General features: G+C 70.5%; 107 protein-coding genes, 2 tRNA genes and 1 pseudogene (1 of these 110 running past the window's edge). 65 read left to right on the top strand and 45 right to left on the bottom strand.

What is annotated here, in order from left to right; all coding sequences use genetic code 11:
• From AB0M93_RS36335 to AB0M93_RS36300, 8 genes are all read left to right on the top strand, one after another.
• Nucleotides 1-787 carry the 3' portion of an ROK family transcriptional regulator gene (locus AB0M93_RS36335; RefSeq protein WP_364282488.1) on the top strand. Its footprint begins 401 nt before the window's first position, so the window shows 787 of its 1188 coding nt (coding positions 402-1188); the start codon falls outside the window, past its left edge; its stop codon occupies nt 785-787.
• A gap of 205 nt (nt 788-992) precedes the next feature.
• On the top strand, nt 993-2663 hold the full coding sequence (locus AB0M93_RS36330) for an ABC transporter substrate-binding protein (protein ID WP_364282485.1): 1671 nt from the start codon (nt 993-995) through the stop codon (nt 2661-2663).
• Nucleotides 2664-2680: 17 nt separating this feature from the next.
• On the top strand, nt 2681-3748 hold the full coding sequence (locus AB0M93_RS36325; protein ID WP_364282482.1) for an ABC transporter ATP-binding protein: 1068 nt from the start codon (nt 2681-2683) through the stop codon (nt 3746-3748).
• Nucleotides 3745-4725, top strand: a complete 981-nt coding sequence (locus tag AB0M93_RS36320) for an ABC transporter permease (RefSeq protein ID WP_364282479.1) — start codon at nt 3745-3747, stop codon at nt 4723-4725. The genes AB0M93_RS36325 and AB0M93_RS36320 overlap by 4 nt, the downstream gene beginning before the upstream one ends.
• Before the next feature lies 1 nt (nt 4726).
• Entirely contained in the window at nt 4727-5713 is a 987-nt protein-coding gene (locus AB0M93_RS36315; RefSeq protein ID WP_364282476.1) for an ABC transporter permease, read from the top strand.
• Complete coding sequence (locus AB0M93_RS36310; protein ID WP_364282473.1) at nt 5710-6699, top strand: ABC transporter ATP-binding protein; 990 nt, start codon at nt 5710-5712, stop codon at nt 6697-6699. The genes AB0M93_RS36315 and AB0M93_RS36310 overlap by 4 nt, the downstream gene beginning before the upstream one ends.
• Before the next feature lie 41 nt (nt 6700-6740).
• Entirely contained in the window at nt 6741-8144 is a 1404-nt protein-coding gene (locus AB0M93_RS36305) for a GH1 family beta-glucosidase (RefSeq protein ID WP_364282471.1), read from the top strand.
• 184 nt (nt 8145-8328) lie between these two features.
• Nucleotides 8329-8952, top strand: a complete 624-nt coding sequence (locus AB0M93_RS36300; RefSeq protein WP_364282539.1) for a DUF2306 domain-containing protein — start codon at nt 8329-8331, stop codon at nt 8950-8952.
• Here the strand turns inward: AB0M93_RS36300 and AB0M93_RS36295 are convergent.
• Both AB0M93_RS36295 and AB0M93_RS36290 read right to left on the bottom strand, forming a co-directional pair.
• A complete protein-coding gene (locus AB0M93_RS36295; RefSeq protein ID WP_364282468.1) occupies nt 8900-10063 on the bottom strand; it encodes an acyl-CoA dehydrogenase family protein in 1164 nt (387 codons plus the stop codon). The genes AB0M93_RS36300 and AB0M93_RS36295 overlap by 53 nt on opposite strands.
• A complete protein-coding gene (locus AB0M93_RS36290) occupies nt 10060-12402 on the bottom strand; it encodes a bifunctional salicylyl-CoA 5-hydroxylase/oxidoreductase (protein ID WP_364282466.1) in 2343 nt (780 codons plus the stop codon). Before AB0M93_RS36290 ends, AB0M93_RS36295 begins: the two co-directional genes overlap by 4 nt.
• A 65-nt stretch (nt 12403-12467) precedes the next feature.
• On the opposite strand from AB0M93_RS36290, the gene AB0M93_RS36285 reads away from it, so the two are divergent.
• Nucleotides 12468-12863, top strand: a complete 396-nt coding sequence (locus AB0M93_RS36285) for a RidA family protein (RefSeq protein WP_364282463.1) — start codon at nt 12468-12470, stop codon at nt 12861-12863.
• 37 nt (nt 12864-12900) lie between these two features.
• Here AB0M93_RS36285 and AB0M93_RS36280 read toward each other — a convergent pair whose 3' ends face one another.
• Both AB0M93_RS36280 and AB0M93_RS36275 read right to left on the bottom strand, forming a co-directional pair.
• Nucleotides 12901-13317, bottom strand: coding sequence for a hypothetical protein (locus AB0M93_RS36280; protein WP_364282461.1), 417 nt, complete (start codon nt 13315-13317; stop codon nt 12901-12903).
• Nucleotides 13318-13392: 75 nt separating this feature from the next.
• Entirely contained in the window at nt 13393-14247 is an 855-nt protein-coding gene (locus AB0M93_RS36275; RefSeq protein ID WP_364282459.1) for a PaaX family transcriptional regulator C-terminal domain-containing protein, read from the bottom strand.
• 52 nt (nt 14248-14299) lie between these two features.
• Here AB0M93_RS36275 and AB0M93_RS36270 point away from each other — a divergent pair, with 52 nt between their 5' ends.
• The 4 genes from AB0M93_RS36270 to AB0M93_RS36255 all read left to right on the top strand — a co-directional run bounded on the left by AB0M93_RS36270 (nt 14300) and on the right by AB0M93_RS36255 (nt 16798).
• Nucleotides 14300-14977, top strand: coding sequence for a GNAT family protein (locus AB0M93_RS36270; protein ID WP_364282457.1), 678 nt, complete (start codon nt 14300-14302; stop codon nt 14975-14977).
• Nucleotides 14978-15020: 43 nt separating this feature from the next.
• Nucleotides 15021-15758 (top strand): hypothetical protein, encoded by a 738-nt coding sequence (locus AB0M93_RS36265; RefSeq protein WP_364282454.1) that lies wholly within the window; start codon nt 15021-15023, stop codon nt 15756-15758.
• A gap of 58 nt (nt 15759-15816) precedes the next feature.
• Nucleotides 15817-16176, top strand: coding sequence for a PLDc N-terminal domain-containing protein (locus AB0M93_RS36260; RefSeq protein WP_364282451.1), 360 nt, complete (start codon nt 15817-15819; stop codon nt 16174-16176).
• Nucleotides 16177-16291: 115 nt separating this feature from the next.
• The gene (locus AB0M93_RS36255; protein WP_364282449.1) at nt 16292-16798 is read left to right on the top strand and encodes an aminoglycoside nucleotidyltransferase; all 507 of its coding nucleotides are present in this window, start codon (nt 16292-16294) and stop codon (nt 16796-16798) included.
• Here the strand turns inward: AB0M93_RS36255 and AB0M93_RS36250 are convergent.
• A complete protein-coding gene (locus tag AB0M93_RS36250) occupies nt 16795-17259 on the bottom strand; it encodes a MarR family winged helix-turn-helix transcriptional regulator (RefSeq protein WP_364282446.1) in 465 nt (154 codons plus the stop codon). The two genes, AB0M93_RS36255 and AB0M93_RS36250, sit on opposite strands and share 4 nt — an antisense overlap.
• Nucleotides 17260-17358: 99 nt before the next feature.
• Here AB0M93_RS36250 and AB0M93_RS36245 point away from each other — a divergent pair, with 99 nt between their 5' ends.
• Nucleotides 17359-17781 carry a nitroreductase family deazaflavin-dependent oxidoreductase gene (locus AB0M93_RS36245; protein WP_364282443.1) on the top strand — a complete coding sequence of 141 codons (423 nt, stop codon included), beginning with the start codon at nt 17359-17361 and terminating at the stop codon, nt 17779-17781.
• Here the strand turns inward: AB0M93_RS36245 and AB0M93_RS36240 are convergent.
• Both AB0M93_RS36240 and AB0M93_RS36235 read right to left on the bottom strand, forming a co-directional pair.
• Complete coding sequence (locus tag AB0M93_RS36240) at nt 17778-18938, bottom strand: acyltransferase (RefSeq protein WP_364282441.1); 1161 nt, start codon at nt 18936-18938, stop codon at nt 17778-17780. The genes AB0M93_RS36245 and AB0M93_RS36240 overlap by 4 nt on opposite strands.
• Before the next feature lie 87 nt (nt 18939-19025).
• Nucleotides 19026-20318 carry an FAD-binding oxidoreductase gene (locus AB0M93_RS36235; protein ID WP_364282438.1) on the bottom strand — a complete coding sequence of 431 codons (1293 nt, stop codon included), beginning with the start codon at nt 20316-20318 and terminating at the stop codon, nt 19026-19028.
• 90 nt (nt 20319-20408) lie between these two features.
• Here AB0M93_RS36235 and AB0M93_RS36230 point away from each other — a divergent pair, with 90 nt between their 5' ends.
• From AB0M93_RS36230 to ligD, 3 genes are all read left to right on the top strand, one after another.
• Nucleotides 20409-21293 (top strand): LysR family transcriptional regulator, encoded by an 885-nt coding sequence (locus AB0M93_RS36230; RefSeq protein ID WP_364282436.1) that lies wholly within the window; start codon nt 20409-20411, stop codon nt 21291-21293.
• Between the two features lie 32 nt (nt 21294-21325).
• Nucleotides 21326-22123 carry an oxygenase MpaB family protein gene (locus AB0M93_RS36225; RefSeq protein WP_364282433.1) on the top strand — a complete coding sequence of 266 codons (798 nt, stop codon included), beginning with the start codon at nt 21326-21328 and terminating at the stop codon, nt 22121-22123.
• A 104-nt stretch (nt 22124-22227) separates the two neighbouring features.
• Nucleotides 22228-23172: a non-homologous end-joining DNA ligase gene (gene ligD, locus AB0M93_RS36220; RefSeq protein ID WP_364282430.1), complete on the top strand. Its 945-nt coding sequence runs from the start codon at nt 22228-22230 to the stop codon at nt 23170-23172.
• Nucleotides 23173-23175: 3 nt separating this feature from the next.
• Here the strand turns inward: ligD and AB0M93_RS36215 are convergent, their stop codons facing one another.
• Nucleotides 23176-23925: a CDP-alcohol phosphatidyltransferase family protein gene (locus AB0M93_RS36215; protein ID WP_364282427.1), complete on the bottom strand. Its 750-nt coding sequence runs from the start codon at nt 23923-23925 to the stop codon at nt 23176-23178.
• Nucleotides 23926-23992: 67 nt separating this feature from the next.
• On the opposite strand from AB0M93_RS36215, the gene AB0M93_RS36210 reads away from it, so the two are divergent.
• Genes AB0M93_RS36210 through ribA form a run of 6 tightly spaced genes read left to right on the top strand, consistent with a single transcriptional unit; the run spans nt 23993 to nt 28948 of the window.
• On the top strand, nt 23993-24955 hold the full coding sequence (locus AB0M93_RS36210) for a zinc-binding alcohol dehydrogenase (RefSeq protein ID WP_364282425.1): 963 nt from the start codon (nt 23993-23995) through the stop codon (nt 24953-24955).
• Nucleotides 24956-24986: 31 nt separating this feature from the next.
• Nucleotides 24987-25385 (top strand): 6-carboxytetrahydropterin synthase, encoded by a 399-nt coding sequence (locus AB0M93_RS36205; RefSeq protein WP_364282423.1) that lies wholly within the window; start codon nt 24987-24989, stop codon nt 25383-25385.
• Nucleotides 25382-26449, top strand: a complete 1068-nt coding sequence (locus AB0M93_RS36200) for a glycosyltransferase family 4 protein (protein ID WP_364282420.1) — start codon at nt 25382-25384, stop codon at nt 26447-26449. The genes AB0M93_RS36205 and AB0M93_RS36200 overlap by 4 nt, the downstream gene beginning before the upstream one ends.
• A complete protein-coding gene (locus AB0M93_RS36195; RefSeq protein WP_364282418.1) occupies nt 26446-27273 on the top strand; it encodes a class I SAM-dependent methyltransferase in 828 nt (275 codons plus the stop codon). The genes AB0M93_RS36200 and AB0M93_RS36195 overlap by 4 nt, the downstream gene beginning before the upstream one ends.
• Nucleotides 27270-28289 carry a lysylphosphatidylglycerol synthase transmembrane domain-containing protein gene (locus tag AB0M93_RS36190; protein ID WP_364282415.1) on the top strand — a complete coding sequence of 340 codons (1020 nt, stop codon included), beginning with the start codon at nt 27270-27272 and terminating at the stop codon, nt 28287-28289. Before AB0M93_RS36195 ends, AB0M93_RS36190 begins: the two co-directional genes overlap by 4 nt.
• Nucleotides 28286-28948: a GTP cyclohydrolase II gene (ribA, locus tag AB0M93_RS36185; RefSeq protein WP_364282412.1), complete on the top strand. Its 663-nt coding sequence runs from the start codon at nt 28286-28288 to the stop codon at nt 28946-28948. The genes AB0M93_RS36190 and ribA overlap by 4 nt, the downstream gene beginning before the upstream one ends.
• A 15-nt stretch (nt 28949-28963) precedes the next feature.
• Here ribA and AB0M93_RS36180 read toward each other — a convergent pair whose 3' ends face one another.
• The gene (locus AB0M93_RS36180) at nt 28964-29674 is read right to left on the bottom strand and encodes a creatininase family protein (protein ID WP_364282409.1); all 711 of its coding nucleotides are present in this window, start codon (nt 29672-29674) and stop codon (nt 28964-28966) included.
• A 29-nt stretch (nt 29675-29703) separates the two neighbouring features.
• Between AB0M93_RS36180 and AB0M93_RS36175 the strand changes: the two genes are divergently transcribed.
• The 3 genes from AB0M93_RS36175 (at nt 29704) to AB0M93_RS36165 (ending at nt 33289) form a co-directional block, all read left to right on the top strand.
• Nucleotides 29704-30504, top strand: coding sequence for an inositol monophosphatase family protein (locus AB0M93_RS36175; protein WP_364282406.1), 801 nt, complete (start codon nt 29704-29706; stop codon nt 30502-30504).
• Nucleotides 30505-30642: 138 nt separating this feature from the next.
• Nucleotides 30643-32109 carry a protein kinase gene (locus tag AB0M93_RS36170; RefSeq protein ID WP_364282403.1) on the top strand — a complete coding sequence of 489 codons (1467 nt, stop codon included), beginning with the start codon at nt 30643-30645 and terminating at the stop codon, nt 32107-32109.
• Between the two features lie 121 nt (nt 32110-32230).
• A complete protein-coding gene (locus AB0M93_RS36165; protein WP_364282536.1) occupies nt 32231-33289 on the top strand; it encodes a glycosyltransferase family 4 protein in 1059 nt (352 codons plus the stop codon).
• A 124-nt stretch (nt 33290-33413) separates the two neighbouring features.
• On the opposite strand, the gene AB0M93_RS36160 is transcribed toward AB0M93_RS36165, so the two are convergent.
• Together AB0M93_RS36160 and AB0M93_RS36155 are read right to left on the bottom strand one after the other, a co-directional pair.
• Entirely contained in the window at nt 33414-36650 is a 3237-nt protein-coding gene (locus AB0M93_RS36160; RefSeq protein WP_364282400.1) for a GH92 family glycosyl hydrolase, read from the bottom strand.
• Nucleotides 36651-36742: 92 nt separating this feature from the next.
• Nucleotides 36743-38065, bottom strand: coding sequence for a PLP-dependent aminotransferase family protein (locus tag AB0M93_RS36155; protein WP_364282398.1), 1323 nt, complete (start codon nt 38063-38065; stop codon nt 36743-36745).
• A 47-nt stretch (nt 38066-38112) separates the two neighbouring features.
• Between AB0M93_RS36155 and AB0M93_RS36150 the strand changes: the two genes are divergently transcribed.
• Nucleotides 38113-39105, top strand: coding sequence for an aldo/keto reductase (locus AB0M93_RS36150; protein ID WP_364282395.1), 993 nt, complete (start codon nt 38113-38115; stop codon nt 39103-39105).
• Here the strand turns inward: AB0M93_RS36150 and AB0M93_RS36145 are convergent.
• A complete protein-coding gene (locus AB0M93_RS36145) occupies nt 39033-39935 on the bottom strand; it encodes a LysR family transcriptional regulator (RefSeq protein ID WP_364282393.1) in 903 nt (300 codons plus the stop codon). The two genes, AB0M93_RS36150 and AB0M93_RS36145, sit on opposite strands and share 73 nt — an antisense overlap.
• 83 nt (nt 39936-40018) lie before the next feature.
• On the opposite strand from AB0M93_RS36145, the gene AB0M93_RS36140 reads away from it, so the two are divergent.
• Nucleotides 40019-41152, top strand: coding sequence for an MFS transporter (locus AB0M93_RS36140; RefSeq protein WP_364282390.1), 1134 nt, complete (start codon nt 40019-40021; stop codon nt 41150-41152).
• A 233-nt stretch (nt 41153-41385) separates the two neighbouring features.
• Nucleotides 41386-41562, top strand: coding sequence for a hypothetical protein (locus tag AB0M93_RS36135; RefSeq protein ID WP_364282387.1), 177 nt, complete (start codon nt 41386-41388; stop codon nt 41560-41562).
• Nucleotides 41563-41605: 43 nt separating this feature from the next.
• Here AB0M93_RS36135 and AB0M93_RS36130 read toward each other — a convergent pair whose 3' ends face one another.
• Nucleotides 41606-44512, bottom strand: coding sequence for a tetratricopeptide repeat protein (locus AB0M93_RS36130; RefSeq protein ID WP_364282384.1), 2907 nt, complete (start codon nt 44510-44512; stop codon nt 41606-41608).
• A gap of 160 nt (nt 44513-44672) precedes the next feature.
• Between AB0M93_RS36130 and AB0M93_RS36125 the strand changes: the two genes are divergently transcribed.
• Nucleotides 44673-45335 carry a hypothetical protein gene (locus AB0M93_RS36125; RefSeq protein WP_364282381.1) on the top strand — a complete coding sequence of 221 codons (663 nt, stop codon included), beginning with the start codon at nt 44673-44675 and terminating at the stop codon, nt 45333-45335.
• Nucleotides 45322-46173, top strand: coding sequence for a hypothetical protein (locus AB0M93_RS36120; protein ID WP_364282379.1), 852 nt, complete (start codon nt 45322-45324; stop codon nt 46171-46173). The genes AB0M93_RS36125 and AB0M93_RS36120 overlap by 14 nt, the downstream gene beginning before the upstream one ends.
• A gap of 330 nt (nt 46174-46503) precedes the next feature.
• Here AB0M93_RS36120 and AB0M93_RS36115 read toward each other — a convergent pair whose 3' ends face one another.
• From AB0M93_RS36115 to AB0M93_RS36090, 6 genes are all read right to left on the bottom strand, one after another.
• Complete coding sequence (locus AB0M93_RS36115; protein WP_364282376.1) at nt 46504-47697, bottom strand: restriction endonuclease; 1194 nt, start codon at nt 47695-47697, stop codon at nt 46504-46506.
• The gene (locus tag AB0M93_RS36110; RefSeq protein ID WP_364282373.1) at nt 47684-49576 is read right to left on the bottom strand and encodes an AAA family ATPase; all 1893 of its coding nucleotides are present in this window, start codon (nt 49574-49576) and stop codon (nt 47684-47686) included. The genes AB0M93_RS36115 and AB0M93_RS36110 overlap by 14 nt, the downstream gene beginning before the upstream one ends.
• Nucleotides 49577-49825: 249 nt before the next feature.
• Entirely contained in the window at nt 49826-51466 is a 1641-nt protein-coding gene (locus AB0M93_RS36105) for a hypothetical protein (protein ID WP_364282370.1), read from the bottom strand.
• Nucleotides 51463-54552 (bottom strand): helicase-related protein, encoded by a 3090-nt coding sequence (locus AB0M93_RS36100; RefSeq protein ID WP_364282367.1) that lies wholly within the window; start codon nt 54550-54552, stop codon nt 51463-51465. The genes AB0M93_RS36105 and AB0M93_RS36100 overlap by 4 nt, the downstream gene beginning before the upstream one ends.
• A 5-nt stretch (nt 54553-54557) precedes the next feature.
• A complete protein-coding gene (locus AB0M93_RS36095) occupies nt 54558-55718 on the bottom strand; it encodes an RNA polymerase sigma factor RpoD/SigA (RefSeq protein WP_364282364.1) in 1161 nt (386 codons plus the stop codon).
• 425 nt (nt 55719-56143) lie between these two features.
• Nucleotides 56144-56216, bottom strand: a tRNA-Arg gene (locus AB0M93_RS36090).
• A gap of 273 nt (nt 56217-56489) precedes the next feature.
• Between AB0M93_RS36090 and AB0M93_RS36085 the strand changes: the two genes are divergently transcribed.
• The 7 genes from AB0M93_RS36085 (at nt 56490) to AB0M93_RS36055 (ending at nt 63578) form a co-directional block, all read left to right on the top strand.
• Nucleotides 56490-57143 carry a response regulator transcription factor gene (locus tag AB0M93_RS36085; protein WP_003087851.1) on the top strand — a complete coding sequence of 218 codons (654 nt, stop codon included), beginning with the start codon at nt 56490-56492 and terminating at the stop codon, nt 57141-57143.
• The gene (locus AB0M93_RS36080) at nt 57144-57752 is read left to right on the top strand and encodes a TRIC cation channel family protein (protein ID WP_364282361.1); all 609 of its coding nucleotides are present in this window, start codon (nt 57144-57146) and stop codon (nt 57750-57752) included.
• A gap of 66 nt (nt 57753-57818) precedes the next feature.
• Nucleotides 57819-58511, top strand: coding sequence for a response regulator transcription factor (locus AB0M93_RS36075; protein ID WP_043789320.1), 693 nt, complete (start codon nt 57819-57821; stop codon nt 58509-58511).
• On the top strand, nt 58508-59917 hold the full coding sequence (locus AB0M93_RS36070; RefSeq protein ID WP_364282358.1) for a HAMP domain-containing sensor histidine kinase: 1410 nt from the start codon (nt 58508-58510) through the stop codon (nt 59915-59917). Before AB0M93_RS36075 ends, AB0M93_RS36070 begins: the two co-directional genes overlap by 4 nt.
• Before the next feature lie 286 nt (nt 59918-60203).
• Complete coding sequence (locus AB0M93_RS36065; RefSeq protein WP_364282355.1) at nt 60204-61004, top strand: DeoR/GlpR family DNA-binding transcription regulator; 801 nt, start codon at nt 60204-60206, stop codon at nt 61002-61004.
• Entirely contained in the window at nt 61001-62083 is a 1083-nt protein-coding gene (gene galT / locus AB0M93_RS36060) for a galactose-1-phosphate uridylyltransferase (protein ID WP_364282353.1), read from the top strand. The genes AB0M93_RS36065 and galT overlap by 4 nt, the downstream gene beginning before the upstream one ends.
• Nucleotides 62084-62156: 73 nt before the next feature.
• Entirely contained in the window at nt 62157-63578 is a 1422-nt protein-coding gene (locus tag AB0M93_RS36055; RefSeq protein ID WP_364282350.1) for a trypsin-like peptidase domain-containing protein, read from the top strand.
• A gap of 137 nt (nt 63579-63715) precedes the next feature.
• On the opposite strand, the gene AB0M93_RS36050 is transcribed toward AB0M93_RS36055, so the two are convergent.
• Genes AB0M93_RS36050 through AB0M93_RS36030 form a run of 5 tightly spaced genes read right to left on the bottom strand, consistent with a single transcriptional unit; the run spans nt 63716 to nt 67365 of the window.
• The gene (locus AB0M93_RS36050) at nt 63716-64303 is read right to left on the bottom strand and encodes a hypothetical protein (RefSeq protein WP_364282348.1); all 588 of its coding nucleotides are present in this window, start codon (nt 64301-64303) and stop codon (nt 63716-63718) included.
• Nucleotides 64300-65415, bottom strand: coding sequence for a molybdopterin-dependent oxidoreductase (locus tag AB0M93_RS36045; protein WP_364282345.1), 1116 nt, complete (start codon nt 65413-65415; stop codon nt 64300-64302). Before AB0M93_RS36045 ends, AB0M93_RS36050 begins: the two co-directional genes overlap by 4 nt.
• Entirely contained in the window at nt 65412-66044 is a 633-nt protein-coding gene (locus tag AB0M93_RS36040; RefSeq protein ID WP_364282342.1) for a class I SAM-dependent methyltransferase, read from the bottom strand. The genes AB0M93_RS36045 and AB0M93_RS36040 overlap by 4 nt, the downstream gene beginning before the upstream one ends.
• Nucleotides 66044-66724 (bottom strand): DUF2064 domain-containing protein, encoded by a 681-nt coding sequence (locus tag AB0M93_RS36035; RefSeq protein ID WP_364282339.1) that lies wholly within the window; start codon nt 66722-66724, stop codon nt 66044-66046. The genes AB0M93_RS36040 and AB0M93_RS36035 overlap by 1 nt, the downstream gene beginning before the upstream one ends.
• Nucleotides 66721-67365, bottom strand: coding sequence for a glycosyltransferase family 2 protein (locus AB0M93_RS36030; RefSeq protein ID WP_364282534.1), 645 nt, complete (start codon nt 67363-67365; stop codon nt 66721-66723). The genes AB0M93_RS36035 and AB0M93_RS36030 overlap by 4 nt, the downstream gene beginning before the upstream one ends.
• Nucleotides 67366-67524: 159 nt before the next feature.
• Between AB0M93_RS36030 and AB0M93_RS36025 the strand changes: the two genes are divergently transcribed.
• The 3 genes from AB0M93_RS36025 to AB0M93_RS36015 are packed head-to-tail and all read left to right on the top strand — an operon-like array spanning nt 67525 to nt 70677.
• Nucleotides 67525-68919 (top strand): hypothetical protein, encoded by a 1395-nt coding sequence (locus AB0M93_RS36025; protein WP_364282336.1) that lies wholly within the window; start codon nt 67525-67527, stop codon nt 68917-68919.
• A 10-nt stretch (nt 68920-68929) separates the two neighbouring features.
• The gene (locus tag AB0M93_RS36020; protein ID WP_364282333.1) at nt 68930-69631 is read left to right on the top strand and encodes a response regulator transcription factor; all 702 of its coding nucleotides are present in this window, start codon (nt 68930-68932) and stop codon (nt 69629-69631) included.
• A complete protein-coding gene (locus AB0M93_RS36015; RefSeq protein ID WP_364282330.1) occupies nt 69628-70677 on the top strand; it encodes a HAMP domain-containing sensor histidine kinase in 1050 nt (349 codons plus the stop codon). The genes AB0M93_RS36020 and AB0M93_RS36015 overlap by 4 nt, the downstream gene beginning before the upstream one ends.
• A gap of 245 nt (nt 70678-70922) precedes the next feature.
• Here the strand turns inward: AB0M93_RS36015 and AB0M93_RS36010 are convergent, their stop codons facing one another.
• On the bottom strand, nt 70923-71984 hold the full coding sequence (locus AB0M93_RS36010) for an NAD-dependent epimerase/dehydratase family protein (protein WP_364282327.1): 1062 nt from the start codon (nt 71982-71984) through the stop codon (nt 70923-70925).
• Between the two features lie 123 nt (nt 71985-72107).
• Here AB0M93_RS36010 and AB0M93_RS36005 point away from each other — a divergent pair, with 123 nt between their 5' ends.
• Nucleotides 72108-72608, top strand: coding sequence for a molybdenum cofactor biosynthesis protein B (locus AB0M93_RS36005; RefSeq protein ID WP_013230045.1), 501 nt, complete (start codon nt 72108-72110; stop codon nt 72606-72608).
• A gap of 176 nt (nt 72609-72784) precedes the next feature.
• Nucleotides 72785-72955 (top strand): hypothetical protein, encoded by a 171-nt coding sequence (locus AB0M93_RS36000; protein WP_364282325.1) that lies wholly within the window; start codon nt 72785-72787, stop codon nt 72953-72955.
• Nucleotides 72956-72961: 6 nt separating this feature from the next.
• Here AB0M93_RS36000 and mscL read toward each other — a convergent pair whose 3' ends face one another.
• The 4 genes from mscL to AB0M93_RS35980 all read right to left on the bottom strand — a co-directional run bounded on the left by mscL (nt 72962) and on the right by AB0M93_RS35980 (nt 75160).
• Nucleotides 72962-73375 (bottom strand): large-conductance mechanosensitive channel protein MscL, encoded by a 414-nt coding sequence (gene mscL, locus AB0M93_RS35995; protein WP_364282322.1) that lies wholly within the window; start codon nt 73373-73375, stop codon nt 72962-72964.
• A gap of 57 nt (nt 73376-73432) precedes the next feature.
• Entirely contained in the window at nt 73433-74050 is a 618-nt protein-coding gene (locus tag AB0M93_RS35990) for an SAF domain-containing protein (RefSeq protein WP_364282320.1), read from the bottom strand.
• A gap of 130 nt (nt 74051-74180) precedes the next feature.
• Nucleotides 74181-74483 carry an FmdB family zinc ribbon protein gene (locus AB0M93_RS35985; protein WP_364282317.1) on the bottom strand — a complete coding sequence of 101 codons (303 nt, stop codon included), beginning with the start codon at nt 74481-74483 and terminating at the stop codon, nt 74181-74183.
• Between the two features lie 86 nt (nt 74484-74569).
• Nucleotides 74570-75160, bottom strand: coding sequence for a 5-formyltetrahydrofolate cyclo-ligase (locus AB0M93_RS35980; RefSeq protein ID WP_364282314.1), 591 nt, complete (start codon nt 75158-75160; stop codon nt 74570-74572).
• A 24-nt stretch (nt 75161-75184) separates the two neighbouring features.
• On the opposite strand from AB0M93_RS35980, the gene AB0M93_RS35975 reads away from it, so the two are divergent.
• The 8 genes from AB0M93_RS35975 (at nt 75185) to vanX (ending at nt 82032) form a co-directional block, all read left to right on the top strand.
• Nucleotides 75185-76090, top strand: coding sequence for a UTP--glucose-1-phosphate uridylyltransferase (locus AB0M93_RS35975; RefSeq protein ID WP_364282311.1), 906 nt, complete (start codon nt 75185-75187; stop codon nt 76088-76090).
• A complete protein-coding gene (gene glp, locus AB0M93_RS35970; protein WP_364282308.1) occupies nt 76087-77364 on the top strand; it encodes a gephyrin-like molybdotransferase Glp in 1278 nt (425 codons plus the stop codon). The genes AB0M93_RS35975 and glp overlap by 4 nt, the downstream gene beginning before the upstream one ends.
• Nucleotides 77364-78032 carry a GNAT family protein gene (locus AB0M93_RS35965; RefSeq protein ID WP_364282305.1) on the top strand — a complete coding sequence of 223 codons (669 nt, stop codon included), beginning with the start codon at nt 77364-77366 and terminating at the stop codon, nt 78030-78032. Before glp ends, AB0M93_RS35965 begins: the two co-directional genes overlap by 1 nt.
• Nucleotides 78033-78195: 163 nt before the next feature.
• Nucleotides 78196-79017 (top strand): gephyrin-like molybdotransferase receptor GlpR, encoded by an 822-nt coding sequence (glpR, locus tag AB0M93_RS35960; protein WP_364282302.1) that lies wholly within the window; start codon nt 78196-78198, stop codon nt 79015-79017.
• Between the two features lie 54 nt (nt 79018-79071).
• Nucleotides 79072-79144 (top strand) — tRNA-Ala (locus AB0M93_RS35955).
• 212 nt (nt 79145-79356) lie between these two features.
• Complete coding sequence (locus tag AB0M93_RS35950; RefSeq protein ID WP_364282299.1) at nt 79357-80415, top strand: NAD(P)-dependent oxidoreductase; 1059 nt, start codon at nt 79357-79359, stop codon at nt 80413-80415.
• Nucleotides 80408-81427 (top strand): D-alanine--(R)-lactate ligase, encoded by a 1020-nt coding sequence (gene vanA, locus AB0M93_RS35945; protein WP_364282532.1) that lies wholly within the window; start codon nt 80408-80410, stop codon nt 81425-81427. Before AB0M93_RS35950 ends, vanA begins: the two co-directional genes overlap by 8 nt.
• The gene (vanX, locus tag AB0M93_RS35940) at nt 81424-82032 is read left to right on the top strand and encodes a D-Ala-D-Ala dipeptidase VanX (RefSeq protein ID WP_364282296.1); all 609 of its coding nucleotides are present in this window, start codon (nt 81424-81426) and stop codon (nt 82030-82032) included. The genes vanA and vanX overlap by 4 nt, the downstream gene beginning before the upstream one ends.
• Here vanX and AB0M93_RS35935 read toward each other — a convergent pair.
• The gene (locus tag AB0M93_RS35935; RefSeq protein WP_364282294.1) at nt 82008-83117 is read right to left on the bottom strand and encodes a HAMP domain-containing sensor histidine kinase; all 1110 of its coding nucleotides are present in this window, start codon (nt 83115-83117) and stop codon (nt 82008-82010) included. The two genes, vanX and AB0M93_RS35935, sit on opposite strands and share 25 nt — an antisense overlap.
• A complete protein-coding gene (gene vanR-Sc, locus AB0M93_RS35930; RefSeq protein ID WP_364282291.1) occupies nt 83110-83787 on the bottom strand; it encodes a VanSc-type vancomycin resistance response regulator transcription factor VanR in 678 nt (225 codons plus the stop codon). Before vanR-Sc ends, AB0M93_RS35935 begins: the two co-directional genes overlap by 8 nt.
• Nucleotides 83788-83874: 87 nt before the next feature.
• On the opposite strand from vanR-Sc, the gene AB0M93_RS35925 reads away from it, so the two are divergent.
• Nucleotides 83875-84348 carry a M15 family metallopeptidase gene (locus AB0M93_RS35925; RefSeq protein WP_364282288.1) on the top strand — a complete coding sequence of 158 codons (474 nt, stop codon included), beginning with the start codon at nt 83875-83877 and terminating at the stop codon, nt 84346-84348.
• A 3-nt stretch (nt 84349-84351) separates the two neighbouring features.
• Here the strand turns inward: AB0M93_RS35925 and AB0M93_RS35920 are convergent, their stop codons facing one another.
• The 3 genes from AB0M93_RS35920 to AB0M93_RS35910 form a co-directional block, all read right to left on the bottom strand.
• Entirely contained in the window at nt 84352-85344 is a 993-nt protein-coding gene (locus AB0M93_RS35920; RefSeq protein WP_364282285.1) for a LuxR C-terminal-related transcriptional regulator, read from the bottom strand.
• A gap of 134 nt (nt 85345-85478) precedes the next feature.
• Nucleotides 85479-86414 (bottom strand): alpha/beta hydrolase, encoded by a 936-nt coding sequence (locus tag AB0M93_RS35915; protein ID WP_364282283.1) that lies wholly within the window; start codon nt 86412-86414, stop codon nt 85479-85481.
• 67 nt (nt 86415-86481) lie between these two features.
• Nucleotides 86482-87780 (bottom strand): cytochrome P450, encoded by a 1299-nt coding sequence (locus AB0M93_RS35910; protein ID WP_364282280.1) that lies wholly within the window; start codon nt 87778-87780, stop codon nt 86482-86484.
• 178 nt (nt 87781-87958) lie between these two features.
• Here AB0M93_RS35910 and AB0M93_RS35905 point away from each other — a divergent pair, with 178 nt between their 5' ends.
• Both AB0M93_RS35905 and AB0M93_RS35900 read left to right on the top strand, forming a co-directional pair.
• Nucleotides 87959-88777, top strand: coding sequence for an SAM-dependent methyltransferase (locus AB0M93_RS35905; RefSeq protein WP_364282278.1), 819 nt, complete (start codon nt 87959-87961; stop codon nt 88775-88777).
• Nucleotides 88778-88853: 76 nt separating this feature from the next.
• On the top strand, nt 88854-90914 hold the full coding sequence (locus tag AB0M93_RS35900) for an EAL domain-containing protein (RefSeq protein WP_364282275.1): 2061 nt from the start codon (nt 88854-88856) through the stop codon (nt 90912-90914).
• On the opposite strand, the gene AB0M93_RS35895 is transcribed toward AB0M93_RS35900, so the two are convergent.
• The 3 genes from AB0M93_RS35895 to AB0M93_RS35885 all read right to left on the bottom strand — a co-directional run bounded on the left by AB0M93_RS35895 (nt 90857) and on the right by AB0M93_RS35885 (nt 93347).
• Nucleotides 90857-91768 carry a DMT family transporter gene (locus AB0M93_RS35895; RefSeq protein WP_364282272.1) on the bottom strand — a complete coding sequence of 304 codons (912 nt, stop codon included), beginning with the start codon at nt 91766-91768 and terminating at the stop codon, nt 90857-90859. The two genes, AB0M93_RS35900 and AB0M93_RS35895, sit on opposite strands and share 58 nt — an antisense overlap.
• A gap of 68 nt (nt 91769-91836) precedes the next feature.
• Nucleotides 91837-92574 (bottom strand): Long-chain-fatty-acid--CoA ligase, encoded by a 738-nt coding sequence (locus AB0M93_RS35890; RefSeq protein WP_364282270.1) that lies wholly within the window; start codon nt 92572-92574, stop codon nt 91837-91839.
• A gap of 53 nt (nt 92575-92627) precedes the next feature.
• Nucleotides 92628-93347, bottom strand: a complete 720-nt coding sequence (locus AB0M93_RS35885) for a DUF2786 domain-containing protein (RefSeq protein ID WP_364282267.1) — start codon at nt 93345-93347, stop codon at nt 92628-92630.
• 71 nt (nt 93348-93418) lie between these two features.
• Between AB0M93_RS35885 and AB0M93_RS35880 the strand changes: the two genes are divergently transcribed.
• Complete coding sequence (locus AB0M93_RS35880; RefSeq protein ID WP_364282264.1) at nt 93419-94435, top strand: GNAT family N-acetyltransferase; 1017 nt, start codon at nt 93419-93421, stop codon at nt 94433-94435.
• Here the strand turns inward: AB0M93_RS35880 and AB0M93_RS35875 are convergent.
• Nucleotides 94410-94967 (bottom strand): TetR/AcrR family transcriptional regulator, encoded by a 558-nt coding sequence (locus AB0M93_RS35875; RefSeq protein WP_364282261.1) that lies wholly within the window; start codon nt 94965-94967, stop codon nt 94410-94412. The two genes, AB0M93_RS35880 and AB0M93_RS35875, sit on opposite strands and share 26 nt — an antisense overlap.
• Nucleotides 94946-95743 carry an SGNH/GDSL hydrolase family protein gene (locus AB0M93_RS35870; RefSeq protein WP_364282259.1) on the bottom strand — a complete coding sequence of 266 codons (798 nt, stop codon included), beginning with the start codon at nt 95741-95743 and terminating at the stop codon, nt 94946-94948. The genes AB0M93_RS35875 and AB0M93_RS35870 overlap by 22 nt, the downstream gene beginning before the upstream one ends.
• A gap of 139 nt (nt 95744-95882) precedes the next feature.
• Between AB0M93_RS35870 and AB0M93_RS35865 the strand changes: the two genes are divergently transcribed.
• Nucleotides 95883-96857 carry an NAD(P)H-dependent oxidoreductase gene (locus tag AB0M93_RS35865; RefSeq protein WP_364282257.1) on the top strand — a complete coding sequence of 325 codons (975 nt, stop codon included), beginning with the start codon at nt 95883-95885 and terminating at the stop codon, nt 96855-96857.
• A 4-nt stretch (nt 96858-96861) separates the two neighbouring features.
• On the opposite strand, the gene AB0M93_RS35860 is transcribed toward AB0M93_RS35865, so the two are convergent.
• A complete protein-coding gene (locus tag AB0M93_RS35860; protein ID WP_364282530.1) occupies nt 96862-98340 on the bottom strand; it encodes a GAF domain-containing protein in 1479 nt (492 codons plus the stop codon).
• A 99-nt stretch (nt 98341-98439) separates the two neighbouring features.
• On the opposite strand from AB0M93_RS35860, the gene adh reads away from it, so the two are divergent.
• From adh to AB0M93_RS35840, 4 genes and pseudogenes are all read left to right on the top strand, one after another.
• Nucleotides 98440-99963 (top strand): aldehyde dehydrogenase, encoded by a 1524-nt coding sequence (gene adh, locus AB0M93_RS35855; protein ID WP_364282254.1) that lies wholly within the window; start codon nt 98440-98442, stop codon nt 99961-99963.
• Nucleotides 99963-100260: pseudogene (locus tag AB0M93_RS35850) on the top strand (DUF779 domain-containing protein). The gene adh and the pseudogene AB0M93_RS35850 overlap by 1 nt, the downstream one beginning before the upstream one ends.
• 67 nt (nt 100261-100327) lie before the next feature.
• Nucleotides 100328-101011, top strand: a complete 684-nt coding sequence (locus AB0M93_RS35845) for an MOSC domain-containing protein (RefSeq protein WP_364282251.1) — start codon at nt 100328-100330, stop codon at nt 101009-101011.
• Entirely contained in the window at nt 101001-101591 is a 591-nt protein-coding gene (locus AB0M93_RS35840; protein ID WP_364282248.1) for a TetR/AcrR family transcriptional regulator, read from the top strand. Before AB0M93_RS35845 ends, AB0M93_RS35840 begins: the two co-directional genes overlap by 11 nt.
• Nucleotides 101592-101635: 44 nt before the next feature.
• Here the strand turns inward: AB0M93_RS35840 and AB0M93_RS35835 are convergent, their stop codons facing one another.
• Complete coding sequence (locus tag AB0M93_RS35835; RefSeq protein WP_364282246.1) at nt 101636-103201, bottom strand: beta-N-acetylhexosaminidase; 1566 nt, start codon at nt 103199-103201, stop codon at nt 101636-101638.
• 65 nt (nt 103202-103266) lie between these two features.
• Entirely contained in the window at nt 103267-105138 is a 1872-nt protein-coding gene (locus AB0M93_RS35830; RefSeq protein WP_364282243.1) for a propionyl-CoA synthetase, read from the bottom strand.
• Nucleotides 105139-105321: 183 nt separating this feature from the next.
• Here AB0M93_RS35830 and AB0M93_RS35825 point away from each other — a divergent pair, with 183 nt between their 5' ends.
• Complete coding sequence (locus AB0M93_RS35825) at nt 105322-107079, top strand: serine/threonine-protein kinase (protein WP_364282239.1); 1758 nt, start codon at nt 105322-105324, stop codon at nt 107077-107079.
• On the opposite strand, the gene AB0M93_RS35820 is transcribed toward AB0M93_RS35825, so the two are convergent.
• Nucleotides 107076-107645 (bottom strand): class I SAM-dependent methyltransferase, encoded by a 570-nt coding sequence (locus AB0M93_RS35820; protein WP_364282236.1) that lies wholly within the window; start codon nt 107643-107645, stop codon nt 107076-107078. The two genes, AB0M93_RS35825 and AB0M93_RS35820, sit on opposite strands and share 4 nt — an antisense overlap.
• Nucleotides 107646-107727: 82 nt before the next feature.
• Between AB0M93_RS35820 and AB0M93_RS35815 the strand changes: the two genes are divergently transcribed.
• The gene (locus AB0M93_RS35815) at nt 107728-108441 is read left to right on the top strand and encodes a helix-turn-helix transcriptional regulator (RefSeq protein WP_364282528.1); all 714 of its coding nucleotides are present in this window, start codon (nt 107728-107730) and stop codon (nt 108439-108441) included.
• Here AB0M93_RS35815 and AB0M93_RS35810 read toward each other — a convergent pair whose 3' ends face one another.
• Nucleotides 108442-110010: a phospholipid carrier-dependent glycosyltransferase gene (locus AB0M93_RS35810; RefSeq protein WP_364282233.1), complete on the bottom strand. Its 1569-nt coding sequence runs from the start codon at nt 110008-110010 to the stop codon at nt 108442-108444.
• Nucleotides 110011-110077: 67 nt separating this feature from the next.
• On the opposite strand from AB0M93_RS35810, the gene rsmI reads away from it, so the two are divergent.
• Nucleotides 110078-110914 carry a 16S rRNA (cytidine(1402)-2'-O)-methyltransferase gene (gene rsmI, locus AB0M93_RS35805; RefSeq protein ID WP_364282231.1) on the top strand — a complete coding sequence of 279 codons (837 nt, stop codon included), beginning with the start codon at nt 110078-110080 and terminating at the stop codon, nt 110912-110914.
• Nucleotides 110911-111429, top strand: coding sequence for an SUKH-3 domain-containing protein (locus AB0M93_RS35800; RefSeq protein ID WP_364282228.1), 519 nt, complete (start codon nt 110911-110913; stop codon nt 111427-111429). The genes rsmI and AB0M93_RS35800 overlap by 4 nt, the downstream gene beginning before the upstream one ends.
• Here AB0M93_RS35800 and AB0M93_RS35795 read toward each other — a convergent pair.
• Nucleotides 111422-111955, bottom strand: coding sequence for a QsdR family transcriptional regulator (locus AB0M93_RS35795; RefSeq protein WP_364282225.1), 534 nt, complete (start codon nt 111953-111955; stop codon nt 111422-111424). The two genes, AB0M93_RS35800 and AB0M93_RS35795, sit on opposite strands and share 8 nt — an antisense overlap.
• A gap of 42 nt (nt 111956-111997) precedes the next feature.
• Between AB0M93_RS35795 and AB0M93_RS35790 the strand changes: the two genes are divergently transcribed.
• The gene (locus AB0M93_RS35790; protein WP_364282222.1) at nt 111998-112957 is read left to right on the top strand and encodes a zinc-binding dehydrogenase; all 960 of its coding nucleotides are present in this window, start codon (nt 111998-112000) and stop codon (nt 112955-112957) included.
• Nucleotides 112958-113009: the final 52 nt, after the last annotated feature.

The raw sequence follows: 113009 nt of genomic DNA, 5'->3' as shown, positions 1-113009 counted from the left end.
AGTGCTCGAAGACGGCGAGCCGGACGCGGTGTTCGGCGTCGGCATCGGCGTCCCGGGCGCGGTCCGCGACGGCGGGATCGTGCACGCGCCGACGCTCGGCTGGCAGGGCGTGAACTTCGCCGAACTGATCCACCCGCACATCCGGGCGCCCCTGCACCTGGACAACCGCGCCCGCACCCTGGGCCAGGCCGAGACCTGGCGGGGTGCCGGCCGTGGCGCCGAACGCGCCATCGTCGCCCTGCTCGGCGTGGGGGTCGGGGCCGCCGTCGCGACGGCCGGGCGCTCGCACCCGGGCATCACGACCAGCGAGTGGGGGCACACCGTCGTCAAGGCGGCCGGGGCGGCCTGCCGGTGCGGGTCCCACGGCTGCCTGGAGGCCTACGTCGGCACCGAGGCCGTCGTCCGCGAGTACGCCGTCCGGGCCGGCAAGGAACCGGTCATCGGGGACGAAAGCGACGTCGAACTCGTCCGGATCGTCGCCGAAGCCCAAGGTGGCGGCCCGGCCGCCGACGTGCTGGCCGAGACCGGCGAGTACCTCGGGATCGGCATCGCCAACCTGATCAACCTGCTCAGCCCCGACCGGGTGGTGCTTTCCGGCTCGGCGGGGGCGATCATGGGACAGGCGATCCTCCCCGCGGTCCGGGACGCCGTCGGCCGGCACGCCCTCGGCTACCTGGCCGAGCGCACCGAGGTGGTCCTCGGGCGGCTCGGGCCCGAGGCGGTCGCGCTCGGTGCCGCGACGCTGCCGATCGCCCAGCTGCTGGCGAACGGTGGCCGCGTCGGCTGAAACCCTTGCGTCGCAAGGAGTAGTTCGATCAACAGGTCCAGACCGCCAGTTCTTTCAGCACTTAAACTTAGGTCCAAAAAGTTACCGCCGTGTTATTGACGTGACCCGAGTCACCCGGGTTGACTTCGGGGCGTCGTTCGGTCGCCGGCGGTCGGGGCTCGCTACCAGTCGACAGCAAGTAGTCGTCGATGACCAGGAGGAACCGATGCGAGTCAAGCGCTCCGTCGTCGCAGCGCTAGCAGCCGTGATGGCCCTAGGCGGCCTGACCGCGTGCGGCGGCAGCAGCAGCACGAACGCCGCCCAGAGCAACCCGGACGCCGTGCTGAACGTCGGCAAGCCGGACGGCCCGCAGGCCGAGAACAACAACCCGTTCCTGGAGACCTCCGCCCTGTCCAACATGGGCTACCGGTGGATGATCTACGAGCCCCTGGTGATGCTGAACCGCGTCAAGCCGCAGGAACCGGGCAAGCCGTGGCTGGCCACCAAGTGGGACTGGTCGGACAACTACAAGAAGCTGGTCCTGACCGTCCGTGACGGCGTCAAGTTCTCCGACGGCCAGCCGATGACCGCCGAGGACGTCGCCTACACCTTCCAGCTGCTGCGCGACAACAAGGCGCTGAACGTCGACGCCGTGCCGTACAAGGACATCGCCGCGGCCGGCAACCAGGTCACCCTGGGCTTCGACGGCTCGCAGTTCGTCAACCAGGTCAAGATCCTGCAGACCCTCGTCGTGCCCAAGCACGTCTGGCAGGGCATCAAGGACCCGGCGCTCGACCTCGTGAAGAACCCGATCGGCACCGGGCCGTACACGCTCAAGTCGGCGACTCCGCAGACCATGATCGTCACCCGGCGCGACGGCTACTGGCAGGAAGCGCCGAAGGTCAAGGAGATCCGCTACACCTCTTACACCGACAACAACGCGCAGGTCAGCGCGCTGGTCAACGGGGCTGCCGAGTGGAGCTTCGTGTTCATCCCGAACTACAAGGCCGTCTACACCAACAAGGACCCGCAGCACTACAAGCTGTGGTTCCCCGCGCAGCTGGCCGTGCACGGCCTGTGGTTCAACACCGAAAAGGCGCCGTGGAACGACCCGAAGCTGCGCCAGGCCATCAACAAGGTGATCAACCGCGACGACGTCTTCAACCAGGGCGAAGCCGGCTACTTCTACCCGAAGAACGACCAGGTCACCGGCATCCCGACGCCGGCGGGGGACCCGTTCATCGCGCCGCAGTACAAGGGCCAGTCGGTCAAGGTCGACGTCCCGGGCGCGAAGGCGCTGCTGACCGGCGCCGGCTACAAGTACAACGGCGACAAGCTGGCCGACCCGAGTGGCAAGCCGGTCACCATCAAGCTCACCGTCCCGTCGGGCTGGTCGGACTACATCACCGACCTGGAGATCATCAAGGACAACCTGGCGCAGATCGGCATCACCGCCACGGTCGACAAGATGAACCAGGACGCGTGGATGAAGTCGGTCGACACCGGTGACTTCGAGGGCCTGATGCACTGGACCAACGACGGGTCGACGCCGTACGACATGTACCGCGACGTCATGGACGGCAACCGCTACAAGCCGACCGGCCAGGGTGGCATCAACGGCAACTACGGCCGCTACAAGAACGACGAGGCGACCAAGGCGCTCGAGACCTACGCGAACGCCGAGGACGACGCCGCCCGCACCGCGGCCATGGCGACGCTGCAGAAGATCATGATCGAGCAGCAGCCGATGATCCCGACGTCGGCGGCCAACTCCGGCGGCGAGTACAGCACGAAGAACTGGGTCGGCTGGCCCGACGACGCCAACCCGTACGCGCCGGCCCAGCCGACGCTGCGCAACGCGCTCGACATCGTCCTGCACCTCAAGCCCGCGGCCTGACGATGGCGGATTCAGCTGTGACGACCGAGCAGTCCCCCTCCGACCCCGTCGCCGTCGGGTCGGAGGGGGACCTCCCCGTGGTCCTCGAAGCCGCGGGCCTGACGAAACACTTCCCGGTCCGCCGCAAGGGCCGGGCCGCGCTGACCGGTCCGCGCCGCGCCATCCAGGCCGTCGACGACGTGAGCCTGACGCTCCGGCGGGGCCGCGTCACCGCACTGGTCGGCGAGTCCGGCTCCGGCAAGTCGACGGTCGCGCGCATGCTCGCGGGCCTCTACCCTCGCACCGGCGGTGACATCCGGCTGCACGGCGAGACGGTGAACGTCAAGCACGGCCGGGCGTTCCGCGCGTACGCCCGCCGGGTGCAGATGATCTTCCAGGACCCGTTCGCGTCGCTGAACCCGGTGCACACCGTGCGCTACCACCTCACGCGGGCGCTGAAGATCCACGGCCGGGCGGGTGACGACCTCGAAAAGGCACTGCACGAGCTGCTCGCCCGCGTCCAGATGACCCCGCCCGAGCGGTACATCGACAAGTTCCCGCACGAGCTGTCCGGCGGACAGCGCCAGCGCGTCGCGATCGCGCGGGCCCTCGGTGCCGACCCGGAGGCCCTGCTGGCCGACGAGCCGGTGTCCATGTTGGACGTCTCCATCCGGCTCGGGGTGCTGAACCTGCTGCGCGACCTCAAGGAACGGCTGCACCTGGCCATCCTGTACATCACGCACGACATCGCGTCCGCGCGCTACTTCGCCGACGAGACCATGGTGATGTACGCGGGCCGGATGGTCGAAGGCGGCGACAGCGAAACCATTACGCAGCGGCCGGCGCACCCGTACACCCGGCTCCTGATCGAATCCGCGCCGGACCCGGACCGGATCGCGGGCGGCGGTGGCCCGGGCGAGACGCCGGCCGAACGCGGGTCCGGCGAACCGCCGAGCCTGATCGACCCGCCGCCGGGCTGCCGGTTCCACCCGCGCTGCCCCGTGGCGATGGAACGGTGCAAGACCGACCTGCCGCCGCGCTTCGACGTCGGCGACGCGCCCGGTCACTGGGCCGCGTGCTGGCTCTACGACGGAGCCGCCCGATGAGGTTCCTGCTGCAACGGTTCGCCTTCTACGTCTTCACCGCGTGGGCCGCCGTCACCATCAACTTCTTCATCCCGCGGCTGATCCCGGGCGACCCGGTGCAGTCGCTGATCGCCAAGAACCAGGGCATGATCAGCGCGGACGCCATCCAGTCGCTGTACGTCCTGTTCGGACTGGACAAGAACGAAAGCCTGATCTCCCAGTACTTCGACTACTGGGGCCAGCTCTTCCGCGGCGACCTCGGGATCTCGTTCACGTTCTTCCCGACGCCGGTGTCCGACCTGCTCACCGACAGTCTGCCGTGGACGATCATCCTGGTCGGCATCACCACGGTCGTCGGCTTCGCGATCGGCACCGGGCTCGGCGTGGTCGCCGGCTGGAAGCGCGGCTCGTGGGTCGACGGCCTGCTGCCGGTGACGACGTTCCTGTCGTCCATCCCGTACTTCTGGCTCGGCCTGATCGCGCTGACGCTGCTGGCCGGCCCGGGCAGCTTCTTCCCGTCGTCCGGCGGGTACGACCCGGGCACCATCCCGGGCTGGGACGGCTCCTTCATCGGCAGCGCGATCCAGCACAGCCTGCTGCCCGCGCTGACCATCCTGATCAGCTCGATGGGCAGCTGGATCCTGGGCATGCGGAACATGATGGTCACCGTCGCGTCGGAGGACTACGTGACCGTCGCGCACGCCAAGGGCCTGCCGGAACGCCGGGTGATGATCGGGTACGCGGCGCGCAACGCGCTGCTGCCCAGCGTGTCCGGCTTCGCGCTGGCCCTGGGCTTCATCGTCGGCGGCACGCTGCTGGTGGAGATCGTCTTCTCCTACCCCGGCGTCGGCTACCAGCTGTTCCAGGCCGTCGGCTCGCAGGACTACCCGCTGATGCAGGGCATCTTCCTGATCATCACGCTGTCGGTGCTGGTGGCGAACCTGTTCGCCGACGTCGCCTACCTGGCGCTCGACCCGCGCACCCGGAAGGAGGGCTGACATGGCCGTACCCGCGGCGGACGTCAAGGCCGCCCAGGCCCTCCCGCTCGAAGCGGTGGCCGCGCGCCGGCGCCGCTTCCGGTTCCTCACCGGCGGCAAGACCGTCAGCGGTGTCGTCGTCATCGGGTTCTTCCTGGTGATCGCGATCATCGGCGACTGGATCGCGCCGTACGACCCGTCGGCGCGCAGCAGCGACCTGCTGGAATCGCCGTCGGCACGGCACTGGTTCGGCACCACCCACCTCGGCCAGGACATCTTCAGCCAGGTGGTGGTCGGCACGCGCAGCGTCATGCTGGTCGGGCTGGCCGCCGGGATCGTGGCGACGATCCTCGCGGTGATCGTCGGCGTGACGTCCGGGTACCTCGGCGGCACGCCGGGCGAAGGGCTGTCGGCACTGTCCAATGTGTTCCTGGTGATCCCGGCCCTGCCGCTGATCATCATCATCGGCAGCGCGGTGCCCACCGGCGGCGACATCCTGGTGGCGGTGATCATCGGCTTCACGTCGTGGGCGTGGGGCGCGCGAGTCCTCAGAGCGCAGACGCTTTCGTTGCGGGGGCGCGAGTACGTCGAAGCGGCCCGGGCCACCGGCGAGTCGACGTGGCGGATCATCTTCTTCGAGATCCTGCCGAACCTGACCGCGGTGATCGCGTCCAGCTTCGTTGGCACGGTGATCTTCGCCGTGATGTCGGAAATCACGCTGGCCTTCGTCGGCGTCTCCGGGCTGTCCAACTGGAACTGGGGCACGATCCTGTTCTGGGCGCAGAGCCAGCAGGCCCTCGCGCAGGGCGCGTGGTGGTGGTTCGTGCCGGCCGGGCTGGCGATCGCCATCCTCGGCACGGCGTTGTCCCTGCTCAACTTCGGCATCGACGAGTTCGTCAGCCCGCGGCTGCGCGGCTCCGGCAAGGCCCGCGTGAAGGGTGCCGACGGGAAGACGCATCGGATGCGCGTGGGCTTCACCCCCGTGCTGGGGCGGGAGGAACAGCCATGATGGACCCGGTGCTGGAGATCAAGGGCCTGGACGTCGACTACGGCGTCGGCGCCGAGGCCGTGCGCGCGGTCCGGGACGTGCACCTGACGCTGCACCGCGGCGAGGTCCTCGGCCTGGCCGGGGAAAGCGGCAGCGGCAAGTCCACTTTGGCCTACGGGTTGACGCGGCTGCTCGCGCCGCCGGGCGTCATCCGCGGTGGCGAGGTGATCTACCACCCCGCGGACGGCGATCCCTACGACGTGCTGAAGCTGACGGACAAGCAGCTGCGGGACTTCCGGTGGGCTGAGACGTCCATCGTGTTCCAGGGCGCGATGAACTCGCTGAACCCGGTGCACAAGGTCGTCACGCAGCTCGTCGACGTCATCAAGGCGCACGAACCGCGGTCGACGAAGACGGGCCGGGTCGCCCGCGCGAAGGACCTGCTGAAGCTGGTCGGCATCTCGGCCGACCGGCTGGAGGCGTACCCGCACCAGCTCTCCGGCGGCATGCGGCAGCGCGTGATGATCGCGATGGCGCTCGCGCTGGAGCCGCGGATCGTCATCATGGACGAGCCGACCACCGCGCTGGACGTCGTGATGCAGCGGCAGATCCTCGGCCAGCTCGTCGAACTGCGGGAGCGGCTGGGCTTCTCGGTCCTGTTCATCACGCACGACCTTTCGCTGCTGGTGGAGTTCTCGGACCGGATCGCGATCATGTACGGCGGCCGGATCGTCGAACAGGCGCCGGCGGCGGACCTCTACCGGGACGCGCTGCACCCGTACAGCCACGGCCTGCTGAACTCGTTCCCCGCGCTGCGGGGGCCGCGGCGCGAGCTGGCCGGGATCCCCGGATCGCCGCCGGACACGCGCGGGATGCCGTCCGGTTGCGCGTTCCACCCGCGGTGTCCCAAGGCTTTCGAGCCGTGTCCCGACCGCGTGCCGCTGCTGGGCACGCCCGGCGACCCGGCGCGCGAGGTGGCGTGCTGGCTGCACCCCGTCGCCCCCTGAACGCCGTCCGCCCTGTCCGGTACCACTGGAGGAGTGCTGCCTTGACCGAGACCACCGCCGCGACCGCCGAACAGCAGGCGCTGATCGACACCCTGCCGCCGGACTTCCGCTGGGGCGTGGCCACCGCCGCGTACCAGATCGAAGGGGCGGTCGCCGAAGACGGGCGCACGCCGTCCATTTGGGACACCTTCTGCCAGGTGCCGTGGGCGATCGACAACAACGACAACGGTGACGTGGCGTGCGACCACTACCACCGGATGCCGTCCGACATCGAGCTGGTGAGCTCGCTCGGAGCGGACACCTACCGGTTTTCCGTGGCGTGGCCCCGGGTCCAGCCGCGGGGCCGCGGCGGCGTCAACGAGGCGGGCATCGGCTTCTACGACCGGCTCGTCGACGAGACGCTGAGCCGCAGCATCACGCCGTGGCTGACGCTGTACCACTGGGACCTCCCGCAGGAACTGGAGGACGCGGGCGGCTGGCCGGCCCGCGACACGGCGTACCGGTTCGCGGACTACGCGATGCTGGTGTTCGACCGGCTTTCCGACCGGGTCCGGCACTGGACGACACTGAACGAGCCGTGGTGCTCGGCGATGCACGGGTACGTGCACGGCGTGATGGCCCCGGGCCGCCGCGACTACGCGGCGGGGTTGCACGCGGTGCACCACCTGCTGCTGGGCCACGGGCTGGCGGTGCAGCGCATGCGTGAGGCCGCCCCGGCGGACACGCAGTTCGGCATCACGCTCAACATGTGCACGGCCGACCCGGCAACGGACTCCCCGGAGGACGTCCGCGCGGCTCGTCAGGCGGACGGCCTCGGCGTCCGCATCTACCTGGACCCCCTGGTCCACGGCCGCTACCCGGCGGACGTGGTGGACGACCTGGCCGACCGCGGCGTCAAGCTCCCGGTCCAGGACGGCGACCTCGACGTGATCTCGACGCCGCTGGACTTCCTGGGCGTCAACTACTACTTCGGCCAGCAGTTTTCCGGAGTGGACGAATCGGGGTCCGCGGTGGACGCGGACGGCGCCCCGGCGTCCCGGGTGGTCCCGTTCGGCGAGCCGACGACGGCGATGGGCTGGGAGATCCTCCCAGGCAAGTTCACCGAGCTGCTGACGCGCCTGGGCCGCGACTACCCGGGCCTGCCGATGTACATCACGGAGAACGGCTCGGCGTTCGACGACGACCCGGACTCATCGGGCTTCGTCCGCGACGACGCCCGCACGGCCTACCTGGCCTCGCACATCGCCGCGGTGGCGGCGGCCCGCCAGGCGGGTGCGGACGTGCGGGGGTACTTCGCCTGGTCCCTTTTGGACAACTTCGAGTGGGCGTACGGGTACGCGAAGCGGTTCGGGCTGATCCGGGTCGACTACGAGACGCAGCAGCGGACGATCAAGCAGAGCGGGTACTTCTACCGCGACACGGTCCGCCGGGTCCGGGGTAGCTGAACGGCGGTGGGGTGGGCCCTACCAGGGTTGTGGTGGCCCACCCCATGGCCGGCCCTTCGGGAGGTCCCTAGCGTCGACCGGGAGAAGTCCCTGCCCGGCGACTCGGGGGAGAGCCATGACCGTCCGCACGGAACTCAGACCCGCATCCGTTCAGCCGGAACCGAAGTGGTGGCGGCGGCCGTGGGTGGTGCCGCTCGCCCTGGTCGTCGCCGTGTTCCTCGCCTATTCGGTGCCGCCTTACCTCACTTTCGACCCGGCGCGGTCGCGCGTTCCCGCGCCTGCCGGTTTTCCCGCGCACTACTGGTTCCTCGTCGGGCACATCCTCTTCGGCAGCGTGGCCATCGTCGGCGTCATCCTGCAGATCTGGCCCTGGCTGCGCCGGACGCATCCGATAGTCCACCGCAGGATAGGCCGTGTCTACGTCTTCGCCGGGGCGATTCCGTCGGCACTGATGGCGCTGACCATCGGTTTGTTCAGCCCGTTCGGTCCCGCCGCCGGCGCGCTGAACGTCGCCGCCGCGTTGTTGTGGCTCGGCTTCACCATCTCGGGCTGGCGGGCGATCCGGCGGCGCCGGTACGCCGACCACCGGAAGTGGATGGTCCGGAGCTTCGCGATGACCATGAACACCCTGCTGAGCCGGGTGTATGCCCCGTTGGCGTTCCTGGGCCTCGGCCCGTGGTACCCGGAGAAGGGCGCGCTCATCCAAGCGGCCTCGACGCTGTCGGGCACGATGAGCGTGCTGACGTTGCTGCTGCTCAGCCAGTGGTGGCTCGACCGGAAGCCGAAGAAGCCAGCCACCGCGCGATGATCGTCCGCTGGATCTCCGACGCGCCTTCGTAGATCCGCGGCGCCCGGACCTCCCGGTACAGGTGCTCCAGCAGGTGCCCGCGCCGCAGTGCGCGGGCGCCGTGCAGCTGGACCGCCGAGTCGACGACGAACTGCGCCGCCTCCGTCGCGAACAGCTTCGCCATCGCCGCGCGGCCGCCGAGGTTCTGTTCCCCGGCGTCGTACGCGCCCGCGGCCGCGTACACCAGCAGCCGGGCGGCTTCTGTCCGGGTGGCCATCTCGGCGAGCGTGTGCGCCACCGCCTGCTGCTTGATCAACGGCCCGCCGAACGCCTCACGTGAACTCGTGTGGGCCACCGCCGCGTCCAGCGCCGCCTGGGCCATGCCGACCGCGAACGCTCCGACGCTCGGGCGGAACAGGTCCAGCGTCCGCATCGCCACGGCGAAACCGCGGTTCTCCTCGCCGAGCAGCTCCTCGCGCCGGACCTCGACGCCGTCGAACGTCACCGTGCCGATCGGGTGCGGGCTCACCAGGTCCAGGTGCTCGCCGGACAGGCCCGCGCGGTCACCCGGGACGACGAACGCGCTCACGCCGCGGGAGCCCGCGCCCGGCGTCGTGCGGGCGAACACCGTGTAGAAGTCGGCTTCCGGGGCGTTGGAGATCCACATCTTCGTGCCGGTGAGCCGCCAGCCGTCGCCGTCGGGCTCCGCCGCCAGGGACAGCGCTGCCGCGTCCGAGCCCGCGTCCGGTTCCGTCAGCGCGAACGCCGCCACCGCGTCGCCTGCCGCCACCGCCGGCAGCCAGCGCGCCACCTGTTCGTCTTGTCCGGACTGCAGCACCGGGTAACTTCCCAGTCCCTGCAACGCCAGCGCCGTCTCGGCCTCCGTGCTCACGGTGGCCAGGTTCTCGCGCAGGATGCACAGGTCCGTCGCGGCTGCCTGCCTCGACGGGCTCCCCGAGGCGACGCCGGGGAAGAGCCGCGCGAGCAAGCCGAGTGCGCCCATCGCCTTGAGCAGCGGGCGGTTCACCGCACCCTCCACACCGGACTCGGCTAGGGGGAGCAGCTGCTCGGCTGCCAGCCGGCGCACCTCGGCGGCGAAGGACTGCTGATCGGCATCGAGGGTGAAGGTCATGACGAAGCTCCCGGTCGCCAGCGGGCGTGGGCGGTCCCCGCCGGACCGGACCGGACGAGGTCGAGACGCGGCTCCGGCCCGTCGGAGCGGCCCGTCTGCGGCTTGCGGCTGCCCGGGGCGAACGGCTTCGGCCACGCCATCGGGTACCCCTGTTCGGCCGCCGCGTGCAACGTCCACTGTGGATCATAGAGATGTGTGCGGCCGAGAGCGCACAGGTCCGCACGACCCGCCAGGATGAGCGAATTGACGTCGTCGTACGACGAAATCGCGCCGACCGCGATCACCGCGATCCCGTACTCCTCGCCGATTTCGTTGCGGATCCGGTCGGCGTACGGCGTCTGGTAGCTGCGGCCGTACTGCGGCCGCTCCTCGCTGACGACCTGGCCGGTCGAGACGTCGATGCCCGCGGCGCCGTGGGACGCGAAGGCCCGGGCGATCTCGACGGCGTCGTCGGCGTCGATGCCGCCCTCGCACCAGTCGGTCGCCGAGATCCGGACGGTCATCGGCCGCTCGGCCGGCCAGGCCGCCCGCACCGCGTCGAAGACTTCGAGGGGGAACCGCAACCGGTTCTCCAGCGAGCCGCCGTAGGAATCCGTGCGGTGGTTCGTCAGCGGCGAGAGGAACGACGAGAGCAGGTAGCCGTGCGCGCAGTGCAGCTCGAGGACGTCGAACCCGGCGCGGGCCGCAGCCTGGGCGCACGCGACGAACTGCTCACGAATCTCCGAAAGCTCCGATGTGGACAGCTCGCGCGGGACCTGGTTCCGGTCCGAATACGGCAGCGACGAAGGAGCGCAGACTTCCCAGTTCCCGGACGGGAGCGGCTCGTCGATGCCGTCCCACATGAGTTTCGTCGACCCCTTGCGCCCGGAGTGTCCCAACTGGACACCGATGCGCGCGGGCGTCTGCGTGTGCACGAAGTCGACGACCCGCTTCCAGGCGGCTTCCTGTTCCGATGTGTACAGTCCGCCGCAGCCCGGCGTGATCCGGCCTTCGGGCGAGACGCAGACCATCTCGGTCATCACCAGCCCGGCCCCGCCGAGGGCTTTGCTGCCCAGGTGCACCAGGTGGAAGTCGCCCGGCACGCCGTCGACCGCCGAGTACATGTCCATCGGGGACACGATGATCCGGTTGGGCAGCTCCAGCCCGCCCAGCGAGAACGGCTGGAACATCGGCGGCCGCGACGTCGTCCCGAGCTGCCGCGCGAACCAGTGGTCGAGCTCGGCGGCGAACTCCGGGTCGCGCAGGCGGAGGTTGTCGTAGGTGACGCGGCGGCTGCGCGTCAGAATGTTGAACGCGAACTGCGGCGGCTCCTGGTGCGCGTACTGCGCGATGTTCTCGAACCACTCCAGGCTGGCCTGCGCGGCGCGCTGCGTCGACGTGACGACCGGCCGCCGTTCCAGCTCGTAGGCTTTCAGAGCGGCCGCGACGCCGTCGTTCTCGTGCAGGCACGCGGCCAGCGCGAGCGCGTCCTCCATCGCCAGCTTCGTGCCGGAGCCGATGGAGAAGTGCGCGGTGTGCGCGGCGTCGCCGAGCAGGACGACGTTCTCGTGCACCCACGTCTCGCAGCGGACCGTCCCGAACGAGACCCACTTCGAGTTGTTGGCCATGACCTGGTGGCCGTCGAGCACGTCGGCGCACAGTTCGCGGATCAGCGCGATCGACTTCTCGTCGCTCTCGCCGGGCTTCAGCGACGTGGCCGCGATCGGGCCGAACGTCCGCTGCCAGACGTCCTCCTGGACTTCGAGGATGAACGTGCTGCCGTCGCGGCCGTACGGGTAGCCGTGGATCTGCATGATCCCGGCGGGCGTCTCGAGGACGTAGAACTTGAAGGCGTCGAACACCAGGTCCGTGCCCAGCCAGATGTACCGGCACCGACGCGTCTCGACGCTCGGCCGGAACGTCTCGGCGTACCGCGCGCGCATCGCCGAGTTGACGCCGTCGGCGGCGATGACCAGGTCGTAGCCGTCGAGGTCGGCCGGGGCCTCCTCGCGGAAGTGCAGGCCGACGCCGAGCTCGGCGCAGCGGCTCTGCAGGATGCCGAGCAGGCGCTTGCGGCTCATCGCGGCGAAGCCGTGGCCGCCCGAGGTGGTGACCGTGCCGCGGTAGTGGACGTCGATGTCGTCCCACCGGGCGAATTCGGCCTTCATCGCCTCGTGCACCGCCGCGTCGGCGTGCTCGATGCCGCCGAGGGTCTCGTCGGAGAACACCACGCCGAAGCCGAAGGTGTCGTCCGGCGCGTTGCGCTCCCAGATGGTGATTTCGTGGCCGGGACCGAGCTGCTTCGCGAGCGCGGCGAAGTACAGACCCGCCGGGCCGCCACCGATGACCGCGATTCGCACGCGTCCAGGGTATGTCGTCACCAGTACGACCGTCAATAACGCGAAAGATGGCGTACGGTGGGCCCATGGAACGCATCAACCCGCCGGAGCTGGGCAAGCCGTCCGGGTTCTCGCACGCGGTGGTGGCGGAGGGCCGGGTCGTCTTCCTCGCCGGGCAGACCGCGCTGGACGCGGCGAACCGCATCGTCGGCGACGGCGTCGTCGAGCAGTTCGAACGCGCGCTCGGCAACCTCCTGGCCTCACTGCGCGCGGCGGGCGGCACCCCGGCGGACCTCTGCAGCGTGACGATCTACATCGTCGACATGGCGGACTACCGCGCCCACGCGCGCGAGATCGGCCAGGTCTGGAAGCGCCTCGCGGGCACGGAGTACCCGGCGATGGCAGGCATCGGCGTGGCCCGCCTGTGGGACGAGGAAGCGCTGGTCGAGGTGCAGGGCTTCGCGGTGCTCAGCCGAGGTTGACGGCCCTCGCTGCGGACCGGAAGACGGGGAACGCACGTCAGCCGCCCTTCAGGTGCCCCATGATCGAGAACAGTTTTCCGGCGGCGTCGAAGCGGCTTTCGATCGGCGACCCGGGGTGTCGGACGGTCGCGCACAGCCGGTCGATCAGATACTGCACCACGCACACGGCTGCTTGCTGCGCCGAATCCCGCTGGTCGGCCCGCAGGAACGCCTCGGCTTGACGCAGCACGGATGGCTGCTCGCCCGAGCTGTCAGCGGCGATCTCTCGGTGGTACCAGCGGTGGCCGTCGGTCGCGACCTCGGCGATTGATTCGGGGCCTGACATGAGCCGGACCGAGTACGAGCCGTCGGAGTAGGGAAAGATCACAGGTTGGCTGAAATTTGCGACCCTTTCGACAATATGGCGGACCGTCTGCAGATCTTGGGGCACCGGCTGTTCGGGAATAGGTGGCATCGAGGCTCCACGAGTCCGGAAGCAGCCATTCTAGTCCGCATCCCGAGGTGGCCGGGGACCGCCGATCGGGGCTGGTCAGCCGAGATTGATCGCCTTCGCGACGTACGTCCGCGCCGGCGTCTCCAGCTTGGCGTGCAGCTCGAAGAACAGCTCCGCCGCGCGGATCCCGGACCAGTCGCGGGGCAGGAACTCCGCCGGCAGGCCCGGGTCGAGGTAGGGCATCCGGCGCCAGCCGGTCAGTACGCGGACGTAGTCGCCGAACGCCTCTTCGCTCGCGGTCGGGGTCCGGCGCTGCCAGCGGCGCAGTGCCGGGCCGTGCTCGTCGAGGAACGTCGTGTACAGCTCGTCCAGTCGGTCCAGGTCCCACCACTCGCGGACCTTCGCCGCGACGTCGCCGAACGCCAGGTGGTCCGCGCGGAACAGGTCGGCGTAGCCCGCCAGGCCGAGCCGGGACAGGGCCTCCTCGGTTGCGCCGTGGAGGTGGGCCGGGGCGATCCAGACGCCGGAGGCCGCCGTGCCGAAGCCCATCCTGGCCAGCTGGGCGCGCAGCAGGTGGCGCTTGTGGCGCTCGGTCTCGGGCACCGAGAACACCGCCAGCAGCCAGCCGTCGGCCGGGGTGGCGCGGCCGCGGCGGAAGATCCGCTCGTCGCCTTCGCGCAGGATCTCGCGGGCTTCGTCGGACAGCTCGTAGCCCGCCGTCGCGTCGCGGCGCACGGCTTCGAGGATCCCGCGGCGCTTCAGCCGGGAGATGGACGAGCGCACGGCGGGCTCGTCGACGCCGACGGCGGCGAGCAGGTCGATCAGCGACGCGACCGAGAGCCAGCCGCCTTCGGTGCGCGAATAGAGGCCGTACACCGTCACGATCAGCTGACGCGGCTGGGCTGCCCGGCCGGAGCCGTCCAGTTCGGTTGCGTCGGGTACGGCCGTCATCGGGCCACGATAGCAACTCCCGCCCGGATCGCTCCGCTACGATTTCGCCGCGATGCTGCCAGCCACCAAGGGGATCTTCGACCGGCTCACCCGCCGCGGCCGCCTGATGACCAAGCGGGCCTGCGACCGGCAGGGCCATGTGGTGCGCGCCGGGCGCTTCCTCTTCCGCACCCCGACCGCGTGGGAGTACGCCGCCGCGGTCGCCTGCGGCAGCGACCCGGCCGCGCAGCGCTGGCTCGGCTGGCAGCGCGACTCGATCGTCGCCGAGCCGGCCCGGGCGGACGCGCTGCGCGTCGTGCCCGGCACCGGCCCGGACTGGGCGGCGCCGGACCCGCAGTCCGTCGACCTGGTGATGATCGACGTCGAAGCCAACCGCTGCGTCGGGCTGGTCAGCGTGCACACCGGCGAGGACGGCGGCCCGGAGACCGGCGGCTACCTCGCCCCGGACTACCGCGGCCGCGGCCACGGCCGGGTGCTCTTCGCGGCCGGCCTGACGCTGGCGCACGACCACCTGGGCCTGCCGCGGGTCCGGGCGGGCGCGGAGGTGGGGAACGTGGCGAGCGCGCGGTCGCTGCAGGCCGCCGGGCTCGCCCGCGTCGCCGGCCCGCCGACGTACCGGCTGCCGGACGGCCGGGTCACCGAGGCGTGGTGGTTCCAGCACGACGTCCCGCGCGTGCGGCGGTGCAGCGGTCCGCAAGCGACGTGGTTCCCCGCGTCGCCGCTGCTGTAAAGCTTCGGCCGGCGCCGACGTTTCCCGCGGCTAACTTCGCCGTATGACTGCGCTTTCCGCTCCCGTTCCGCCCGTGCCCGCCGAAGTGCCGTCGGGAAGCGTCGCCTGGCTGCGCGCGACCGTCGCCCGGTTCAGCAACGGTCCCGACCACACCCGGCGGCGCGCGCTGGCGGTGGACGCGCTGGCGCCGCTCGACGTGGAGGCGTTGCAGGACAAAGCTTTCGAACGCACTCGCCGGATCATGGCCGGCGTCGAAGTCGTCGACGTGATGGCCGAGGTCGCGCGTCCGGTGCCGCTCGGGGTGCTCGCCGAAGCGCTGGGCCTGCCGGACGTCTCGGCCGACGTGGTGCCGGTCGCGGCCGCGTACCACCCGCACGTGACGCCCGATGCGGCGGCCGAAGCGGCGTTGACCCGGCTGGTCGCGGCCTGTGGCGGGCCGACCGAACGCACGGCGGCGCGGATCGGCCTGCTCGTCCAGGCCTGCGACGCGACGGCCGGCCTCATCGGCAACGGGCTTTTCGCGGCGCTGACCGGAAAACCCGCCGAACAGCCGGTGCTCGCCACCCGCCGCCGGATCGGCGGCGAAGACGTCACGGTGCCGCTCGCCGGGACGCCGTTCGGCGCCGGGCCGCGCGCCTGCCCGGGGTCGCGGCACGCCGTGGCCCTCGCGACCGGCGTTCTCGCGGCGTTGCGCGGTTTCCGCCTGACAGAACGGGAAACGACGTGGGTGCCGGCGCCGAATCTCCGGATGCCCGCTGTGCTGCGGGTGACCCGCGGCTGACCGGCCGGCGGGTTCTGCTAAGACTTACCGCGTTCATCTCCTGGGGGAAGGTCGGGAATTGCTGTACTTCGATGGTCTGCTCGGCATCGTCACGTTCGGGTTGTGGATCTTCTGCCTGGTCGACGTGATCACCACGGACGAGTCGTCCTGCCGCAACCTGCCGAAGGGACTGTGGCTGCTGCTGGTGCTGGTGGTGCCCCTGGTCGGCTCGATCGTCTGGCTGGCGGCGGGCCGTCCGCAGCAGGTGGCGCGGGCGCGCGGCCGGTACGAGCGGGGAGCGCCGGCGTTCCCGGAGTACGACCGCCCGGGCCGGTTCGCGGCCACGAGCCCGGACGACGACGAGGAGTTCCTCCGCCGGTGCCGGGAACGCGCGGAGGCGCAGCGCAAGCTGGCCCGCGAAAAGCGCGGCGAAGACTAGGCCCTGTTCAATGGCGTAGCCACTCGCTCGGCACAGCCTCGAACTGCGGTGAATCCGCCCGACGGTTGTTTTGCTGCGTGACTCCGCTGGTTCGGCTCGCGACTAGACTGCCGGCGTGGATGCGGCGGAGGTCCTCGTGGTCGTGCGGGCGTGCCGGGCTGCGGGTGTCGAGGTCTGGATCGATGGCGGGTGGTGCGTCGATGCGCTGCTCGGCCGGCAGACGCGGGAGCACGGCGATCTTGACGTCGCGGTCGGCCGTCAGGAGGTCTGCCGGCTGCGGGAACGCCTTGCGGTGCTCGGTTACGCGGCCGAGAGCCGAGCCGGTGCGACCGAGTGGAACTTCGTGCTGGCCAGGTCCGGTGGCGGGGCGGTGGATGTCCACGTCTTCGAGTTCGACGGGGACGGCAACCACATCCACGGGATCGAGTACCCGAACGACTCGTTCTCCGGCGTCGGCGTGATCGGCGGGGAGCAGGTGCGGTGCATCAGCCCGGAACGGATGTTCCAGTTCAAGACCGCCTATCCGCCCGCGGCGAAGGATCTGCTCGATGTCCAGGCGATGAGTGAACGGTTCGGGTTCGCGCTCCCGGCCTCCCACCGCACCGGGCCAAGCAGGAGCTAGCAGCCCGGCCCTTCGCAGGTGCCGCGTTCGTAGGCTTCGAGCGTCGTGATCACCAGCCGGCGCTCGGCGGGGGTCAACGGCCTCAGCGCGTCGCTCCACGCCTTCGCGCCGCGGGCCAGCCAGGCGTCGACCGCCGGGCGCTTGTCCGGGGTGATGCTCACGATCGTGCGGCGGCGGTCGGCCGGGTCCTCGTCACGGTTCAGCACGCCCTGACGGCTGAGGTCGCCGACCATCAGGCTCGCCGTGGTCGGCGCCACCTGGAGCCGGGCCGCCAGCTCGGTCACCGTCATCGGGCCGTCGAAGAGCAGGTACGACAGCAGCGAGAGGTGCCGCGGCGCCAGCGCGCAGCCGTCGAGCTCCGCCGGCACCGGCGTGCGCTTCGCGCGGCCGACCAGCCGTGGCATGAGCAGCAGGAGCTGCCGAACGCCGTCCTCGACACTCGGTCCGGCCTCCGTTGACACCACTCACCTCCCGTCGGTAGCTTTGTTTGCAAAGCAAACACTTAGCTCGAGCGTACCTCGCGCCCGCCCGAGCCTACCGGCCAGAAACAAGGGGATCCCATGACCGCGCCAGCCGACATGACCGAGTTCAACAAGCAGGTCGCCGCCGAATTCCGGGCCAACGAGGGCAAGGTCGGCGGCATGTTCGCGGACAAGAACGTGCTCCTGCTCACCACGATCGGCGCCAAGAGCGGCGAGGAGCGCCTGTCGCCGCTCGTCTACACCCGCGACGGCGACCGCTACGTCATCGCCGCTTCCATGGGCGGCGCGCCGAAGAACCCGGCCTGGTACCACAACCTGGTCGCCAACCCGAAGGTCACGGTCGAGGTCGGCGCGGAGAAGTTCGAAGCCACGGCGACGGTGATCGCCGACCGCGCCGAGCGCGACCGCCTGTACGCGGGCATGGTGGCGCACGCGGAGGGCTTCGCGGACTACGAGAAGAAGACCGACCGGGTCATCCCGATCGTCGTCTTGGAGCGCTAGGAGCCGATGGGCGCCGGCTCGGCGGGCGATGCCGCCGGCCGAGCGGCCTCCAGCCGCTGCTCGCGCCGGGCCTCCTTGCGGGCGATGACCCGCTTGCCCACGTCGATCAGCGGCTTCTCGACCCAGCGGTGGATCAGGTCGGCGATCGCCAGGCCGACCAGGAACACCACCAGCGCCGACACCGTGCGGCTCTGGGCGAGCCCGGGCACCGCCTGCACCACGACGAAGTGCACCGGTCCCTGCAGCAGGTACAGCGAGTACGACCGCTCGCCGATGAACCGCATCGGGGCCGTGCCGAGCAGCCAGCGCAGGGGGCCCGGGCTCACCAGCACGATCAGCAGCAGCATCGTCAGCAGCGCGTACGCCACCAGCCAGAACAGGTTCTGGCCCGACGCCGTCCACACGGTGTCCAGGTTCACCTGCAGCAGGAGGAACGCCGCGACGATCGGGATCGCCGCCAGCGGGTGCGTCAACGGCCTCAGCAGTGCGTAGCCACGCCGGTAGTGCAGCGTGACCGCCAGCAGGCAGCCGCCCGCGAGGATGAAGTAGTGGATGGTCGAGTGGTAGATCGCGACCTTCGAGTGCTCCAGCGTCCAGCCGCTGGTCAGCGGCACCAGCGCGAGCAGCACGGCCATCGCCGCGGCCACCAGCAGGAACTTGCGCTTCGCCGCGCCGATCCCGATCGCGACCAGCAGGAACGGCCAGACGAGGTAGAACTTCTCCTCGATCCCGAGCGTCCACGAACCGCTGAAGAAGTTGTCCGCGGCGTGGTCGGCCGTCGACGGGAAGAACTCGTTCATGAACGTCAGGTAGTACTTCAGCGCGCGCGGGAAACCGCGTTCGAGGAACTCCGCGCGCAGCAGGACGAACGCGATGATCCCGCCGAGGATCACCAGGTACGGCGGCAGGATCCGGAACACGCGCCGGAGGTAGAAGTTCGACAGCGAAATCCGGCCGGTCCGGTCCTGCTCACGCAGCAGCAGCGTCGTGATCAGGAAACCGGACAGCACGAAGAACAGGTAGACGCCGACCCAGCCCGACAGCCACGTCCAGTTCGGACCGCCGAAGTGGAAGAAGATGACCATCGTCGCGGCGAGCGCGCGCAGGCCGTCGAGCCCCGGGAACCGCCGCATGCCGAGGTAGTCCTCGTGGCTCATCGTGCGCAAGGCGGTCCCCCATCGGTGTGATCGACCGGCCGAGTATATGGCCCCGATTTCCGGGCCATTTCCCCGGCCGCACCCGCTTTACCCGGCCCGGAAGACGTTCCGCGGGTCGAAACCGCGGCGGAGCTCGCGAAGGCGCCGCAGATCCGAGGCCGGGTAAACGCTCTCCGCGACCTCCTCCGGCGCGTGCTCGCCGTACACGAACGGCAGCAGCCGCCCGGTCGTCCACGGCGCCAGCGCGTCGAACAGCTTCCCGTGCGCGCGCCGGACCGCCGCGACCCCGTCGTCGCCGACCATCGACAGCGCCCGGACGACGAACTCGGCCGAGCGGTCCCAGCCGACGCCCGGGATCTCCGGGGTCCGGGCGAGCGCGCCGCCCAGCCGGTCGACGATCAGCACGGGCGGGGCCGCCGCGCCGGGCCCGGCGTGTTCGAGGACCGCGTCGAGCATGGCGTCGTTCAGCTGGGAGACGGTCGCGTTGGTGCCGTGGTAGCCGTGCGGCTGCCGCGGCTCGGCGGCGATCGAGCCGGACTCGGTGAACGGCATCACCCGCAGCGTGTCCGCCAGCGCGGGGCCGACGGCCCGCAGCGGCGCCACGAGGTCGTCGCCGTCCTCGCCGAGGTAGGCGATCCGGATCTGGGCGACGTGCCGGCCGCGCAGGTGCTCCGGCAGCATCGGCAGGTCGGGGTACCGGATCAGGGCGATCGACGTCGTCAGCGCATCCGGCGCGGCCGCCGACCACGTCCGCCAGGCGCGCAGCGCCGCCGGCACGTCCGCGCTGCCGAAGGTGAGGCTGCCGCCGTAGAGCTCGGCCACCGGGACCAGGCCGAACTCGACGGCCGTGACGACGCCGAAGCCGTCGCGCCCGCCGCGCAGCGCCCAGAACAGGTCCGAGCCGGGTTCGGCACGCCGGAGTTCGCCGTCGGCGGTCACGACGTCGAGGGCCTTGACGTGGTCGGCCGCCCGGCCGTACCGGCGGGCCATCAGCCCGAAGCCGCCGCTGAGCGTGTAGCCGACGACGCCGACGTCCGGCGACGAGCCACTGAGCGGCGCGAGGCCGTGCCGTCCGGCGGCCTCGACCACGGCTTCCCACCGGACACCCGCTTCGACGCGGGCGGTGCGGGCCACGGGGTCGATCTCGACGCCGGTCATCCGGCGGGTGCTGATCAGGACCCCGTCGGTGCCGGCGGTCAGGCCGTGCCCGGTGGCCTGGACCGCGACGGTCAGCTCGTGCTCGGCGGCGTAGCGCACGGCGGCCACGACGTCCTCGGCGCGTTCGGCGGCGACGACCGCCGCCGGCGAGCTGGGGACCGCCGTCTGGAATCCGGCGACCTCTTCGGCGTACCCGTCCTGACCTGGGCGGAGGATGTTCATCTCGGCTCCTTTCGTTCGCTGCCTCCAGCTTCGGGCGAACTCGATCAGAAGTCCAAGATCTGGTTTTTCTGCTGGCTAGAATCAGTGCTTATGGAACTGCACCAGCTCGCCTACTTCGTCGCCGTGGCCGAGGAAGGCAACTTCACGCGCGCGGCGGAGCGGCTGCACGTCGCCCAGCCGGGGGTGAGTGCGCAGGTCAAACGCCTGGAGCGGGAGCTGGGGCAGGAGCTGCTGGACCGCTCCGGCCGGACGGTCCGGCTCACCGACGTCGGCGCCGCGGCCCTGCCGCACGCCCGGGCCGCGCTCGCGGCGGTGCAGGGCGTGCGCGAAGCCGTCGAGGAGCTGGCCGGGCTGGTGCGCGGGCAGGTCGCCATCGGCGCGGTGACGTCGGCGGGCCCGGTCCGGCTGCCGGATCTCCTGGCCGGTTTCCACGAGCGGTACCCGGCGGTCGAGATCACGCTGTCGGAGGCCAACTCCGACACCATGCTCGCGGCGCTGCGCGACGGGCGGCTCGACCTCGCCGTCGTCGGCCTCTCGACCGCGCCGCCGGCCGGCATCGCGACGCAGGTGCTGCTCGACGAGCCGTTCCTGGCGGTCACCGCGCCGTCCGGCCCGCTGGCCGGCCGGGACGAGGTCGAGATCGCCGACCTCGACGGCCTCCCGCTGATGGCGCTGCCCAAGGGGACCGGCCTGCGCACGGCGTTGGACGCGGCGTTCGCGCGGGCGGGGCTGACGCCGCGGATCGCGTTCGAGGCGGCCGATCCGAACGTCCTGGTGCAGCTGGCGACCCGGGGCCTCGGCGTGGCGATCGTGCCGGAGTCGCTGGCCCGGTACCACCAGGCCGAGCTGCGGGTCATCGGCATCGGCGGCGCGGGGCTGCGCGGGGTGCTGGCGCTGGCGTGGCGGACGGACGGGCCGCTGAGCCCGGCGGCCCGCGCGCTGATCGCGTTCGCCCGGGCGGCTTACCGCTCTTGACACCTCGTCAACAAACGGCGTTCCCTGGGTGGGTGACGGACACCGCTCTTCGCGACGCCGTCGTCGGCGCCGGGCTGCTGGCCGGCAGCGCGAACGTGATCATGCAGCTCTCCCGCGCGCCGGTCGGGTACGGCGTGCTGGAGAGCCGGGTCGACAGCGGCAACCTCTTCCGCCACCCGGTGAAGCGCACCCGCACCACGCTGACCTACCTGGCGGTCGCGACCATGGGCACCGACGCCGAACGCGCGGCCTACCGGCAGAGCGTCAACCGGGCCCACGCGCAGGTGCATTCGACGGCGTCGAGCCCGGTCGCCTACGACGCCTTCGACACCGATCTCCAGCTGTGGGTCGCGGCCTGCCTGTACAAGGGCTTCGAGGACGTCTGCCTCGCTTTCCTCGGCGGCGAGCCGGCGCAGTTGTACGCCGAGGCCGCGCCGCTCGGCACGACGCTGCAGGTGCGGCCCGAGATGTGGCCCGCGGACCGGGCGGCCTTCGAGGAGTACTGGACCGATGGGCTGGCCGCGGCCGGCATCGACGACACCGTCCGCCGCTACCTGACCCGGATCGTCGACCTCGAGTTCCTGCCTCGCGTCCTCGCCGCACCCGGACGGCGGTTCCACCGGTTCGTGACGACCGGGTTCCTCCCGCAGCGCTTCCGCGACGAAATGCGGCTGCCCTGGACGGCCGCCGACCAGCGCCGGTTCGACGCGCTGCTGGCCGCGCTCGGCCGGCTCGTCCGCGTCCTGCCGGGCCCGGTGCGGCGGTTCCCGTTCAACTTCTTCCTCGCGGATCTGCGGTGGCGGCTGCACACCGGACGTCCGCCAGTTTGAGAGTTGACCGCTCCACGCGAGGACGCAATGGTGGGCCGATGAGCGGCAAAGAGCCAGCGGCGCGAAGCGCCTCCGTTGAGGGTGGCGGTGGGGAAGAAGGTCGGGTGGTGCGGCACGGCGTCAAGCTGAGCAGTCTCGACCAGGAGGTCTTCCCCGACGCGGGCGTCACGAAGCGCGAGCTGCTCGACTACCTCGAAGCGGTGTCCGGCCGGATGCTGCCGGAGCTGCGCGACCGGCTGCTGACCGTGCTGCGGGTGCTGCGCGGGCAGGGCCCGTTCATGCAGAAGAACCTGCCGAAGTACACCCCGGACTGGGTCGAGCGGGCCACGATGTGGGCCGAGACGTCCAAACGGGACGTCTCCTACGCCCTGTGCAACGACCTGCGCACGCTGCTGTGGTTCGGCAACCAGCGCGCGATCGAGTACCACACGTCGCTGTTCCGCCGGGAGGCCGCGAACGGGCCGACGCACCTGATCCTCGACCTCGACCCGCCGCCGGACGCCTCGTTCTCGCTGGCCGTGGGCGCCGCGAAGCTGGTGCGGGAGGCGTTGCGCAACGACGGCCTCGACGGCGCGGTCAAGACCAGCGGTTCCAAGGGCGTCCACGTCTTCGTGCCGCTCGCGCCCGGCCAGTCCGGCGAGGACATCGCCGCGGCGACCCGCGCGGTCGCGGTCCGGGCCGAGCGCATCGACCCCGCGCTGGGCACGACGGAGTTCGTGGTCGAGCGCCGCGAGGGCAAGGTCTTCCTGGATTCGACCCGGGCCGGCGGCGCGACCGTCGTCTCGGTCTACAGCCCGCGCCACCGCCCGGGCGCGCCGGTGTCGTTCCCGGTCCGCTGGGCCGAGCTCGACGGCGTCCGGCCGGCCGGCTTCACCGTCCACACGGTCCCCGACCTGCTGGCCGGCGGGGACCCGTGGACCGAAGAGATGCCGGAGCCGTTCGTGCTGCCGGCGGACCTGGTCGCGGAGGGGCACACGATCCCGATCGCCCGGGTGGCCGCGATGCACGAGGGCAAGCGCCGCGCCCGCGCAGCCCGCGAATCGGGGTGACGCTCAGGCGGCCTGGTTGTGGCCGTAGCCGAGGGGACGGCGCAGGGCCGCCCGGGTGAGCGTGACGATCCGGGCCGGCTCGACGCGGTGCCGGGCCAGCCAGACGACGTCCCGGCCGAAGGACCACGCCAGCGAGGCCAGGGCGATCGCGACCGCGGCGAGCGTCACCGGCGACGGCAGCAGGCCCGAGACCGCGACCACCAGCACGACACCCTGCACGGCCGCCACCGTCTTGCGGGCCATGCTCGGGTACAGCGGCGCGGTCAGCCACGGCATCGTCCACGACGCCGCGACGAACGCGTAGCGCATCAGGCCGATCGCCAGCACCCACAGCCCCAGCGTGCGGGACACCTGGATGCACAGCAGCAGGATCAGGAACGCGTCGACCTCCATGTCGAAGCGCGCGCCGAACTCCGACGCCGTGCCGGTGCGGCGGGCCACTTGGCCGTCGAGACCGTCCAGCAGCAGCGCCACGCCGACCAGCCCGACCAGCCACCCGAGGGAAAAATTACCTTCGGCGATCAGGGCCGCGGCGCACCCCACGAGCGTCGCGCGGGCGAAGGTGATCCAGTCCGCCGGCCCGAAGGCGGGCCGCCCGCTGCGGCGCAGGCCCCACTCGGTCAGCAGCACCAGGGCGAGGCCGTAAACCACCCCGGTCGCCCAGGCGAGCGGCCCGAGACCGCCCGCGACGACCTCCGCGGCGAGCACCGGCGCCGGGATCACCGAGCGCAGGAGAAGGTCCTGTTTGATCATCGTCGACTCCGCGAATTGCTCATAGGGTGGCGACACCAGCCTCCGGTCGCCTGCTGAGGAGAAACACGTGGAACAGGCTTTCTGGGTTCAAAGTCCCGGCTCGGGACACCTGCGGGAGGAGCGGCTGCCCGAGCCGGGGCCGGACGACGTGCTCGTCCGCACGCTGTACTCCGGCGTCAGCCGCGGCACCGAAACCCTCGTCTTCCGCGGCGGCGTCCCGGCGAGCCAGCACGACGTCATGCGCGCGCCCTTCCAGGAGGGCGAGTTCCCCGGCCCGGTCAAGTACGGCTACCTCAACGTCGGCGTCGTCGAACAGGGCCCGGCGCACCTGGCGGGCAAGACCGTCTTCTGCCTCTACCCGCACCAGACCGCCTACGTCGTCCCGGCGACCGCGGTGACGCCGGTGCCGGACGCCGTCCCGCCCGGGCGCGCGATCCTCGCCGGCACCGTCGAGACCGCGGTGAACGCCGTCTGGGACGCGCGGCCGCGGCTGGGCGACCGGATCGCGGTCATCGGCGCCGGGATGGTCGGCGCGAGCGTCGCGAAGCTCCTCAGCGGCTTTCCGGCGACCCGGGTGCAGCTGGTCGACGTCGATCCGGCGCGCGCCGAAATCGCCGCGGCGCTCGGCGTCGAGTTCGCGGCGCCGGAAGACGCGCTCGGCGACTGCGACCTCGTCGTGCACGCGAGCGCCAGCGAGGCCGGGCTCGCCCGGGCGCTGGACCTGCTCGCGCCGGGCGGCGAGGTCGTCGAGATGTCCTGGTACGGCGACCGCCGGGTGAGCGTCCCGCTCGGCGAGAACTTCCATTCGCGGCGGCTGGTGATCCGCAGCAGCCAGGTCGGCACGGTCGCGCGCCCCGACCGCAGCTACGCGCAGCGGCTGGGCGTCGCCCTCGAGCTGCTGGCCGATCCGGCGTTCGAAGCGCTGGTCAGCGGCGAGTGCGCGTTTAAAGATCTTCCGTCCGTGTTACCCCGGCTGGCCGCGAATGAACTTTCCGCCCTGTGCCTCCGTGTCATGTATCAGCCGCAGTGACCACGTCCACCCGAACGCATCGGAGGTCTTGGTGTTCAGCATCACCGTCCGTGACCACGTGATGGTCGCCCACAGCTTCCGCGGGGAAGTCTTCGGTCCCGCGCAACGCCTGCACGGCGCGACCTTCCTGGTGGATGCGACGTTCCGCCGGGCCGAGCTGGACGAGGACAACATCGTCGTCGACATCGGCAAGGCCACGGAAGAGCTCAAGGCGGTGCTGAGCGACCTGAACTACCGCAACCTCGACGACGAGCCGGAGTTCAAGGGCGTCAACACCTCGACCGAGTTCCTCGCGAAGGTCATCGCCGACCGCCTGGCCGACGCCGTCCACGCCGGCCGCCTCGGCGAAGGCGCGCGCGGCCTCGAAGGGATCGCCGTCTCCCTGCACGAATCGCACGTCGCGTGGGCGAGTTACGAGCGTGCCCTGTGAACTCGCTGTACGTGATCCTCCCCGGCGACGTCGACGACTCGTCCGTCCCCAGCGGCGGCAACACCTACGACCGCCGGATGTGCGACCGGCTCGCCGCGGCCGGCCTCGACGTCCACGAGATCGCCGTCGCCGGCAGCTGGCCGCGGCCGGACACCGAGGCCCGCGCGGTCCTGGGCCACCTCCTCTCGGCGCTGCCGACGGGCTCGGCCGTGCTGCTCGACGGCCTGGTCGCGTGCGGCGTGCCCGAGGTCGTCGTCCCGCAGGCGCGGCGGCTGTCGCTCTCGGTGCTGGTGCACCTGCCGCTGGCCGACGAGACCGGCCTGCCGCCCGCGCTCGCCGCCGAGCTCGACGCGCTGGAACGCGACACGCTGCGGGCGGTCAGCTCGGTCGTCGCGACCAGCGAGTGGGCCGCCCGCCGGCTGATCGGCCACCACGGCCTGGCCCCGCACCGGGTGCACTCGGTGACGCCGGGCGTCGACCCGGCACCGCTGGCCGTCGGCACCGACGGCGTGTCCCGGCTGGTCTGCGTGGCCAACGTGACCCCGCGCAAGGGCCAAGGCGTGCTCGCCCAGGCCCTGGAAACCGTCGCCGACCTGCGCTGGACGTGTGAATGCGTCGGCGGGATCCGCCGCGAGACCAAGTACGTCGAGCGGCTGCGCGAGCACCGGCTCGGGGCCCGCTTCACGCTCACCGGCCCGCGCACCGGCGCGGCGCTCGAGGCGACCTACCACACCGCCGACCTGCTGGTGCTGCCCTCGCGCGCCGAGACCTTCGGCATGGTCGTCACCGAGGCCCTCGCCCGCGGCGTGCCGGTGCTGACCACCGACGTCGACGCGCTGCCCGACACGGTCGGCGTCGCGCCGGACGGCTCGGTGCCCGGGATGCTCGTCCCCGGCGACGACGTCGCCGCGCTCGGCGCCGCCCTGCGCCGCTGGCTCACCGAGCCCGCGCTGCGGACGCGGCTGCGCGCGTCGGCGAGGCTGCGCCGCGAGACCCTGACCGGCTGGGACGACACCGCCCGCCGGATCGCCGACATCCTCCTGCGGCAGGAGGCGGCGGCATGACCGCGTTCGCCCCGGACTGGCTCTACCTGCGCGAACCCGCGGACGCCGCGGCCCGCGCCACCGAACTCCTCGACCCGCTGCGCGCCCATCTGCCCGCGGACTTCGTGGTCCGGGACCTGGGCTGCGGCACCGGCTCGCTCGGCCGCTGGCTGGCCGCGCGGCTGCCCGGCACCCAGCACTGGATCCTGCACGACCACGACACCGGCCTGCTCGCCCACGCGCAGGCGAGCCTCCCGGGCACCGCGCTCGACGGCAGCCCGGTCGACGTCGTCGCCGAGCAGCGGGACGTCACCGCGCTGCGGGCCGCCGACCTCGCCGGGACGTCGCTGGTCACCGCGTCCGCCCTGCTCGACCTGCTGACCAGGGACGAGGTCACCGCGCTGGCCACGGCGGTCGTCGAAGCGGGCTGCGCGGCGCTGCTGATGCTGTCGGTCACCGGCAAGGTGGAGCTCTCGCCCGCCGACCCGCTCGACCCCGCGATGGCCACAGCATTCAATGCCCACCAGCGCCGGGTCACCGAAGACGGCCGTCGGCTGCTCGGCCCGAACGCCGTGGACGTCGCCGCGGCCGCGTTCGGCAGGCTCGGCGCCACGGTCGTCCGCGCGGACAGCGCCTGGCGGCTCGGCCCGGACCAGGCCGAACTGCAGCGGCAGTGGCTCGAGGGCTGGGTCGGCGCCGCCGTCGAGCAGCTGCCCCAGCTGCGCCCGGTCGCCGACGTCTACCTGCAGCGACGGCTCGAGCTGGCGGCGGCCGGCGAGCTGCACGCCGTGATCCACCACGGTGACCTGCTGGTCCTGCCGCCGAGCCGGGAGGTGGCGGCGTGAAGCGCGCACTGGCCTGGCTGCGGATCCTCGGTGCGTTCGCCATCCTCGGCGTCCTCGTCTGGCAGCTCGGCAGCGCCGCCTTCCTCGACGGGCTCGGCCGGATCAGCGCGCCCGGCGTGCTGGCCGCGCTCGCCATCGGGTTCGCGACGACGCTGTTCAGCGCCGGCCGCTGGCAGATCGTCGCCACCCGGCTCGGCCTGCGGCTTTCGCTGCGCACCGCGGTCGGCGACTACTACCGCGCGCTGTTCCTCAACGGCGTGCTGCCCGCCGGCGTCCTCGGCGACGTCCACCGCGCGGTCCAGCACGGCCGCGACAGCGGTGACGTGCCGCGCGGCGTGCGGGCCGTCGTCCTGGAACGCACCGCGGGCCAGGTCGTGCTGATCGCGTCCGCGGTCACCGTCGTGCTCGCGGCGCCGGGGGTCGTGCCCGGCGCGTTCCGCGAGGTCGTGGTGGTGGCCGGGGTGGTCGTCGTGCTGGCCGCCGTCGCCGGGCTGGTCGTCGGCCGCGTGCTGGGCGGGCGCTGGATCCACAGCCCGTCGAAGTGGCGCCGCGGCTTCGCCGTCACCCTCGCCGACGTCCGGCTCGGCCTGCTGACCCGCGAGACCTGGCCGGCGGTGAGCTTCCTGTCGGTCGTGACGCTGGCCGGGCACCTGGGCCTGTTCGTCGTCGCCGCCCGCGTCGCCGGGGTCGGCGCGCCGGTGTGGCAGCTCGTGCCGCTCATGGTGCTGGCGCTGCTCGCGATGGGCCTCCCGCTCAACGTCGGCGGCTTCGGCCCGCGCGAGGGCGTCTGCGCCCTGCTCTTCGGCGCGGCCGGTCTGGGAGCCGCCCAAGGTGTCACCGTCGCCGTGGTCTACGGGGTGCTCACGCTGGTCGCGAGCCTGCCCGGCGCCGGTGTCCTGCTCGTCCGGAGCGTCGCCGGGTTCCGCGTGACCCGCGCTCCGCACACCGGTGTCGTGCCCGCTCCGCGCGTCGCGGCCGACACCGGGATCGAATCGGAAGTGGGGTTGAAGTCATGACCGCTGGTGACATCATCGGGGATGTCGGGGATCTGCCGCGCCGGGCTGTGGTCGAGCGGGTGGTCGAAACCCGGTTGCCGACCCGGCACGGGACCTTCCGCGCGTTCGGGTACCTCGACCGCACCGGTACCGAGCAGGTCGCGCTGGTCTACGGCGACGTCGCCCCGCTCGGCGCCCTGGTCCGGGTGCACAGCGAATGCCTGACCGGCGACGTCTTCGGCTCGACGCACTGCGAGTGCGGCGACCAGCTGGCGGTGGCGCTGGACCGGATCGTCGAGGAGGGCTCGGGCGTGCTGGTCTACGTCCAGGGCCACGAGGGCCGCGGGATCGGCCTGCTCGCGAAGCTCGAGGCGATGCGGCTGCAGCAGGACGAAGGCCTCGACACGGTCGACGCGAACGTGGCACAGGGCCTGCCGGTCGACGCCCGCGACTACCACGCGGCGGCGGGCATCCTGACCGACCTCGGCATCCGCTCGGTGCGGCTGCTGTCGAACAACCCGCAGAAGGTCGAACAGCTGACGCGCTACGGAATCCGCATCAGCGAGCGGGTGCCGCTGCTGGTTCCGCCGAACCCGGAAAACCTGCGGTACCTCCGCACGAAGGCCGAGCGGATGGCCCACCTGCTGCCGCACCTCGGCCAGGCGTTCACCGGCTCGTGAGTGGTAAGGCGCGTTCTAACGCGCCTTACCACTCACGAGCACGTCGAGGACCGCGGCGAAGCGCTGGACCAGGGTGTCCAGCAGGACGTGCCCCTTGGCCGCGCTGGCCAGCGAAGGACGGCCGACCACCCCCGACTCCGTGTAGGCCCGCAGGCCCAGCGTCAGCAGGTGTTCCCGGTCGGTGACGTGGTCGGCCGTTTCGTGCCCGGGCCGGACCAGGTCCGGGTGGGCGTGCAGCAGGATCGACGTCTCCAGCTCGCCCGCGTGCATGTCGTCGTCCAGCGACGTCCGCAGGCCGGCCGCGGTGTGCGCCGCCTGCCAGTCCGCGACGCCCGGGAACAGCGCCAGCGCGCCCGCCGCCTCCTGGACCACATTGGACAGTACGTAGTTGCCGCCGTGCCCGTTGACCAGCACGAGCCGCTCCACCCCGGACGCCTTCAGCGACGCGGCGACGTCGGTGACCACGGCGTGCAGGGTGCGCGCCGAGATGCTCACCGTGCCGGCCCAGCCCGCGTGCTCGTGCGAGCACGAGATCGTGATCGGCGGCAGGTGGAGCACGGGGTAGGCACCGGCGACGGCTTTCGCGAGGGTCGCCGCGATGATCGTGTCGGTCGCCAGCGGCAGGTGCGCGCCGTGCTGCTCGAAGCTGCCGACCGGCAGCACCGCGACCGACGCCCGCCGCGCCTGCTCCTCGGCGGTGGTGGCGAGCGGGAACAGATCGGTCATGGGCGCGCCCCTTCACTAGGTTGGTGAGCATGACCGAGCATGCCGCACTACTGGACATCGCGCGCGAAGCCGTGGCGAAGGCGACGGAGATCGTCAGGTCGCGTCCGACATTTTCCGTTTCCGCGAAAGGCGATCGCGACCTGGTGACCGACGTCGACACGGCGGTCGAGGACGCGCTGCGGGCGTTCCTCGCCGCCGAGACGCCGGAGATCGGGATCCTCGGCGAGGAGCGCGGCCGCAGCGGGGAGCGCGGCGGCCGCTGGTGGGCGCTCGACCCGATCGACGGGACCGCCAACTTCGCCCGCGGAATTCCGCTCTGCGGGATTTCCCTGGCCCTGGTGGACGGCGAACACAGCACGGTCGCCGCGATCGCGCTGCCGTACCTCGGCGTCACGTACACCGCCGCGCGCGGCGAAGGTGCTTTCGCGAACGGAGAGCGCGTTGGCGCGTCAGCCGCGACGGAGCTTCGCGACGCGATGATCGCCGTCGGCGACTTCGCGATCGGTGAACTCGCCGAGGAGAAGAACCGCGCCCGGCTGACGCTGCTGTCGGACCTCGGCGCGCGGGCGCAGAAGATCCGGATGCTCGGCACGGCGGCCATCGACCTGTCCTGGGTGGCGGACGGAAAGCTCGACGCCGCACTGATCCTCTCCAACAACCCGTGGGACACCATGGCCGGCGTGCTGCTCGTGCGCGAGGCGGGCGGGGTCGTCGTCGACCGCGACGGCAGCGAGCACACGGTCGGTTCCGAGGCGACGATCGCCGTCGGCGCCGGGCTGCGCAAGGAGATCGTGGACGCACTTGATCGCGCGTACGGGGTTGTTCGTTAGGATTCCGGGGTACACCGTAAGCGGCGCCACAGCGCTGGTTTGCGCTGTCCGCGCTAGGTTTTCGGCTACGTTGGTACCGGTCGGCGGCCCGGCCTGGCATGCTGACCGGATCTCGTCGGCCACATCGGAGAATGGTGGATGCTCGTGGAAAGTCGCCGGATCCGCGATCGGTACCGGCTGGTCGAGCCGATCGGCGGCGGCGCGATGGGCACGGTGTGGCGGGCGCAGGACGAAAAGCTCGACCGCACGGTGGCGATCAAGGAACTCCTGCTGCCGCACGACCACGACGAGCAACGCACCCAGGAAGCGAAGAACCGCGCGATGCGCGAGGCGCGGATCGCCGCGCGGCTGCAGCATTCCCACGCGATCACCGTGTTCGCCGTCCTCGAGGAGGAGGACCGGCCGTGGCTGGTGATGGAGTACCTGCCGTCGAAGAGCCTGGCGCTGGTGCTCGGCGAGGAGCCGGCCACGGTGGACGACGCCATCCGCGTCGGCGCCCAGATCAGCTCGGCGCTGGCCGGCGCGCACCGCGCCGGGGTGGTGCACCGCGACGTGAAGCCGGCCAACATCCTGGTCGCCGAGGACGGCACGGCGAAGATCACCGACTTCGGCATCTCCCGCGCGATCGGTGACGTCAAGCTGACGGCCACCGGCGAGATCGCCGGCACGCCCGCCTACCTCGCGCCCGAGGTGGCCCGCGGCGAGGAGGCGGACTTCGCCGCCGACGTCTTCTCGCTCGGCGCCACGCTGTACGCCGCCGTCGAGGGGCAGTCGCCGTACGGCACCGCCGACAACCCGATCGCCTTGCTCTACAAGGCCTCCAGCGGCGAGATCGTGCCGCCGGAGAAGGCCGGCCGGCTGACGCCGCTGCTGCTGCGGATGCTCGCCATGGAGCCGGCCGAGCGGCCGTCGATGGACGAGGTCGAGCAGGAGCTGCGTGCGCTGCTGCCGGACGCGGAGCCGGGGGAGTCGGTGCTCGCCGAGACGGTCCCCGGGGCCGAGCCGCCGGTGGTGCCGGCCGCGGTCACCGTGCCCGCGGGCGACGTCACCGCGGTGTCGCCGGGCGCGCGCAAGGGCCTGATCGCCGTCGGCGCGGGCGCGGCGCTGCTGTGCGTCGCGGTCGTCGTGGCGATCCTGCTGGTCGTGCGGCAGAAGCCGCCGCAGGACACGGCCGCGCCGCCGCCGTCGCAGACCCCGTCCACCTCGGCGTCCGCGACGCCCTCGACGGCGCCGTCGTCCACGCCCGCGCCGTCTTCCCCGCCGACCTCGGCCACCTCCGCCCCGCCGAACTCGCCGACGGTGTCGACCGTGGCCTCGTCCAAGACCCCGCTCGACGCCCTCACCGGTTACTACGCGTTGCTGCCGAGCAACCCGGCGGCGGCGTGGAACCTGCTCACGGACCGGTTCAAGGCGTCGCGCCACCAGACGTATGAGACGTACAAGAGCTTCTGGGGCCGGTACAAGTCGGTGACCGTGAGCAATCCCCGCGAAGCCGGACCCAACCGGGTCACGGCCACGGTCTCCTACGACGGCGGGAACACCGAAAACGACACCTTCACCCTCGTCCAAGAGGGCGGCGTCTGGAAGATTGACTCGCAGAGCTGAACCTTCCCGGGCCGGGGTGCGTGTGACGTATGAGCCGTCACCGCCGTCGACCCACGCTGGAGGTAGCTGTGCCCGTTCCCACCGCCTTGCTCCGGCGCGCGCGATGAGGCCCGCCGACCCGATGGTGTTCATCCTCCCGGCCGCCCCGCCGGGCAGCGACACCTACGACAAGCGGATGTGCCAGAACCTGCCCGCCGTCGGCCAGCCGGTGCTGGAGCTGCCGGTCGCCGGCGACTGGCCGGAGCCGGACGCGACGTCGAGACGCAGATTGGCGCGGTCGCTGGCCGCGCTGCCGGACCGGACGGTCGTGCTGCTCGACGGCATGATCGCGTCCGGCGTCCCCGAGATCGTCGTCCCGCACGCGCGGCGCCTGCGCCTGGCCGTGCTGGTCCACCAGGCCCTCGCCGACGAGCCGGGCCTCGCCCCGGCGCACGCCGCGGAGCTGGACGCGTGCGAGCGCGAGACGCTCCGGATGGCCGGCATGGTCGTCGCGACCAGCCCCTGGCTGGCCCGGCTGCTGATCGACCGCCACGACCTCGACCCGTCCCGCGTCTACGTCGCCAAGCCGGGAACGGACGCGGCCCCGCTGGCGGCGGGCGCGGACGGCGTGTCCCGCCTGCTGTGCGTCGGCGACGTCACCCGCCGCAACGGCCACGACGTGCTGGTCCAGGCCCTCGGCGAGGTCGACCACCTGGCCCTGTCGTGCGTGTTCGCGGGCTCCCTGCAGACGGACCCGGCGTATGTGGAGGAGCTCGGCTGGTCGATCGAGCGCCTCGGCCTGGGCAACAGAATCACGCTGGCGGGCGACGCGGTGGACCTCGGAGCGGCCTACAACGCGGCGGACCTCTTGGTGGTCCCGGCCCGCGCGGCGACATCGGGCATGTTCGTGGCCCAGGCACTGGCCAGGGGAATCCCGGTACTGGCCACCGAGGTGGGCGGCGTGTACGACGCCCTGGGCGTCGACGCGGACGGCGAGATGCCGGGCCTGCTCGTGGAGCCGGACGACCCGTTCGCCCTGGCGGACGCGCTGCACCGCTGGTACGCGGACCCGGAGCTCCGGCGGTCGCTGAGAACGGCGGCGTTGGGCCGCGGAAGCGCACTGGAGGAGTGGGACGTGGCGGCGAGGCGGCTGACGCACGTCCTGTCGCGGCTGGCGTCGGAACCCCGGATCGTCGCCTGACGCTTGCCGCACGGAGGGCGGGTCCGAGCAAGCTCGACCGCCCGCCGCAGCCGGGGGTGCGGCCCTCGCCCTGACCTGGCGGAACGGTTCGCCGGGAAGCGGGCTCCCCGGCGAACCGCTCTCCTCACACCAGCGTCAGCGCGTAGATCTCCACCCGCGGGTCGTTCGGCAGGCTCACCGACTGCACGGTCTTCCCGCCGTCCAACCCACCGGAAATCCCGAACAACCGCACCGGCGGCCCGTCCACGCCGCTCCCGGCCTTGATCCGGTGCGGCATCTCCAGAACCACCGGGCTTCCCGACCCCGCCCAGTCACCGAAGGTCAACGCCAGGTCGGCGCTCGTTCCGTCGGTGTAGTGCGCGGTCACCGTCGTCGACACCGGCCCGTTGTGCGATGCCCCGACGATGCGAAGCGCCGTGTGCTGACCGGCCGGCAGCAGCAGCGACTGCCCGCGGGCCTCCACGAAGTTCGCCGCAGTCCCCGAAGCGTCCGGCGCCGCGTACGTGACGCCGTCCCAGACCACCGGGCCCGCCGCCGGGAGCAGCGAAGCGTCGTAGCTCCAGCCGCCGCCGTCGAAGTTGCCCTCCGACGAAGCAGCCACCGTCGCCGTGCCGTCGTGGTTCCGGTCGCGGCCCAGGTCCACCGCGCACTGCGGGCCCGGAGACACGCACGCCGACGGCGTCCGGACCTCGACCGTTGCCGTGCGCGTCACCGTGTTCGCGCCCAGTCCGGACACCGTGACCTGCACCGGATACGTCCCCAGCGCCGCAGTCGCCGGCACGTTCACCGTGATCGGCACCGTCCGCTGCACCGGCAGCCGCCCGGACCAGATCAGCTGCAGCGGCTGGACCCGGGTCTTCCACGGCGACGTGACCGAAACCGTCACCGGTTGCAACGCCGGGTTCTGCGCCAGGACGTCCAGATCCAGGTGCACCTGCTGAGCCGTCCCGGCCGGGATGACCACCGACGTCTGCCGCAACGAGGCGTCGACGTGGCGGCGCGGGTCGCCCGCCGCGTCGTTCACCGAAGGCGGTGCCGCCGACGGGGACGTTCCCCACGCGGACGGCCGGGAGCCGAGCTTGTGCGACAGCGTCCCGCCGTGTGCCAGCGACGACCAGTTCAGTGACGTCTGCCGGACGTCGCGTCCGTTGAGCGACACGCTCTGGATGTACCGGTTCGCATCGCTCGCGCCCGGTGCCGACACCGTGAGCGTCCCGCCCTGCGACGAGCCGTACTGTCCGATTCGGACGGTCGCCGACTCGAACTGGGGGCTCGACACCGCCAGGAAGTTCGCGCCGCTCATCGTCGGGTACAGCCCCAGCGACGAGAAGACGTACCAGGCCGACATCGTGCCCAGGTCGTCGTTGCCGGTCATGCCGTCGGGGCCGGTCGTGAACAGCGTCATCGCCGCGCGGACGACGGTCGCCGTCTTCGCCGGGGCGCCGACCCAGTTGTACATGTACGGCGCCAGCAGGTCCGGCTCGTTGTTCGGGTTGTACGTCGCCTTGCCGTAGTAGTCGTACGGGCTCGCGATCCAGTCCTTCCGCGCCGTGCCCGCCGGGTCCGAAAGCAGGTTGCCGTACGCGAAGAAGGAGTCCAAGCGCTTCTCCGTCGCGGGCCGGCCGCCCATCAGGGAGACGAGCCCGGCCGGGTCCTGCGGCACGAGCCACTGGTACTGGTAGGCGCCGCCTTCGTGGAACTGGTGGTCGGCGTCGACCGGGTTGTACGGCTTCAGGAACGTGCCCTCGGTGGTGCGCGGCCGGAACTGCTGGATGGAGGAGTCCCACAGGTTGCGGTACCACTGGCCGCGGCCGGCGAACATCCGCGCGTCGGCCTGGTGGCCCAGACCACGGGCCATCAGCGCGAGCGCCGCGTCGGCCGCCGAGTACTCCATGGTCGCCGACGCCGGGTGCTCGCAGTCGTTGTCGCCGCCCTTGGCCGCGCAGTCCTTGCCGAGTTCGAGCCCGCTCGGGATGTACCCGCGCTCGTTGTAGTAGTTGACGCCGGAGCGGCCGTTGTACGGCGAATCGGCGGGCGGCGTGCTCGTCGCGTTCTTCTTGAGCAGCGCGTACGCCTCTTCTTCGTGCCCGGCGAGCAGGCCCTTCGACCACGCTTCGACGAGGAACGGCGTCACCGGGTCGCCGGTCATGATGTTCGTTTCGCTCTCGGCCAGCGCCCAGCGCGGCAGCCACCCGCCGTCCCGGCCGATGGCGACGACCGACAGCGCGACGTCCCGCGCGACCTGCGGTTCCAGCATTTCCAGGAGCTGGTTCTGCGGCCGGTAGGTGTCCCACAGCGAGAAGTTCTGGTACGGCGTGTAGCCGCTCGCGGTGTGCACCTTGCCGTCGAAGCCGGTGTACGCGCCGTCGGTGTCGCCGGCCAGGTTCGGGTGCAGCTGCGCGTGGTAGAGCGCGGTGTAGAACGCCGTCTGCCGCTCGGTCGTGCCGCCGGCGATCTTGATCGCGCCGAGCCGGTCGACCCACTGCTGGTGCAGTGCGGCGCGCGTCGCGTCGAAGTCGTAGTCCGACGTCTCCGCCGCGAGGTTCTTCCGGGCGCCGTCGAGCCCGGTGTAGGACAGGCCCACTTTCAGCACGACGTCGTGGTCGGTGGTCGCGTCGAAGCTCGCCCAGGCGCCGTTGCCGCCGGTGCCCGCGGCGTCGCGGCTGCCCGGCGTGCGCGTCGAATCGCGCCAGGTGCCGAACGAGCTGAACGGCCGGTCGAAGGTGGCGGTGAAGTAGACGGTGTGTTCGTCGTGGCCGGCGCAGAAGCCGCCGGCTTTGACGCGCCCTTCGAGCGTGCGGTCGCCGACGACGTGGATCTCGGAGTCCTTGACGGACTGGTTGGCCTGGCCGGTGTTGAACAGGACGTTCGCCGCGCCGGTCGACGGGAACGTGTAGCGCTGCCAGCCGGTGCGCGCGGTCGCCGTCAGTTCGGCGTTGATCCCGTACTTCTTCAGGCCGACGCGGTAGTAGCCGGGCTCGGCGTGCTCGTCGTCGTGGCTGTACTCGGACCGGTATGCGTTCTTGTCAACGTTGTCCACGGCGCCGGTGGTGGGCATGATCGGCAGCTCGCCCATCACGCCGCAGCCGACGCCGGACAGGTGCGTCTGGCTGAAGCCGTAGATCGCGTTCTGCAGGTAGTCGTACCCGCCTTGGCCGCCGGTGTCCGGGCTGACCTGCACCATCCCGAACGGCGCACTCGCGCCGGGGAAGGTGTTCCCGAAGTTCTGCGTGCCGACGAACGGGTTGACCAGGCTCACCGGATCGACCGGCGTGGCGGCGTGTGCGGTGGCCTGGCTCGTCGCGGCGACCACGAGCCCGACGGCCGCGGCGGCGACCAGCCGTCTGCTTTGCGACCTCATGGGGCGCACCTCCCAGTGCTGACAACGTTGTCAAAAGCGGACTGTCCAGCAGCCTTTCACATCGGCGGGCGGTTTGGAAGGCGGCAACCAGGTCAAGCCGTTGTCATAGCCCGCCGCAGCAGCCGCGCGGCGGCTTCGACACCGGTGTCGGCGAGGTTGCCGTAGCCGAGCACGAGGGCGGGCTCCCCGGGCGCGGCCCGGTAGCCGTCGAGGTCGGCCACCTTGACACCCGCCGCTTTCGCCGCGCGGACGACGGCGGCAGCGTCCTGGTCGAGGTGGAGCACCAGGTGCAGCCCGGCGGCGACCCCGGACAGCCGCGCCGGCCCCAGCGCGCCGACGAGCCTGTCGCGCCGCGCCCGGTAGCGCAGCCGCGCGGCCCGCAGATACCGGTCGTAGCCCCCGCTTTCGAGGAAGCCGGCGAGCGCGAGCTGGTCGACCACGGGCGGCGGGTGTGCCCGTACTGTCCACTGTGGAGGCAGGACGATCCAGCCGAGCCCGAGCGCGGGGCTGAGCGTCTTGCTGACCGACCCGAAGAGCGCGACCCGGCCCGGGTCGGTGCCCTGGACGGTGCCGACGGGCCGCCGGTCGTACCGGAATTCGGCGTCGTAGTCGTCTTCGAGGATCAGCCCGTCGACGTCCCGCGCCCAGTCGAGGAGTGCGGCCCGCCGCCGCGGCGAGAGGACCGAGCCGGTGGGGAACTGGTGTGCGGGCGTGACGAGCACGGCGCGGACGCCCGCCGGAATTCGCCCCACGTCGATGCCTTCGTCGTCGACCGGCACCGGATCGACGGTCATCCCGGCGCTTTCGGCGGCGCGCCACAACCGCGTCCACCCGGGGTCCTCGACGGCCAGCCGGGTGCTGCCGCGCTCGGCCAGGGCGTGGCACACGCCGGTCACGCCGTCGGTGACGCCGCCGCAGACCAGCACGGTGCCGGGCGCGGCGCCGCGGACGCGCCGGAGGTACTCGCCCAGGAGCCGCCGCAGCCGCGGGTGGCCGTCCGGTTCGGGCAGCCCGAAGTCCGTGTGCGGCGTGGTCGCGAGGACTTCGCGCAGGGCCTCGGCCCACGGCCGCCGGGGGAAGTTCCGCAGGTCGGGCAGGCCGGGGGCGAGGTCGTACCGCGGCGGCGCCGCCCGCGCCGGTTCCTTCGCCGCCACCGCGTCTCCCACCGGCCGGACCCGGGTGGCCGACCCGGTGTGCCCGGTCAGGTACCCCTCGGCGACGAGCTGGGCGTACGCCTGCGTGACGACCCACCGCGAGCACCCGAGGTCGGCGGCGAGCCGCCGGCTCGGGGGGACCGCGCCGGTCAGGACGCCGTCCCGGATGGCCTTGCGCAGGGCTCTGGCCAGCTGTTCGTGCTTCCGGCCCGGGCCGGACGGCGCCAGCAGCACGCCCCAATCGGTCTGTGATCCCGCCACGGAATCGGACTGTAGTACCGGACCGCTCCGGGCCTAGCGTGGTCGGCATGAAGAAGGTGGAACTGGGCCGGACCGGTCAGCTCGTGAGCCAGGTGTCGCTGGGCTGCATGACGATGGGCACGTCGACCGACGAGCCGGTGTCGGCCCGCATCCTGGACGCGTACCTCGACGCCGGCGGCGACTTCCTGGACACGGCGAACTGCTACACGTGGTGGGCGCCGGACGCGACCGGCGGCGAGAGCGAGTCCGTGCTCGGCCGGTTGCTGCGGGGCCGGCGCGACCGCGTCTTCTTGGCGACGAAGGTGTCGGCGGGCATCACGGACCTTCCGGCGGCCCGCGCGGCCCGGCATCCGGACGGCACGGTGGACTGGGACGCGGTGGAGCGCACGTTCGAAGGCGCCGGGGCCGCGGTGATCGAGCGCGAGGCCGAGGCGAGCCTGCGCCGCCTGGGCACCGACCACATCGACCTCTACTACGTCCACGTCGACGACCGCCGCGTTCCGCTCGAAGAGACACTGTCCGCATTGGACGCTCTGGTGCGATCGGGCAAGGTGCGGTACATCGGCTGGAGCAACGTCCGCACGTGGCGCCTGGAGCGCATCCGCTCGCTGGCGCTGGCCAACGGCTGGGCGTCCCCGGTCGCGGTCCAGGTCCAGCACTCGTACCTGCGCCCCACCGGCGCCGACGTCCCGTCGATCGCGGGCGCTGAGCTGCTGGACTGGCTGTCGCTGCACCCGGACGTCTCGCTGGCCGCGTATTCCTCGCTGCTGCGCGGGATCTACGACGACGCCGGCTACCGCGAGTCCACCCCGGTCTGGCGGTCCTACGCGGGCCCGGACTCGGAAGCCCGGCTGGCCGCGGTCGCGAAGGTGGCGTCGTCGCTGGGCGCGTCGGGCAACCAGGTGGCGCTGGCGTGGCTGCTGCACCACGGCGTCATCCCGCTGATCGGGCCGCGCACATGGGAACACTACGAGTCGATCGCCCCGGCGTTCACTTTGGACCTGCCGGCCGAGCTGCTGTCCTTGCTGGACAACGCGTAGGCGGTGGCGAGCAGCGCGGCGACGCTCGGCTTGTGCCCGTCGCGCCGCCGCCACGTCATGGTGACGCCGGTGGCCGCGCCGGCCAGGGGGACGGCGACCGCGCCCGGGTGCTCGACGAGGGCGGGCACGATCCCGCACCCCAGGCCGGCGGCGACGCACCGGGCGAGGGCGGCGAGGCTGCCGACCTCGGCCTCGACGAGGGGCCCGTCGATCCGGTCCAGCATCTCCCGGAAGCCGCACCCTTCCGGCGTGGCGAGGAATCCGACGCCGTCGAGGTCGCCCGGCAGGATCTCGTCCCTGTCCGCCAGCGGATGTCCCGGCGGGACGATGACGACGAGCGGTTCGGTGCCCAGCGACGCACTGGCGAGAGCCGGGTCGGCGGGTGCGTCGCCGAAGGTGAAGCAGACGTCCATTTCGGACTGTCGCACGGCCCGGTAGAGCTCACCGCGCCCGCCCTCCCGGAGCGTGACGCGCACGCGCGGCCACCGCGTCCGGTACTCGCCGAAGAGGGCCGGGATCCGTTGGGCGCACAGCGTTTCGAGGGCGCCGATGGTCAGGGCGCCTTCGGGCTCGCCGCGTTCCTCGTCGACGGCGGCCCGGGCCTCTTCGACGAGTTCGAGCACCTGGCCGGTGTACCCGACGAGCCGTTCGCCGGCCCCGGTGAGCCGCAGCCGCCGCCCTCGTTCGAACAGCTTCGAGCCGAGTTCGGCTTCCAGGGCCTGGATCTGCTCGGTGACGCTGGACTGCGCGTAGTGCAGCTCGGCGGCGGCGCGGGTGAAGTTGAGCGTCCGCGCGACGACGCGGAAGGTGCGCAGGTGGCGCAGTTCCATGGCAGCCCCCATCGGCGTTCCCGATACCGGCCATCGTAACTGCCTGCTTCCGCCGACGTCACCGAGCGTCCAGGCTTCTCGGTGTGGCAAGACTCCTCACCGGCCTTTCGCTGGGCTACTTCCTGGTCATGCTGGACACGACGATCGTGACGGTCGCCTTGCCGGCCCTCTCGCCTTCACTGCCGGCGCAGCAATGGATTTCCAACGGCTACACGCTGACGTTCGCGGTGTTCCTCCTGGTGGCGGGCGCGTGGTCGGATCGCTTCGGCGCCCGCCGCGTGTTCTTCACCGGCCTGGTCGCGTTCGCGGCCCTGTCCGGTTTGTCGGCGCTGTCGTTCTCGACGTCGCTGTTGATCGGACTCCGGGCGCTGCTCGGCGTCGCCGGCGCCCTGCTGGTGCCTTCGTCGCTGTCGCTGATCGCGACGGCCTACCCGGCGCCGGCCGCGCGGGCGAAGGCGATGGGCGTCTGGGCCGCGGTGAGCGGAACCGGCCTGGTGGCTGGGCCCCTGCTGGGCGGGCTCCTGACCGAGGCGTTCGGCTGGCGGGCGATCTTCCTGGTCAACGTCCCGGTGGCGCTGGTCGCCCTGGCCCTCTCCCGGTCGGCGCCGCCGACCCCGGCGAGACGCGGCCGGATGCTCCCCGCGCGCCTGTTCCGGGTGCGCGCGTTCCCGCTGGGGCTCGCGGCGGGCGCGATCGTGAACTTCGGGTTGTCCGGGGTGCTGTTCGTGCTGTCGCTGTATTTCCAGGAGACCCGCGGATATCCGCCGTCGGCGACCGGATTGGCGTTCCTTCCGCTGACGATCCCGACGGCGTTCAACCCCATTTTCACCGGCCGCCTGGTGGCCCGGATCGGGCCGCGGATTCCGGCGGTGTCCGGCTTTCTGCTGATGGCTCTCGGCACCCTGGTCCAGGCGTGCTCGGCCTCGGCAGTCCTGTCGGTGGTCGCGCTGGCCCTGCTCGGCTTCGGGGTGTCGCTGGCGATCCCGTCGCTGCTGACGGCGGTCGTCACCGCCGTGCCGTCCGACCTGACCGGCGTCGCCGGCGGAGCGCTGAACGCCTCCCGCCAGGCGGGCGCGGCCCTCGGCGTGGCCGTCCTGGGTGCGCTGCTGACCAGCACGACGACGGCGATCACGCTGGTCGCGGCGGCGGCCCTGCTGCTGGCCGGGTCCTTGATCGTCGTGGCGATCCCGGCGGCGCGGACGCAGCCGGTGCGCTGAGTCCGGAGGCCGCGTTCCCCCCTCGGGAACGCGGCCTCCGGTGTCCCCGCAGCATCCGCGCCGCGTGTGGACAGGAAGTGGACAGCGCGTGGATGCGACGGCGGAAACTGTTGCCTGTTCGTTTATGAAACAGGAAACCCCTTGTTGCCCAATGCGGCGGCGCGAATCCTCGGTGGTGGGCGCAGGAATTCTCCGAAGCGCTCAGAAATCACCGTTTCCGAGGAGGATTCGTCATGTCCAAGAAGCTGCTCAAAATCGGTGGCCCGGTGCTCGCGATCTGCGCCTTCGCGGCGCTGCCGCTGCTCGGCTCCACCACCGCGTCTGCGACCGACAACGGCGGGGCGCCGGCGGCCGCCGTCGTCACCCCGACGCCGACGGACACCACTGACGGCAACCCCTGGCACGGCTGACGGGCCGGCCGTGAGCGGCGGCCGTCCCGCCGCCGCTCACGGCTCACCGCGGGCCGCAGGCACACCCGAGCGCCGAGCGTTCTTCCCGTACTTCACCGGCTTCCGGCAGGTCGAGGGCGGCGAACTCGGCCTCGGCCGCGGCCCAGTGCGTGACCGCGCCTTCGTGGTCGCCCATCGCGTGCAGCGTCTCGGCGACACCGTGGTGGGCGCGGGCCCGGTAGGCGCGGTTGCCGCTGCCGTCGGCCAGGTCCAGGGCCGATTTGCAGGCGGTGAGCGCTTCCTGCCGGGCGCCGCGGGCCAGTGCCGTCGTGCCGCGGTCGAGGTAGAGCTGGGTGCGCAGGTCGGCGTCCGGCACGTTCGCCGCCACTTCGCGGGCCTTGTCGTGGTAGCGCACGGCTTCGGCGTACCGGCCGCGCTGGCGGTGCACGTTGCCGATGTTGTTCAGCGCGTACGCCTCGACGCAGTGGTCGCCGATCTGGGCGGCGTTGCCGTGCGCGTCGGTGTAGCTGGTCAGCGCCTCGGTGAGCAGGCCGAGCCGTTCCTGCACCGAGCCGAGGTTGTTCAACGTGTGCGCCACGCCCTGGACGTGGCCGATCTCCCGCAGCATCCGCGCGGCGGATTCGTGCTGCCGCAACGCGACTTCGAGGTGGCCGTGCTGTTCGTTGAGGTAGCCCAGCATGCTCAGCGCGTGGGCCTCGCCGCGCCGGTCCTCGGTCTGTTCGTACTTGGCCAGCGCGGCTTCGAGGTGCGCCATCGCCTGCTCGTGCCGGCCCAGCTCCATGGTCGGGATGGCGAGCGCGCAGAGCGTCGCCGCTTCGCCGCGCGGGTCGCCGAGGCGGCGCCACTTGGGCAGCGCCTGGGCGGCGAGTTCCAGCGCCTCGGCCAGCTGCCCGCGCCGGTCGTGCGCGGTGGCCAGCCGCAGCAGGACGTGCGCCTGGCCGTAGTCGTTGCCCGCGTCGGCGGAGACGATCTTCCAGGCGAGCTCGAGCGTGCCGATCCAGTCCTCGAACTGGTTCGTCGTGTTGAAGTAGCGCCACAGCAGCACGGCCAGCCGCCACGTGTGCTCGGGCAGGCCGTGCCCGGCGGCGTAGCGGATGGCGGCCACGAGGTTGTCGCGTTCGGCGACGATCCACCGCAGGCCGGTGTCCGCGTCGGCGAATCCCGGCGTCACCGCGCAGGCCCGGTCCGTCGTCGAGGGCAGCTGAGCACGGTCGAAGGGGTACGCGGCGCGGACCGCGCCCGCCAGCGTCACGAGGTAGTAGTCGAGCAGCCGCACGAGCGCGTGCCGGGGTGCCGGCTCGACGGCGGCGAACTCCTTGAGCGGGTCGAGCATCTGGTACCGCTCGGGCGCGGCCTCCTCCAGGAGGCTGACTTCGTGCAGGTCGTCGAGCAGCAGCCGCGCCTCGGCGACGTCGCAGCCGGCCAGCGCCGCTCCGCCGGTGACGTCCACGTCGGGCCCGGGCAGGCTCCCGAGCAGCCGGAACATGGCGCGCTGCGGCTCGCCGAGCTGGTGGAAGGACGCGCGGACCGCGGCGGTGCCGCCGTCGTCCTCGGTGCCCCACGGGCCGTTTTCCTCGAGCAGCCGGAGCAGGTGCTCCAGCGGCCACCGGTCGTGCCGGCGGAACAGCGCGGCGGCCACCCGGATCGGCATCGGCAGGTACCCGCACCGCCGGACCACCGCGGCGACCTGGGCGGTCCGGCCGCGCACCCGCGCCGGCCCGGTCAGCGTGTGGAACAGCTCGACCGCCTCGTCCGGCGGCAGCGGCGCGAGCCGGAGGGGTTCGCCGGTGTCGGCGTCGCCCATCCGCCGGCTGGTGATGATGGCCAGGCAGCCGTCGGCCTCGGGCAGCAGCGGCCGGATCTGCTCGGGCGACGCGGCGTTGTCCAACACGACGAGCGTGCGCGTGCCCCAGAGCGTCGCCTGGTAGAGCGTGACCTTCCGGCCGACGGTCGCCGGGATCTGCTCGGCGGGGACGCCGAGTTCGATCAGCAGCTCACTGAGGGCGTCGCCGACGTCGGCCGGGTCGACGCCGGGGGTGAACCCGTTCAGCCGGGCCAGCAGCTGGCCGTCGGGGAAACGGTCGCGGAGCCGGTGCGCGGCCTCGACCACCAGTCCGGTCTTGCCGACGCCGGGCGCGCCGCTGACCCAGACCGCGCGCCGCCCGGCCCCGGCGGCCGCCTCGAGCACGGCGATTTCCCCGGCCCGGCCGGTGAACCCGCCGGGCCGCGACGGCAGCGAGCTGGGCGGATCGCCCTGTTCGGCCCGCGCGGCGAGCTTGCGCAGCACCGGCCCGGGCGCCATCCGCAGGGTGGCGAGGGCGTCGCGGGTCGTGTTGAACACGCGCAGCGCGCCGGCCCGGTCGCCGCCGGCGAGCAGCGCGCGGATGAGCAGCTCGGCGTGCTTCTGGCTGGCCGGATCGGCCTGGACGAGCGGCCGCAGCCGGTCGCGCGCCGGCCGGTGCTCGCCGGTTTCGAGCTCCAGTTCGGCCAGGTCCCCGACGACGTCGGGGTAGCTCTCGTCGGGCGAAATCACCTCGGGGCCGCCGACGCGGTCGATGTCGATGTCTTCGAGGAACTTCCCCCGCCACAGCCCGGCGGCCTCGCGCAGCAGCGCGATCGCCCGGCGCGGGTCGTCGGCGCGGACGTCCGCGGCTTCGGCGCGCAGCCGGGCGAACCGGGCGGTGTCGAGCTGGTCGTCGCCGACCCGCAGCAGGTAGCCGGTCGGGGTGGTCTCGATGGTCGCGTCCCCGACGACGTCCCGCAGCCGCTTGATGTAGCTGCGGACGAGGGTGGGCTTGGCTTCGCGGTCGGCCCAGACGATTTCGGCCAGGCGGGCGGGGGTGACGGGCTTGTTGGCGTGCAGGAGCAGCACGACGAGGACGAACCGCTGCTGCTGGTCACCCAGCGGCACCGGCACGCCGTCGTGCCACGCCTCCAGTGGACCGAGCATCCGAAACTCCACGCGGCCTCCCCGGCGTCAGCTTGCTGTCCTCTTTTGATGTCGCGCAATCGGCCGTCCGGGTTTCGGAAATCCGCATTTCTTCCACGTTCGGTGCACGCGGGGTTGGCAAACTCCGCCGGTCCACCAGGGGTGTGAAGGAGAAACCGATATGGGGTCCGACGTGTTGCCGTGTTACGTGGCCTGCGATGTCTCGCTTTCGATGGCCGACCACATCGACGAGCTGAACACCGGGCTGCGCGAGTTCCGCGGCGCGGTCCACGCGGACGCATCGGTGGCCGACCGCGTGTTCTGCAGCCTGGTCGGCTTCGGCGAGCGGCCGCACGTGGTCCAGTCCCTCCTCCCGATGGACGACCTGGCCGAGCTGCCCGAACCGGGCCCGTGCGCGGGCACGAACTTCGGCCCGCTGTTCACGTTCCTGCGTGCCGAGATCGACCGCGAGGTCTCGGCACTGCGCCGCCACCGCCTGCAGGTCCACCGCCCCCTGGTGTTCTTCCTGTCCGACGGCCAGCCGACGGACCCGGTGACCTGGCCGGCGGCGTTCGCGGCCTTGTCGGACCCGTCGTGGCCCGGCTGCCCCCGGGTGGTGACGTTCGGCCTGGGCGACGCGGACCGCGAAGCGCTGGGCCGCATCGGCACGTTCCGCAGTTACTTGAGCTGCGACGGCGTCCGCATGGGAACGGCGTTGATCGCCTCGGTGATGCACGTTCTGTCCACTTCCCGTCCACCGGCCGACCGCACCCTGTCGGCACGGGGCATCGCAAAGGGGTTGCCATGGAAACGCACTGAGGGAGACAACAGTGGAGCGCGCTGAGCTGGTCCGGGAGCTGAAATCGCTGCGAAAGGGCCGCGGCCTGCAGGCGAGCAGGCTCCCGGACCGCGTGGGGCCGGCATTGCGGGCGGCCTGCGCGGTCTCGGACTCGGACGGAATGGTGGCGGTCCGGGAGAAGGTGTCCGGCCGGCTGTCGGAGCTGTCAACGCACTTGCCGGAGGACCTCCGGTTGGCGGTGCTGGCGGCCTTCGCGATCTCCGCGGAGGCCCGCCAGCCGCTGTACCAGGAGAGAGTCCGCTGGGCGGCGAAGCAGGTGGACCGAGACCCCCGAACGGTCCGCCGCCGGGTGGACGAGGCGATCGAGCTACTGGCCGAGCTGGCCTTGGGCAGCGCACCATCCTCACCCGGCGCCGGCCACACGGCGGCGCTCACCGTCGCACTGGCGGTGGCGGAGTCGTGCGTGTTCGAGCAGCACCGAGTGGTGGCAGACCAGGACGGCCTCCGTTCGTTCTCCCTGGCAACGGGCGGCCCCGACGGGATGGTCCTGTACGGCGGAACCCTGACGGAGCGGTCCGCGGTGGAGCTCCCCCGGGCGTTGTCGCGCGGAGAGTCGTGGGAGTTCGCGGCGGTGTCCAAGGCGGACCCGGCTTCCCACCTGGTCTACGTGCCGCGTGACCGGTGCGAGGTTTTCGACCTGCGGGTGCGGTTCGGGAGGCAGGGCCCTTCGGGGGTGGTCTCGTTGGACGGAGCGTTCGAGAGGGACATCGCGGACCCGGGGTACCCGGGGCGGACGGTTGCGGTGGATGCCGCGGGGGAGGTGCACCTGCAGTTCCGGCACCTCACGCCGGGGCTGGCGTACGGGGCCCGGTGGGCGGAGTAGCTGTAAGCGTCCATAGGACTACCTCCCCGTCGTTGAACGGCGGGGCATGTCGAGTTCGTCGCGAATGGACTCCGAGAAGTCTTTTCGGTGAACACGGTGGACGATCGGTCGTGAGTGCGCATCCGGCGCCGGCGAATCGCGACGCCCGACAAGAATGACCGCTGCGTTCAGACGCCTTTGACCTGATCGATGTGCGGTTGGGTGCCGGGACAGCGCACAGTGGGGTTACCGGCCGATTCACGGCAATCGCGGCGCCGCTCGGACCGGCTGGTCAGCCTGGCGTCCCAATGCTCCGAGCTCAAAGCAGCCGTGCTCGTTCTTCCACGATCGTCATCGTTGATTTCCTGAGACTTTGTCTGCCAGAAAGTCGAGCTGCCTTCGCAAGTCGTCCAACGAGCTTGTGGCAAGATCGACCGAATGCAGGTGAAGCTCTATGCCGGCGTGCTTGACGGTAAAACGTGAGCTTGGTTGATCGCTTCGCGCGTACACGAGGTGTCCGGCCTTGGTGTCCAGCGCTACGCAGTAAGACAGTATCTGAAAAAGTAGACCATTGCGATCCCTTTTATGTTCTACCTTGTACTTCGCATCAACCACCGCTGATACCTTGCCGTTGGACCACCATACGAGATCGGGGTACAGGTTGACTTCATCTTCGTCGTCGAGCTTGCAGTGATATTGAAAATCAACATGCCCAATTCTCGTGGCAGTCAACAGCCTTTCGCCAAGGGCAATGGTTATGAAGTCCTCGAAAACTTTCCACATTGTGAAGAAAAACCCACTGACCTGGACTGATCCGGGACCATATTCGGGAGAAGAGGCTCGCCAGATGACTTCAGCGAGCCTCAAGGCAGAATGGTAGCGGTTATTCAACCGGGTCGGCTGCCATCGGGGTATCAGCGATCCGGCCCATGGGTCCACCAGGGAGCCCATTGCCGAGCGTTGCTCCTCCAGTGCGAACCGCGCGACGCCTATACCGGGAAGCCGTAGAAGGCGATCTATGGTGGCCAGTAAAAATCGGTTTTCAACGATGTTCGGCGTGTAATCGTCGTGTTCCACTTCGAATGGCACCACCCGTCCGTGGTGGTGTGTTACCTGCCTTGCAACGTTCAATCTCCCGCGCATGACGTACGAGGATTGATGCTCGGTACGATAACCGCGCAGCAACCCGGGGGCAATGGCAGTTTCAACTTGGCGTGCGAATAGCTGTGCAACAGTAGGTACCAGCCCGGCTGCTTCGTCGAGTCCGATTTCCCCCTCCCGCCATACATCCGGATTGGATGAATAGCCGACGAGAAACAATAAGCGAGAAATACTGATCTTCGGCGTGATCCACACTTCGAGATCGCCCACGCGGGCGACGCCTACGACACTGCGTGATTTTATGAGCCACGATTTGGGTCCTCCGGTCACGTCCACAACCCGAGACTCATGCAGTAGACGAGCCTGGTCGGCCGACAAGTCGACGCGACATGAGCTTCCTCGCCCCGTTTCTGTAAGTCTGATAACGCCGTCAACCGGTTGCATTCGGCATCTCAGATCGCAGTTCGGCAAGCTCGAAACCCCTCAAGACGCGGAGGCTTGCACCATGATGATACTCAGCCAGCAGTGGCAGGATAGAGGTCTCCCACACTTCATCCAAGCCGTCTGCGCGAGAGTATATCTCCGGGCGCATAAGGTACGAAGGGCCGATTGAAAGTTCTCGGTTATTCAATTTTTTGTTCAAGAAATCAAGCACCGCCGGTGCATCGCGATTGAACCTGTGTGCATCGTCCAAGTTGGCGATCCAGGCACCGAGAATGCCATCTGCCGGCGGTTTTGACGGGTGCAGTTCGACGAAAGCGAAACGACGTCGAATGGCCGCATCTAGTAGTGCGACCGATCGGTCGGCAGTGTTCATCGTCCCAAGAATGTAAAAATTCTGAGGAAGTGTGAAGTTCGACTCTGGTGAGTACAGGAGGCTGATCGGCTGGTCTCGGTACTCGAGAGAGAAGTAAAGCTCGCCGAACACCTTGGGAAGGTTTGCCCGGTTGATCTCGTCGATTATCAGGATATAGGGCTTTTCGGGGTTTTTCTTTGCTGCGTCAACCAGTAGGCGCAGCGGCCCTGGACGAAGATCGAATATGAGCTTCCCATCGTCTCGCTTTTCCGGGCGAAGCCCCTCGAAGAAGTCTTCATAGGTGTACGATGGGTGGAATTGAACCAGTTTGATCGCGTTGGGATCGGCTACGTGATCGGCAATGCTTCTCGCGATGTGGGTCTTACCGGTACCCGGCGGCCCGTAGAAGATCACCTGCTTGCGTTCCCACAGTAGGTCGACTTGCCGGCTAAGCCAACTGGTCCCCTCCAGTAGCAGACTCTTGGCAAGCTCGTCCGTCACGCGCGGGAATTCCTGCGCGTGGCGAGCCTCCCCCGGCGCCGCGGCAACTGAACTCGACAGCCGTTCAACAACGGCTAGATACTCTGTCAGATCGACCAAGTCGGATTGTGTTTGGAGCTTGGCACGTAGCCCGGAAGGTAGCATCTTCAATGCTAGGCCAGAATTCGCAGACCAGGATACTGCTCGTCGAAGATTCGATCGATGGTCTTCGGAATCGACGAAGTAAGCATCGCTCTCGATTGTACCAATATTGACATAACTGTTGTCGACGGTGAAGAATAGATCCCCGATCCGCATCCGATGTAGGAACATCGTGAATTCGGAGGCGTATCGCTCGCGGGCAAAGTAAGGTTCATGTGCATAGTCATCTTCGATGATTCGCCAGAGTTCTTGGCGAGTCGCCTTTGCGGACACTGGGCGAAGACTTCCTGCCGCGAGCGAAATCCATTCCTCCTTCAGCCAAGTTGGGAGGAGTTCGCGACCTTCGACTGAAGAGCCATTGATGAACCAGCAGCGACGAGGAACGTGAGCGTTATTCTCGATGTGCTCGCCAAGCTCATTGATGCGATCACTGAGATCCGTAGTCGACATCCGCTGATCTTCAGAGGCATGGCCACTCGGGTCGAATACAACACCCTCTGAGCTGAGTATGCCGAGGAGCTTTCCGCCGCGATAGCGCGGATTCAATGCGTCCTCGTCTGGGATAGACCCATCTGATCTGATCACGCGGTGGCCACCATGAATTGGCGGCTTCATCGTCTGCAGGAGCCGTTCGACAGCCTTCGGAGATGCGTCGGAGAGCCCGGCAACATCCTGGCATGACGTCCATAGTCCCGGCTCGATGACGCTTATCGCCATAGCGAACTCGGGATCGACGCCTTTGGCCTTTTTCGCGGATTTGACGCGCTGACGCCTGATCTCAGCGAATCGACGGTTCAACTCGCCTGCGAGTTGAGCGGCGTCATACGTCTCGAAGGCGGCCTCGCCTGCCTCGGTGAGCGACCACAGGCCATCTCGCTTCGACATCCAACCCACCGTCGTCGCATCACCTGTGTGCCAATGAAGACGATTGTGCCACCGCGGGGATCCGTTCTCGCTGCATACGGACTCGAACCGGGTTGGCTCGACCATCGTCTCGACCAGATCGAGAACCCGCCGTCCGGCAATGGGTTCACCCGCGTCTCGCAGTGTTTCGAAGCAGGCATGTATATATCGCGCAGCGCGGGAAACCTCAAGCATCGGCAACCTCAAGGACAGCGTTCGTATGTGAACAGGTTAGGCAGTCAGATACCCATGCTCACTGAAGAGCACGGCTCGGGAAAGATGGCGATTGAACCATCGGCATGTCGGCTCACCAAGATGTAGGCAGGCGGGGCAGGCGCTACCTCCTTGTTCGCATCCGGGGTCGAGTGGGCAACGGTACTCCGCTTCCACGAAATCGGCGAGCATGCGGTCCAGCTCATCTTCGAACAAAGCTTGAAGGCCGCCCAATACGAATTCGCCGCGTGGCTGCGCGTAGACGAAGAACGCACAATGGCTCGGGAGAAGGAACTCAGAAAGAGCCTCACGGTCGATTCCGGCGAAAACAGCAATTCGTCGAATTATTCGGTGAGCGTATGAATGTATCAGAGTAGCTACGCGACTACCGACTGTCGGCGTTTGGACAGTCTCGTGTCGACCCGGTATTTCGCTTTTGCGAATCAGGAGTTCGCGTGCATCCTTTTCGGTGTGCACCTCGGGCAGGTCGGGGAAGTCCGCGCGCAACCAGTCTATGACCCGGATCGGGTCCAGCCTGACCAGTAGTGCTTCCGTCATGCCGGCGTCGGCGTGTATCAAAATTCCATTGTTGGATCGAAAGTGCTGCAAAGTGCTGGCTGCTGTTTCTCCGCGAGTGTAGCCGAAAACGGCACGGAGAATAGGGAATTGGTCGACCAGGTCAATTCCGAGCAGGCCGCCGTGGTGAACTTCACGTGTTTCTCGGCCACCTCGCACGGCAAGCGCCAGTTCCATCGCCTCCTGTTCTGCGGCTCGGAGAAGGCGCTCGGGAATACCATCAAGCGCTGGTAATTCGGATATTTCAGAGTCCGGAACCGCATTCAACATCGCTATTCGCGTGATCTCGGGGAGGTTCGCTAGCAGTGCTTCGATGTCGGCCCGCGTCTGTGGTCCACCGTTGATGGTGTGGCCAATCATTCCTCCGAGGGCCCAGTGCAGTGCGCGAGTTGCACCGCCAAGACGTCTGATTTCATCGAGGTCATCGGCGGACGGCGGGTTTATCAAGGTGGTAACTTGAGCGACATAGACGCTTGAAGCTCGATGCACATTGTAACTTATGTGACCGCCGCCGCATGGGCACTTTCGTATGCCGAGCCCCTTCTGGGGATTTCGCCAACTGCATTTCGGGCAGCCCCATTCGATCTGACTCACTTTGGTTGAGGCTGTTCTGATGATTTTCAGTTGTTCATGCTTTGGGCACTTTGCGACGAATGGAGGTAGTAGAATGCCGCATTCGTGATATCCTACGAAGTGAAGTTGGCCCCATCGCTTGCGGTTGCATCCGGAGCAAATTCTGGCCTCATCCCAGCCGATCGCATGGCAACCCCGGCATTCGTACCATTTTGGGAAGGGTTCGACGCGTACGCCCTTTTCGATATTGACCGATCGTACCTGCAGCGGGTCCCTGCGCTCGAGCGCACGCTTGAACCCGTTGTCGCGGTAGTCGCTCGACCATGGGTAGATCTCCCGGAGCAAGTGCTCCCTGAGGCGCCCACTGTCGACATCGACCGGCTGCGCCTCGATCCATTCTTGAACCTTCCAGATTCTGCGATCGATGTCGATCGTCTGCTCTGGAAGGGCGTTGAAAAGAATTTGGTTCTTGCTTCTATGTCCGAGTTTCACTATTGCCGCCGATTTCAATCCCTGATCGGAGCCGAAGGCTCGACATCTCGCAGTGAGCGCATGGGTCGTTTCGTGTCGGGAAGTGCGTCATTGGGCCAGCGTGCATCTGGCGCGGGGAATTTGAGTCCGTCTGCCCAGCGTTCCATCCATTGTTGGATATAGCCGTACAGTTTTGTGTCAATATCCGGTTTGAATCCGAGAGCCTTCATGGCGACGGCTCCTTCGGACGTCGCGGTGATATCCTGTCTCTCCAGGAACTCCTGATATTTCTTGATCATGGTCAGTGGCTCCCCGCTGGCCGGTTCGTGTACTTGTAATCTCCGCGCTTCGGCCAAGCCGGGCAGCGTCAGGTCAAGCACTCGCCTGCTGCGGCGGGTCACCGGGATCGGATCGACGAACCTGTCGCCTTGACGGACGAAGGCTTCGAACTGCCGGAAATTTGCGGCGTCGCGCTCTCGGCTCACTCGGTGCAGAACGTACACCAGTCCTGGATACGTGCGTCCTACCCGGGCGGTAGTTTGAATGAATTCTGCAGTAGTAAGTGGCAAGCCCAACATCACCATCACGTTGAGTCGAGCGACGTCCACGCCATGGGAAAGCATCGAAGAAGCGGCTATGGCGTGGATGCGCTTTTCATACTCTGGCTCGGGGCTCTCCAGGCGGTCAAGTATGGTGCGAACGTCCTCGAACCTTGTTTCTCCGGTCAGGGTGATCGGATTGAAGTCCATGTCGATGTCGATTTCGGTCTCCATCGAGCGCCGCGCGGCTTCTACATCGCGCCGTGTGGTGCCGTACACGACGCTGACGCCGTAGTAGCTGGCCATCTTTTCAGCGTGGGCAACATCGATATCTGCCTCCTTGCAGACTGCCTGTGGCTGCCGGACGAGGCGCAGGATTGCTTTCTGCAGCGTTTCAGTCGTGCGGTCGTTGACGTACTCGTGCGTGGCGCCCCGTGGCGCGACTGCGACGAATCGCCGGAGCAGCCCGCGGTCGTCTATCGTCGGATCTGGCTCAGCTGTCCAAAACGAGTGCGTGGCGACGGCGCCTTGCAAAGGAAACACTCGACCGTCTCGCTGGTAAAGGACCTCGACTTGTCGATCATGACCAGTCAGCGTCGCGGATGATGCGATTATCTTCGGTTTGCGCCCAGTATGAAATTGTTGGAGGGCATCCATGATGCTTTCGTAGTGGGAATCCACTGCGCCCAGCGAGTCACGCAGGAGGTGGAGTTCGTCTTGGAGTCTGATGCTGATCCCGTACCAGCCGTCAGGCTGAGGCAGCGACTCGGCCGTTCCGCGGCAACCTGGAACGAGGCACCCGCTTGGTTTCGAAGAGCGTGCTGCATACACATGGCCATGCGAAGGAACGGAGCAAAGGCCTCTTGGTGGGCCGAAGAATCCGAGCATGGACGCCTGTGATGCAAGCAGCGCTGCCTTGTCGAGCGTCCCGACGACGACAGTGGGTAGATAGCGGTAAATCTCGTCGTCGACGATGTAGAAAGGTAGTGCTTCGTTCGGCCATGGGCACCCGACATCTCTGCGTGAGCATCGATGCTCCAACCGCCAAGGTACGCGGTTGAACGCCATCTCGATACTGTCGTAATGGCAGAACGGGCATTCCAACAGCACTTGTTCGCGGGCTGGAGCGGCATCATCTTCGATGTCGAAGGGGTATGAGTCAGTCGGCTCCGGCAGAATCCTATTAGGTGTCGACGAACCCCCGACGAAAAACCCCAGAGATATGTTGTATCCGCCTATTGATTCTCGACGTCGAACGATCTCCGCTCCGGCAAGAGCATTTGCGAATCGTTGAGTTTGCTGGAGTGACAGCATTCGTAGTGGGAACCGGCTCCATGCAGTTATTCCGGTTGTTCGCCCGCTGAGGCGCTCGTACAGTGCCGCAGTGACGAGTAGGCCGAGGTATGTTTCCGTCTTGCCGCCTCCGGTGGCGAACCACACCGTGTCGACCACGTCGAGCTGGCCTTCTGCTCGCGTCAGTGAAGGAAGTACGGTGAGCAGGAAGGCAAGTTGAAATGGTCGCCAACCGTCGTACTTCGCAGTCCCATCGGCGAGTTCTGCACTGTGTGCGATGGCTTCATTCATCAGTTTGAATGCGCGAAGAAGATTTGCGTCAGTTTCCAGTAGTTCGGTCCCCTGTCGCAGTCGGTCGGCTTCCGCGAACGCGGCTTCGGCTTCGTTCTTGGCTGCAGCTGCCATCTCTGAGGTCCAGCCCATGCTCGCAGATACCGCGTCGAGGGAACTGGCGCTCCAAGTGTTCTCCAGCCATTGTTGGAAGTCATCGACAAGCTTCCGCAGCTGCGGTAGGGGGTTGGTGGCCAGCTCGGCGAACTTCAAGTTGAATCCGTGCTCGATCGCGTCGTACGATGGTCGCCCGCGCTCGACGACGATTGTGTCCATGGTACTGAAGACGCCGTCGACGAGTTCGACCCCACAATTGTGTCCGTAAGCCGAAACTTCTCGATTGTAACGGAATGAGTCGGGCAGCGCTTCGAGAAGAAAAGGGTGGGTATTCAAGCCGGAAAGGGTCAACTTGACTTCATACAGATGGTGACTGAGTTTCGATCTCCTCGGACGCTTGGGAGAGGTGTTCACGACGTGAATGAAGAGTTCCGTCTGTCCGCGTCGCGTCTCGCGGGTGACTCGAAGAGTCGCTGAAAGCGCGTCAGCGCCCCAACTTGCTAATTGGACGCCGAGGTCATCAAGTCGGACGGAAGCGGTACCTGAATCCGAGATGTCGAGCCGTAGGGCCGCACGGAACACTTCCGAACGAACCCAAGGTAGTGGCTTGCTGTCGCGGTCCTGCTTCCACGCGCGACAAGCGACGCTGACGTCGAACGACCATGGCGCAGGGCCATCTGGCCGTAATCGGATACCGATGGCACAAGGGGAGAGGCGCTCGCCTCTTTCTCCGTACCTCATTTGCGCGTCGGCGACTTCTGCCTCGGGTGCCAGATGGCCGAGCCAGAACCGAGTTGACGGTTCGACGTCCAAGCGATTGGTGTCGTCGCCGCGGCCGGCCTTTGTGACTTGGCGGTCCAGCCAATCCACGAATCGGGCCGCGGCAACCTTGAAGTCTTGGGGCACGGGGCTCAGTCCTCTAGGTAGATGCGTAGTTCGGATGTGGATCTGGAAGACCTTATCGCGTCGAGAGCCTTATTCTGCAGCTGCCGTACGCGCTCGCGGGTCACCCCGAGGTCGGCACCGATGACGTCAAGTGTGTCGCAGCCGTCGAGCGATGCATTCCCATGGCCATGGCGTCGGTATAGGATCTCAACGTCTCTTTCGGTGAGGTCGGCCTCATGCAACGTCTTGGCGAGTTGCTTCTGCAGGTCTTTCTCGGTAAATGCTGCGTCTGGCGTTGGCAGTCTTTCCGAGGTCACGAAATCAATTATTGCCTTGTCGCTTCCGATGATTTCATCGAGACTGATTGCGTCAGATGACAAGTCGAGTAGAAAAGCCACCTTTGCCAGGTCGCAGTCGAGCTCGTCTGCTAGTTCTTGAAGTTTAGGCTCTTTGCCGGATCGGCTGAATATTCGGGATCGCGCGTTCCGCAAGGAAGAAAGCTCGTCGTTGACATGGATTGGTAATCGTACAATTCGTCCTTGGTTTCCGATGGCGCGGTGAAGTGACTGTCGTAACCACCATGTGGCGTATGTCGAAAACTTGTAACCCAAAGTGTGGTCAAACTTGTCGACGGCGCGAAACAATCCGATTATGGCTTCTTGAATCAGATCTTCCAGGGGGAGTCCGCGGTTTTGATAGATGGACTTCGATGCCTCGTTGACCGCAAGTCGGATGTTCGCAAGGATCATCGTTTGCCGGGCGATGCGAGCGTCTTCGAGCAAGAAATCCGAGTGTTTCATGTCCAGCTCATCTGCGGCAGCTGCCTCAGCGGCCTGTCGGCCTGCGTGCATCCGGCGACCGAGGGTCACCTCGTCTTGTGCTGTGAGTAGGCTGTGTCGGCGGATGCGACCAAGGAAAATCGCGAGCCCGTCGACAGTTCCATGTTCGAAGTCATGGTGATCGGCCGGTTGTACCTCGGGTTTTGACTGGCTCGGTTGTTGCTCGGTTCCTGCGGCGGAAAGGAGGTCGATTCCGTGGGTCTCCAAGGCGCGCAGCCCCGCCGCTACGCCTTGCGCGTCGAGCCCGCGGCGTTGGAAGACCCGGTGAACGTCTTCGAGGGAGACGGAGCCGGTTCGTTCGCGGTCGTCAAGGAGCGCTGTGATGGCCCGAGCCACCTTGTCGTCCATTCTTCCCCCGCAAAGCTCTTAGTGCCCTATGGTCGCGCGGGCCTTGGTGCTTGTTAGCGATCTTCGTGTGGTTCACTCGGATGTCGTAGTCGTCGAAGGAAACTCCACCGTGGCGGCGTCGGAACCGAGCGAGTGAGTCGTTTGTCGGTGTTCATTCGGGTCCATGCGTTGCTTGGGTTGCTCTCGCATCGACCTCAAGTGAGGTGAAACCGGGTGGAACGGTGGCTGGCACTCGACGGCTGTGCCGACTCGGTTACGACTGTGGCGTGTCGACTTGCGCGATCGCGGGTGAAGTACGTGAATCCCGGCCGGTTCGGGACATTGCCGTTTGCGCTTTGGCCGGCGCTCGTCGGCCGTCACCGGCTGAGCACAGACGCCCGTGGGATTCGTGATTCGAGCTGGCCGCGCGCTCTGCTGGAACGATGTGCCCCCGGCAGGATTCGAACCTGCGACACCCGCTTTAGGAGAGCGGTGCTCTATCCCCTGAGCTACGAGGGCGTGCTACTGCCCGGTCAGCTTAGCTTGCCGGGCCGGTCCGCAGCAGCAGGGGCACGGATGGCGTAGCCCGACTCTCGTCGTCACCCAGGTGAGTGGTTCTCAAGCGCCGGCAAGCCCCCTGATACACCCAGCCGGACGGAGGACCGCACCTGACCTGGACGGACCAGTGCCTCACCTGGTCGTGTCTGGTTTCGAACTGCTGAACAACAGTAGGTAACCTTCGTTAACGGGACGCGGGGAGCCGCCTCCTACTGGCTGTTGCGGAGGGCTTCGTTGATCAAGCTCATGTTCGCCGACGACGAGGAACTGGTGCGCTCGGGGCTGCGCGCGATGATGTCCGGGGCCCAGGACATCGAGATCGTGGGCGAGGCGAGCGACGGCAGATCCGCCGTGGAGGTTGCCCGGCGCTACCACCCCGATGTTGCCCTGCTCGACATCAAGATGCGCGCCCCTGACGACGGCATTCGTGCTCTCCGGGCCATCCTCGCCCTTCCCGATCCGCCCACCGTGGCCATGCTGACCACCTTCGACATCGACGAGTACGTCAGCCTGGCGCTCAGGCTCGGGGCCAACGGCTTCCTGCTCAAGGACATCGACCCCGCGGCGCTGCTCAGGGCGGTCCGGGACCTCGCGCGCGGGGGTGCCGTGCTGGACCCGGGCGTTGCCGCGCGGATGGTTCAGTCGCATCGGGACGAACAACGCGCTGCTCAGCCCGCCCGCAAGCTGCTCGCCTCGCTGTCCGAACGGGAACGTGAGGTCGTCGCGCTCATCGGCCAGGGCTTGTCCAACGCCGAGATCGGGGGGCGGCTTCACCTCTCCGAAGCCACCGTCAAGGGTTACGTCTCCGCCGTGCTCTCGAAGATCGGTGCCGCCAACCGGGTGCAGGCCGCGCTGCTGGCCTACCGCGGTGGGCTGCTCGACCAGTAGATGCTGCTCACGGCGCTGGAGTTCCTCGGGCTCGTCGCCTTCGCCGCGTCCGGGGCGCTCGCCGCCGTGCGGGCGCGGCTCGATGTCTTCGGTGTTGTCGTCGTCGGGCTCACCACCGCTCTCGGCGGCGGCGTCATCCGGGATGTCCTGCTCGGCATCCACCCGCCCACGACGCTGCGGAACTGGCCCTCCCTCGCCGTCTGCGCCGGGACTGCCCTGGTCGTGTTCGTCTTCCACCCGCAGGTGGCGCGGCTGCGGCGGGGCGTCCTGCTCGCGGACGCGCTCGGGCTCGGTGTCTTCGCCACCGCCGGGACGACCATCGCGCTCAACGCCGGCACCACCGTCTACGCCGCGTGTCTGATCGGGATGACCACCGGCATCGGTGGCGGGGCCGTGCGCGATCTTCTGCTCCGGGAAATCCCGCTCGTCCTGCGGAAGGAGATCTACGCCGTGGCCGCGCTGGCCGGCTCGGTGCTCGTCGCCGCCGGTCACGCTGCGCGACTTCCGGAGGGGCCGGTGACGCTCGTGGCGGCCGCTGCGGTGGTCAGCGTCCGGGTGATCGGGCTCTGGCGGCACTGGAACGCCCCGGTCGCGCGCGGTCCCGAGTGAGAAATCCTTTGTTAGTTCTGTGTGTGTTCTTAGGCGGGTCTCAGCACGCTGCGTAAAACTATCGCCATGCGCATCCTTGTGGTGGACGACGACCGCGCCGTCCGTGAGTCGCTCCGGCGGTCCCTGGAGTTCAACGGCTACCAGGTCCAGCTGGCCAGCGACGGTGCGCAGGCGCTGGAGGCGATCATCGCCGACCGGCCGGACGCGATGGTCCTGGACGTCATGATGCCCCGGCTCGACGGCCTGGAGGTCGCCCGCCGCCTGCGCAGCACCGGTGACGACCTGCCGATCCTCGTCCTCACCGCCCGCGACACCGTCTCCGACCGGGTGTCCGGGCTGGACGCCGGCGCCGACGACTACCTGCCGAAGCCCTTCGCGCTCGAAGAACTGCTCGCCCGGCTGCGGGCGCTGCTGCGCCGCGCCATCCCGGAGGGGCCGAACGGCCAGGCGTCCGAGGTCCTGTCCTTCGCGGACCTGACCCTCGACCCCGGCACGCGGGAGGTCCGCCGCGGCGGCCGCGAAATCAGCCTGACCCGGACCGAGTTCGCACTGCTGGAACTGTTCCTTTCCTACCCGAAGCACGTCCTCACGCGGGGCCGGATCCTGGAGGAAGTATGGGGATACGACTTCCCGACGTCGGGCAACGCGCTGGAGGTCTACGTCGGCTATTTGCGCCGCAAGACGGAGGCCGAGGGGGAACCGAGGCTGATCCACACGGTGCGGGGAGTGGGGTACGTCCTGCGGGAAACCCCGCCGTGACCGAACCCAGCGATCCCCGCGGCACGCGCTGGGGAGCCCGCCGGTTCTCGCTGCGCGGCCGGGTGACGCTGCTCGCCGCCGCCTGTGTCGCCGGCGCCGTCGCGCTGGTGTCGATCGGCGCGTACATGGTCGTGCGCAGCAACCTCTACCAGCAGCTCGACGACAGCCTGATGGCGCGCGCGCAGGCGGCGGCCGACTCGCCGCAGGTGCAGACCGAGCTGCGGCAGGTCCCCGGCGCGTTCCTCGCCAGCGCCGATCTGCAGATCGGGCAGCTCAACGCGGCGCCCGACGTCCAGCACGCCGTGATGACCTACCCGCTGTCGAGCTCGCCGCCGCCGTTCGGCCAGGACGAGCTGGCCGTCGCGAACGGGGATTCGCCGGAGTCGCTGCGGACGGACTTCCGCTCCGACAGCCGCGTGGTCGCGCTGCCGACCGGGCACGGCGAGGCCATCGTGCTGGCGCAGTCGATGGGCCCGACCAAACGCACGCTGAACGAGCTGGCGCTGGTGCTCTTCCTGATCGGCGGCGCCGGCATCCTGGTCGCCGCCGCGGCGGGCACCGCCGTCGCGCGCACCGGCCTGCGCCCGGTCGACCGGCTGACGTCGGCCGCCGAGCGCGTCTCCAGGACCGGCGACCTGCGGCCGATCCCGGTCAGCGGCGACGACGAGCTGGCGCGCCTCACCCAGACCTTCAACACCATGCTCGGCACGGTCGCGGACTCGCAGGAACGCCAGCGCCAGCTGGTCGCGGACGCCGGCCACGAGCTGCGGACCCCGCTGACGTCGCTGCGCACCAACCTCGAGCTGCTGCTCGCGGCGAGCAAGCCGGGCGCGCCGCCGCTGCCGGACGAGGACCGCGTCGACATCATCGCGGACATCAGCGGCCAGCTCGACGAGCTGACGCAGCTCATCGGCGACCTGGTCGAGCTCGCCCGCCAGGACGAGCCGCGGGAGCGGTTCGAACGCGTCGAACTGCTGGACGTCGTCGAGCGCGCGCTCGACCGGGCGCGGCGCCGCGCGGGCGAGATCAACTTCGACGTCTCGCTGCAGCCCTGGGTGCTCACCGGCGACAACAGCGCGCTCGAACGCGCGGTGCTGAACCTGCTCGACAACGCCGTGAAGTTCTCGCCGCCCGATGCGACGGTCTGGGTGCGGCTGTACCCGCTCGGCGACGGCACGGCCGTCGTCGAGGTCGCCGACGCGGGGCCGGGCATCGCCGACGAGGACCTGCCCAAGGTGTTCGACCGCTTCTACCGCTCGTCGGAGGCGCGGACGCTGCCCGGCTCGGGTCTCGGCCTGGCGATCGTGAAGCACGCGGCCGAGCGGCACGGCGGGGCGGTGTACGCCTCGCAGGCGCCCGAAGGCGGCGCGTTGATGACGATCCGGTTGCCGGGGGCGCCCGGCTGACCCGTTCGCGGCCAGGAATGGACAGTGTCGCGGCGAGGGGCCGGAGTGGGGGCTGCCGGTGTGGCTCGTCGCTTTCGCCGGGCCGCTGGTCGCCGTGGCGCTTATCGTGACGGTCGATGTGGTCCCGTTCACCGCCGGTGCTGGTGTTGTTCACCTGACGCGGGGGCTCATCGGCCGACTGCGCCGTGACCTGGTGTTTCGAAGTTCACCCTCCTCGCCGCTGCGGATCCTGTGTTGAATCGTGTAGGATTTTGTGTAATTGGTGCGACGGGGACGGAGTTGAACGGTGCTGGCGCGTCAGCGACAGGCGGTGATCCTGGAAGAGGCACGCCGGACCGGTGCGGTCCGGGTCAGTGACCTGGTGACCAGGCTGGGCGTGTCCGACATGACGGTGCGCCGCGATCTCGACGTCCTCGCCGGGCGCGGGCTCGTCGAGAAGGTGTACGGCGGCGCCACCTCGGTCGTCGGCAAGAGCACCGACGAACCCGGATTCGAGGCCAAGTCCGTGCGCCAGCGCGCGCAGAAGGAAGCCATCGCCGAGCTCGCCGCGACGCTCGTCCGGCCCGGCACCGCGATCGGCATCTCCGCCGGCACCACCACGTGGACGCTGGCGCGGGCGCTCGACGCCATCCCCGGCCTCACCATCGTGACCAACTCGATCCAGGTCGCGGACGTCCTGCGCGGGTCGACGCAGCCGGATCGCACGGTCGTGCTCACCGGCGGCGTGCGGACGCCGTCGGACGCGCTGGTCGGCCCGGTCGCCGTGCACAGCCTGCGGTCGCTGCACCTCGACGTCGTCTTCCTCGGCGTGCACGGGATGGCCGACGGCCCGGGCTTCACGACGCCGAACCTCACCGAGAGCGAGACCGACCGCGCGCTGGTCGAAGCCGGGCGCAAGCTGGTCGTGCTCGCCGACCACACCAAGTGGGGCACCGTCGGGATCTCCACGATCGCCGACCTCGACGAGGCCGACGTCGTCGTCACCGATGACGGCCTTCCCGACGACGCCAAGGAAATTCTCGCCGAACGGGTGGGAGAACTCATGATCGCCGAGACGGCGGAGACGGACGAGGCCCAAGAAGCGTGAAGCGCACCGTACGACACCTGGCCGACGGCCGGGAGATCATCTACTTCGACCAGCCCGGCGCGCCCGACCGCGTAGCCGAGGACACCCGCGACCTGCCGCCGGTTTCGGCCGCGTCGGAGATCCGGCTGGACCCGCTGACCGGCGAGTGGGTGGCGATGGCCGCGCACCGGCAGACGCGGACCTACAAGCCGCCGGCCGACCTGTGCCCGCTCTGCCCGAGCAAGCCCGGCAAGCCGAGTGAGATCCCCGAAAGCGATTACGACGTCGTCGTCTTCGAGAACCGGTTCCCGTCCTTCGCCGAGGACGTAATCGGCGAGCCGTCCACCGTGGACGGCTTCGGGCTGGTGCCGGTGCGGCCCGGCCGCGGCCGCTGCGAGGTCGTCTGCTTCACCAGCGACCACGACGGCTCCTTCGCCCAGCTGAGCGCGAAGCAGGTGCGAGCGGTGGTGGACGCGTGGGCGGACCGCACGACCGGCCTGTCCGCGGTGCCCGGCGTCGAGCAGGTCTTCCCGTTCGAGAACCGTGGCGAGGAAATCGGCGTCACGCTGTCGCACCCGCACGGGCAGATCTACGGCTACCCGTTCGTCACCCCGAAGACCGAGCGGATGCTCGACGTCACCCGCGCCTACCAGGCCGAACACGGTCGCCCGGTGCTCGGCGACGTGCTCGCGGCCGAGCGCAAGTCCGGCGCGCGCGTGGTGACGTCCGGCGAGCACTGGACGGCGTACGTGCCGCCGGCGGCACGCTGGCCGGTCCAGGTCCAGATCGTGCCGCACCGGCAGGTCCCGGACATCCCCGCGCTGACCGACGCCGAGCGCGACGACTTCGCCGAGGTCTACCTCGACGTCCTGCGCCGCTGCGACGCCCTGTACGACCGGCCGCTGCCGTACATCGCCGCGTGGCACCAGGCGCCGGTGCGCCGCGACCGGGAGCTCGGCTGGCTGCACCTGGAGCTGTTCTCCGTCCTGCGGGCGAAGGACAAGCTGAAGTACCTGGCGGGGTCCGAGTCGGGCATGGCGGTGTGGATCAACGACGCGACGCCGGAGCAGATCGCGGAACGGCTCCGCGCGGCAGGCTGATCCCGGCCATACTCATCTCCGATGCACAGGTTCGGCTCAGGAAGCTCTCAGGACCATCGCGCAAGGTGAGGACATGACCGAGAACGACCCCAGCGCACACGACCCCGCGGCGCCGAGGCACCCCGAGACCGGCCGGCAGCCGGCTCAGGGCGGTTGGGCGGGTAGCCCGTACGGTGAGCAGGCCCAGCCCGAGTCCGGCGGTACACCGCAGTACTCCGAGCCGTCCTACCACGCGGTGACCGGGGCCGATCCGTCGTACGGCGCGCAGAGCGCGAACCCCTGGTCCGCCCAGGGCGCGCAGCCGCCGTCCGGCCAGACGCAGCAGCAGAGCGTCTACCCGCCGCCGAACCCGTACGGGCAGCCCGGCACGTCGGTCTACAACGCGCCGGCGGCTCCGCAGCCCAAGCGGTCCAGCGGGAAGCTGCTCGCCGGGGTCGCGCTGGTCGCGCTGCTGGTCGGCGGCATCGCGGGCGGCGCGGTCGGGTACCTGACCGGCGGGACGTCGGGTCCGGCCAGCAACGCCCTCGACGCGCCGAAGCCGGCCCAGCAGACCGGCAACGCGCCGGCCGGCTCGGTCGAGGCCGTCGCGCAGAAGCTGTCGCCGAGCGTGGTCGAGCTGCAGGTCAGCGGCCAGCAGGGGGCGGGCGAGGGCTCCGGCTTCGTCATCAGCACCGACGGCTACATCCTGACCAACAACCACGTCGTCGAGGTCGCCGCGAACGGCGGCCAGATCCAGGCGGTGTTCCAGGACGGCAAGAAGGCCGCCGCCAAGGTCGTCGGCCGCGACCCGACGACCGACATCGCGGTCGTCAAGGTCAGCGGCGTCAGCAACCTGACCCCGGTGGAGATCGGCCGGTCCGACGACCTGCGGGTCGGCCAGTCGGTGGTCGCCATCGGCTCGCCGTTCGAGCTGGCCGGCACGGTCACCTCGGGCATCGTCAGCTCGCTGCACCGCCCGGTGCGCGCCGGCGGCAGCAGCGGCGACCAGACCACGGTGATGGACGCGGTCCAGACCGACGCGGCGATCAACCCGGGCAACTCGGGTGGCCCGCTGGCCAACATGTCCGGCCAGGTCATCGGCATCAACTCGGCGATATACAGCCCGCAGTCGGCGTCCGGCGGCCAGGGCCAGGGCGCGTCCGAAGGCGGCAACGTCGGCATCGGCTTCGCCATCCCGATCGACCAGGCCCGCCGCACGGCGGACACGATCATCAAGACCGGCCAGGCGGTGCAGACCTACATCGGCGCCCAGGTGAAGGACGCCCCCCAGGGCGGCGCCGAGCTCGGCGCGATCACCGCGGGCAGCCCGGCGGAGAAGGCCGGCCTGAAGGCGGGCGACATCGTCACCAAGATCGACGACCGCCCGATCGACTCGGCCGACACCCTGGTCGCGGCCGTCCGCACCCGGGCCCCGGACGAGAAGGCGACGTTCACGCTGTCCGACGGCCGCACGGTCGAGGTGACGCTCGGCGGCCAGCCCGTCCAGCCCAACTGATCGGTTCCAGACGCTCGGTCGCCCTGGCGCGGCCGAGACCAGCTTCGGCTCGACCCCCGATTCCGGGGCCGGACCCACAAGGCCACGCGCGACCAGGCACTCGATGCCGGTCGCGCGTGGCCGCATTTGTGCCCGGGTCAGGAACCGGGACGGTCGGCCGGCGTACCCGGAGGGTCGGCTGCCGTGCCTGGAGGGTCGGCCGGCGTACGCGGAAGGTCGGTTCGCGTGTCTGGAGGGGCATCTCGCGTGATTGGCGGGCCATCTCGCGTGATTGGAGGGGCATCTCGCGTGATTGGAGGGGCATCACGTGTGATTGGCGGGGCTTTGCGGGGGCGGAGGGCGGTCAGGACCACGAGGAGCCAGACCACGGCGATGGTGAGGGTCAGGCCGAGGGCCGGGTTGCCGTCGTGGAGGCCGGGCATCGGTGGGGTTCCGTACGGGCGCCAGAGCAGCGGGAACGCCAGGATGGCCAGCACGGCGGTGGTGACCGTGCCCGCGATGACCGGGGCCTTCCAGCGGGACGGGAGGCGGCGGGCCAGGACGATGCCGAGGACCGCCGTCAGCGGGGCGACGACGGCGTCGTTCAGGATCGGGCCGCCGACGATCCAGCCCACCGTGCCGAAGACGTCCGGACGCAGCGGCAGCGCATATTCGGCGAACAGCACCACACCCCACGCCAGCGCCGCGAGACCCGGCAGAACGAGGAACACGCGAGCGGTCTTCACAGCGCCTCCAGCTTGGTGACCCACTTCGTCTGCAGCACGCCGGGGCGGTTCGGGGCGATGATCCGGCAGGGGAAGCCGTGGTCGGGGGCGAGGACCTCGCCGTTCAGCTCCAGAGCCAGCAGCGTCAGTTCGTCGGCCGTGTGCTCGCCGGGGAGCACGCTGACGCCGTAGAGGCCGCCACGCTCCGAAGAGGACACCCGGACCGCGGTGCCGGGTGACGTGCCGACGGCCTTCAGGAGCGTGGGCAAGGAGATCCCGCGCCAGGTGGCCGACTGGCTCCAGCCCTCCACGCACGCGATCGGCAGCTCCGCCGTCGTTTGCGGCAGGGCACGCAGCTCGTCGAGCGAGAACTTCGTCGTGCCGCGCGGAGTCACCACCGAGAGACGCCACGCGGGAGACCACGTGATCCCTGCGGCCGCCGCCGTGCGGTTCACCGGCAGGTCCTGCGTGCCCTTGCCCGTCTTCCAGGAGAGGCCGGAGACGCCGCGCAGGAACGGGACCGTCGCGCCGGCGGTCGCCACGACCGCGACGCCGGTCGCGAGCCCGGTGGTGCGGAGGAAGCCCCGCCGGGACAGCCCCGCGGCCGGTGGCTCCTCGACGGTGGCCCGGCTCAGGGCGCGGCGGATCACCGGCAGCTTCACCGCCACGTGGACCAGGATCGACCCGATCGCCAGCCACGCGACCGCGTAGTGCACCTGCGGGAAGTAGAAGCCCCACGGGTAGTTCTGCGCGACGTTCAGCAGACCGGTCGTCAGCTCGAAGAACGCCGCACCGGACAGCACCAGGATCGACACCCGTTCCAGGGCGTGCGGCAGCGAGCGGACGAGCGGCCGGCCGAACAGCTTCGGGTAGACGCTCCACAGTTTCGCCAGCAGCAACGGGATCGACGCGACGCCGGAGATCACGTGCAGCCCCTGGGTGACGCGGTAGAGCCCGGCCGGGCGGCTGGGCCACCAGAACCATTCGGGCGGGTGCTGGATCAGGTGACTGATCAGTCCCGTCACGAAACACGTGGTGAACGTGATCGCGAGCGCCAAGCCGATCCTCGACGTCACGCGCTCGTGGTGCGCCGGGGCCCGGAACTGCTCTTCTGTCGGGATCGGAAGCTTCACGACCGCTCCAATCGTGCGAACCAGCGGTGGTCGTGCCGGGTGGTCCAGTCGACGCGCAACCCGGCGCGCAGGGCGACTTCCGCGATCGCGTCCACCCCGACCCACGCCCAGGTGAACCAGGCGACGTCGGCGTGGCCGGGCCGGAGCCGGACGCGCTCGTGCCGCAGGCCGCGGCCGGGCGGATCCAGCTCGACGAGGACGTCGCCGTCGGCGGCGATCAGCCGCGCCGTGCGCCGCAGCAGCGCGGCCGGGTCGCCGCCGATGCCGATGTTGCCGTCTGCGAGCAGGGCGTGCCGCCACCGGCCTTCGCCGGGCAGGCGGTCGAAGATGTCGCGCTGCAACGCACTCCCGCCGCGCCGCCGGGTCAGCGCGACGGCCGTGCGTGAGCTGTCCACGCCCAGCGCCACGACCCCGCGCCCAGCCAGCGCCGCGGTGAGGCGGCCGGGACCGCATCCGAGGTCGACGGTCGGGCCGGAGCAGGCGTCGAGCAGGACGTCGTCGCCTTCGGACGGCGCGGTCCAGCGTTCGACCGGCAGCTCGATCCGCTCACCGCTCGCCAGCTCGAGCCAGCAGTGCTGGCCCAGCAGGCCGCGGTCGAACTCGTGGCCGGTGGTCACGGGGGCCGTCATCACGCGACCGCCCGTCCGCCGACCGCCGCGACGGCGCGCGCGAACCGGCCGTCCGGGCACGCCGCCGCCACCGAGCGGGCCTCGGCCATGGTGTCCACATCGGACAGACAGGCCGCCTGTCGTGGCCGCAACCCGGACGCGGTGAGGGCGCGCAGGGTGCGTTCGCCGGTGTCGTCGCGGGACATCGGGACGTCCGCGAGGACCTGCGCGTGCCGCGGCTCGGTGAGGCCCAGCACCCACCAGCCGCCGTCCACGGCCGGGCCCAGCACCGAATCGTGGCCGCCGAGGATCGGTGCGGCTGCCGCGGCGAGGGACATCGGCGTGACCTGCGGGGTGTCCATGCCGATCTGGAGGATCGGCAGGCCGGCGTGCAGCGCGGCGGCGTCCGCGTGGGCGTTCGCCAGCCGGGCGCCGAAGTCCGGGCCGCGCTGCGGGATGACGGTGACGCGCCGCAGCGCCGTCCCGAGTTCGGCGGCCCGGGCGGCCGCGCCGAGGTCGCCGGTCATCGCGACGACGGGCACGGCACCGGGGACCGAGCCGACGGCGTCGAGCGTGTCGAGCAGGGCGGCCGCGGCGATCTCCGCCGCTTCGGCCGGCGTCGCGGGCGGGCAGAGCCGGGTCTTGGCCAGCCCCGGAACCGGCGCCTTGGCCACGACCAGCAGGACGAACGAACGCGTCATCGGGCCAGCACCCGCCCGAAGTCGCGGACCGCGCGCAGGGTGCCCCGCGCCGAACCGGACACCTTCGACTTCGTCCCCTTGGCGCGCTCGCCGTAGCGGACGTCGAACTCGCGGACCTCCCACCCGGCGCGCTGGGCCTTGATCAGCAGTTCCAGGGGATAGCCGAACGCCCGGTCGGTGACACCCAGGCGGAGCAGCGCCAGCCGGTCCGCCGCGCGCAGGGGCGCGATGTCGCGGACCGGCAGCCCGCGGCTGCGCAACAGCGACGACAGTACGACGTTGCCCGCTCGCGCGTGCCACGGCCACACCCCGGGCCCGGTCGGCACCCGGCGTCCGACAGCCAGGTCCGCGCAGTGCTCGACCGCGCTCACCAGCTGCGGCAGGTCGGCGAGGTCCAGGGACCCGTCGGCGTCGGCGAAGCACACGATGTCCGTGGTGGCGGCTTCCAGCCCCGTGTGCACGGCCGCGCCGTAGCCGCGCCGCGGTTCGTGGACGACCTTCGCGCCGAGCGCGGCCGCCACTTCTGGTGAGCCGTCGGTCGAGCCGTTGTCGACCACGATCGCGCGGTAGCCCGGCGGCAGCGCGGCCAGCACGCCGGGCAGGGCCCCCGCTTCGTCGAGACAGGGGAGGACGACGTCCACTTCTGAGTCAGTCACGGCGCTGACCGTAAGGCCGCGCCGAACGCCGTAGAACCGTTGCGGGGCTTACCGAATCATGACATCCGGCGAGTTCTTACCGCGTCGTTACGGCTCCCGTTCCGGGTGCGCGGAGCGCTCTTCGCAGCCCTAGGGTGGGCAGCGATGAGCGAGCCGAACTCGGCAGCCCGGCTCGCCGAGCCGCCTGCCCGCGAACCCGAAGCCCCGGTCTCCGGCCGTCGCGCCGACCTCCTCGCCGTGGCGGCCGCCGCGGTGCTCGTCGCCGCGGCCACCGCCGTCGGCCTGTACTACAACCGGCCGCACTCCGGCGTGATCATCTTCGTCTCCGCGCCGCCGTTGTTCGCCGACTGGCTGCCGCACGTCGGCCCGGGGTCGGTGTTCGCCGTGCTCGTCGCGGTCTCGGTGGTGCTCCACGGCCCGACGCTGGCCGCCCGCCTGCCCTGGCGCGGCGCGCTCGCCGTCGGCTACCTCGCCTCGCTCGCCTGGATCTTCTCCCTGGCCATGGTCGACGGCTGGACCCGCGGGTTCGCCGGACACCTCACCATCCCGCAGGAGTACCTCCACGAGGTGCCCGGGATCACCGACATCCCGCGGATGCTGCGCGAGTTCTCCTCCCGCATCCTCGACTTCCAGCCGCACTCGTGGACCACGCACGTTTCCGGGCACCCGCCGGGCGCGACGCTCGTGTTCGTCTGGCTGGACCGGCTCGGCCTGCACGGCGGTGCGTGGGCGGCTACGGCCGTCGTGCTCGTCGGCAGCCTGGTCGCGGTAGCCGTGCCGGCCACGGTGGCCCTGCTCGGCCGGCCCGAGACGGGTCGCGAGGTGCTGCCGTTCGCCGTCCTGACCCCCGGTGCGGTGTGGATCGGCGTGTCCGCGGACGGCCTGTTCGCCGGGGTGACCGCCACCGGGCTGGCGTTGCTCGCGCTGTCCGCCAAGGGGTTCGCCGACGGCCGCCGGTACGCCGTTCCGGCCGGGCTGGCCGCCGGCCTGCTGCTCGGCTTCGGCATCTTCCTCTCGTACGGCCTGGTGCTGCTCGGCTTGCTCGCGCTGGCCGTCGCCGTCCTCGGCCGGCAGTGGCGGGCGGCGGCACTCGCGATCGCCGCCGCACTGGCCGTCGTCGGCGCCTTCGCCTGGGCCGGTTTCTGGTGGCTCGACGGCTACCACCTGGTCGTCGAGCGCTACTACCAGGGCGTCGCGCTGGTCCGGCCGTACTCGTACTTCGTGTGGGCCGACCTCGCGGCGGTGACCGTCGCCCTCGGCCCCGCGGTGGTGGCCGCCGTCCGGCGGGGGCTGGGGTCCCCGCGCCGGGCCCTGCTCACCGACCCGGTGCTCCTGCTCGGCCTCGCCGCACTGGCCGCCATTCTCTTCGCCGACGTCTCGGGCCTGTCGAAGGCCGAGACCGAACGGATCTGGCTACCGTTCGGGGCGTGGTTGCTGCCGATGACGGCGCTGCTGCCGCGACCCGGGCGCCGGTGGTGGCTCGCCGCGCAGGCGGCGACGGCCCTGGCGGTCAACCACCTGTTGCTGACGGGCTGGTGAGGGAGACGTGATGGACGATCAGGCCGGGCGAGTGCTCGTGGTCGACGACGACGAGACGGTCCGCGACGTCGTCCGCCGCTACCTCGAGGTGGCCGGGTTCACCGTCGACATGGCCGGCGACGGCGCCGAGGGGCTGGCCAGGTTCGCCGCCCACGAGCCCGACCTGGTCGTCCTCGACGTGATGATGCCGGGGATCAACGGCCTCGAGGTGTGCCGGCGGCTGCGCCAGGTGAGCCAGGTGCCGATCGTCATGCTGACGGCCCTCGGCGAGGAGGAGAACCGCATCGCCGGGCTCCAGCTCGGCGCCGACGACTACGTGACGAAACCGTTTAGCCCCAAGGAGCTCGCCCTCCGCGTGGCCTCGGTGCTGCGCCGCGCCCGGATGCCGCGCCCGGAGCCGGCCGCCGCAGAACTCGTGGACGGCGACCTGCGCCTGCAGATGAAGGCGCGGACCGCGACCCTCGGCGGCCGCGAACTGCCGCTCACCACGCGGGAGTTCGACCTGCTGGCGTTCTTCCTCGCCCACCCCGGCGTCGCCTACTCGCGTGCGGACCTGCTCGAGAAGGTGTGGAGCTGGGACTTCGGCGACCAGTCCACTGTGACCGTCCACGTGCGACGGTTGCGCGAAAAGATCGAGCGCAACCCGGCCAAGCCGACCCGGGTGGCGACCGTGTGGGGCGTCGGCTACCGCTACGACCGGGGGCAGCCGTGATCGGCTCTGGCGAATCCTTCGCAGAGATGCTGACGCATCTCTGGCACATCCTGCCGTTCGCGCTGATGTTTTCGCTGCCGGTCGCGGCGCTGGGGGGCGTGGCGCTGTACGTCCTGCGCCGCGGTTCGCTGGCCACCACGCTGACGGTGCTGGTGCTGATCCCGGTGCTCGCCACGCTGATCGGCGTCCTGGGCGTCAGCGGGTTCATGTTCACCCCGGCGTTGACCACGATGCTGCTGGTCTGCTTGCTCGTCGCGCTGGTCACCGTGCCCGCAGCCATCATCCTGGGCCGGGCGATCGCCCGCCGCAGCGTGTGGGAACGGGAGGCGCGCGAGCGGGAACGCGCCGCCGAGGCATCGCGGCGCGAGCTGGTCGCCTGGATCAGCCACGACCTGCGCAGCCCCCTGGCCGGCATCCAGGCGATGGCCGAAGCGCTGGCCGACGGCGTGGTCTCCGAACGCAACGAGGTCGCCGATTACGCCCAGCGGATCAGCGGCGAGACCAAACGGCTCTCCGCGATGGTGGGCGACCTGTTCGAGCTCTCGCGGATCACCGCGGGCGCCCTCGAGCTCACCATGTCCGCGGTGCCGCTGCGGGACGTCGTGAGCGATGCCGTCGCCGCCCAGGCCCCGGTCGCCCAGCGGAAGCGGGTGCGCGTGCTCGCCAGCGCGTCGACCTGGCCGGTGGTGACCGGCAGCGACCCGGAACTGGCCCGCATCGTGCGGAACCTGGTGTCCAACGCGATCCGGCACACCCCGCCGGACGGGACGGTGGCCGTGGAGATCGGCGTCGACGGCGACGAGGCTCTGCTCGCCGTCGACGACTCCTGCGGCGGCATCCCGGACGACGAGATCACCCGGGTGTTCGATGTCGCGTTTCGGGGGACGCAGGCGCGGACGCCCGAGCGCGGGGGGACAACCAGCGGTGGCGGGCTGGGGCTGGCCATCGCCAAGGGGCTGGTCGAGGCGCACCGCGGGCGGATCGGGGTGCACAACCACGGGCCGGGGTGCCGGTTCGAGGTTCGCCTGCCGCTCGCGATGCCTTAGGCGGCTGGGGCGAGGCCGGGTTTCGCGGCGGCGGGGTTGCGCGCGGATCGCCGGTGGGCCGGGGTGCGGTTGGGTGTGCCGGGGTCGCGTGGATCGGCGGTGGTCGGGTTGCCCAGGTTGGGCTGCCGCGGGCTTGCGGTTGAGCGGCGGTGGCCGGCGTGAGGTGGGCTGTCGAGGCTAGGCGGTGCCGTCGGCGATTGGCGGCGACCCCGCCGGTCCGGGGTTGATGCGGGATACCTCGGTGGTCAGGGCGAGACCGGCTCCCGGAGCTCCGCTGTCGCGAAGTCCGCGATGCCTTTCGCGAACGCGACTTCGGCGGTGAAGCCGAGCAGGTTGCGGGCGCGGGCGGGGTCCGCCACCACGTGTCGGACGTCGGCCGGGCGGGCGCCGCCCACGGTCTGCGGGGCGGGGCCGTTGCAGGCACGGGCCAGCTCCTCGGCCAGGTCGCCGACCGTGTGCGGGGTGCCCGAGCAGATGTTCAGCGGGGTGATGTCGGCCGCCGCTCCTTCGGTGCGCAGCGCCAGGACGTTGGCCCTTGCCACGTCGTGGACGTGGATGAAGTCGCGCTGCTGGCGGCCGTCCTCCAGGACCCTTGGTGCCTCGCCTCGAGCCAGTGCCGACCGGAAGAGCGATGCCACTCCGGCGTATGGGGTGTTCTGGGGCATCCGCGGGCCGTAGACGTTGTGGTAGCGCATTGCCCACACGCTGCCGCCCGTCTGGCGCGCCCAGGCGCCCGCCAGGTGTTCTTGCGCCAGCTTCGTCGCCGCGTACGTGCTGCGGGGGTTCAGCGGGGCATCTTCGGGGACCAGCTGCCAGCTCAGCTCCGCCTCGCAGGACGGGCACCGCGGCTCGAAGCGGCCGGCGTCCACATCGGACCGGCGGCGGGGTGCCGGCGCCACCACGCCGTGGTCCGGGCACGCGTACCGGCCTTCGCCGTAGACGACCATCGAGGACGCCAGCACCAGCTTGCGCACGCCGGCCGCGTGCATCCCGGCCAGGAGCACCGCCGTGCCGTAGTCGTTGTGCAGGGCGTACGACGGGGCGTCCGACGGGTCGATGCCGTGCCCGACCACCGCTGCCTGGTGGCACACCGCGTCGGTGCCGTCCAGCAGCTCCGCCACCAGCTCGGCGTCGGTGACGTCGCCGCGCAGGAAGCGGTGCCTGCCGGTGTACGGCGGCGGGGTGCGGGACCCGTGGGCCGTCGGGAGGAGGTTGTCCAGCACCACCACCTCGTCACCCCCGTCCGCCAGGAGGTCGGCGATGTGTGACCCGATGAACCCGGCTCCGCCGGTGACCAGTACGCGCACACCGGCCACGCTAGGGCCGCGCGCCCGGGTCCGCCGGGGGCCGCGGCCGCACGTCACGGAATCGTCAGAACTCACCCGGCACCTCCCGGCGGCCGACCACCGAAACCGGCTACGGTGGGCGCCATGGAACGGAGTGCACAACGGCTGGGCCGGGCCCTCGTGGTCATCGTGGACGATCGCGTGGCGCACGGCGAGCACGAGGACACCACTGGCCCGCTGGTCACGGAGCTGCTCGAAGAAGCGGGCTTCATCGTCGACGGTGTCGTGGTCGTCGAGGCCGAGACCGCGGGTATCCGCAACGCGCTCAACACCGCCGTGATCGGCGGCGCCGACCTGGTGATCACCGTCGGCGGCACCGGCGTGCTGCCGCGTGACCGCACCCCGGACGCCACCGCCGGTGTGCTCGACCGCCCCATCCCGGGCATCAGCGAGGCGATCCGCGCCTCCGGGCTGGCGGCCGGGGCCGTGGACGCCGGGATCTCCCGCGGGCTGGCCGGGGTGTCCGGCAGCACGCTCGTGGTCAACCTCGCCGGCTCGCGTTCCGCGGTGCGCGACGGGATGGCGACGCTGACCTCGCTCGTGCCGCACGTGATCGACGAGCTTTCCGGCCTCGAAGAGGTCTGACCGGCGTCAGCGAGCCGGAGCGGCGCCTCTCCGCCCCGGAGGGGCGCTCGCACTCGACGAAGGCGGAACGGGTTGCGAGCCCGCCGCCGGGGCGCGGGTGCCGGGCTCCCGGCCCGCCGCCGCGGGCGGGATTCACTCTGGAGTTGTCAAAGAACACGCCGTGGGACACTGGGGTCATGCCGGGCGAACAGCGCGAACCCCAGACCAGCGAGCAGCGCCGCCGGGTGGACGAGATCTTCGGGGACGTCCTGCCCGAGACGACCTCCGACGAACGCGACCCCGATCGGCGCACCGGCCTCCCGGACGACTGGTACCGGGAGAACCGGCCACCGCACCACGACCGCTGACCGCCGTCAGCCGCGGTCTTCTTCGCGCCGGTTCTGCGCGCGCAGCAGGTCGCGGATCTCGATCAGCAGCTCCACGTCCGTCGGCTCCGACGGGCCCGGCTCCTGGCCGCGCTTGCGGCGTTCCTGCAGCTTCTTCACCGGCATCACGATGACGAAGTAGACCACCGCCGCGACCAGCACGAAGTTGATCGCCGCGTTGATCACGGCGCCGAAGTCCAGGAACGTCAGCGGGTTGCTGGAGAAGATCCGGAAGCCCAGGCCCTGCGCGGCGTCCGTGCCGCCGATCGTGTTGATCAGGGGCTTGATCAGGCCGCCGGTGAACGCCGTGACGATCGCCGTGAACGCCGAGCCGATGACCACCGCCACGGCGAGGTCCACGACGTTGCCGCGCATCAGGAAGTCCTTGAAACCTTTGAGCACCTTGCTCTCCTCACGAACCGGGAAGGGGACGCCGCCGCCCGTCTCGGCGGGCGCGGGCTAGCGGAGAGTAACCGTTACCGGACGCTCCAGTGAAATCGCCGCCACCCTCGTCGCGATCTCTTCCGGAAGCCGCAGCAGGACCAGCGCTCCCTTGGCCGTGGACGGCTCCTGGTGCCCGACCGTCACCACCGTGGCTCCGCCGGCCAGTACGGACGCCGGCGCTCCGGGTTCCGGCGCGGCCACGACGTCGACGCGACGGCCCGGGCCCAGCAGCTCGGCGACGGCCGCGTCGGCCAGCCGGACCGGCACGGTCGCCGTGCCGGGTTCACCCGGGGCGGGGACGGTCACCAGCCGGACGTCGGTCAGGGGTTCCCCGGCCCGGACGGCACCCGCCAGCAGGCGCCCGTCGACGGCGTCGAGGGAGCTCAACACGCCCGTCGGACGTGCTTGATCAGGAACGTCGGCCAGCCGGACGTCGGCAGCGTGCAGCGCCGCGCCGGAAGGAAGATCGCGTGCCGCGAGGACGGTCGGGGCGCCTCGCGCGGAGCCGGGGTGGATGAGCAGCAACGCGCCGGTCAGCAGCAGGCAGGCGGCGAGCCAGCGGCGGATCAGCCGCGTCCGCCGGCTCGGCAGCCGGATGGGATCGGGTAAGCGGAACCTCGCCAGGACGTCCACGGTGCCCCCTCGGTCGGATCGGGTGCGGCGCTCTGCCGCACGAGATCGACGTTAGGGAAGCCGGACGGGCCGCCGGAAGGGCCACGTCCGGCATCTGTGGACAACCGGGGTGTTGTGGACAACTCCGGGGTCAGGACGCCGCGGCGGCCGTCTTCGTCGTGCTCGAGGAGGAGGATGCCGAGCTCGTGTCCGGCTTCGACTCCGTCTTGGTCTCGGTCTTCGCCGGGGCCGTGGCGGTGGTGCTCGATTTGCTCGAGTCGCGCGAGTCGGTGCGGTAGAACCCGCTCCCCTTGAAGACGACGCCGACCGAGCTGAACACCTTGCGCAGCGCCCCGGAGCACTGCGGGCAGACGGTCAGGCTGGGGTCCGAGAACGACTGCACGGCTTCGAACCGGTGGTCGCATTCTTTGCAGGCGTACTGGTACGTAGGCACTGACGGCTCCTTTGCTGGCACTCATCCGACTTGAGTGCCAACTCGATTGTGCGGGAAAACCTTCCCGGAAAGCAATTCCTCGTTGCTCACACCGGCAGCTCGACCACGCCTCGACCGGGCGTCAAGGCCCCGGTCATGCGCACGTCGTGCGCCTCCCCGGGCAGCCGCTCCACCAGCTCCTCGTCCCGGACGACCGCCACCAGCGCGGCGTCCGCCGCGGCGAAGACCAGCGAGCGATCGTAGTGGCCCGCCCCGCGCCCGAGCCGGACGCCCCGGTGGTCCACGGCCAGGGCCGGCACCAGCACCAGCTCGGCCGCGCCCACGGCGTCGGTACCCAGGCGTTTCCCGCCCGGCTCGCGGATGCCGCGGAACCGGCTGGGCACCAGCTCGGCCTCGCCCGTGTACTCCGCCCAGTCGAGCGGGCCCGGCGTCGGCTGGATGACCGGCAGCAGGACGCGCGCGCCCCCGGCCACCAGCGCGTCGACGAGCGCCGTCGAGCCCGGTTCCGTGCCGAACGGGAGGTAGGCGCAGACGGTCTTCGCTGTGACCTTCGACACCGCGGCGACCAGCGCCGACGCCTCCCGGGCGTGGGATTCGGCTGCCTGGTCCGCCCGCGCGCGCAGGAGCCGGTCACGCCACTCCGCCTTGCTCAGGTGCTCATTGCCCAGCGCATGCATGACCTCACGTTAGGCTTTGCGCCCATGACGGGCGCCGCAACCTCCCAGACGTTCAGAACCGCCATCGTGCCTGCCGCCGGCCTCGGGACACGGTTCCTCCCGGCGACGAAGGCAGTGCCCAAGGAGCTCCTCCCGGTGGTGGACACGCCGGGGATCGAGCTGGTCGCGGCCGAGGCCGCCGCCGCGGGCGCCGAACGCCTGGTCATCGTGACCTCGCCGGGCAAGGACGCCGTCGTCCGGTACTTCGAAAAGCAGCCGGAGCTGGAGCAGAACCTCGAGGCCAAGGGCAAGACCGAACTGCTCGAGAAGGTCCGCCGGGGCTCCGGCCTCCTCGCCGTCGAAACCGCCATCCAGGAGCAGGCGCTCGGCCTCGGCCACGCCGTCGCGCAGGCCGAGCCGAACCTCCGGCCGGACGACGAGGCCGTCGCCGTGCTGCTCCCGGACGACCTCGTGCTGCCCACCGGCGTGCTCGAGAAGATGGGCGCGGTCCGCGCCGAGTTCGGCGGCAGCGTGCTCTGCGCGTTCGACATCCCGAAGGCCGAGATCTCGCCGTACGGCGTGTTCGACGTCAGCGACACCGACGATGACGACGTCAAGCGCGTGCACGGGATGGTCGAGAAGCCGAAGCCGGAGGACGCGCCGTCGACCTACGCCGCGGCCGGGCGGTACCTGCTCGACCGGGCGATCTTCGACGCGCTCAAGCGGATCACCCCGGGCAGCGGCGGCGAGCTGCAGCTGACCGACGCGGTCGCGCTGCTGATCTCCGAAGGACACCCGGTCCACGTCGTCGTCCACCGCGGCGGACGCCACGACCTGGGGAATCCGGGTGGTTTCCTGCGCGCCGCGGTCGATTTCGCGCTTGAAACGCCCGAGTACGGTCCATCTTTACGGGCGTGGCTGACGGAACGGCTCGGGACCGAGCGCCCATGACGGAATCCCTCGACGCGGCGCGGCCCGAAGCGGCCGAGGAGGAGGCCGAGTTCCGCTCGGTCGACGCGCAGATCGCGATGACACTGGACGCGGCCGTCCGGCCCCAGCCGGTGCGGGTGGCGATCTCCGAGGCCCAGGGCCTGCTCTGCGCCGAGGAGGTGGTCGCCGAGCACGCGCTGCCCGGGTTCGACCAGGCCGCGATCGACGGGTACGCGGTGCGCAGCGTCGACGTCCGCACCGCCGGACAGGAGCCGGTGCAGCTGCCGGTCGTCGGGGAGATCGCGGCCGGCTCGCGCCAGCCGCGGCGGCTCCAGCCCGGTCAGGCCGTGCGGGTCGACACCGGCGCGCCGCTGCCGACGCTGGCCGACGCGGTCGTGCCGCTCGCCTACACCGACGGGCACCAGGCCAAGGTCACCGTGCACCGGTCGGTGCCCTCGGCGGGGTACGTGCGGCGGGCGGGCGAGGACGTCCAGATCGGGGACGTCGCGGTGCGCCGCGGCGACACGATCGGCTCGGCGCAGGTCGGCCTGCTGGCCGCGGTCGGCCGGGCGAAGGTGCTGGTCTACCCGCGGCCGCGCGTCTCGATCGTGTCGGTCGGCGACGAGCTGGTCGACGTCGACCGGACGCCGTCGGTCGGGCAGGTCTACGACGTCAATTCCTACGCACTGGCCGCGGCCGCGCGGGACGCCGGCGCCGAAGTCAGCCGGGTCGGCATCGTGCCGAGCGACCCGAAGCGGCTCCGGGAGATCGTCGAGGGCCGGCTGCTGATGTCGGAGATCGTCGTGGTCGCGGGCGGCGCCGGTGGCGCCACCGGCGACGAGGTCCACGCCGCGCTGTCCGACCTCGGCCGGATCGACATGACGCGGGTCGCGATGCACCCCGGCTCTGTCCAGGGGTTCGGCAGGCTCGGCCCCGACTCCGTGCCGACGTTCCTCATCCCGGGCAACCCGATGAGCGCGCTGGTCGTGTTCGAGGTGCTGGTGCGGCCGCTGATCCGGGCGGCGCGCGGGACTCGCAACCCGCACCGGCGGATCGTCGGCGCACGGCTGCTGTCGCCGATCACCTCGACCGAGGGCCGGCGCGGCTTCCTCCGCGGCCAGCTGCTGCGTGACGAGGCGAACGGCGAGTACCTGGTCCACCCGCTCGGCCAGTCCGGGGCGCACCTGCTCGCGTCGCTGGCCGAGGCGAACTGCCTGATCAACGTGCCGGAAGAGCTGACCGAGGTGGCAGCGGGCGAGCAGGTCCAGGTCACGTTCCTGGCGCAACGGGCCTGATGAACGCCGTGTCGGGCGTGTCCTATCCGGTCGAGAGCCGGCACCCGGGCTGGCCGGCGCGGCTCGGCCCGCTGCGGGTGCCCGCGGGCGAGGTGGCGATCCGGCCGGTCCGGCTGCGCGACGCCGGTGAGTGGAGCCGGATCCGGCTGCGGGACCGCGCGCACCTCGAGATGTGGGAGCCGACCGGCGTCGGGCCGTGGCCGGAACGCAACGCCTTCTGGTCGTGGCCGTCGCAGTGGGCGGCGCTGCGTTCGCTCGCTCGCCGTGGTCAGTGCCTCCCGTTCACGATCACCCTGGACGGTCGTCTCGCGGGACAGATCACTGTGGGTAATGTCATCCGGGCGTCGCTGCGCTCGGCCTGGATCGGCTATTGGGTGTCCTCCGAGGTGGTCCGCGGCGGGGTGGCGACGGCCGCCGTCGCGCTCGTCACCGACCACGCCTTCGGCCTGGCCGGGCTGCACCGGCTGGAGGCCACTGTCCGGCCGGAAAACACCGCTAGCCTGCGGGTTCTCACCAAGGCGGGCTACCGGCAGGAGGGCCTGTTCGAGCGCTACCTCGACGTGGCGGGCGGGTGGCGGGACCACTATTGCTACGCCGTCACGCGCGAGGAAACCGGGGCCGGGCTGGTGTCGCGGCTGGTGGCCGCGGGCCGCGCCGAGTACGCCTGACCGTGATTACCCACCCGGGTCAGTAGCTGCGTTACCACATGCTGTGAGTTCCACCTAATCCGGTGAGGCGATTCCGTGATCGAACCCGGCGAGTCTGCGCCCGATCTGTTACTCCTGTGACTAACGTGATTCGTGGTGGAAGGATCGGGGGAGGTGACGGGAGATGCCCAGCTCCGTGATCATCGTCGCGCTCGCCGCGGCATGGCTCGTCGTACTCGTGCCCATGGTCGCGCGACGGCGGCAGCAGGTCGCGAGAACGGCCGACTCGGCGCTCGCGGCCCGGGTCGTGCGCAGTGGACGCAACGAGGACCGGGAGGAATTCGCCATGTCCGACGACCTCGGGAAATCCCGGCCTTCGGTCGAGGACGACCTGGCCGAGCTGGAGGCCGAGCTCGAACTCAACGACGACGAACCCGAACCGGACCCCGAGCCGCTGCCGCAACCGAAGCGCGGCTCACGGGCCGCCGAACGCGACCGGCCCGGCTACCGCCCCGGCCGCGGTGGCTTCGACCCGGAAGCCGCCGAAATCGCGGCCCGGGCGAAGTACAGCTTCCGGCAGCGCATCGTGGTCATCCTGCTGGTGATCGCGGTGGCCACCGGCGCCGTGGCCGGCTTCGTCCTCCCGCTGGCCTGGTGGGGCCACGGCGCGGTCGACGTCGTGCTCGTCGGCTACCTCGTCTACCTGCGCCGCCAGGTGCGCATCGAAGAGGAGATCCGGCAGCGCCGGCTCGCCCGCTTCAACAGCGCCCGGTCGCCGCGGCGCTCGTCCGCTCCGGCACCTTCGGTGGCGGATTCGGAGGAGGACCGCGAGCCGGAGGTCGACGTCGTCGAGCCGGTCCGCCGCGAGGTGGTCGAGCGCCGGCCGTCCCCGACGTCCCGCGTCCGCCGCAGCGCGGTCGTCGTCGACCTCGACGACGAGGACCCGGCCTTCGAGGAGCTCGACGAGCCCGGGACCGGCCCGTACCGCCGCGCGGTCGGCGAGTGACCCCCCTCTGTGGGGTGCTCGTAGGGCACTGCTAAGCTCTACGAGCACAACCAAGGGGCTGTAGCGCAGTTGGTAGCGCGTCTCGTTCGCATCGAGAAGGTCAGGGGTTCGATTCCCCTCAGCTCCACAGCATCGAAGGCCTGTGCCCGCGGAGGGCGCGGGCCTTTTTTGTTTCGCGTGTTCTTTGGGGGTCGGACCCCCAAACCCCCGCCAGGGGGCTCCGCCCCCTGGACCCCCGGCCGTGGTTGCGTTCGGTTCGGAAGCTCGGCGGCCGTCCACTTTGGAGTGGGCGGCCGTTTTTGCAGTGCGGGTTACTGGTGGGTAACTTGTTGTCCGTGTATGGGGAATTCGATACGGGCCTGCAACGTCGCTCCGGCTTGGATCTCCTGCATGGTCCAAAGCGAACCCGTGGAAGTCCTTGGCCGTCGGGGGGTCTCTCCGGGTGGGGTTGCCGTCTATGGGTGTGGAGCCGATGAGGCCTCTCTGTTTCGGGAGGTGGCGGCTCGGATTGGGGTTCGGGTCACCCTTGTCGAGGGCGCTTTGTCCGAGAGCACTGTGGGGCTTGCTGCCGGGCATCGGTGTGTGAGCGTTGGTCACAAGGTTCCGGTGGCCGACTCTGTTCTTCGGGGGCTTGCCGGGGTTGGGGTTGGTTACCTCTCCACTCGGAGCGTTGGTTTCGACCACATTGATGTTGCGTATGCCGCGAGTGTCGGGATTGTTGTGGGGAATATTGCCTACTCTCCCGACAGCGTTGCCGACTACACCTTGATGTTGATGCTGATGGCCGTGCGGGATGTCGTGTCCGTTGTGCGGCGGGGTGAGGGCGGGGACTTTCGGCTCGGTGGTGTTCGGGGGAAAGAACTGCGGGATCTGACCGTCGGTGTTGTCGGGACCGGGCGGATCGGGTCTGCCGTTGTGGTGCGGTTGAAGGGGTTCGGGGGACGCGTTGTCGCCTGTGACAGCCGGCCCTGTGCTTCCGTTGATTATCTTTCGCTCGATGAGCTTGTGCGGGTCAGTGACATTGTCTCGCTTCACACGCCGCTCACCGAGGAGACGCGTCACCTTCTGGATCGGCGGCGTATCGGGTCGATGAAGCCCGGCGCCTTTGTTGTCAACACCGGGCGGGGCTCGCTGATTGACACCGATGCCCTTCTTGTGGCGCTGGAGAGCGGGCGGCTGGGTGGGGCCGCCTTGGATGTCCTCGAAGGTGAGGAGGGCGTCTTCTATTCCGACTGCCGGGGTAAGGCCGTGGGAAGCCGGTTGCTGCGGTTGCTGGAGCTTCCGAATGTGATTGTCACTCCGCACGTTGCTTACTACACCGATCGTGCTCTGCGGGACACCGTCGAAAACTCGATTCTCAACTGCCTTGAATTCGAAAGTGGGATGCTGCATGGGTAGGCTCAACGTCGGGATCGTCTTCGGGGGCCGCTCCGAGGAACACCCCGTCTCCGTGAAGTCCGCGCAGGAGGTTGCCCGGCACCTTGATGCCGGGAAGTACCGAGCCGTCTGGATCGGGATCACCCAGGATGGGGCCTGGAAACTCTGTGACGGGCCCGAAGCCGGCTGGGAAGACGGGCGGCCGGTCGTTCTGGCGCCGGGTCGGCGGCTGCTGGTTCTGGACGACGGGAAGTACGAGAGCGTCGAACTGGATGTCGTGCTTCCTGTCCTGCACGGTAAGTTCGGTGAAGACGGTGCCGTGCAGGGGCTGCTGGAGCTTTCCGGGGTTCCTTATGCCGGCTGTGATGTGCAGAGCTCCGCTCTGTGCATGGACAAGTCCCTCGCTTACCTCGTGGTCAGGAGCGCGGGGATTGCGACGCCGAACTTCTGGGTCTTCAACAAGGGCGAGGACGTCGATCCGGAGCGGTTCACGTATCCCGTCTTCGTGAAGCCCGCTCGGTCGGGTTCGTCGTTCGGGGTCAGCAAGGTGTCGTCCGGGGAAGAACTCGCGAGCGCTGTGGAGGTCGCCGCGCAGTACGACGACAAGGTGCTCGTCGAGGAGGCCGTTGTCGGGAGTGAGGTCGGGTGTGCCGTTCTGGGGAACGGGTCCGCTCTGTTCGTCGGGGAGGTGGACCGGATCGCGTTGTCCCACGGGTTCTTCCGGATTCACCAGGAAGATTCGCCCGAAAGCGGGTCCGAGAACTCGACGCCCGTCGTGCCCGCCGACATCCCGGCCGAAACGCGCGTGCGGGTGCAGGAGACCGGCAAGGCCATCTACCGCGCTCTCGGGTGCCGAGGGCTGGCGAGGGTCGACATGTTCCTCAAGGAAGACGGGACTGTCGCCCTCAACGAGGTCAACACCTTGCCCGGGCTGACGTCCTACAGCCGGTACCCGCGGATGATGGCCGCCGCCGGGGTGTCGCTCGAGGAGGTCGTCGATCGGGTTGTTTCCCTGGCCGTGAGCGGCCGATGAACGACGACTTCGCCTTCGTCGACGAACTCGTTCCCGGCATCCGGTGGGACGCCAAGTACGCCACCTGGGACAACTTCACCGGGAAACCCGTCGACGGGTACCTCGTCAACCGGATCGTCGGCACGACCACGTTGTGCGCCGCTCTCGCCGAAGCGCAGGAGAAGGCCGCTTCCCTCGGCTTCGGCCTGCTGCTTTGGGACGGCTACCGGCCGCAACGCGCCGTCGAGTGCTTCCTGCGGTGGGTCGACCAGCCCGAAGACGGGCGGACGAAGCTGTGGCACTACCCGAACCTCGACCGCGCCGGGATGTTCGCCAAGGGGTATGTCGCGACCAGGTCGGGGCACAGCCGCGGCAGCACCGTCGACCTGACCCTCTACCACCTCGGCACCGGTGAACTCGCCTCGATGGGCGGCGGCCACGACCTGATGGATCCCATCTCGCACCACGGTGCCCGGGGCGTCTCCGGCGTCGAAGCCGAGAACCGGCGGTCCCTGCGGTCCATCATGGCCGACTGCGGGTTCGACTCCTACGAGCGAGAATGGTGGCACTACAGCCTCAAGGACGAGCCCTACCCCGACACCTACTTCGACTTCCCCGTCGCGTAGCCGTGCCGGTGGGCGGCGGGCAGCCGGACGGTCACGCGAAGGCCGCCCGCCGGACGGGGCGTCAGAGTGAGAGTCCCGTCGTGCGCGTGGGTGATGCTCTGGACGATCGCCAGGCCCAGGCCGACCCCCGCGTGGTCCGCGCGGATGCGCTCGGTGCCCCGCTGGAACGGCTCGGTGAGCGTCGACACCAGCTGGGGCGGCAGCTGCTCGCCGGTGTTCTCCACCGTGAGCACCACCGACCCGCCGCGGACGGCGGTCGTGAGCTGCACGGTGCCGCCGTCCGGGAGGTTGTGGACGATGGCGTTGTGCAGCAGGTTCGTGGCCAGCTGCAGCAGGAGCGCGTCCGAGCCGACGGCCGGGGCGAGCTCGCCGGACGTCTCGATGGCGACGCCGTGCTTCTCCGCCAGCGGCAGCAGCGTTTCGGCCGCTTCCTCCACGACCAGGGACAGGTCGACGCGGTCGCGGCGGAACGACCGCTGGTCGGCCCGGCTGAGCAGCAGCAGGGCCTCGGTGAGCCGGATCGCCCGGGAGTTGACGACCTGCAGGCGTTCGTCGAGCTCGTCCGTCGTGCGGTTCGGGTCGTTGCGGGCGACGTCGAGGAGGCTCTGCGTGATCGCCAGTGGCGTGCGCAGCTCGTGGGACGCGTTGGCCGCGAACCGCCGCTGTTCGGCGACGTGCGCTTCGAGCCGGGCGAGCATCGTGTCGAAGGCGTCGGCGAGCTCGCGGAACTCGTCCGTGCGGCCCGGCAGCCGGACGCGGTGGGCGAGCGAACCGGTCGCGGCGAGGCGGGTCGCGTCGGTGATCCGGGTCAGCGGGGCGAGCATCCGGCCGGCCAGGACCCACCCGCCGAGCAGGCCGAAGACCAGCAGGAAGACGATCACGGCGGCCATGAACGGCACGAAGGCGCGCACCAGGACCGAGCGGTTGATCCAGAAGTTGCCGTCGGTGTAGATCCAGCCTTGGGGCAGGAAGTACAGGTAGAAGGCCAGCACGGCGCCCATCAGCAGGATGCCCGCGAGCATGACGAACCCGGCGTAGCTGAGGGTCAGCTTGAGCCGGACGCTCAGCCCGGGCGCCCTATCCACGACGTTCGCCGCCGGTGTCGATGCGGTAGCCGACGCCGGGCACGGTGGCGATGATCCCGGGTTCGCCGAGGCGCTTGCGCAGGACCGAGACCGTGATGCGGACGGCGTTGGTGAACGGATCCGCGTTCTCGTCCCAGGCCCGTTCCAGCAGCTCTTCGGCGCTGATCACGCCGCCTTCCGCCGCGACGAGCACCTCGAGCACGGCGAACTGCTTCCTGGTCAGCGCCACGTACCGGCCGTCGCGGTAGACCTCGCGGCGGAACGGGTCCAGGCGCAGGCCCGCGAGCTCGCGCACCGGCGGCCGGTTGTGGGCGCGCCGTCGGTCGAGGGCCCGCAGGCGGAGCACGAGTTCCCGGAGTTCGAACGGCTTCGTGAGGTAGTCGTCGGCGCCGAGCTCGAACCCGGACGCCTTGTCGTCGAGCCGGTCGGCCGCGGTGAGCATCAGGATCGGCGTGCCGCTGCCGGAAGCGACGATGCGGGCGGCCACCTCGTCACCCGACGGGCCGGGGATGTCGCGGTCGAGCACGGCGATGTCGTAGCTGTTGACGCTCAGCAGTTCCAGCGCGGTGTCGCCGTCGCCGGCGATGTCCGCCGCGATCGCCTCCAGCCGCAGGCCGTCGCGGATGGCGTCGGCCAGGTAGGGCTCGTCCTCGACGATCAGCACACGCACGTCCCCGATGCTACGAGCGCGCGCATATCGGCCGCATATCGGAAAGCGCGTACGAACCGGCAACACCGCGCGGCCTTGACTGCCGGTATGAGCACGTTCCCGACGGTCTTGGGCCAGGAACACGGCGCTGTCCCGGACGGCGCATCGGTCTTCGACGACTGCCCGGCCGTGGCCAACCTCGATCCCGCGCTGCTCGGCGTCCTGCGCCGGGCCGCGACGGACGCCGCGGCCGACGGCGTCCGGTTCGTCGTCAACGGTGGCTGGCGATCCCGCCCGTACCAGGAACACCTGCGCCGCAAGGCGGTCGCGAAGTACGGCTCGGAGGAGGAGGCCGCCCGCTGGGTGACGACGCCCGACAGATCCGCTCACGTGCAGGGGAAAGCCGTCGACGTCGGGCCCGCCGAGGCGCGGGCGTGGCTTGCCGAGCACGGCGCCGGGTACGGGCTGTGCCGGATCTACCGCAACGAGCCCTGGCACTACGAACTGCGTCCCGAAGCGGCCGAGCACGGCTGCCCGCCGATGTACGACGACCCGTCGCAGGATCCGAGGATGCGGCCGTGAGCGTCAGCGCGCCAGGTGCTTGCGGACGTCTTCGGCCACCGCGGCCCGCCCGCTCATGTGGTACTTGGCCAGGATGTTGCGGACGTGGGTCTTCACCGTGTGCAGGCTGACGCCGAGCTCGCGCGCGATCTGGTCGTTCGGCAGGTCGTTGCCGAGCAGGACCGCGACGCCCTGCTCGGCCGCGGTGAGGGACCGGAAGCGTTCCTCCGGGCCGTTGTCGATGTTGAGGGTCAGCTCGACGAGATCGGACTGGAGCTGCTGACACGCGGTCACGATCCGCTGCAGGGCCTCCCGCCAGGCCGCCGGATCGGGTGACGGCAACGCGTCCTGCGCCCGCTGCCGCACGGCCGCGACGCGCGAGGACAGGAATTCGACGACGTGGTCGGCGGTCACCAGCTGCGGGGTTTCGCCGCCGCCGGCCGGCAGCCGGCGCAGCGCGTCCAGGTCCTCCGCCTCCTTGGTCAGCACGCGGGCGACCAGGTCGGCCAGCCACTCGAACGCGCGCACGGAGTTGTCGTCGAAGGTGTCCGGCCGGTAGCTCTGCATCGACATCATGCCGAACACGACCGGCTCACCGTCGTGGCCGCGGCGGAACAGCGGGGTGGTGACCGCGTCGGCGGACGCCCGGCTCGTGTCCCCGGCGGGGACACCGGCGTGCAGGGCGGCGCCGTTGTCGTACTGCATCCGGTAGGTCTGGCGGTGCTTCAGCAGCCAGGCGGCCTGCCCGTGCGGCCCGTAGATGTGCGACTCCGGATCGGTGAACAGGCCGCTGTCGTAGCCGTACGGGTAGCGGACCCGGTTGGCGCCGTGGAAGAAACCGACGTAGAAGTGGTCCAGCGGCACGATCTTGCTCATCACCGCGCGGGCGTAGTCGAAGAGGCTGTAGTGGTCGGTGCGGTAGTTCGTGTCGATCTTGTGGAACGCCTCGCGGAGGATCTGCGTCGTCTCGGCGTCGACCCGGAGCCGGGCGGGCGGTCCCGATTCGTCTGGCGGCATCCCCTCATCATCCTCCGGCGCGCGGACCGTGCCGGCCGGCTCGCTCCGCGAGCGATGGAGGAACCCGCCCTCCCGCTGTCACTGTTGACGGGCGAGAGGACGGGGAGGAGCAGCCATGGAGACCCATTAGCGCGTCAGGAAAGCGTCTTCAGCCAGCTGGTCACCACCGCGAAGTACGTCGGCGCGTTGGGAGCGTAGTTGATCGCGTGGCCGTAGCCGTGGAGGATGAACGTCTGCAGCGGGCCGCCGAAGAACGGGGCTTCCGACGCGCGCAGCGCCGCCGGGGACGAGCAGTCGCTGCCCAGCGTTCCGCAGAAGTGCGGGTCGTCGCCCACCACCAGCAGCACCGGGACCGTGATCTGCTGGGACGCCGGCGTCACCACCGTGGTCAGGGTCAGGCTGTCGACGGCTTCCGTCGTGGCGAAGACGTCCTTTGTGGACTCGTCGTAGGCGATCGCGCCCGCGTCGTAGGGGCCGGGGGTGTGGAAGGCCGTGTAGCGCGTGCCCTGGCCGGTGGTCAGGTAGCCCGCGTCGAGGCCGCGGGCGGACAAGTCCGGGTCCACCGGGGCCGGGACCATGTTGGCCAGCACCGGGATCACCGTGATCAGGTTCATCCGGTGCGTCATGCCGGTGACCAGCACGCCGTCGACGTCGCGGTAGCGGCCCGCCTCGATCATCGCCATCGCCGCGCCGATCGAGTGGCCGCCGACGACCACCTTCGCGAAGCGGGGCCGGATCGACTGGATCACCTGGTGCGCCGCCACCGCCTGGGCGGACGCGCTCAGCAGCGTGCTCAGCGGCTTCGAGCTGCTGCCCGTGCCGAGGCGGTCCAGGGCCAGCGTCGCGACACCCGCGGAGTTCGCGGCCAGGCGGAACGACCGGATCTCCGGCGTGTAGCCGATGTCCCAATAGGACGCGTTGTACGTGCCGCCGGGGATCAGGACCACCACCGTCGACGCGCCGGGCGGAGCGCACAGGCGGCCGTGCATCGTCTGCGGCAGCAGGGCCACCGTGACCGGGAAGGACAGGTCTTCGCACGTCGTGGCCGCGTTGGCGGTAGAAGGGGTCAAGAATGCTGCCAGCAACAGGAAAACGGCAGCACAAAGGCGGAGACGGGACACGGAGAAGGACCTCCAGCTAGCGGGGGACTGCCGTCATCGGCAGGCTGTCGGGGTAGGCGGCGGAGGTGAACTTCACGCGCACCGGCCGGCCCGCGACGGGGACCAGCCGCCACCGCGCGGCCACCGTGGCCACCGTGATGACGAGTTCGTTCTGGGCGAAGCGGTTCCCGATGCACTGCCGGGTGCCCGCCCCGAACGGGACGAACGCGCCCTTCGGCACCGCGGCCGCCCGCTCCGGCGCCCAGCGGCCGGGATCGAACCGGTCGGGGTCGGGGAACGACGCGGGGTCGTGGTGCAGGGCGTGCGGGCTGACGATCACCTCGGCGCCCTCGGGGAGGCGCACGCCGCCGAGGTCGACGTCGGTGAGGGTCCGGCGCATCAGCATCCAGAGCGGGTACAGCCGCAGCACCTCGTCGACCACCTGCCGGACGTAGGTGAGCCGGGTGAGGTCCTCGACGGTGACCGGGCGGCCGCCCAGCACGGCGTCGACCTCGGCGTGCACCCGTGCCTCGACGTCCGCGTGCCGGCCGAGCTCGTGGAACGTCCAGGCCAGCGCCAGCGCGGTCGTCTCGATGCCCGCGGTGAGCAGGGTCAGCACTTCGTCCCGCGCCTGCTCGTCGGTCATGCCGGCCAGCAGCAGCGTCGAAAGCAGGTCGCCGCGGTCGGTGCCCTCGCGCCGCCAGTCGCGGATCACCTCGAGCACGATTTCCTGCATCCGCCCGATGGCCTCGTCGAACCGGCGGTTGCCGGGCACCGGGAGCTTTTCGACGAACTTCGGTGACAATGCGCGAATCATTCCCTGCTGGATGATGACGTAAATCGACCGGCGGGCCTCTTCGATCGCCGCCTTTCCCAGCCCGGTGGAAAACAACGCCTCGCCGACGATCGTCACGGCCAGGCTCTGCATGTCCGCCTCGACCTCCCGCGCTTCGCCTGCTTGCCACGTGGCGGCCAGGTCCGCCGCCGCGCGCCGCATGATGTCCGCGTAGGCGGCCAGGCGGTCGCGGTGGAACGCCGGCTGCATCAGCCGCCGCTGCCGGAGGTGGAAATCGCCGTTCGAAAGCACCAAGCCATTTCCGACGAACGGCCGGAACTTGTCGAACATTGCGCCCTTGCGGAACTTCGGACCCTCCGTGACCAGCACTTCGTGGGCCAGCCGCGGGCTCGCGACGAAGTAGACCGGCGCCGGGCCGAGCCGGAGTTCGACGATCTCGCCGTGCTCGTGCAATGCGTCGGTGAATGCGAAGCGTTGCCGCAGCAGTGCCGGAGTGTGCCCGAGAAAAGGCCACCGGCCCGGTGCGACCGGGACGCTCATGCGGACTCCTCGTTGTGCCATTGTGTGGATTTCCCAAGGAGACGGCCCACGGTAGGCGCGTCCGGTCGAACGGGACAGTGCCCGATCGGGTGGGGTGCGCTCACGCGGATGGCGCAGTAGCGGAACCGCGGGGAATCGCTAAGCTCTTTCCGGTCCGACAGATGAGAAGGTGTTCTTCGTGACACGATCACCGGAATGGGTTCCGCCGGGCGTCGATATCTCCCGGCCGAGTATCGCGCGCACTTACGACTTCATGCTCGGCGGCGGCCACAACTTCGCCGTCGATCGCGCGGTCGGCGATGAGATCGAACGCGTGATGCCCGGCCTGCGCGACTCCGCGCGCGTGAACCGCGCGTTCCTCGGTCGTGCCGTGCGGTACATGACGGCGCACGGGATCCGGCAGTTCCTCGACATCGGTTCGGGCATCCCGACGGTGGCGAACGTGCACGAGGTCGCCCAGGCGCAGGACCCGGAGTGCCGGGTGGTCTACGTCGACCGCGACCCGGTGGCGGTCGCGCACAGCGAACTGATGCTCGCGGGCAACGACCGCGCGGCCGTCGTGCAGGCCGACATGCGGGACCCGGAGAAGATCCTCGATTTGCCGCAGGTCCGCGGGCTGATCGACCTCGACGAACCGCTCGGGCTGCTGATGTTGCTGATGCTGCACTGGGTCCCGGACGAGTCCGGACCGCTCGAGCTCGTCGGCCGCTACCGGGCGGCACTGGCACCCGGCAGTTTTCTCGCGCTCACCCACGTCACCGGTGACCACCAGGGCGAAAACCTCGAAGAAGCCACCGAAGTGATCAAAGAGAGCCGGAGCCCGGACCAGGTGAACCTGCGCACGCACGCCGAGGTTTCCGCGCTTTTCGCCGGTTTCGAACTTGTCGAACCCGGCTTGGTGGGCTGCGGGGAATGGCGGCCGGCCGGCCCGGGGGACATCGCCGGCGCCGCCGCCATGAACATGCTCGTTTACGCCGGAATCGGCCGCAAGAACTGAGCGGACACCCGAAATGCCGATGACCGGCCACCAGCCCCGGCAATCCGCCGCTCCCGATCCGGAGCGGGGGCGGTCCTTGCTCGCCCGGAAATGGGCTTACCTGCTCAGCGGCGTCACGGTCGTGTCGCTGAGCCGGGAGGAACTCGACCAGGAGTTGCGCGGCCTGCTCGACACGCTGTGCGAATCGCTGTGCCGCGCTTCGGCGGACACGGTCCCGGCCGAGCGGATCGGCGCGCGGCTGGTCGCGCTGGGCTACGTCGGCGAGCCGGGGCTGCGGTGCACGCTCGACGTCCTCGGCAAGGGCCTGCCCGGGCTGCCCGAACTCCAGGCGGTGGAGCGCGCCACCGAGCGGATCGTGCCGGCGCTGGGCGCGCTGTCCTGCGGTTTCCTGCTCGCGCACGAGCGCAACGTCCTCGACCAGCAGGAGATCATGCACCTGTCGCTGCTCAAAGCGGTGCGGGACGCGCAGTGGAACCTCAAGCAGAGCGAAGCGCGCTTCGACGAGGTCGTGACGTCGTCGGCGAGCGGCATCGCGGTCGTCGCGCTGAACGGCCGGATCGTACGCGCCAACGCGGCGCTCGCCGAGATGCTCGGGCACCAGTCCGGCGAGCTGACCGGCTCGGTGCTGTACGACGTCGTCCACCCCGAGTCCGTCGACGTCCTCCGCGACGCGATGCTGGCGCTGCTGGACGGCGGCAAGGAGCGGATCCGGCAGACGCAGCGGCTGCTGCGCCGGGACGGCGACGTCGTGCGCATCTCGCTCACCGCGTCGCTGCTGCGCGACGCCGAAGACCAGCCCGCCCACTTCGTCGTCGTGATCGAGGACGGCACCGAGCTGATGCTGCTGCAGGGCGAGCTGAGCCGCCAGGCACTGCACGACGTCCTCACCGGGCTGCCGAACCGGCAGTACTTCGGCACCCACCTGGAGACGGCGTTGCGGCGCGCGGACCCGGCGTACGGCGTCACGCTGTTCCACGTCGACCTCGACGCGTTCGGCATGGTTTGCAACAGCCTCGGCCGCCGTGTCGGCGAGCAGCTGCTGGTGCACTTCGCGCAGCGGCTGAAGGCCGTGATGGCGCGCGAGAAGGCGATGATCGCGCGGTTCCACAGCGACGAGTTCGGCATCCTGGTCGAGAACACCGAGACGACCCCGGACATCGACACCATCGTGCGCGCGATCAACGACGAGCTCGCCGAGCCGTTCTTCGTCGACGGGCACGGGCTGGCGCTGTCGGCCAGCGCCGGCGTGGTGCACCGGCCGGCGAAGGGCATCGACCCGGTCGAGCTGCTGCGCCGGGCGGACCAGACGCTGCGGCGCGCGAAGGCCCGGCGGCGCGGCCAGTGGAAGATGTTCGACCGGGACGCCGACGCCCACGACCGGCAGACGCAGGCGCGGGCCGTCGGCATGGCCGGCGCCTGGGAACACGGCGAGATCGGCGTGCGGTACCGGCCGGTGGCGCGGCTGGCGGACGGCGGGGTCGCCGGCGTCGAAGCCCGCCTGCACTGGAACCGGCCGGGCGACACGGCGCTGTCGCACGAATGCTGCGTCGAGCTCGCCGAGTCGACCGGGCTGATCCTGCCGCTCGGGGACTGGCTGCTGCGCGCGGCGGGCCGGCAGGGCCAATGGTGGCGCCAGCGCGCGGGCTTCGGCCTGCCGATGGTCGCCGGCCTGACCGGGCACCAGGTGTCCGACGACGCGCTCGGGACGCGCGTGACGCGGCTGCTGGCCGACACCGGGCTGCCGCCGGAGCAGCTGATGGTCGGCGTCCCGGTCGGCGCGCTGACGGTGTCCGGGGTGATCGAGAACGTCACCGCGCTGGCCGACCTCGGCGTGCACGTCATGCTCGACGAGTTCGGGCTGGGGCCGGACGACCTGCGGGCGATCGAGGACCTGCCGGTGGACATCGTGCGCGTCGACCGGCGGCTCGCCGAGTGGCAGGCGTGGTCGGACTCGACGTTCCTCGGTGCGCTGGTGCCGCTGGTCCGGCAGGTCGGCGCGACGCTCGTGGTCGACGGGATCCACACCGAGGAGCAGGCGGACTGGTGGCGCACGGCCGGCGCGGAGCTGGCGACGGGCGACTACTTCGGCGTCGCCAGGCCGCCGGCCGAGCTGGCCGGGCAGTTCGCCGGCACCTGAGGTTGCCACCGGGTCAGCCCGACGGCGACGAGGACGACCGCCATGCCACCGACGACCCGCGGGGTCAGCGGCTCGCCGAGGAAGAGCGCGCCGAGCCCGACCGACACCACGGGCAGCAGATAGCCGACGGTCGCCGCGGCGGTCGGGCCCTCGTCCGCGATGAGCCGGTAGTTGAGGTAGAAGGTGATCCCGGTCCCGAAGACACCGAGGACGGTCACGGCGACGACGGCGGTGAGCGTCAGGTGCGGCGCTGCTTCCGCGACCGGCAACGCAAGCGCGGTCAACGCGGTGGCGGTGATCAGCTGCGCGGCCGAGAGCGCCAGCGGTGCGCCGTCCGGCGGCAGTTTCCTTGCCATGTAAGCGAAAGCGATGGCGTAGCTGAGGCCGGCGCCGAGCAGGGCCAGCGCACCCGCGCTCAGCAGGCCGGTTTGCTGCCACGGCGCGAAGATCACGACGATGCCGGCGAAGCCGAGAACGAGCCCGAGCAGCCGCACGGGCGTCAGCCGTCGTTCCGTGCCGAGGGTGACGCCGATCAGCAGCGACCACAACGGAGTCGTGGCGTTCATGACGCCGGCGACACCGGAGTCGACCGTGCGCTCACCGATGCCGAAGAGCGCGAAGGGTAGAGCGTTGCAGAAGAACGCGGCGACGACGAGGCGGCCCCAGGTGGCGCGGCCGCGCGGGAGCCGTTGGCGCGCCGCGAAAGCCAGTCCCAGCAAGGTGAGTGCGCCGAGGGCGCAGCGGATGAGCGTCAGGTGGACCGGGCTCAGGCCGGTCAGGGCCAGCTTGATCCAGAGAAAACCGGAGCCCCACAGCAGGGCCAGGACCGCGATCCGCACGACGTTTCCGCTCACGGGATCCACGGTGCCGCAGCGGTCCTATCAGAACAAGTGACGATAACTGGACGGATCGTTAAGCAGTCCTACATCGGGTGTTCCATCCAGACGTTCGGCTCGACATACGTCGCCGTGTCGTACTCCGTCGACGCGTGCACCGGTGCGATCGCGCCCGGGACGACGTTCTCGCCGTCTTGGAGCTTCACGCCCGTCCAGTCGTGCCAATCGGCCAGCGAACCCGCCAGGGTCACCGCGAACGGGCACACCTTCACAACCCGGGCGCCCAAGCGCTCGTGCGTGCGCAGCCAGCGGTCCGCGAGCAGGCCGTCGGGACGGCGGCGGGCCGCGTACTCCGGCATCGGGACCTTCGGCTCGGCCTCCTTGCCGATCGGGCGGACCGACACGATCAGCTTGCGCAGTCCCGTTTCCGCCGCCCGTGCCTTCAACGCCTTCAGCATCGGCGCCGCCAGTCCGGTGCCTCGGAGGTGCGGGGCGATCACGACTTCCAGTGCGCACAACGCGTTCGGTGCGCGGCCGTCCATGATGTCGTGAGCCGCCCACTCGATCGCCTGGTCCCAGCCGTGGTCCGGGAGCTCCGTGCGGTCCGGTGCGGGGTACGCCAGCGGGACCGCCAGCGCGCGGGCCACCGGGGTGCCGTCGTCGGCCAAGGCGATCAGGAAGTACCGGGCCCACAGGCGCCGGAACCGCTCGCCGGTGATCATGCGGCCGCTCGCGCCCTGGTAGATGAACGGGCCGCCGACGTCGCCGAGGCTCAGCGCGGGGTCGAGGAGGTCGGGGTGGGTGACAAGATCGACAACGCGCATCCGCCCAGTGAAGCGAAAAGCTCAACCGCCGGATAGCGGCATCCGGGCGACGTTCAGCGCAGCGCCTTCGTGCGGCGGGTGATCGCCGACGGGTCGAGGTTGGCGCGGGTGCCGGCGTCGTGGCCGTCGAGGTAGCCGCTGCCGGACAGCCGGCGGGGTGCGGCCGCGCGCAGATCGCCGTACTCGGAGTCGAACGCGTGCTGGACCATCTGCGCTCGGTCGCGGACCACCAGTTCCGCCGATCGCACGCCGGGTGCGGCCGTGCGGACCGCTTCCTGCTCGGCGTGCGTGAGCCGCTCGTGGACCGCGCGGGCGAAACCGTGCAGCCACGTGCGCCGGTACGCGGGCAGGGATTCGCCCGGGAACAACCCGCCCGGGCGGACGCGCGTCAGCTGCGTGCTCGCCTGCAGCAGCAGGCTGGTGAACAGCAGCTCCACCCGGCCGAGGTCGGACCGGTAGCCGAACACCGTGACGCTGTCGACCTTCTGGCCGTAGCGGTGCAGCAGCGTCCGGCAGCGCAGCGGGTACGCGACCGAGGTGAGCAGGCTCGCCTTGTCGCGGCTGTACGGGTCGTTCATCGGGATCTTCAGCGTGCCGATCTCGTCGGCGGCCGCGCCGGACGCGGCGAGCATCGCCTGGTCGATGCCGTACCGCGCGACGAGCTCGGCGGCCTTCTGGTTGTACGCCTCGGCTTCCGCCTCGGTGACCGCCGGGTCTTCGGCCTTCGCCAGCAGCTTGCGGATGCGCTCGAGCTGCGGGTCTGACTCGGTCATGCGAAGAGGGTATTCGACCACGTGTTCGGACGCGCGGACCGGGTCGGCGTGTCGGCCCGGACACTGGAGGCATGGTGACGATCGAACGCTTCGACCCGCTGTCGGCCGGCGAGGCCGGATTCGCCGCTTACCACGCCGTGCTCGCGGCGAGCCGGGAAACCGACCGGCCCGGCGAACCCGTGCTGCCGCTCGGCGAGCTGGCCGGACGGCTTACGAGGCCGCTGCCGGGGATGGGAGAGGCAGCACAGTGGGTGGCGTACCGCGGCAACGAGCTCGCCGCGTTCGCCGAGGTGCACTTCCCCGACGCCGAAAACGCCGGAATCGGGCTGGTCGACGTCGTCGTGCACCCGGCCGCGCGGCGCTCGGGGATCGGCACCGCGTTGCTGCACGCAGTGGTGCCGGAACTGCGAGCGCGGAACCGCCGGAGCGTCGAAGGGTGGCAGGTCGTCGCGGGATCCGCCGGGGAGCGGTGGGCCGAGGCGCTCGGCTTCCGGCCGGTGCGGACGATCGTGCGGCAGGTCCTGGTCGTCGCCGAAGCCGAGCGGTCGCGCTGGGAGGTGACCGTCCCGGTGGGCTACCGGGTGGTGCGGTGGACGGGTGCGGCCCCGGCCGATCTGCTCGATTCCTACGCCGGCGCACGGGCGGCGATCCACGACGCTCCGCTCGGGGACTCGGGCTACCGGTGGCCGGCGTGGACGGCGGAACGGGTGCGCGCGGCCGAAGCCGGAGCGCGGTCGCAGGGCCTCGAACAGCGGATCGTCGCCGCGGTGCACGAGGAGAGCGGGGAGGTGGCCGGGTTCACCGAAGTGTGCGTGCACCCGCGCCGGCCCGACTGGGGCTACCAGCGGGACACCGCGGTGGTCGCCGGGCACCGCGGGCACGGTCTGGGGCGCTGCGTCAAGGCGCACATGATCCGGTGGCTGCTCGCCGAGCGGCCCGGGCTCCGGCGGATCAGCACCACGACAGGGGCGGAGAACGCGCACATGATCCGGGTCAACCGCGAACTCGGCCTCAGCTCGCTGCCGGCCGTGATCGCCGTTCAGCAGGACCTCGACGCGCTCCTCAGCCCAGATACGCGTCGAGCGTGACGGCCAGCGCCGCTTCGGGTGACGGCGCGAAGCTCGCTCCCGCCAGGCCGCCCCACAGCCACAGCTGGGCGAGGCCGTGCAGCGCGGCCCACAGCGACGCGGCGACCAGCCGCAGGTCGGCGCCGGAGCGCGCGAGCGGCGTCGGCACCGCCGCCACCAGCACGGCGAAGGTGTCGAACACCGCGCTCGCCGCCGCCGAGAGCGCCGGGTCGTCCGCGTCGACCAGGTCGCGGCGGAACATCAGCTCGAACATCGCCGGGTTGGCCAGCGCGAAGTCGAGATAGCTGTGGCAGGCCGCGGTGAGCCGCTCCCGCGGTGAGGTTTCCGGCAGCGTCTTCCGGCGGGCGAGCAGGTCGGCGTACCCGCGGGTCGCGACGGCGGACAGCAGCTCGGCGCGGCCAGAGAAGTGCCGCAGGGGCGCGCCGTGCGAGACGCCGGCGGCCTTCGCGATCCCGCGCAGCGTCACCGCGCCGACGCCGTCTTCGGCGAGCAGCTCGGACGCGGTCTCGATCAGGCGTTGCCGGGTGCCCACGCCTCGTCCAAGGTCACCGGGAGCAGGTCGGGGCGCTTCGGCAGGAAGCCGTCGCCGGGCTGGCGGCCGATCAGCCGGTTGCGCGTGCGCGTTACGGCGACCGGCAGCACCTCCCGCAGCAGCCACTGCAGGTCGGCGCGCCGGCTGCCGGGGGCCGCGGCGCCGGGCAGCGGGGCGAGCCAGGCGGGGTCGTGGCCGAGGCCGAGCCGCGCGAGGACGTACGCGGCGAGCCTGCGGTGGCCGTGCTCGGACAGGTGAAGCCGGTCGGTGCCGAAGTACCGCGAATCGGTGACGGCCGGGTCCGGCCACAGGTCGATGAGCTGGGCCCCGTAGCTGACGGCCGCCTCGCGGATGGCTTCGTTGAGCGCGACGATCCGCGGCCGCATCCGGCTCCCCAGTGGCATCCGGCGGGAGACGTCGCTGAGGGTGAAGGTGACGACGACGGGCGAGATCTCGGTGCAGGCGCGGATGGCGGCGTCGACGCGGCGGGCGACCGTGCGCGCGTCCCAGCCCCGGCTCATGACGTCGTTGCCGCCGCCGAAGAGGGCGACGAGATCGGGTTCCAGGCGCGCGGCGGCCGGCACCTGCTCGGGCACGATCTGGTCGAGCCGCCGTCCCCGCACGGCGAGGTTGGCGTAGCGGAAGCCGGGCTCGTCCTCGGCCAGCCGCGCGGCGACGAAGTCGGCCCACCCGCGGTACTGGTCTGCCCCGGGGTACGGGTCGTCGAGGCCCTCGGCGCAGCTGTCGCCGAGGACGACGAAACGGTGGTAGCTCATTCCGGTCTCCGTAACCCGTGGTTCACCTTGTGGACACTGTCTATCAAACTTCTGTAGACGGTGTCTACTTCGGCCACCTGACATTCCCGCGGGCTGCTTCGTCGTACTCCTCGAACCGACCGAACAGGGGAGAACGACGATGAAGATCGGAATCGTGCTCGGCAGCACCCGTCCCGGCCGCGTGGGCGACCAGGTGGCGCGCTGGGTCCACGAACGGGCGGTGGACCGGATGGACGCCGAGTTCACGCTGATCGACCTGCGGGACCACCCGCTGCCGCACCTCGAGGAGCCGCCCGGGTTCTCCGGCAGCTACCGGGACGAGCGCACCCGGGACTGGGCCGCCACCGTGGCCGCGTGCGACGGGTTCGTGTTCGTCACGCCCGAGTACCACCACTCCCTGCCCGGGGTGCTCAAGAACGCCATGGACCACGTGCACGTCGAGTGGAACGGCAAGGCGGCCGGGTTCGTCTCCTACGGCGGTGCCGGCGGAGCCCGCTCGGTCGAGCAGCTGCGGCTGGTCTGCGGGGCCCTGCAGCTGGCCGACGTGGCGCCGCAGGTCACGCTGCCGCTGGCGACCGAATTCGAGAACCGGACCGTGTTCAAGCCGGGTGCGCACCAGCTCGCCGCGCTGGATCTGGTGCTCGACCACGTCGTCGCCTGGAGCACCGCGCTCTCGGCGTTGCGGTGCGGGGACGCCGAAGCCGGGGTGCGGGAGCGGCTCGACGCGATCGTCGCCGGGCTCCGGAACAAGGACCTCGAGGCGCTGCGGCACAGCTACGCCCCGGACGTCGTGTCCTTCGACGTCGAACCGCCGCTGCAGCACGTGGGCGTCGACGCGAAGCTGAAGAACTGGGCGAAGGTGTTCACCATCTTCGAGAAGGTGGACTACGAGTTGCGCGACCTGACCGTCGCCGTGAGCGGGAACCTCGCCGTCGGGCACGGCTTCGGCCGGGTCAGCGGCACCCTCAAGGACGGCACCGGGACCGACGGCATGTGGGTCCGGGCCACCTTCGTCCTCCGGCACACCGGCGACGGCTGGGTGATCGTCCACGACCAGGCGTCCGTGCCGTTCGACCTGGCCACCGGCCGGGGGATGACCGAACTGACGCCCTGAGGGCTCAGGCGAGCCGCGCGCGGTGGGCCGTCACGGCGGCCCGCCGTGGGTCGGCCGGCGGGAGCGTGCGCAGCAGGGCGTCGAGCACCGCGAAGTCGTCGACGCCGCAGGCCGTCTCCCAGAAGGACCACAGCACACCTGGGTCGCCGCTGTTCAGCGCCACCTGGCGCACCTGCGCGGTCAGCGCCTCCCGCTCCTCGCGGATCGCCGGCGCTTCGGACTCCGGCAGCAGCGGCCCGCGGAAGTCACGCAGGACGCCGGTCGGCGCGCCGGACCGCAGCGCCGCGCGGGCGCGGAGGAAGTCGGCGTCGACGTCGGCGGCCAGGCGGTACGGGCGCGTCTGCACCACCGACGCGCCCAGCTGCGAACGCAGCCGGTGGATCTCGGCCCGGACCGTCACCGGGTTGCCCGGTTCGCCGTAGAGCTGCAGCGCCAGCCGTTCCGCCGAGAGGCCGTTCGGGTGCAGGGCCAGCAGCGTCAGGATCTCCGCGTGCCGCAACGTCAACGGGACTTCGCGACCGTCCACAGTGGTCGAATGCGTGCCGTCGGCCAGGTACTCCAGGCGCAGCCGGGGCCGGTGAGCTCCCGCGGACGTCGTCAGCCGCAGGAGGTAGCCCTCGGCCAGCGGCTCGACCGTGGCGAGGCGGCCGTCGGGCAGGGCGACCGTCCCGCCGCCGCGTCGGATGTCCACTGTGGACGGCAGGGTGCACGCCTGGGCGGCGAGCACCCGCCCGGCCGCCGAAAGCAGCGCGCCCGGGCGGCCGCGCAGCGCCTCCAGGTGCGGCATGTTGACCCGGCGGAGCCGTTCGTCGCGGACCGCCAGCTGGGCGCGCAGCTGCCCTTCCGCGAGCTGCGCCGTCGCCGTGACCAGCGAAATCATTGCCGGGTGGACCGTGCGCAGCGGGCCGCTGACGTCGATCGACCCCAGCAGCACGCCGGTCTCGGGGTCGCGCACCGGCGCCGCCGCGCACGTCCAGGTGTGGTAGCGCCGGACCAGGTGCTCGGCCGAGTGGATCTGCACCGGCTCGCCGGTGGCCAGCGCCGTGCCCATGGCGTTGGTGCCGATCGCCGCCTCGCTCCAGCGGGTGCCTTCGGTGAGGCCGACGCGGTCGCCGCGCACCAGCTGGCCCGCCGCGCCCTCGCGCCAGAGGATCAGGCCGTCGGCGTCGGTCACGATCATCACGTGCTCGGCGTCGTCGGCGATGCTCACCAGCATCTGCCGCAGCACCGGCAGCACCGGCGCCAGGGGATGGGCCTCGCGGAGCGCGGCCAGCACGTCGGCGTCGTACACGAAGGGCGCCTCACCCTCGTCCGGGTCGACGTGCGCGGCGAGCGAACGGTCCCAGGACGCGGAGACCACGGAGCGTGGCGAACGCGGGCCGGGCACGCCGGCCAGCGTCGCTTCACGGACGTGCTCCAGCAGCCGCGCGTACGACTCGGGGTCGCGCAGCAGCTCCGGTTCGGGCGCCTCTGCCACGTCCACCAGCGTAGAGAGCCTGCTCACCGCGGTGCAACGTCGCTGCAACGTTGCCGGACCTACCTTCGCCGCACCCGATCACTCCGAGCAACGAGGCAGGCAGCGATGGTCCAGTACGCCGCACCGAACACCGAAGGCAGCGTCGTCAGTTTCGAATCGCGGTACGACCACTACATCGGCGGCGAGTACGTCCCGCCCGCGAGCGGCCAGTACTTCGAGAACCCGACCCCCGTCACCGGGAAGGTGTTCTGCGAGATCGCGCGGGGCAACGCCGACGACGTCGAGAAGGCGCTCGACGCCGCGCACGGCGCCGCGCCGGCGTGGGGCCGGACCTCGACCGAGGAACGCGCGAACGTCCTGCTGAAGATCGCCGACCGGATGGAGCGGAACCTCGAGGCGATCGCGGTCGCCGAGTCCTGGGAGAACGGCAAGCCGGTCCGCGAGACCCTGGCCGCGGACATCCCGCTGGCCATCGACCACTTCCGCTACTTCGCCGGTGCCCTGCGCGCGCAGGAGGGCGGCATCTCGCAGATCGACGAGCACACCGTCGCCTACCACTTCCACGAGCCGCTCGGCGTGGTCGGCCAGATCATCCCGTGGAACTTCCCGATCCTGATGGCGGTCTGGAAGCTCGCCCCGGCGCTGGCCGCGGGCAACGCCGTGGTGCTCAAACCGGCCGAGCAGACCCCGGCGTCGATCCACGTACTGATGTCGGTCATCGGCGACCTGCTCCCGCCCGGTGTGCTCAACATCGTCAACGGCTTCGGTGTCGAAGCCGGCAAGCCGCTGGCCTCGAGCAGCCGCGTCCGCAAGATCGCGTTCACCGGCGAAACCACCACCGGGCGGCTGATCCTCCAGTACGCCAGCGAAAACATCATCCCGGTCACCGTCGAGCTCGGCGGCAAGAGCCCGAACATCTTCTTCGACGACGTCGCCGCGCAGAACGACGCCTTCTACGACAAGGCGCAGGAGGGCTTCGCGCTCTTCGCGCTGAACCAGGGCGAGGTGTGCACTTGCCCGTCGCGGGCGCTGATCCAGTCGGGCATCTACGACAAGTTCCTCGGCGACGGCGTCGAGCGCGTCCGCAAGATCAAGCAGGGCCACCCGCTCGACACCGAGACGATGATCGGCGCGCAGGCGTCCAACGACCAGCTCGAGAAGATCCTGTCCTACATCGACATCGGCAAGCAGGAGGGCGCCGAGATCCTCACCGGCGGCGCGCGCAGCGACCTCGGCGGCGAGCTGTCCGGCGGCTACTACGTCGAGCCGACGGTGTTCGCCGGCGACAACAAGATGCGGATCTTCCAGGAGGAGATCTTCGGCCCGGTCGTGTCGGTGACGAAGTTCGACGACTACGCCGACGCACTCAAGATCGCCAACGACACGCTGTACGGCCTCGGCGCGGGGGTCTGGTCGCGCGACGGCAACGTCGCCTACCGCGCCGGCCGCGACATCCAGGCCGGCCGCGTCTGGGTGAACAACTACCACGCCTACCCGGCGCACGCGGCCTTCGGCGGCTACAAGGCCTCCGGCATCGGCCGCGAGACGCACAAGATGATGCTGGACCACTACCAGCAGACGAAGAACCTGCTCGTCTCCTACTCCGACCAGGCGCTCGGGTTCTTCTGATGACGCAGCGCGTGGACCTGACGCCGGCCGCCGCGGACCTGCTGCGGCGGCTGGTGTCCCGCCACGGGCCGGTGATGTTCCACCAGTCCGGTGGCTGCTGCGACGGCGGCCGAGGGCGTGCCGGACGTGCCGGTGTGGATGTCGAGGCCGCAGTTCGAGTACTGGAAGCACACGCACCTGACGATCGACGTGGTGCCCGGCCGCGGGAGCGGGTTCTCGCTGGAGGCCCCGGAAGGCGTGCGCTTCCTGATCCGCTCCCGGCTGCTCACCGACGAGGAGCCGGCGGCGCTGAACTGAAGTGCCGGACCGGACACCGGAGCCGAAGCCGGGAAACTATACGAACGGTCGTGCTACCTTCGGAGGCATGCACGTCGACAGCGTTTACGTGGGGGAACCGAGCGTCCTGGGGCACCGGCGGGACCAGCCGGTGCTCAGCGCCATCACCAAGGCGCGGGTCAGCGCGCCGGAGCTGAAGCTGACCGAGCTGAACCTCGACGGTGACCGGCAGGCCGACCTGACCGTGCACGGCGGGGTCGACAAAGCGGTTTACGTCTACCCCGCCGAGCACTACCCGGCTTGGCGCGAGGACGGCTTCGAGGCCGACGTGGCCGATTTCGGCGAGAACGTCTCGCTGAGCGGCGTTACCGAGGACGACGTCCGGATCGGGGACGTCTGGGCCTGGGGCGACGCGCTCGTGCAGGTCTCGCAGCCGCGGTCGCCGTGCTTCAAGCTGGCCATGAAGACCGGCCGCAAGGACGTCACCCCGCTGATGATCGGCTCCGGCCGCAGCGGCTGGTACCTGCGTGTGCTGCGGCCGGGCACGGTTCCGACGTCGGGGGCGGTCGAGCTCGTGGAGCGCGCGGACGGGCCGACGATCGCCGAGGTGTACGTCGTGTCCTTCGCGAACTACGGGCAGCTGCCGGAGAAGAAGGTCGAAGCGGCGCTGGACTTCGCCGACCGCGTCCTCTCGGCTCCGGCGCTCTCGGCGTCCTGGGGCGCGGGGGTGAGGTCCACTGTGGACCGCTGGCGGGCTCGGCGTGCCGGTTGACGGCCGGCTCGCCCGCGGTGCCGCGACCCGCCGCCTGGTGCTGCGCCGGGCGGTGGACGTCGCGTCGGTCGACGGCCTCGACGGGCTGTCCCTCGGCCGGCTGGCCACCGAGTTGGAGCTGAGCAAGAGCGGCGTGTTCGCGCTGTTCGGTTCGAAGGAGGAACTGCAGCTCGCGACGATCGAAGCCGCGCTGGAGATCTTCCGCTCGCACGTCGTGACGCCGTCGCTCGACGTGGCGCCGGGCCTGCCGAGGCTGCGCGCGATCTGCGAGAACTGGCTCGACTACTCGGAACGGCGGATCTTCCCGGGCGGGTGCTTCTTCTTCAACGTCGGCGCGGAGTTCGACGCGCGCCCGGGCCGCGTGCACGACGCGGTGGCGGTGGCGAGCGGCTCGTTCGCGGAGTTCATCCGCGAGTCGGCTCGCGAGGCGGTGGCGCTCGGGCACATCGAGGCGGATCCGGAAGTCTTGGCCTTCGAGCTGCACGCCCTGGGCCGCGCGGCCAACGCCGACGCGGTGCTGAACGGCGGAACCCAGGCGTACGCCCTGGCCAGACGAGCCATCGGCGCAAGACTGTCGTGAGTGGTAAGGCGCGTTCTAACGCGCCTTACCACTCACGACCGGGTTCACTTCCAGTCGACCTGCGGGGAGCGGTAGAAGTCGATGCCCTGCAGCACCCAGCGCGGCGCCTGCTTCGCCAGCCGGAGCCGGTAAGCGTCCCAGTTGTGGGTGCTCCGAGGGGACCAGCCGATCTCGGCGATGCCCGGCAGCCGCGGGAACGCCATGTACTCGATGTCGTTGCTGGTCCGGATCGTCTCCGTCCACAGCGGGGCCTCGACACCTGCGACCTGGCTCTCGCCGACGCCGTTCACCAGCGTCGCCGGATCCCAGTTGTAGCCGTCGCGGACCTCGACCAGCGCGGCCCAGTCCTGGCCCAGCGGCGTCGACTCGGTGTACTTCATGTCCAGGTACGCGTAGTTCGCCGGTGACATCAGGATCTTGCTGCCGTGCGCCGCAGCGGCCGCGACACTCGGGTTGTCGCCGCCGAAGTCCCAGTACTGCGGGACAGCCGACGCGGGCGGGTCCGACTTCGCGATCTCGTGCCAGCCGGTGACCTTCTTGCCGTACTTCGCGACGATCGGCTGCACCTTCTTCTCGAAGGCGATGTAGTCCGCGGGCGCGGTGGAGTGGGCCTCGTCGCCGCCGATGTGCAGGTACGGGCCGGGGGTGATGGCCGCCAGCTCGCGGACGACGTCCTCGACGAACTTGTACGTGATCGGCGAAGAGATGCACAGCGAGCTGTAGCCGACCTCGGTGTCCGTGCGCACCGGCACGGCCTTGCCGTCGCAGTTCAGCTCCGCGTACGTCGACTGGGCCGCGTTCGTGTGACCCGGCATGTCGATCTCCGGGATCACGGTGATGTGCCGCGAAGCCGCGTACGCGACGATGTCCTTGTACTGCGCCTGCGTGTAGTAGCCGCCCGGGTCGCCGTCGACGGCGGTCCTGCCGCCGACGATCGCCAGCTTCGGCCAGCTCTTGATCTCGATGCGCCAGCCCTGGTCGTCGGCCAGGTGCAGGTGCAGCGTGTTGACCTTGTACTGGGCGATCTGGTCGATGTACAGCTTGACCTGATCAGGGCCGAAGAAGTGCCGGGCGACGTCGAGCATCGCGCCGCGCTCGCCGAAGCGCGGGTAGTCGAGGATCGTGCCGCCGGCGACGGTCCACGTCCGGTGCTGCACCCGCTTCGCCTCGATCGCCGACGGCAGCAGCTGCCGCAGCGACTGCACGCCTTCGAAGAGCCCGTCGGCGGTGTTGGCCGTCAAGGTGACGCCGTCGCGCGCGACCTTCAGCTGGTAACCCTCGGTGCCGATCCGCGCGTCGTGGCCCAGCCGCAGGGCGATCGCGGGGAGCCCGGCGGCGCGCGGCACGACCGGCAGCGGGTAGCCGGTGGCCGGGCGGAGCAGGCCGCGCAGGTAGTCCGCGACCTGGCCGGCGCCGCGGTCGGCAGTGATCACGGTCGACGGCGACAGCCGGAAGCCGCCGTGCGGATCCGCCTTCGCCGAGACGGGCACCGGGACGACGTCGGTCACGCTCCGTTCGGGGGCGGCCGGCGCCGCCACCGCCGCGGCGGGTACGGCGACCGCCGCGAGACTCACGACAGCCGCGGTGAGGACGGCTCTGGACAAGTGCATCGGGGCACCTCCGGTCGGGGACTCCCTCCAAAGGTACAGACCAGCCGGAGCATTTGGAACAGTCCTTAACGAAGGGCCTGCCGGATCGCTTCCAGCACACTCGGGTCCTCGATCGTGGAGGGCACGGCCTCCTCGCGGCCGTCGGCGATCGCGCGCATCGTCTTGCGGAGGATCTTGCCGGACCGCGTCTTCGGCAGCGCGTCCACAATGGACACATCGCGGAAGGCTGCGACCGGCCCGATGTCCCGGCGGACCAGCGCCACGAGCTCCTCGCGCAGCTGCTCCGGCGGGGTGTCCGCGCCCGCCTTCAGGACGACGAACCCGCGCGGCAGCTGGCCCTTGAGCTGGTCGGCCACGCCGATCACGGCGCACTCGGCGACCGCCGGGTGCGAGGCCAGCACGGCCTCCATCGACCCGGTGGACAGCCGGTGCCCGGCGACGTTGATGACGTCGTCGGTCCGGCCCATGACGAACAGGTAGCCGTCCTCGTCGAAGTAGCCGGAGTCGCCGGTCAGGTAGAAGCCGTCGTAGCGCGAGAGGTAGGCCTCGCGGTACCGCTCGTCGGCGCCCCACAGCGTCGGCAGGGAGCCCGGCGGCAGCGGCAGCTTGACCGTGATGGCGCCTTCGCGCCCGGCCGGCAGTTCCTCGCCCGCCTGGTCGAGGATCCGGACGTCCCAGCCCGGGACCGGCTTGGTCGCGGACCCGGCCTTGACGTCCATCGGTTCCAGGCCGCGCGGGTTGGCGGCGATCGGCCAGCCCGTTTCGGTCTGCCACCAGTGGTCGACCACCGGGACGCCGAGCTTCTCGTGCGCCCAGTGGTAGGTCTCCGGGTCGAGCCGCTCGCCCGCCATGAACAGCGTCCGGAACGCCCCGAGGTCGTGCTTCGCCAGCTCGCGGGCGTCCGGATCGACCTTCTTGACGGCCCGCAGCGCGGTCGGCGCGGTGAACAGCGCCTGGACGCCGTGCTCGGCGATGACCCGCCAGAACGCGCCCGCGTCGGGCGTGCCGACGGGCTTGCCCTCGTACATCACCGTCGTGGCGCCGACCAGCAGGGGCGCGTACACGATGTAGGAGTGCCCGACGACCCAGCCGACGTCGGACGCCGTCCACCAGACGTCGCCGGCGTGGACGTCGTAGACCGCGTCCATCGAGTAGGCGAGTGCGACGGCGTGGCCGCCGGTGTCGCGCACGACGCCCTTCGGCTTCCCGGTCGTCCCGGACGTGTAGAGGATGTAGAGCGGATCGGTGGCCGCGACCGGCACCGGGTCGGCCGGATCGGCGTTCACCGCCAGTTCGCGCCAGTCGAGCTCGCGGCCGGTCAGCACGGCCGGCGCCTGCTCGCGTTGCAGCACGACGACGTGCTCTGGCTGGTGCTCGGTCATCCGGAGCGCGGCCTGGATGATCGGCTGGTACTCGACCACCCGCGTCGGCTCGATGCCGCAGGACGCCGCCAGGATGACCTTCGGCTTCGCATCCTCGATCCGGGCGGCCAGCTCCTTCGGCGCGAACCCGCCGAAGACGACCGAGTGCACCGCGCCGATCCGCGCGCAGGCCAGCATGGCGATCGCGGCCTCCGGCACCATCGGCAGGTAGACGATCACCCGGTCACCCTTCGTGACCCCCAGTGAGCACAGCGCGCCGGCGAAGCGCGCGACGGTGTCCCGCAGCTCTTCGTAGGTGTAGGTGCGTTGCCGTCCGGTCACGGGAGAGTCCCAGATCAGCGCGGCCTGGCCGCCCCGGCCGGCCTCGACGTGCCGGTCGAGCGCGTTGTACGAGGTGTTCAGCTCGGCGTCCGGGAACCACCGGTAGAAGGGCGGGTTCGCGTCGTCCAGCGCCCGTTCCGGCGCCTTCGTCCAGGTGATCGACTCGGCCGCGGCCAGCCAGAACGCTTCCGGCTCGGCCAGGCTGCGCCGGTAGGCTTCCGAGTACGCGCCCATTCCCGCTCCTTCGCGTCGGACCTTCCGCCGATGCCCATCATGGCGCGGGCGCGGCGGTCGCGCCGGATTCCCCGGCGGAAAGACCCGGCAACCTCACGGAGGCCGGGAGCGTCCTAAGCTGGACCGCGGGAATTCACCGCGTGACGGTGCGAAGTGAACACGGACAGTGAGGGGAGCCCGGCGGTGAACGGACTCGCGAGCGCGTTGCTCTCGCTAGCCCATTCCTTGTTCGGCCCGGGTTTCTGCCCCGGCGACTGGGTCTGGGCCACGAGTGCGGCCGGCGCGCTCGTCGCGCTGCTCCCGCCGATCGGCGCGCTGGCGGTGTCGATCATCCGCAAGGGCACCGGCAACCGCTACGACGCCACGACGTTGTCGGTGTTCGGCGCCATCGGCCTGTTCACCACGCTGGTCATGCCGTGGCTGCTGGCCATCGGGGTGTCGGGCGTCTTCCGGGCCGAGTGGGCCGATCAGAAGTCGGGCCTGCCGAGGGGTGCCGCGGCGACGCTGACCAGCGGCTCGTGCTGGGTCACCACGCAGAAGGAATACCTCGGCGGCGGCCAGACGGTGTACGACGTCCTCGTGTCGCAGAGCGGCAAGGACATGCCGTTCTTCGTCTACCTGCTGGCGTTCATCGTCCTGCCGGCCGGTTCGCTGCTGTTCGTGATGCTGCAGGGCCGCACGGCCTTCCGCCGCGGCCCGAAGTGGCCGTCGCGGTTCTTCTGGGTCCCGTTCGCCGCGATGCTCGTGTTCAGCGTCGGCATGGAAGCGAACACCGCCCTGCACTTCTGGCTCGGTTTCCTGCCGTTCAGCGTGCTGGGCTTGATCCCGGTCGCGATGGTCGGCCCGCCGCCGTGGTCGGTGATCAACCGGCCGGACGCGCCGCCGCGCCGCGAGCCCGAGCCGTACCGGCCGCCGCCGTCGCAGGTCCAGCCGCGCCCGACGCCGCCGCCCCCGCCGCCGCCCCCGATCAACAAGCCGTACCCGAAGACGGCGCTGGCCTCCGCGCCCGAGCCGCCGTCGCCGCCGCTCGGCGCGCTCGCCGCGGCACCGGGCCCGATCCCGCCGCCGCCCGGCTCGCGCAACGCCGGCGGCAGCCGCTACCGCCGCGTCAAGCAGCTCGGCGCGGGCGGGTTCGGCACGGTCTGGCAGGCCGTCGACACCCAGCTGAACCGCACGGTGGCGCTGAAGATCGCGCACGCGCCGGACCGCGACACGGCCGAGCGCATGCAGCGCGAGGCCCGCGCGCTCGCCGTGGTCAGCCACCCGAACTGCGTCAAGGTGTACGACCTGGCCGAGGAGCCGGACGGCCTCGCGCTGGTGATGGAGTACCTCGAAGGCCGTCCGCTGGCCGAGCTGGTCGACGGCCAGGGCCCCCTCGACGACGTCGCGGCGGGCCGCCTGTGGGCGACGATGGCGGGCGCACTGGCGGCGGCGCACGAGAAGGGCGTCCTGCACCGCGACATCAAGCCGTCGAACATCGTCCTCGACCCGAGCGGCCTGGCCCACCTGATCGACTTCGGCATCGCCCGCAGCCAGGGCGACTCGAAGATGACGGCCACCGGCATGATGATCGGCACGCCCGACTTCGTCGCCCCGGAGCAGGCGATGGGCGCGACGGCGTCCCCGGCATCGGACGCGTGGCAGCTGGCCGCGACGATCAGCTACGCGCTGTCGGGCCAGCCCCCGCGAGGAACCCGCGAGACGCCGATGGCGGCGTTGATGGCGGCGGCCCGCGCGGAGCCGGTGTCCCGGCTGCCGCAGCGCAGTGCCCACGCACGGCTGCTGGCGGCGTCCCTGGACCCGGAGCCGCGCCGCCGCCCGACGCTGAACGCGGTGCGGCGCGAGGTCGAGGGCTGGCTTTCGCGGGCGGGCAAGTCCCCGGACGGCCCGGTGACCAGGGTGGTGCCCCGCCAGCCCGGCAGCCAGCTGCCCCGCCGCTAACCGGGCTTGACGGCCGAGAAGGTCACCAGCTCCTTCGGCCGGACCTGGACGTCGACCTGCTCGAAACCCGCCTTCTCCAGGCGGGCCGGCAGGGTGGCCGCGTCGAGGACGTTCATCGTGTCGCCGATGTGCTTGAGGCGGAAGCGGAAGTTGAGCTGGGCGTCGAAGCCGCAGTAGGTGCCGCCCGGGCGCAGGACGCGGGCGGCCTCCGCGAAGATCGCGTCCTGCAGCCGGGCCGTCGGTACGTGGTGCAGCATCGTGAAACAGGTGACGGCGGAAAACCGGCCGTCCTCGAACGGCATCTCCGCGCCGCTGCCCTCGACGACGTCGGCTCGGTCGCCGAACTTCGCCCGCAGCAGCTCGGTCGACGCCGGGTCGATCTCCAGGACCGTCAGCCTGGGCACCACGTCGAGCAGCACCTTCGTCGTGGCGCCGAAGCCGGGCCCGATCTCGAGCACGTCGTCGCCCAGGCCGAACCGGGCCAGCCAGGGCGTCAGCCGTGCTTCGATCTTGTCCGCCCACTTCGCGGAGCTGCAGATCCTGCGGTGGATCAGGTTCATCGGCATGGCGTCGACGTTAGGGAGCCGTCGCCGTGTCCGGTAGCCGATATGCTGCCAACCGATGTCGCGAACCAGTCAATCCGGGGCCATGCTGCTCGGCGCGTTCGACGTGCCCGCCGGCACCTGGTTCCCGTGGCACGAACACCCCGCCCACCAGCTGGTCTGGTCGGCCCGCGGGGTCGTGGCGGTCAAGGCGGGGGACGCGGGCTGGGTGCTGCCGCCGACGCGCGCGCTCTGGGTGCCGGCCGGCGTCCGCCACCGCACCGGCGCGCTCGGGCGGGCGCAGCTGCGCGGCATCTACGCCGATCCCGCGCAGTCGCCGGTGTCCTGGCCGGAGCCGCGGATGGTCGCCGTCCGGCCGCTGCTGCGTGAGCTGCTGGAGTACCTGACCGCCGACGGCGTCGCGCCGCCCGCCCGGCTGCGTGCCGAAGCCGTCGCCTTCGACCTGCTCGAACCCCTGGACGTGGTGCCGATCGTGGTGCCGTCGCCGTCGGACCCGCGCGCCCTCGACGTGGCGGCGGCCGTGCTCGCGAACCCGGCGGACCCGCGGACCCTCGCCGAGTTCGGCCGTGACGTCGGCGCCGCGGAACGCACGCTGGCGCGGATCTTCGTCCGCGAGTGCCGGATGCCGTTCGGGACGTGGCGCACGCAGGTGCGGCTGCGCGCGGCGCTGCCGCTGCTGGCCGAGAGCACGCCGCTGGAGACGGTGGCCTACCGCGTCGGGTACAGCTCGGCCAGCGCGTTCGTCGCCGCGTTCCGGCGGGCCGTCGGGGTCACGCCGGGGGCCTACTTCGCCGGGTAACTAGCGCCAGGACGGCAGCCAGCGCTCGGCCTCCCACTGGCCGTTCGTGATCGCGATGCCGTTCAGGATCGGCCACAGCCAGGCGAAGTTCGCCACCACCAGCCCCACGTACAGCGAAACGACGAGCAGACCGGTGCCGCGTCTTTCGAACCCGCGCCGCGCGCTGCCGAGGATCTGGCCGAGGCACAGCGTCAGCCCGAGCACCAGGAACGCCGCCAGTGGCGTCGCGTAGAAGAAGTACATCTGGCGGTCGATGTTGGTGAACCAGAAGACGTACCCGCCGAGGTAGCCGACCAGCACGGCCGCGTAACGCCAGTCCGCGCGGAAGATCGAGCGCCACGCCGCCCAGCCGAGCATCGGGATCGCCAGCCACCACATCGCCGGCGTGCCGATCAGCATCGTCGCGCTGATGCAGCGGGCCTCGCCGCAGCCGGTGACGTCGCCGTTGTAGCTGTACAGCATCGGGCGCAGCCCCATCGGCCACGTCCACGGCTTCGACTCCCACGGGTGCGGGTTGTCCTTCGGCGTGACCAGCGTTTCGTGGAAGTGCAGGACGTTGCCCGTGTAGTCGCCGAGCGAGCGCAGCGCCGGCGGCACCCACGACCAGAAGCCCGGCGCGATGTCCTTGATCTCGGTGTAGTGCCGGTCGGTGGCGGTTTCGCTGGCGAACCAGGCCCAGTACGCGGCGAAGTACATCAGGAACGGGATGAGCAGGATCGCCCACAGCGCGGGCAGCACGTCGCGGCGGATCGTGCCCAGCCAGGGCCGTTCGACGCCGGCCGCGCGCCGCGCCGCGACGTCGAAACCGACGGTGAGCAGCCCGAACGCGACGATGTAGTACAGCGCCGACCACTTGACGCCGAAGGTGAGCCCGATCATCAGCCCGGTCGCGAACCGCCACCAGCGGAAGCCGAGCTTGGGACCCCACACCGACTCGTTGACCCAGCCCTCGCGGACCGCCGTCGCGAGCCGCTCGCGCACCTGGTCGCGGTCGACGAGCAGGCAGGCGAACGCGGCGAGCACGAACAGCGCGATGAAGATGTCGAGCATGCCCATCCGGGACTGCAGGTGCAGCACGCCGTCGCTGATCACCAGGATGCCGGCGATGGCGCCGAGCAGCGTCGAGCGGGTGAGCCGCCGGGCGATCCGGACGGTCAGCAGCACGATCAGCGTGCCGGCCAGCGCGGGCATGATCCGCCAGCCCCAGCCGTTGTAGCCGAACAGCCATTCGCCGATCGCGATCAGCTGCTTCGCCAGCGGCGGGTGGACGACCAGTTCGTAGCCGTAGTTGTCCTCGTAGCCGCCGTTGCGCAGCACCTGCCAGGCCTGCGGCACGTAGTGCTTCTCGTCGAAGACGGGGCTGCCCTTGTCGGTCGGCACGCCCAGGCTCTGCAGCCGGACGATGCCGCCGATCACGGTCAGCACGAGGGTGACGACCCAGCCGCGCAGCCGGTCGGCCGGCATGCCTCGGCCGAGCAGGGTCAGTTCGCGGTCGGTGGGCGGCCGGAGCGCCTCGACCGGGTCCGGCCGGACGCTTTCGTCGTCGGGACGGGTCAGCACGGCGGTCACGGGGAGATCCTACGGGCGGGACAGGGCGTCCGTCGTCCGGATCCGCTGATCAGCCTAGGCTGACGGGGTGACTTCGGGCCGCCTGATCCTCGCCGCCACCCCGCTCGGCGACGTCCGCGACGCTTCCCCGCGCCTGGCAACGGCCCTGGCGGAGGCGGACGTGATCGCGGCCGAGGACACCCGGCGGCTGCGTTCGCTGACGTCGGCGCTGGAGGTGACCCCGCGCGGCCGGGTGGTCAGCTTCTACGAGGACGTCGAGACGGCACGCCTGCCGAAGCTGCTCGAAGCGATGCACGCGGGCGAGACGGTGGTCCTGGTGACGGACGCCGGCATGCCGAGCGTGTCCGACCCGGGCTTCCGCCTGGTGGCGGCGTGCGTGGCCGCGGATCTCCCGGTGACGTGCCTGCCGGGCCCGTCGGCGGTGACGACGGCGCTCGCGTTGTCCGGGTTGCCGTGCGACCGGTTCTGTTTCGAGGGGTTCGCGCCTCGCAAGCCGGGCGAGCGGACGAAGTGGCTGAGGGCGTTGCGCGACGAGCCCCGGACGGCGGTGTTCTTCGAGTCCCCGCACCGGTTGGGGTCGCTGCTGGCGGACGCGGCGTCGGTTTTGGGCGGTTCGCGGCAGGCCGCGGTGTGCCGCGAGCTGACGAAGACGTACGAACAGGTGAAGCGGGGTTCGCTCGCGGAACTGGCCGAGTGGGCCGCGGACGGGGTTCGCGGCGAGATCACGGTGGTGCTGTCGGGCGCCGAGCCGAGGGCGGTGTCCGTGGCGGACCTGGTGGACGAGGTGTCGGCCCGGGTGGCGTCGGGAGAGCGGCTGAAGTCGGCGGCGGCGGAGGTCGCCGAGGCGGCGGGGGTGTCCAAGAAGGAGCTTTACGACGCCGTGCTGGCGGCGCGGGTCAAGTGAGCGGGCCGGAAGGCGGGATCGACGTCTTCCCCGACCCTGTCCTGCGTGCGCTGCAACGCGCCGGGTGGCGCCCGGACCGGCGCGTCGACACCTCCGCGTGGGAGGCCGAGCTGGCGGCGGAGGGCTACCGCCTGCGCCCGGCCGCGGCGGTGGCGCTGCGCTCCTTCGGCGGCCTGACCTTGCCGCTGCTGAACCGGTCCGGACCGAACTTCGCCAACGACGAGCCGTTGACCGTGGATCCGATCGCAGCCGGTGCCGGCCACCACGAGCTCGCCCGGGAACTCGCCTCGGAGCTCGGGGGCAACTGGTACCCGCTCGGGGAATGGCTCAGCTCGTCCAGCGTCTTCGTCGAGGACTCCGGCCGGGTGGTGGCGACGGGCCTCGGCTGGCTGTGGGAGCTCGGCGAATCGGTGTCGGCGGCCGTCGTGTTCGCCATGACCGCCCACCGGCCGTTGACGTGCTTGCGTGTCCTGGCTCCCGGCGCGTCGCCTTGGCCGCCGATCGGAACTACGTGAGCAGCGCCGTCACCGCGGCATGCGCCTTCGCCGCGTCCGGAGCGTCGCCGGTGATCACGTCCGTGTAGACGAACGACTCGCCGATCCGGACCAGCAGGTAGGCCAGGTCCGGCACCGGCAGCGGCGGGACCAGCCGGCCCGCCGAGACCTCCCCGGCCAGCAGCGTGACCAGCTTCTCCGTGGTCCGCTGCTGGCACACGCTCGCCTTCGTCGTCAGCAGCCGCAGGGCGCGCTCCGGCTCGCGGCGCAGGAAGTCGCGGAACGGGGGTGAGTCGTTCGCCAGGCGGACGTACCCGCTCACGAAGTCCGCCACCCCGGCCGCGCCGCGGCCGACGCAGGCCGGCCAGAGCCGGGCGATCGAGGCCGAGGACAGGGACCACAGGATCTCGCCCAGCAGCCGGTCGCGGCTGCCGATGCGGCGGTGCAGCGTCGCCCGGCTGATCGACAGCTCCTGCGCCAGCTCGCCCATGTCCAGCCGGCGGCCGGACAGGAACCACTCGCGGGCCACCTCGAACTCCTGAGACATATGCCAGAATGTCTCACAACCACGACGGAGAGGGAACGCGACATGCGCGCAGTGCAGGTGACCGAGTTCGGCGGACCCGAGGTGCTCACGCCGGTCGAGCTGCCCGACCCGGTGGCCGGGCCCGGCGAGGTCCTCATCGACGTCGACCGCGTCGGCGTCAACTACGCCGACACCCACCAGGCCGAGAACAGCTACCTCGCGCCGAGTCAGTTGCCGCTCGTACCCGGCGGTGAGGTCGTGGGGCGCACCCAGGACGGCAAGCGGGTCGTCGCGCTGCTCAACGGCGGTGGCGGGTACGCCGAGAAGGCCGTCGCGCCGGCCGCCACCACCTTCCCGCTGCCCGACGGCATCGACGACCTGACCGCGCTGTCCATGCTGGTCCAGGGCACGACCGCCTGGGTGCTCCTGCGGAAGAACGCGCACCTGGCCGAAGGCGATTCGGTCGTCGTGCACGCCGCCGCCGGCGGGGTCGGGACCGTCGCCGTGCAGCTGGCCAAGACGTGGGGCGCCGGCCGCGTCATCGCCACCGCGAGCAGCGAGGAGAAGCGCGCCCTCGCTCTCGAACTCGGCGCCGACATCGCGATCGATTCGCGTGCCGACGACATGACGGCCGCGCTGATCGAGGCGAACAACGGCCGCCGCATCGACGTCGTCCTCGACATGGTCGGCGGGACGACGACCGACGGGAGCATCGCCGCGCTCGCGCCGTTCGGGCGCCTGGCGTTCTACGGCATGGCGGGCCGCGAGAACCCGAAGCCGGTGGAGCTGCGCAACATCCTCGGCCACAGCACGACGATCAGCGGCATGTGGCTGCCGCACGTGTTCCGCCTGCCCGGCAACGTCTTCGGCACGGCGCTGACGGAGCTGTTCGACCTGGTCCAGGCGCGCCGCCTCAAGGCGATCCCGGGCGGCGAGTACGCCCTCTCGGACGCCCGGCGCGCGCACGAGGCCCTGCGTTCCCGCAAGACCGTCGGCAAGCTCCTGCTCGACCCCGGCAAGTAGCGGTCGTGAGTGGTTATGTGGGGTGCCACCCCCCCATGCCCGAACCCACGGC

The sequence above is a fragment of the Amycolatopsis sp. NPDC051102 genome (assembly GCF_040682815.1).
Lineage (GTDB): Bacteria > Actinomycetota > Actinomycetes > Mycobacteriales > Pseudonocardiaceae > Amycolatopsis.
Note: the sequence above shows the minus strand (reverse complement) of the source record. Positions and strands in the feature narration are given on the sequence as shown.

Coding starts and splice junctions, on each gene's coding strand:
- AB0M93_RS36330 (WP_364282485.1), top strand. CDS start 993: ATGCGAGTCAAGCGCTCCGTCGTCGCAGCGCTAGCAGCCGTGATGGCC.
- AB0M93_RS36320 (WP_364282479.1), top strand. CDS start 3,745: ATGAGGTTCCTGCTGCAACGGTTCGCCTTCTACGTCTTCACCGCGTGG.
- AB0M93_RS36315 (WP_364282476.1), top strand. CDS start 4,727: ATGGCCGTACCCGCGGCGGACGTCAAGGCCGCCCAGGCCCTCCCGCTC.
- AB0M93_RS36310 (WP_364282473.1), top strand. CDS start 5,710: ATGATGGACCCGGTGCTGGAGATCAAGGGCCTGGACGTCGACTACGGC.
- AB0M93_RS36295 (WP_364282468.1), bottom strand. CDS start 10,063: ATGACCTTCACCCTCGATGCCGATCAGCAGTCCTTCGCCGCCGAGGTG.
- AB0M93_RS36285 (WP_364282463.1), top strand. CDS start 12,468: ATGGAACGCATCAACCCGCCGGAGCTGGGCAAGCCGTCCGGGTTCTCG.
- AB0M93_RS36280 (WP_364282461.1), bottom strand. CDS start 13,317: ATGCCACCTATTCCCGAACAGCCGGTGCCCCAAGATCTGCAGACGGTC.
- AB0M93_RS36275 (WP_364282459.1), bottom strand. CDS start 14,247: ATGACGGCCGTACCCGACGCAACCGAACTGGACGGCTCCGGCCGGGCA.
- AB0M93_RS36270 (WP_364282457.1), top strand. CDS start 14,300: ATGCTGCCAGCCACCAAGGGGATCTTCGACCGGCTCACCCGCCGCGGC.
- AB0M93_RS36265 (WP_364282454.1), top strand. CDS start 15,021: ATGACTGCGCTTTCCGCTCCCGTTCCGCCCGTGCCCGCCGAAGTGCCG.
- AB0M93_RS36245 (WP_364282443.1), top strand. CDS start 17,359: ATGACCGCGCCAGCCGACATGACCGAGTTCAACAAGCAGGTCGCCGCC.
- AB0M93_RS36240 (WP_364282441.1), bottom strand. CDS start 18,938: ATGAGCCACGAGGACTACCTCGGCATGCGGCGGTTCCCGGGGCTCGAC.
- AB0M93_RS36235 (WP_364282438.1), bottom strand. CDS start 20,318: ATGAACATCCTCCGCCCAGGTCAGGACGGGTACGCCGAAGAGGTCGCC.
- AB0M93_RS36230 (WP_364282436.1), top strand. CDS start 20,409: ATGGAACTGCACCAGCTCGCCTACTTCGTCGCCGTGGCCGAGGAAGGC.
- AB0M93_RS36215 (WP_364282427.1), bottom strand. CDS start 23,925: ATGATCAAACAGGACCTTCTCCTGCGCTCGGTGATCCCGGCGCCGGTG.
- AB0M93_RS36195 (WP_364282418.1), top strand. CDS start 26,446: ATGACCGCGTTCGCCCCGGACTGGCTCTACCTGCGCGAACCCGCGGAC.
- ribA (WP_364282412.1), top strand. CDS start 28,286: ATGACCGCTGGTGACATCATCGGGGATGTCGGGGATCTGCCGCGCCGG.
- AB0M93_RS36180 (WP_364282409.1), bottom strand. CDS start 29,674: ATGACCGATCTGTTCCCGCTCGCCACCACCGCCGAGGAGCAGGCGCGG.
- AB0M93_RS36175 (WP_364282406.1), top strand. CDS start 29,704: ATGACCGAGCATGCCGCACTACTGGACATCGCGCGCGAAGCCGTGGCG.
- AB0M93_RS36170 (WP_364282403.1), top strand. CDS start 30,643: ATGCTCGTGGAAAGTCGCCGGATCCGCGATCGGTACCGGCTGGTCGAG.
- AB0M93_RS36165 (WP_364282536.1), top strand. CDS start 32,231: ATGGTGTTCATCCTCCCGGCCGCCCCGCCGGGCAGCGACACCTACGAC.
- AB0M93_RS36160 (WP_364282400.1), bottom strand. CDS start 36,650: ATGAGGTCGCAAAGCAGACGGCTGGTCGCCGCCGCGGCCGTCGGGCTC.
- AB0M93_RS36150 (WP_364282395.1), top strand. CDS start 38,113: ATGAAGAAGGTGGAACTGGGCCGGACCGGTCAGCTCGTGAGCCAGGTG.
- AB0M93_RS36145 (WP_364282393.1), bottom strand. CDS start 39,935: ATGGAACTGCGCCACCTGCGCACCTTCCGCGTCGTCGCGCGGACGCTC.
- AB0M93_RS36135 (WP_364282387.1), top strand. CDS start 41,386: ATGTCCAAGAAGCTGCTCAAAATCGGTGGCCCGGTGCTCGCGATCTGC.
- AB0M93_RS36130 (WP_364282384.1), bottom strand. CDS start 44,512: ATGCTCGGTCCACTGGAGGCGTGGCACGACGGCGTGCCGGTGCCGCTG.
- AB0M93_RS36125 (WP_364282381.1), top strand. CDS start 44,673: ATGGGGTCCGACGTGTTGCCGTGTTACGTGGCCTGCGATGTCTCGCTT.
- AB0M93_RS36115 (WP_364282376.1), bottom strand. CDS start 47,697: ATGCAACCGGTTGACGGCGTTATCAGACTTACAGAAACGGGGCGAGGA.
- AB0M93_RS36110 (WP_364282373.1), bottom strand. CDS start 49,576: ATGTCGAAGCGAGATGGCCTGTGGTCGCTCACCGAGGCAGGCGAGGCC.
- AB0M93_RS36095 (WP_364282364.1), bottom strand. CDS start 55,718: ATGGACGACAAGGTGGCTCGGGCCATCACAGCGCTCCTTGACGACCGC.
- AB0M93_RS36080 (WP_364282361.1), top strand. CDS start 57,144: ATGCTGCTCACGGCGCTGGAGTTCCTCGGGCTCGTCGCCTTCGCCGCG.
- AB0M93_RS36075 (WP_043789320.1), top strand. CDS start 57,819: ATGCGCATCCTTGTGGTGGACGACGACCGCGCCGTCCGTGAGTCGCTC.
- AB0M93_RS36055 (WP_364282350.1), top strand. CDS start 62,157: ATGACCGAGAACGACCCCAGCGCACACGACCCCGCGGCGCCGAGGCAC.
- AB0M93_RS36040 (WP_364282342.1), bottom strand. CDS start 66,044: ATGACGGCCCCCGTGACCACCGGCCACGAGTTCGACCGCGGCCTGCTG.
- AB0M93_RS36035 (WP_364282339.1), bottom strand. CDS start 66,724: ATGACGCGTTCGTTCGTCCTGCTGGTCGTGGCCAAGGCGCCGGTTCCG.
- AB0M93_RS36025 (WP_364282336.1), top strand. CDS start 67,525: ATGAGCGAGCCGAACTCGGCAGCCCGGCTCGCCGAGCCGCCTGCCCGC.
- AB0M93_RS36020 (WP_364282333.1), top strand. CDS start 68,930: ATGGACGATCAGGCCGGGCGAGTGCTCGTGGTCGACGACGACGAGACG.
- AB0M93_RS36005 (WP_013230045.1), top strand. CDS start 72,108: ATGGAACGGAGTGCACAACGGCTGGGCCGGGCCCTCGTGGTCATCGTG.
- AB0M93_RS36000 (WP_364282325.1), top strand. CDS start 72,785: ATGCCGGGCGAACAGCGCGAACCCCAGACCAGCGAGCAGCGCCGCCGG.
- AB0M93_RS35980 (WP_364282314.1), bottom strand. CDS start 75,160: ATGCATGCGCTGGGCAATGAGCACCTGAGCAAGGCGGAGTGGCGTGAC.
- AB0M93_RS35975 (WP_364282311.1), top strand. CDS start 75,185: ATGACGGGCGCCGCAACCTCCCAGACGTTCAGAACCGCCATCGTGCCT.
- glp (WP_364282308.1), top strand. CDS start 76,087: ATGACGGAATCCCTCGACGCGGCGCGGCCCGAAGCGGCCGAGGAGGAG.
- AB0M93_RS35965 (WP_364282305.1), top strand. CDS start 77,364: ATGAACGCCGTGTCGGGCGTGTCCTATCCGGTCGAGAGCCGGCACCCG.
- glpR (WP_364282302.1), top strand. CDS start 78,196: ATGCCCAGCTCCGTGATCATCGTCGCGCTCGCCGCGGCATGGCTCGTC.
- AB0M93_RS35950 (WP_364282299.1), top strand. CDS start 79,357: ATGGGGAATTCGATACGGGCCTGCAACGTCGCTCCGGCTTGGATCTCC.
- vanA (WP_364282532.1), top strand. CDS start 80,408: ATGGGTAGGCTCAACGTCGGGATCGTCTTCGGGGGCCGCTCCGAGGAA.
- vanX (WP_364282296.1), top strand. CDS start 81,424: ATGAACGACGACTTCGCCTTCGTCGACGAACTCGTTCCCGGCATCCGG.
- AB0M93_RS35925 (WP_364282288.1), top strand. CDS start 83,875: ATGAGCACGTTCCCGACGGTCTTGGGCCAGGAACACGGCGCTGTCCCG.
- AB0M93_RS35920 (WP_364282285.1), bottom strand. CDS start 85,344: ATGCCGCCAGACGAATCGGGACCGCCCGCCCGGCTCCGGGTCGACGCC.
- AB0M93_RS35910 (WP_364282280.1), bottom strand. CDS start 87,780: ATGAGCGTCCCGGTCGCACCGGGCCGGTGGCCTTTTCTCGGGCACACT.
- AB0M93_RS35890 (WP_364282270.1), bottom strand. CDS start 92,574: ATGCGCGTTGTCGATCTTGTCACCCACCCCGACCTCCTCGACCCCGCG.
- AB0M93_RS35885 (WP_364282267.1), bottom strand. CDS start 93,347: ATGACCGAGTCAGACCCGCAGCTCGAGCGCATCCGCAAGCTGCTGGCG.
- AB0M93_RS35880 (WP_364282264.1), top strand. CDS start 93,419: ATGGTGACGATCGAACGCTTCGACCCGCTGTCGGCCGGCGAGGCCGGA.
- AB0M93_RS35870 (WP_364282259.1), bottom strand. CDS start 95,743: ATGAGCTACCACCGTTTCGTCGTCCTCGGCGACAGCTGCGCCGAGGGC.
- AB0M93_RS35865 (WP_364282257.1), top strand. CDS start 95,883: ATGAAGATCGGAATCGTGCTCGGCAGCACCCGTCCCGGCCGCGTGGGC.
- adh (WP_364282254.1), top strand. CDS start 98,440: ATGGTCCAGTACGCCGCACCGAACACCGAAGGCAGCGTCGTCAGTTTC.
- AB0M93_RS35845 (WP_364282251.1), top strand. CDS start 100,328: ATGCACGTCGACAGCGTTTACGTGGGGGAACCGAGCGTCCTGGGGCAC.
- AB0M93_RS35835 (WP_364282246.1), bottom strand. CDS start 103,201: ATGCACTTGTCCAGAGCCGTCCTCACCGCGGCTGTCGTGAGTCTCGCG.
- AB0M93_RS35830 (WP_364282243.1), bottom strand. CDS start 105,138: ATGGGCGCGTACTCGGAAGCCTACCGGCGCAGCCTGGCCGAGCCGGAA.
- AB0M93_RS35820 (WP_364282236.1), bottom strand. CDS start 107,645: ATGCCGATGAACCTGATCCACCGCAGGATCTGCAGCTCCGCGAAGTGG.
- AB0M93_RS35815 (WP_364282528.1), top strand. CDS start 107,728: ATGCTGCTCGGCGCGTTCGACGTGCCCGCCGGCACCTGGTTCCCGTGG.
- AB0M93_RS35795 (WP_364282225.1), bottom strand. CDS start 111,955: ATGTCTCAGGAGTTCGAGGTGGCCCGCGAGTGGTTCCTGTCCGGCCGC.
- AB0M93_RS35790 (WP_364282222.1), top strand. CDS start 111,998: ATGCGCGCAGTGCAGGTGACCGAGTTCGGCGGACCCGAGGTGCTCACG.